The organism is Paenibacillus chibensis (assembly GCF_004001045.1).
Lineage (GTDB): Bacteria > Bacillota > Bacilli > Paenibacillales > Paenibacillaceae > Paenibacillus_AQ > Paenibacillus_AQ chibensis.
Map to the genome: position 1 here is coordinate 1 of NZ_BIMK01000024.1, position 115,343 is coordinate 115,343.

Annotated in this window: 89 protein-coding genes, 1 tRNA gene, 1 other RNA gene, 1 pseudogene and 1 riboswitch; of the genes and pseudogenes, 17 read left to right on the top strand and 75 right to left on the bottom strand. The window is 51.7% G+C overall.

Annotated elements, in window-relative coordinates; all coding sequences use genetic code 11:
* The 16 genes and pseudogenes from PCH05_RS18230 to PCH05_RS18305 form a co-directional block, all read right to left on the bottom strand.
* A partial coding sequence (locus PCH05_RS18230) for a MucBP domain-containing protein (protein WP_164766708.1) occupies positions 1–2,481 on the bottom strand: 2,481 nt, incomplete at its 3' end.
* A 67-nt stretch (positions 2,482–2,548) separates the two neighbouring features.
* Positions 2,549–2,636, bottom strand: a riboswitch (cyclic di-GMP riboswitch).
* 315 nt (positions 2,637–2,951) lie between these two features.
* Entirely contained in the window at positions 2,952–5,039 is a 2,088-nt protein-coding gene (locus PCH05_RS18235; protein WP_127604474.1) for a hypothetical protein, read from the bottom strand.
* Between the two features lie 227 nt (positions 5,040–5,266).
* Complete coding sequence (locus tag PCH05_RS18240) at positions 5,267–6,652, bottom strand: DUF5808 domain-containing protein (protein ID WP_127604476.1); 1,386 nt, start codon at positions 6,650–6,652, stop codon at positions 5,267–5,269.
* A gap of 32 nt (positions 6,653–6,684) precedes the next feature.
* Entirely contained in the window at positions 6,685–7,068 is a 384-nt protein-coding gene (locus PCH05_RS18245; protein WP_127604478.1) for a GntR family transcriptional regulator, read from the bottom strand.
* 193 nt (positions 7,069–7,261) lie between these two features.
* Positions 7,262–8,122, bottom strand: a complete 861-nt coding sequence (locus PCH05_RS18250; protein ID WP_127604480.1) for a protein phosphatase 2C domain-containing protein — start codon at positions 8,120–8,122, stop codon at positions 7,262–7,264.
* 229 nt (positions 8,123–8,351) lie between these two features.
* Entirely contained in the window at positions 8,352–8,564 is a 213-nt protein-coding gene (locus PCH05_RS18255) for a cold-shock protein (RefSeq protein WP_127604482.1), read from the bottom strand.
* Positions 8,565–8,743: 179 nt separating this feature from the next.
* Positions 8,744–8,944 carry a cold-shock protein gene (locus PCH05_RS18260; RefSeq protein ID WP_127604485.1) on the bottom strand — a complete coding sequence of 67 codons (201 nt, stop codon included), beginning with the start codon at positions 8,942–8,944 and terminating at the stop codon, positions 8,744–8,746.
* 342 nt (positions 8,945–9,286) lie between these two features.
* On the bottom strand, positions 9,287–10,147 hold the full coding sequence (locus PCH05_RS18265; protein ID WP_127604486.1) for a hypothetical protein: 861 nt from the start codon (positions 10,145–10,147) through the stop codon (positions 9,287–9,289).
* 198 nt (positions 10,148–10,345) lie between these two features.
* Complete coding sequence (locus PCH05_RS18270) at positions 10,346–11,335, bottom strand: SPFH domain-containing protein (protein WP_127604488.1); 990 nt, start codon at positions 11,333–11,335, stop codon at positions 10,346–10,348.
* A 21-nt stretch (positions 11,336–11,356) separates the two neighbouring features.
* Positions 11,357–12,112, bottom strand: coding sequence for a TPM domain-containing protein (locus PCH05_RS18275; RefSeq protein WP_127604669.1), 756 nt, complete (start codon positions 12,110–12,112; stop codon positions 11,357–11,359).
* A gap of 32 nt (positions 12,113–12,144) precedes the next feature.
* On the bottom strand, positions 12,145–13,176 hold the full coding sequence (locus PCH05_RS18280; RefSeq protein ID WP_127604490.1) for a TFIIB-type zinc ribbon-containing protein: 1,032 nt from the start codon (positions 13,174–13,176) through the stop codon (positions 12,145–12,147).
* Positions 13,177–13,204: 28 nt separating this feature from the next.
* A complete protein-coding gene (locus PCH05_RS18285; protein ID WP_127604492.1) occupies positions 13,205–13,927 on the bottom strand; it encodes a PspA/IM30 family protein in 723 nt (240 codons plus the stop codon).
* Positions 13,928–14,048: 121 nt separating this feature from the next.
* Positions 14,049–15,002: an SPFH domain-containing protein gene (locus PCH05_RS18290; RefSeq protein WP_127604494.1), complete on the bottom strand. Its 954-nt coding sequence runs from the start codon at positions 15,000–15,002 to the stop codon at positions 14,049–14,051.
* 18 nt (positions 15,003–15,020) lie between these two features.
* A pseudogene (locus tag PCH05_RS28115) lies at positions 15,021–15,818 on the bottom strand (TPM domain-containing protein).
* The gene (locus PCH05_RS18300) at positions 15,812–16,852 is read right to left on the bottom strand and encodes an FmdB family zinc ribbon protein (protein WP_127604496.1); all 1,041 of its coding nucleotides are present in this window, start codon (positions 16,850–16,852) and stop codon (positions 15,812–15,814) included. The pseudogene PCH05_RS28115 and the gene PCH05_RS18300 overlap by 7 nt, the downstream one beginning before the upstream one ends.
* Before the next feature lie 168 nt (positions 16,853–17,020).
* Positions 17,021–19,807 (bottom strand): glycoside hydrolase family 3 C-terminal domain-containing protein, encoded by a 2,787-nt coding sequence (locus tag PCH05_RS18305; protein WP_127604498.1) that lies wholly within the window; start codon positions 19,805–19,807, stop codon positions 17,021–17,023.
* Between the two features lie 432 nt (positions 19,808–20,239).
* Here PCH05_RS18305 and PCH05_RS18310 point away from each other — a divergent pair, with 432 nt between their 5' ends.
* Together PCH05_RS18310 and PCH05_RS18315 are read left to right on the top strand one after the other, a co-directional pair.
* Positions 20,240–22,825 carry an S-layer homology domain-containing protein gene (locus tag PCH05_RS18310; protein WP_164766709.1) on the top strand — a complete coding sequence of 862 codons (2,586 nt, stop codon included), beginning with the start codon at positions 20,240–20,242 and terminating at the stop codon, positions 22,823–22,825.
* 197 nt (positions 22,826–23,022) lie between these two features.
* Positions 23,023–23,652, top strand: coding sequence for a YfbR-like 5'-deoxynucleotidase (locus tag PCH05_RS18315; protein WP_127604502.1), 630 nt, complete (start codon positions 23,023–23,025; stop codon positions 23,650–23,652).
* Positions 23,653–23,759: 107 nt separating this feature from the next.
* Here the strand turns inward: PCH05_RS18315 and PCH05_RS27360 are convergent, their stop codons facing one another.
* Entirely contained in the window at positions 23,760–24,023 is a 264-nt protein-coding gene (locus PCH05_RS27360; protein ID WP_164766710.1) for a hypothetical protein, read from the bottom strand.
* Here PCH05_RS27360 and PCH05_RS18320 point away from each other — a divergent pair.
* Positions 24,022–25,734: a methyl-accepting chemotaxis protein gene (locus PCH05_RS18320; RefSeq protein ID WP_127604504.1), complete on the top strand. Its 1,713-nt coding sequence runs from the start codon at positions 24,022–24,024 to the stop codon at positions 25,732–25,734. The genes PCH05_RS27360 and PCH05_RS18320 overlap by 2 nt on opposite strands.
* A gap of 115 nt (positions 25,735–25,849) precedes the next feature.
* Here the strand turns inward: PCH05_RS18320 and PCH05_RS18325 are convergent, their stop codons facing one another.
* Complete coding sequence (locus tag PCH05_RS18325; protein ID WP_127604506.1) at positions 25,850–26,365, bottom strand: CarD family transcriptional regulator; 516 nt, start codon at positions 26,363–26,365, stop codon at positions 25,850–25,852.
* Between the two features lie 187 nt (positions 26,366–26,552).
* Here PCH05_RS18325 and PCH05_RS18330 point away from each other — a divergent pair, with 187 nt between their 5' ends.
* Both PCH05_RS18330 and PCH05_RS18335 read left to right on the top strand, forming a co-directional pair.
* Entirely contained in the window at positions 26,553–28,046 is a 1,494-nt protein-coding gene (locus PCH05_RS18330; protein ID WP_246049729.1) for an MFS transporter, read from the top strand.
* A gap of 121 nt (positions 28,047–28,167) precedes the next feature.
* Positions 28,168–29,118 carry a helix-turn-helix transcriptional regulator gene (locus tag PCH05_RS18335; RefSeq protein WP_127604508.1) on the top strand — a complete coding sequence of 317 codons (951 nt, stop codon included), beginning with the start codon at positions 28,168–28,170 and terminating at the stop codon, positions 29,116–29,118.
* 111 nt (positions 29,119–29,229) lie between these two features.
* Here PCH05_RS18335 and PCH05_RS18340 read toward each other — a convergent pair whose 3' ends face one another.
* The 9 genes from PCH05_RS18340 to PCH05_RS18380 all read right to left on the bottom strand — a co-directional run bounded on the left by PCH05_RS18340 (position 29,230) and on the right by PCH05_RS18380 (position 42,723).
* Positions 29,230–31,299, bottom strand: coding sequence for a serine hydrolase domain-containing protein (locus PCH05_RS18340; RefSeq protein WP_127604510.1), 2,070 nt, complete (start codon positions 31,297–31,299; stop codon positions 29,230–29,232).
* Between the two features lie 261 nt (positions 31,300–31,560).
* Positions 31,561–33,807, bottom strand: coding sequence for an FAD-dependent oxidoreductase (locus tag PCH05_RS18345; protein ID WP_127604512.1), 2,247 nt, complete (start codon positions 33,805–33,807; stop codon positions 31,561–31,563).
* A gap of 4 nt (positions 33,808–33,811) precedes the next feature.
* The gene (locus PCH05_RS18350) at positions 33,812–34,657 is read right to left on the bottom strand and encodes a carbohydrate ABC transporter permease (RefSeq protein WP_127604514.1); all 846 of its coding nucleotides are present in this window, start codon (positions 34,655–34,657) and stop codon (positions 33,812–33,814) included.
* Between the two features lie 23 nt (positions 34,658–34,680).
* Positions 34,681–35,562, bottom strand: coding sequence for a carbohydrate ABC transporter permease (locus PCH05_RS18355; protein ID WP_127604516.1), 882 nt, complete (start codon positions 35,560–35,562; stop codon positions 34,681–34,683).
* Between the two features lie 223 nt (positions 35,563–35,785).
* On the bottom strand, positions 35,786–37,114 hold the full coding sequence (locus tag PCH05_RS18360; protein WP_246049730.1) for an ABC transporter substrate-binding protein: 1,329 nt from the start codon (positions 37,112–37,114) through the stop codon (positions 35,786–35,788).
* A 151-nt stretch (positions 37,115–37,265) separates the two neighbouring features.
* Positions 37,266–38,009, bottom strand: a complete 744-nt coding sequence (locus PCH05_RS18365) for a response regulator (protein ID WP_127604518.1) — start codon at positions 38,007–38,009, stop codon at positions 37,266–37,268.
* Positions 38,010–38,033: 24 nt separating this feature from the next.
* Complete coding sequence (locus PCH05_RS18370) at positions 38,034–39,827, bottom strand: sensor histidine kinase (protein WP_127604520.1); 1,794 nt, start codon at positions 39,825–39,827, stop codon at positions 38,034–38,036.
* 266 nt (positions 39,828–40,093) lie between these two features.
* The gene (locus PCH05_RS18375; protein ID WP_218030535.1) at positions 40,094–41,368 is read right to left on the bottom strand and encodes a BNR-4 repeat-containing protein; all 1,275 of its coding nucleotides are present in this window, start codon (positions 41,366–41,368) and stop codon (positions 40,094–40,096) included.
* 386 nt (positions 41,369–41,754) lie between these two features.
* Positions 41,755–42,723, bottom strand: a complete 969-nt coding sequence (locus tag PCH05_RS18380; protein WP_127604522.1) for an acetylxylan esterase — start codon at positions 42,721–42,723, stop codon at positions 41,755–41,757.
* Between the two features lie 314 nt (positions 42,724–43,037).
* Between PCH05_RS18380 and PCH05_RS18385 the strand changes: the two genes are divergently transcribed.
* Entirely contained in the window at positions 43,038–47,483 is a 4,446-nt protein-coding gene (locus PCH05_RS18385; RefSeq protein WP_127604524.1) for a glycoside hydrolase family 10 protein, read from the top strand.
* A gap of 222 nt (positions 47,484–47,705) precedes the next feature.
* Here PCH05_RS18385 and PCH05_RS18390 read toward each other — a convergent pair whose 3' ends face one another.
* From PCH05_RS18390 to PCH05_RS18435, 10 genes are all read right to left on the bottom strand, one after another.
* On the bottom strand, positions 47,706–49,226 hold the full coding sequence (locus PCH05_RS18390; RefSeq protein WP_127604526.1) for an ABC transporter substrate-binding protein: 1,521 nt from the start codon (positions 49,224–49,226) through the stop codon (positions 47,706–47,708).
* Positions 49,227–49,254: 28 nt separating this feature from the next.
* Complete coding sequence (locus PCH05_RS18395; RefSeq protein ID WP_127604528.1) at positions 49,255–50,016, bottom strand: response regulator transcription factor; 762 nt, start codon at positions 50,014–50,016, stop codon at positions 49,255–49,257.
* A 6-nt stretch (positions 50,017–50,022) separates the two neighbouring features.
* Positions 50,023–51,750: a sensor histidine kinase gene (locus PCH05_RS18400; protein WP_127604530.1), complete on the bottom strand. Its 1,728-nt coding sequence runs from the start codon at positions 51,748–51,750 to the stop codon at positions 50,023–50,025.
* A gap of 298 nt (positions 51,751–52,048) precedes the next feature.
* Complete coding sequence (locus PCH05_RS18405) at positions 52,049–53,539, bottom strand: ABC transporter substrate-binding protein (RefSeq protein WP_127604532.1); 1,491 nt, start codon at positions 53,537–53,539, stop codon at positions 52,049–52,051.
* Positions 53,540–53,667: 128 nt separating this feature from the next.
* Entirely contained in the window at positions 53,668–54,597 is a 930-nt protein-coding gene (locus PCH05_RS18410) for a carbohydrate ABC transporter permease (RefSeq protein WP_127604534.1), read from the bottom strand.
* 11 nt (positions 54,598–54,608) lie between these two features.
* Positions 54,609–55,553 (bottom strand): ABC transporter permease, encoded by a 945-nt coding sequence (locus tag PCH05_RS18415; protein ID WP_127604536.1) that lies wholly within the window; start codon positions 55,551–55,553, stop codon positions 54,609–54,611.
* A gap of 237 nt (positions 55,554–55,790) precedes the next feature.
* The gene (locus PCH05_RS18420) at positions 55,791–56,552 is read right to left on the bottom strand and encodes an SDR family oxidoreductase (protein WP_127604538.1); all 762 of its coding nucleotides are present in this window, start codon (positions 56,550–56,552) and stop codon (positions 55,791–55,793) included.
* Positions 56,553–56,644: 92 nt separating this feature from the next.
* The gene (locus PCH05_RS18425; RefSeq protein WP_127604540.1) at positions 56,645–57,013 is read right to left on the bottom strand and encodes a MerR family transcriptional regulator; all 369 of its coding nucleotides are present in this window, start codon (positions 57,011–57,013) and stop codon (positions 56,645–56,647) included.
* A 185-nt stretch (positions 57,014–57,198) separates the two neighbouring features.
* Positions 57,199–59,889 (bottom strand): S-layer homology domain-containing protein, encoded by a 2,691-nt coding sequence (locus PCH05_RS18430; RefSeq protein WP_164766711.1) that lies wholly within the window; start codon positions 59,887–59,889, stop codon positions 57,199–57,201.
* Between the two features lie 301 nt (positions 59,890–60,190).
* A complete protein-coding gene (locus PCH05_RS18435) occupies positions 60,191–60,736 on the bottom strand; it encodes a TetR/AcrR family transcriptional regulator C-terminal domain-containing protein (protein ID WP_127604544.1) in 546 nt (181 codons plus the stop codon).
* 170 nt (positions 60,737–60,906) lie between these two features.
* On the opposite strand from PCH05_RS18435, the gene PCH05_RS18440 reads away from it, so the two are divergent.
* A complete protein-coding gene (locus tag PCH05_RS18440; protein WP_127604546.1) occupies positions 60,907–61,818 on the top strand; it encodes an alpha/beta hydrolase in 912 nt (303 codons plus the stop codon).
* 269 nt (positions 61,819–62,087) lie between these two features.
* On the top strand, positions 62,088–62,879 hold the full coding sequence (locus PCH05_RS18445; RefSeq protein WP_127604548.1) for a sensor domain-containing protein: 792 nt from the start codon (positions 62,088–62,090) through the stop codon (positions 62,877–62,879).
* A 261-nt stretch (positions 62,880–63,140) separates the two neighbouring features.
* Here the strand turns inward: PCH05_RS18445 and PCH05_RS18450 are convergent, their stop codons facing one another.
* The 22 genes from PCH05_RS18450 to PCH05_RS18555 all read right to left on the bottom strand — a co-directional run bounded on the left by PCH05_RS18450 (position 63,141) and on the right by PCH05_RS18555 (position 88,246).
* Complete coding sequence (locus PCH05_RS18450) at positions 63,141–64,028, bottom strand: carbohydrate ABC transporter permease (protein WP_127604550.1); 888 nt, start codon at positions 64,026–64,028, stop codon at positions 63,141–63,143.
* A 15-nt stretch (positions 64,029–64,043) separates the two neighbouring features.
* On the bottom strand, positions 64,044–64,934 hold the full coding sequence (locus tag PCH05_RS18455) for an ABC transporter permease (protein WP_127604552.1): 891 nt from the start codon (positions 64,932–64,934) through the stop codon (positions 64,044–64,046).
* A 181-nt stretch (positions 64,935–65,115) separates the two neighbouring features.
* Positions 65,116–66,834 (bottom strand): extracellular solute-binding protein, encoded by a 1,719-nt coding sequence (locus tag PCH05_RS18460; RefSeq protein ID WP_127604554.1) that lies wholly within the window; start codon positions 66,832–66,834, stop codon positions 65,116–65,118.
* Between the two features lie 166 nt (positions 66,835–67,000).
* Positions 67,001–68,074: a response regulator transcription factor gene (locus tag PCH05_RS18465; RefSeq protein ID WP_127604556.1), complete on the bottom strand. Its 1,074-nt coding sequence runs from the start codon at positions 68,072–68,074 to the stop codon at positions 67,001–67,003.
* The gene (locus PCH05_RS18470) at positions 68,071–69,855 is read right to left on the bottom strand and encodes a sensor histidine kinase (protein ID WP_127604558.1); all 1,785 of its coding nucleotides are present in this window, start codon (positions 69,853–69,855) and stop codon (positions 68,071–68,073) included. Before PCH05_RS18470 ends, PCH05_RS18465 begins: the two co-directional genes overlap by 4 nt.
* A 1,093-nt stretch (positions 69,856–70,948) precedes the next feature.
* Positions 70,949–71,482, bottom strand: coding sequence for a hypothetical protein (locus PCH05_RS18475; RefSeq protein WP_127604560.1), 534 nt, complete (start codon positions 71,480–71,482; stop codon positions 70,949–70,951).
* 101 nt (positions 71,483–71,583) lie between these two features.
* Positions 71,584–72,345, bottom strand: a complete 762-nt coding sequence (locus PCH05_RS18480; RefSeq protein WP_127604562.1) for a hypothetical protein — start codon at positions 72,343–72,345, stop codon at positions 71,584–71,586.
* 802 nt (positions 72,346–73,147) lie between these two features.
* Entirely contained in the window at positions 73,148–73,909 is a 762-nt protein-coding gene (locus PCH05_RS18485) for an ABC transporter permease (RefSeq protein ID WP_127604564.1), read from the bottom strand.
* Positions 73,910–73,912: 3 nt separating this feature from the next.
* Positions 73,913–74,671 (bottom strand): ABC transporter ATP-binding protein, encoded by a 759-nt coding sequence (locus PCH05_RS18490; protein ID WP_127604566.1) that lies wholly within the window; start codon positions 74,669–74,671, stop codon positions 73,913–73,915.
* 15 nt (positions 74,672–74,686) lie between these two features.
* Entirely contained in the window at positions 74,687–75,037 is a 351-nt protein-coding gene (locus PCH05_RS18495; RefSeq protein ID WP_127604568.1) for a DUF1048 domain-containing protein, read from the bottom strand.
* A 31-nt stretch (positions 75,038–75,068) separates the two neighbouring features.
* Entirely contained in the window at positions 75,069–75,416 is a 348-nt protein-coding gene (locus tag PCH05_RS18500) for a DUF1048 domain-containing protein (RefSeq protein WP_127604570.1), read from the bottom strand.
* Positions 75,413–75,739 (bottom strand): PadR family transcriptional regulator, encoded by a 327-nt coding sequence (locus PCH05_RS18505; RefSeq protein WP_218030537.1) that lies wholly within the window; start codon positions 75,737–75,739, stop codon positions 75,413–75,415. Before PCH05_RS18505 ends, PCH05_RS18500 begins: the two co-directional genes overlap by 4 nt.
* Positions 75,740–76,117: 378 nt before the next feature.
* Positions 76,118–76,484: a transfer-messenger RNA gene (gene ssrA / locus PCH05_RS18510) on the bottom strand.
* A gap of 238 nt (positions 76,485–76,722) precedes the next feature.
* The gene (smpB, locus tag PCH05_RS18515) at positions 76,723–77,205 is read right to left on the bottom strand and encodes an SsrA-binding protein SmpB (RefSeq protein WP_127604575.1); all 483 of its coding nucleotides are present in this window, start codon (positions 77,203–77,205) and stop codon (positions 76,723–76,725) included.
* Positions 77,206–77,346: 141 nt separating this feature from the next.
* The gene (gene rnr, locus PCH05_RS18520) at positions 77,347–80,046 is read right to left on the bottom strand and encodes a ribonuclease R (protein WP_127604577.1); all 2,700 of its coding nucleotides are present in this window, start codon (positions 80,044–80,046) and stop codon (positions 77,347–77,349) included.
* Positions 80,047–80,302: 256 nt separating this feature from the next.
* The gene (secG, locus tag PCH05_RS18525) at positions 80,303–80,536 is read right to left on the bottom strand and encodes a preprotein translocase subunit SecG (protein ID WP_127604579.1); all 234 of its coding nucleotides are present in this window, start codon (positions 80,534–80,536) and stop codon (positions 80,303–80,305) included.
* A gap of 303 nt (positions 80,537–80,839) precedes the next feature.
* Positions 80,840–82,126, bottom strand: a complete 1,287-nt coding sequence (gene eno, locus PCH05_RS18530) for a phosphopyruvate hydratase (RefSeq protein ID WP_127604581.1) — start codon at positions 82,124–82,126, stop codon at positions 80,840–80,842.
* Positions 82,127–82,193: 67 nt separating this feature from the next.
* Complete coding sequence (gene gpmI / locus PCH05_RS18535; RefSeq protein WP_127604583.1) at positions 82,194–83,738, bottom strand: 2,3-bisphosphoglycerate-independent phosphoglycerate mutase; 1,545 nt, start codon at positions 83,736–83,738, stop codon at positions 82,194–82,196.
* A gap of 1 nt (position 83,739) precedes the next feature.
* Entirely contained in the window at positions 83,740–84,492 is a 753-nt protein-coding gene (gene tpiA, locus PCH05_RS18540) for a triose-phosphate isomerase (RefSeq protein WP_127604585.1), read from the bottom strand.
* Positions 84,493–84,601: 109 nt separating this feature from the next.
* Entirely contained in the window at positions 84,602–85,783 is a 1,182-nt protein-coding gene (locus tag PCH05_RS18545; RefSeq protein WP_127604587.1) for a phosphoglycerate kinase, read from the bottom strand.
* A 293-nt stretch (positions 85,784–86,076) separates the two neighbouring features.
* On the bottom strand, positions 86,077–87,087 hold the full coding sequence (gap, locus tag PCH05_RS18550) for a type I glyceraldehyde-3-phosphate dehydrogenase (protein WP_127604589.1): 1,011 nt from the start codon (positions 87,085–87,087) through the stop codon (positions 86,077–86,079).
* Positions 87,088–87,199: 112 nt separating this feature from the next.
* Entirely contained in the window at positions 87,200–88,246 is a 1,047-nt protein-coding gene (locus tag PCH05_RS18555; RefSeq protein WP_127604591.1) for a sugar-binding transcriptional regulator, read from the bottom strand.
* Between the two features lie 298 nt (positions 88,247–88,544).
* On the opposite strand from PCH05_RS18555, the gene PCH05_RS18560 reads away from it, so the two are divergent.
* From PCH05_RS18560 to nrdF, 5 genes are all read left to right on the top strand, one after another.
* Positions 88,545–88,619 (top strand) — tRNA-Arg (locus PCH05_RS18560).
* A gap of 186 nt (positions 88,620–88,805) precedes the next feature.
* The gene (gene clpP / locus PCH05_RS18565; RefSeq protein WP_127604593.1) at positions 88,806–89,402 is read left to right on the top strand and encodes an ATP-dependent Clp endopeptidase proteolytic subunit ClpP; all 597 of its coding nucleotides are present in this window, start codon (positions 88,806–88,808) and stop codon (positions 89,400–89,402) included.
* Between the two features lie 316 nt (positions 89,403–89,718).
* Positions 89,719–90,078, top strand: a complete 360-nt coding sequence (gene nrdI, locus PCH05_RS18570) for a class Ib ribonucleoside-diphosphate reductase assembly flavoprotein NrdI (RefSeq protein WP_127604595.1) — start codon at positions 89,719–89,721, stop codon at positions 90,076–90,078.
* Entirely contained in the window at positions 90,065–92,149 is a 2,085-nt protein-coding gene (nrdE, locus tag PCH05_RS18575; RefSeq protein ID WP_127604597.1) for a class 1b ribonucleoside-diphosphate reductase subunit alpha, read from the top strand. Before nrdI ends, nrdE begins: the two co-directional genes overlap by 14 nt.
* A gap of 70 nt (positions 92,150–92,219) precedes the next feature.
* A complete protein-coding gene (gene nrdF, locus PCH05_RS18580) occupies positions 92,220–93,185 on the top strand; it encodes a class 1b ribonucleoside-diphosphate reductase subunit beta (protein ID WP_127604599.1) in 966 nt (321 codons plus the stop codon).
* 67 nt (positions 93,186–93,252) lie between these two features.
* Here the strand turns inward: nrdF and PCH05_RS18585 are convergent, their stop codons facing one another.
* From PCH05_RS18585 to PCH05_RS18650, 14 genes are all read right to left on the bottom strand, one after another.
* Positions 93,253–94,374: a PdaC/SigV domain-containing protein gene (locus tag PCH05_RS18585; protein ID WP_164766712.1), complete on the bottom strand. Its 1,122-nt coding sequence runs from the start codon at positions 94,372–94,374 to the stop codon at positions 93,253–93,255.
* A 204-nt stretch (positions 94,375–94,578) separates the two neighbouring features.
* Positions 94,579–95,685, bottom strand: a complete 1,107-nt coding sequence (locus PCH05_RS18590) for a PdaC/SigV domain-containing protein (protein WP_127604603.1) — start codon at positions 95,683–95,685, stop codon at positions 94,579–94,581.
* A 141-nt stretch (positions 95,686–95,826) separates the two neighbouring features.
* The gene (locus PCH05_RS18595; protein ID WP_164766713.1) at positions 95,827–97,017 is read right to left on the bottom strand and encodes a DUF2087 domain-containing protein; all 1,191 of its coding nucleotides are present in this window, start codon (positions 97,015–97,017) and stop codon (positions 95,827–95,829) included.
* A gap of 166 nt (positions 97,018–97,183) precedes the next feature.
* Positions 97,184–98,233 carry an ABC transporter substrate-binding protein gene (locus PCH05_RS18600; protein ID WP_127604607.1) on the bottom strand — a complete coding sequence of 350 codons (1,050 nt, stop codon included), beginning with the start codon at positions 98,231–98,233 and terminating at the stop codon, positions 97,184–97,186.
* Between the two features lie 109 nt (positions 98,234–98,342).
* Positions 98,343–99,149, bottom strand: a complete 807-nt coding sequence (locus PCH05_RS18605) for an ABC transporter permease (RefSeq protein WP_127604609.1) — start codon at positions 99,147–99,149, stop codon at positions 98,343–98,345.
* Positions 99,146–99,997: an ABC transporter permease gene (locus PCH05_RS18610; protein ID WP_127604610.1), complete on the bottom strand. Its 852-nt coding sequence runs from the start codon at positions 99,995–99,997 to the stop codon at positions 99,146–99,148. The genes PCH05_RS18605 and PCH05_RS18610 overlap by 4 nt, the downstream gene beginning before the upstream one ends.
* The gene (locus PCH05_RS18615; protein WP_127604677.1) at positions 99,994–100,968 is read right to left on the bottom strand and encodes an ABC transporter ATP-binding protein; all 975 of its coding nucleotides are present in this window, start codon (positions 100,966–100,968) and stop codon (positions 99,994–99,996) included. Before PCH05_RS18615 ends, PCH05_RS18610 begins: the two co-directional genes overlap by 4 nt.
* Positions 100,969–101,356: 388 nt before the next feature.
* The gene (locus PCH05_RS18620; RefSeq protein ID WP_127604612.1) at positions 101,357–102,109 is read right to left on the bottom strand and encodes an SIMPL domain-containing protein; all 753 of its coding nucleotides are present in this window, start codon (positions 102,107–102,109) and stop codon (positions 101,357–101,359) included.
* Positions 102,110–102,263: 154 nt separating this feature from the next.
* A complete protein-coding gene (locus PCH05_RS18625; protein WP_127604614.1) occupies positions 102,264–103,778 on the bottom strand; it encodes a methyl-accepting chemotaxis protein in 1,515 nt (504 codons plus the stop codon).
* A 223-nt stretch (positions 103,779–104,001) separates the two neighbouring features.
* Positions 104,002–104,271: an HPr family phosphocarrier protein gene (locus PCH05_RS18630; protein WP_127604616.1), complete on the bottom strand. Its 270-nt coding sequence runs from the start codon at positions 104,269–104,271 to the stop codon at positions 104,002–104,004.
* 96 nt (positions 104,272–104,367) lie between these two features.
* On the bottom strand, positions 104,368–105,297 hold the full coding sequence (whiA, locus tag PCH05_RS18635; RefSeq protein WP_127604618.1) for a DNA-binding protein WhiA: 930 nt from the start codon (positions 105,295–105,297) through the stop codon (positions 104,368–104,370).
* Positions 105,298–105,304: 7 nt separating this feature from the next.
* Complete coding sequence (gene mgfK, locus PCH05_RS18640; protein ID WP_127604620.1) at positions 105,305–106,291, bottom strand: gluconeogenesis morphogenetic factor MgfK; 987 nt, start codon at positions 106,289–106,291, stop codon at positions 105,305–105,307.
* A gap of 14 nt (positions 106,292–106,305) precedes the next feature.
* The gene (gene rapZ, locus PCH05_RS18645) at positions 106,306–107,205 is read right to left on the bottom strand and encodes an RNase adapter RapZ (RefSeq protein ID WP_127604622.1); all 900 of its coding nucleotides are present in this window, start codon (positions 107,203–107,205) and stop codon (positions 106,306–106,308) included.
* A gap of 129 nt (positions 107,206–107,334) precedes the next feature.
* Positions 107,335–108,285 carry an ROK family glucokinase gene (locus tag PCH05_RS18650; protein ID WP_127604624.1) on the bottom strand — a complete coding sequence of 317 codons (951 nt, stop codon included), beginning with the start codon at positions 108,283–108,285 and terminating at the stop codon, positions 107,335–107,337.
* Between the two features lie 298 nt (positions 108,286–108,583).
* On the opposite strand from PCH05_RS18650, the gene PCH05_RS18655 reads away from it, so the two are divergent.
* From PCH05_RS18655 to PCH05_RS18670, 4 genes are read left to right on the top strand one after another with little or no spacing between them, the layout of a single operon-like run.
* Positions 108,584–109,525 (top strand): ABC transporter ATP-binding protein, encoded by a 942-nt coding sequence (locus tag PCH05_RS18655; RefSeq protein ID WP_127604626.1) that lies wholly within the window; start codon positions 108,584–108,586, stop codon positions 109,523–109,525.
* The gene (locus PCH05_RS18660) at positions 109,522–110,259 is read left to right on the top strand and encodes an ABC transporter permease (RefSeq protein WP_127604628.1); all 738 of its coding nucleotides are present in this window, start codon (positions 109,522–109,524) and stop codon (positions 110,257–110,259) included. Before PCH05_RS18655 ends, PCH05_RS18660 begins: the two co-directional genes overlap by 4 nt.
* Before the next feature lie 4 nt (positions 110,260–110,263).
* Positions 110,264–111,403: a sensor histidine kinase gene (locus PCH05_RS18665; RefSeq protein WP_246049732.1), complete on the top strand. Its 1,140-nt coding sequence runs from the start codon at positions 110,264–110,266 to the stop codon at positions 111,401–111,403.
* Positions 111,400–112,002, top strand: coding sequence for a response regulator transcription factor (locus tag PCH05_RS18670; protein ID WP_127604630.1), 603 nt, complete (start codon positions 111,400–111,402; stop codon positions 112,000–112,002). The genes PCH05_RS18665 and PCH05_RS18670 overlap by 4 nt, the downstream gene beginning before the upstream one ends.
* Before the next feature lie 403 nt (positions 112,003–112,405).
* Here PCH05_RS18670 and trxB read toward each other — a convergent pair whose 3' ends face one another.
* A complete protein-coding gene (gene trxB, locus PCH05_RS18675) occupies positions 112,406–113,353 on the bottom strand; it encodes a thioredoxin-disulfide reductase (protein ID WP_127604632.1) in 948 nt (315 codons plus the stop codon).
* A gap of 19 nt (positions 113,354–113,372) precedes the next feature.
* On the bottom strand, positions 113,373–115,115 hold the full coding sequence (locus PCH05_RS18680) for a tetratricopeptide repeat protein (RefSeq protein ID WP_127604634.1): 1,743 nt from the start codon (positions 115,113–115,115) through the stop codon (positions 113,373–113,375).
* Between the last annotated feature and the right edge of the window lie 228 nt (positions 115,116–115,343).

Sequence of the window (115,343 nt, forward strand, 5' to 3'; positions counted from 1 at the left end):
GTTATCTTCTTTCGTCACTTCATATTCGAAGCTCGCTTGATCCGGCGTATAGCCGTCGATTGTCTCGGCCGTCAGCGTGAGCTTATCGCCCGGTTTGCCTTCAGCCTTTGAAGCCGGTTTAAGAGCTGTTCCGTCTTCATCGACGAAATTCACCTGCACCTCAAACGTCTTCAGCGTGTAAGTAAACACATACTCCTGATTTGCTGCCTTGATGACCGTGTATTGATGCGTTGCATTTTCCGGCGTATAGCCTTTCACCTCAGCTGCTTTCAACTCAAGCGTCTGACCCTCGGTGCCTTCCAGCTCCAACGGAGCAGCCAGTTGCGCACCATGCTTATCCTGGTATTTCACCGTTACCGGGTAGGTCGTCAGCGTATAGGTAAAGACATACGTTTGGTTCGAATTCTTGTTTACGGTGTATACATCCTTGACTTTGTTCGGCGTGTAGCCGTCCACGTTCGCTGCCGTCACGTCAAGCTTATCGCCCGCCTTGCCTTTCTTCTCTAAGGAAGGGGCAATATCTTTACCGGATTCGTCCTGGTATTTGATCTTCACCGTATAATCGTTCGCAGTGTAGTAGAACGTATAAATTTGACCGGATTCGGCGGTGAAGATGTACTTCGCTACGGTACTCTCCGGTGTATACCCCTTGACGCTAGCCGCTTCCAGGCTCACTTCCTTGCCTGTAGCTCCTTTGACGATCGCTTCTGGGGATACCGGTTTATTTGATCCTTTTTCCAGATACTTCACCGTTACTGTCTGTGCATTAGCCGTATAGTAAAATGTGTACGTCTGGTTTTTATCGGCCGTAAACGTGTATTTGTCGCTTGCCTTTTCAGCCGTATAACCTGGACTTGTTTTCGCCGTAAGCTGGACTTGTTTTCCTTTCAAGCCCTTTTCCGTCGTAGGGGCTAACAGCTCTTTGTTCGTTTCTTTTTCCAGATACTTCACGCTGACTTGCTGTTCGACAGCCTGCACGTAGCCAAACCAAACCGTTGGCGTCGGATTACCGATCGTCAGTGACACTTTCGACGGATCCGTTCCGACTTTAAGCTCGTAGCCATCGACGCTCGGTGCAGACACGTCGTAGGATTTATTGATGTCCAAAGCTTCGTTGTTCGACTTATCTTTGAAGTAGTACCCTTTCACGAGTTCCTGCGCTTGCTCCGGCTTATCGACAACCACGCCGTCTTCATTGATCGGCTGGCCGTCATTGTTGACGCGGTAGCCTTTCACCAGAATGGAGCCTTTGCCGAAGCTTACTTTAGGAACCTCAAAGTACTTCGTGGTTTTTTTTCCGTTGATATCGTCATACCTGAGAATTGTGTCACCATTTGTAGGATACGCAGTGTTGGAATCAATGGTTTGCTTGGGATCCAGCTCCACGATGTACGTCAGCGTTGCCGGCGAACCCTCCATCACGTTTCCGACTTTCCAGGTAAAGGTCTCCTTCGTGCTGTTCCATTCGATGGTCCCCTGAGAAATCGTCGGTTCGCCGACCTTGTTGAACATGGCGCCCATCGGGTCGGTTACCTCGGCGTTTTGCGCCGCATAAGAGATTTGTCCGGACAGTTCGTTGAATACTTTGCTGAGATCTCCGCTGGTTGAAGAGTAGTATCCTTTGTTCTGGACATTGTTCAGCACATAATTTGCGTCAGGGTCGCCTCCGACTTCAAGACCAATGGAATAAATTCCGATGCCGTTATTTTTTATTTGGGATGCTTCTGACAAGGTACCAAGCCCATTATCCCCAACAGTATAAGTAGTTTTGCCAATCTTTACGTTATAGCTGGGTTTAAGGTAAAACGAACTGCCAGAACCGATAGTATTGGTGTAGTCAAAATTACTTAGTAAAATACTGTACTTATTGTTAGGCCAAGTTTGGAGTGCAGCAGCAGATGCCTTGTAGCTATATGTCGGAGCCCCGTCGCTAAGCAGAACGATGACCTTATTTTGCGCCGTGCTCTTATCAAGCATCGTACGCGCTTTATTGAGCCCTGCTTGAATATTCGTTCCTTCACTGCTGACCGTGATATTTTTAATCACTTTGGTCAAATCAGCCTTTTTGTCGACTCCCAAAAGTTCGGATTTGATATCAGCCGTTTTATCGAAGGTCACCACTCCGATTTTCGTTGCCGAATCTTTCAGCAGCAGATTATCCACGAACTTCTGCGCAGCGGTTCTGGCATTGTCCATTCGGCTGGAATCTTTCATGCTCCCCGAACGGTCGATCACCAGCACCACATCGGAAGCCGTTTTGATGTTCTTGCCTTCCACGGTGAGCGTGATTTTCCACTGACCCTGCTTGCCCGCCACGGGCTCGGCAATCTTCTTCAGATTGGTCGCGCCGGGATTGGGCCATACGATTTCGCCCGAAGCTGCTGCGGATGCCGAATTGACCAGCAAGCCGCCTGGGATCAGGCCCGTAAATACCGCCACGATGCACAGCCACGATACGATTAATTTTAAACCTCGCTTCATCTTGTCCTCCTCAATTTTAAATTTGGTCCCTGGAACGCAAAAATCGCCCGACTGCATTAACAATGTTAAGTGCAGCCGGACGATCATAAGTCGTTAGACTCTTAGACTCCTAGGCTTTGCGAGCTAATCTTTCGATTAGTGTGCCAAAATATAAAATTGTTGGTTAATGCAGGTGCACAAGTATCATCCGTCAAGCGCATTTCGTCCGTATAGTATATAAGTACTAGGCTTAGACCAATATATACCAGGCACGCCGGGCTGTCAATTCCCTTAACAGGCAAAATTTCCAGAGACTTTAAGACTGATGTCTCCTCCTTTTGCTACCTTTTTCTTAATTTTAGTTCCCAATTCCGACATTTACATTCTAGCACGCCCTCCGAAAGAGCGAGTCTCAATCTAGTCTCATTCTTGACTGATACATGTTTATGTAAAATGGTATGAATTCGCCTTGCCGCGCCCTCCTCGGCTTATCACCCCTGCATCTGGTTGTCGGAATGTTCGTCCGCCAATACCCGCGCAAAATTCGCAACTGCTTTCTTCAAATGCCGGTAAAAGGTAGCCCGGCTCATGCTGCATTCCATCGCGGCAGCATCGGAATTCCCCGCATGCAGCCAATAGGCGGCATAGAGTATCGCCCGATTCTCCTCTGAAAGACCCTGCACCTCTGCGGAGCGCAGCTGATGCAGCAGGAATCGCTGCAGCTCCAGGCCGCTGCCGATTCCCGCAAACTGGTCGGCGTATTCTTCCAGCTCAACCGGCTGCTGCAGCGATTGCAGCATTTTTCTCAGGCTTTGCTCCTGATCTTCCAAGGGAAGCTGTTGGAACGTTATCTTCTGCTCCTCCGGCTGCCGCTGCTCGCCCTCAAAAAACGAAAGCACCCACTCCCCGAAGTTGCCTGACCGAAAATCCAGCTCTAATACATCCGCTTTGGCCCAGGAAACATCGCTGGCCCGGGTTGCTGTCGGACGCATCCGAAAGCCCATGCGCAGCAGCTGCTGCTTAAGCTCCCCGTTGGTGGCCACCAGGACGGCGCGGTTCCCATCACCAAGCAGCGACAGGCGATCGAGCGTCAGAAGGCCGACGATTTCCTCCCGCGTAAATCCCGGCATGCGGCTCGATCCCGCCCCGAGCACGGGATAATAGGTATCCGCTTGATCCTGCTCGCACTTCCACTCCTCCGGCCGAAAGCATTCCGACATTTCATGCGGAAAATAATGCTGAAGAAACGCACCCGTTTCGCGGTACACCAGCACAATGATAAACATCCCGACGGGCCGCCCCGCCCCATCCCGAACGACTCCGATGCTTTCTGGAAAACGCTCAAAGAGCGCATCCAAAAACGCATGATAAATGCTGTTCATGGGCGGGTCCACACTATAGCTGCACCATTCGGCCAGCATATCGTGCAGCTGCGGCAAATCCGTCGCTATCGCTTGCTCCAGCGGAGGAAGCCCATCGCCCGAAAAGTCGAAATAGCTCCGATGAGGCGTGAGCAGGTCTTTGCTGAGCATCAGCAGCTGGGAAGCGATTTGTCTTTGCTCCAAGCGGCCTGCCTGCCCCAGTTTGTTATACAAAAGCTGCGCGGCCGCAGACTGCAGACGCAGCATGCGGTCCGGTTCCCGCTGACGGAAATCCCTGAGCAGATGCATCCTTGCCACGTCATGCAGCGCGAGCCCGTCGTCCAGCGAACGAACGAAGGACAATTCGGCGAGAGACCGGTACTCCTGCAGAGATACCTGCGTACCCAACATACCGGAGATCATTTCCTGATTGGCCCGGGGAAGAACGGTCAGGACATCAACCAAGGGCTGAAGCTGGGGTGAAGCCACCTCATGCAGCACGCGCGCGCTGATCGATTGCGAAATGGCCTGCTTATGCGGCTCCTCGCCCCCTTCCCTCATCGCCGCGTCTACCGACAAGGCAAGCGCCAGCGGATGTCCGTCGCTCATACGGACCAGTCTGCCGGCCGTCTCCGTCGTGAAGCTGCCAAAGGATACAATGTAATCATGCATTTCTTCGTTTGAAAATTTGGCCAGCGTGAATTCCGTGATTCGCGTTCCCCAAAACGGATGGGCGATCCACGTCAGCGGCAGGCGTGGACGGGATGCAAGCAGCACGGCTGCACCCGCAGCCGGCAGCTTCGGCAAGAACGCGTGGAGCAGCCATCCTTCCAATAACGAAATCTCTTCGAAATTATCGATAAAAAGCATCACTCGCCGCTGCGGACCAGCTTCCGTGAGCATCTGCAAAGGATGTCCGTAAGGCTGGCCAAGCTGTTCCAAAGCCGCCGCGGCCGCCAAATTTTCTAAAAAGGCAGCCGGCGTGGGAGGAAACGTCCGTCCATCCAGCCAGATGCAAAGGCAGCCCTCGCACTTGCCAAGCCGGGAAATTTCGGTCATAAACGTCGACTTGCCGATCCCGCCAATTCCCGTAACGGCAAAGAGCCTCGTCTCCGCCTCTTCGCCCTCCAGCCAGCTTGTAACCTCAGCCAGCTCTTCCTTCCTCCCGATAAAACAAACGCCTTCCTTCAACATATATCGACCCGTTCTGCTGTTCATAACTACTCCCGTCGCTTCCGAACTCGAATTTTGTCCCCATTATAACGTTGTGCGAAAACGGAGTACAAGTCCCTTTCTGCAAAGTCTTGTCATGAATTTTGTCATGATTCTTGTCATGATGACCGCGTGATTCCCCTGTCTTTTGCATGCTTTCCCCTCCAAAAAAAGACATCTGGCCCCCAGATGTCTTTTTCTCCATATGAATGCTTTTCCAATACCGTTTCCGATCAATCAAGCCCCGCCTGCTTTCTCAGCTGCTCAAACAACTCCCTTGTCCGCCCGGGCTCTTTTTCGTTATAAAAAATGTACCCGCTATCCAGCTTGATGCGGATATATGGAGGTTTATCTTTAAAAATATATAATCTCGATTTCCCGAGCTCCTTCAGCCGGAAATATCCCCGCGCATACTTGCCCGTAGCCTCCCCGTTCGTCTTGGCGCCGGATGGGATGCTGTCGACCAGCGTCAGCTCCTGAATGTCGTCTATGCTGAAGTCATAGGAATACATCGGGTACTTAATCTCCACGCTGTGCTCGCTCGTAATGGCAAGCGCAGGCGAAGTCAGCTCCGACCGGATCATCATAAACGTTACCCCGAGAATCAAAACGGCTGTCATTCCCACGGCCCCCCACACGATAAGTTTCCCGACCGGGGTCGCGGTATTGACCGTTTCTCCGATGCCCACCCTTTTGGGCATAAAAATGCTTTTGTCATACGGATTATGGTAGGTGAAGCCGTTTGACCAATATTCGTCTTCATCCGTGTACACGATTTTTCCGTCCCGGGATAGAATTTCCTGCTCTAGCGTATTGATTTTGCGGTATACATACAGCAAGCTTCCAACCGGAATGGCAGTGAAGAGCAGGATCACCGCCAACCAGACGCCGTCCATAGCCGGATTTTCGTTCAATAGAAGCAGGCATAGAAGTCCCAGGTGAATATTTTCGGCGATTGCCATCCACAGCCACAAATAGGAAAGCGATCTTCGCCTCGCTTGATTCAATACCAGATTAACCTCCGTGTTCATGCTGTATACTTTCGTCCTCATCCGGCGTATGTACAGCGAGAAGCCGAAAAAAAGGGCCGTCAGGAGGAACCCGCATGCCGCAATCGCATACAGCTCTGCATCCCCACGGATCGCCCACAACAGCAAGCCCGCCACCATCAGAAACGGAATCACATAAAGCCACAAGGAGGCAGAACGCTGATTCTTGAGCTGGGATACCCGCAGATCGGTCAAGATAACCCGCTTATGGCCGACAAACCATTCATGCTCTCGCTTTAATGCCAGTGTCTCCCAGAACGCCCGCCGAAAGGGAAGCACCATGACGATCACAGAGCCAACAAGCCATACGAAAAAATAAAGGACTTGAACGGACATAAACTGGTAAAGGATCAAGAAAGGAATCAGCCCGAGGCCCATACCGATGCTCGCTTTGTTGAATGAGGCTTGAAACCGGGCTTGAATGCCGCGGATCCCCTCATGCTCCAGAGCTTCCTCCGGCAGGGTCACGGCAAACAGCATGCCGCTTCGGTATTTCGCCTGCGGTTTATAGGTGGCCAGGAGGACGATGTAACAGATGATAGCTGAAAATAACAAAGTCAATGTAAGCATGAACAATCCAAACACCTCATTTCCGTCGTCGTTTAGGGGTGCTGATACGTCATTGTGGAAAAAATCCGCGCGCAGAGCTTTTGAAATTTCGACTCGTCTATACCCTGGATCGTTGCCTGCGCAATAATGAGCTGGAGTTGTCCCTCAAGCTCCGGAGCGGGCTCCGCATGGTTCTGCAGCTGCGGGCTCACCTTGGCTCCGTGCCGCCGGTCGATAACGATGTAGCCTTCCTGCTTCAGCAGCGAGTAGGTTTTGTTGACCGTCATCGTATTGATTCCGAGCTCTTCCGCCAATTGGCGTACGGTGGGCAGCTTCTCCTCCGGGGCCAGCTGGCCTGTGGCGATGCCGATCACGATCTGATTGCGCAGCTGCTCATACAAGGGCGTATCGCTGTCCAGTTCTAATGAAATCACCATGTTGTGTCACCCTCCTCGCGTCATACCATCATTCGTTTAAGTATTACTTATTATAATACAACTAATACTTAAAGTCGACGGGGTTCATTCCTTCATCCAAGAGAGCGAAAAATGCGGCTTGCACGGGCCACAAAAAAAGACACCGACATTTCTGTCAGTGTCCTTGCACGGCGAAGCTGTGCTCGCGATCTTTTCAAAATGTAATCCAAATACCGGATTTATCGTCGGACCTTTTAAAACGGGGATAGCGAATACACTCCGGGTCCTCTTGCTCCAAGGCAAGCAGCCAATGGCCGTAACCCTCCAAGCCTTCAGAAGCGACGCGCCGCACAAGCTTTTCATTCAGGCTGCCGTTGTCTTTCGATGCTGCGCAGGGCCATTCCTCCGGATAAAAGAGCCCGTCGGTCACAAGCAGCAGTCCGGCCAATTGAATCCGGTTGATCTTGCCGCTCTCGATATAGCGATCCGCGTCCGGCAGCCCGTTCAGCACGGAGTACCCCTCATCGGTATTCATGACATCCTTGTTGCCGACGATTTGCGGAAGAACCCGCTCCCATAAGGCTGCACGGGTCCGGATACCGGATGCGATGCCTTCCTTCCAGGTCTCCATGGATGCCTCCCCCATATGGGACACATGATCGCGCGTAATCGTCCGGACCTGTCCGTCCCGGTACAAAGCCATAATCATGCAGTCGCCCGCCTGCACATATTCGATATGGTGATCGGTCATGCGGATCAGCGCTGCGGCCGCGGTCCAAAGCTCGTTTTTATGGCCGGTCTTGATTCCGGCAGCCCGCATGGCCGCCCCAAGCTCAGCGTTCGCTTCAATCGTCAGCGTCTCCAGGTCACGGCGGTCTCCGTCTGAAAGCCGTTCAAAGTAACCCTTAAGCAGCTGTGAGGCCAGCCGGCCGCCCGTTTCCCCTTCAGCGCTCCGGTAAGGGACAAGCGAAGTCGCCCCATCGATAACGCCATAAAGCCGCTGTTTCTCGTTTATGACGATAGCGTCTTCGTTCCATTCCCCGGTTCCCTGAATTGAAAAATGCTGTATTTCCATGATGCTTCCCCCTTTGGCTCGTCTTGTTCCCGTAATCCTAGCCGATGTGCCTTCTTAGGGTCAATGGTATCATGACGATGCCGCGTGAGAAAAGCTCCGTGTACACTTTTAGCCTGCAACGATAACCCGAGAACTCCGGATACACAGAAAAACCTGGTCCTCATGCGGACCAGGCTTCCACGGTGGTGACGAATCATGCTGGCATGTCTTTCATTCGTCGCCGATTTGATTATTTTTTGGTCTGGCTGGGGCTGTTATTCGTAAGCACCGTCAGCATTCTCTGATCTTTAACCATTTTGGATTGACATTGGGGGCATATAGGCGCTTCGGAGAAAGCGAAATTATCCCGCATCCATCCCTTGCAGTTCTCATTCGAACAAGACCATATATCCGTGAGTTCTGTCGGCAGATCCTCCAATGGTTTTTTTCGTGAGTTGTACATCATGCATCCCTCTTTCTATACCGTATTGGTTGCTGCAGTGAATTTCTTCGTCAATGTATATTTTCCAAGGGCCCACCGCTTTTGGGGCGGAGGCTTATCATAGTCAGGCTACAAAACACGAATAAGTGCGCTAAAAAAATGACCCCGAACAAAACTGTTCGGGGGCACCAAGCTCTAAATTAGAGTTTTACGACATTCTCGGCTTGTGGTCCGCGGCTGCCTTGCACGATATTAAATTCAACGCGCTGGCCTTCATCCAGGGATTTGTAGCCATCGCCTACGATTGCACTGAAGTGTACGAAAACGTCGTTTCCGCCTTCAACTTCGATGAAACCAAAGCCTTTCTCAGCATTAAACCATTTCACTGTACCTGTTTCCATGTATGTTCGACCTCCTTTCAAGAAAAGTCATATGGCATTCTTATCCTTAAATAAAAATCACATATCGTACAAGGCTATTAACCGAGAATAACCCTCTACGTTATGTGAATTTCTCCAGGGCTTATTTCAATAATCTTATTATAACACAGATGATCACGTTTTGATACCTGTTGAGGATAAAATTGGAATCGTATCTCAATTTTTTTTGAAATGGCGCATAAAAACAGCGAATCGTTCCTCGGAACGATCCGCTGCATGGTCCAACATCAATACTCGGAACCGTGATTAAATGCTTGAATCGGTGGTGTGTGATCCTGCGCAAAACTCGTTGTCACAGATGGATTACTGAAAATGACTACTGCTAAAACTGCTGCTAAAGCGATTGCCTTTTTCATTCGAAATCTCTCCTTCAAATATTATTTTGAGTATTCGTGAGTATTCCTCCAGCTGCGAGACGGATGCATAGATCTTGATCGTTTCAAACAACGCTATCGTCTTTTTGAAATATTTGTCATTTCCTAGTTTATCACATAATGACAAATTATGTAAAGATATATTTATAGCTTCCTGTGTATGGTCATTCAGGGAATAATATAAAGCGAGCATGAAAGAGTAAGATAGATACTTGGTCGCAAGGACTTGCTCGGTATAAAAGGAAGCATCCCGGAGGTGACTTCTCAAAGGTTCCAGAACATGGTCCACGTTATAGGAATATAGAATCGCCGACTCTAAAATGGTAATGAGGCCCGAAAGAATCTGATCCGGATTTTGCTGAAGAAACTGGGTGTATTCCGGCAGCTTATTCCGATTGCCCGTCAAAATATCCAGCGTCAACAGATTGGCCTTGGCGAATTTATTGAAGTCTTCCACGATCGTAATCGCCTCATGGGTCGAATCATTCAGCCAACTAAGATCCCGGTAATACTCGATGCATTCTATCGATAATGCGTATTGCTTTAATTTTTGAAAAGCCAGTCCTTGCATCAGGTAGCTGTAACCAAAATAATATGATATATGTCGCTTCGTCTCGATTCGCTCGCCGGATGTCTTGGACGGATGGCTCGCTATCGCTTTCGCAGTCTCTAATAAACTCTGAGACAAGGAGATCACTTCCTCCCAATTCTCCATGGCGAACGCCATTTTTACCATATTAACCAATATGTCAATGTCGATGAATTCGACTGCATCCTCTTCTTCTATCAAAGGAAAAATCCCCTTTATGTAACAAATATTTACAGTTTCTATTATATAAGGAGATTTTACTGCTGGTCAATAAGTAAAAGCTATCATCCCGTTCTAATGCACGGCAAATAAAAAAGAATTAAACGCAGAAGCCATCCAGGATCGCTTCCATCGTTTAATTCTTGTTTTCTTCGCGTCAGCAGGCGGTTAAATCCGAAATCAGTTCAGCTTCTGGCCGCAGTTCGGACAGAAGTTCGCCCCTTCGTTCTTCGCGCCGCAGTTCGGGCAAAAATTGTATTTCTTGCCGCCTTCGGGAGCTTCGGATTTCGCCGGCTCGGATGCTTTCTGCTCCGCAGGCTTTTGGCCTTGATTCATGTTCTTCATCATTTCGTTCGCCATGTTCATGCCCATCATCATGCCTGCCATGTCCGACGCGGCGCCGCCTCCCTGTAGCTTGCCGGAAGACATTGCATCGGTCATGCTCACCTGCTGGTATTTTTGCAGATTGCCGATCATTTCATGGGATGCCGTCTTCGTGATCATATCCTGAATTTCCTGAGGATAGTTGAAGCTCATCACCTGGAAGCCCGTGATCGTCATTCCGTGGCCCATCACTTCCATATCGAGATCCTCACGGATGCCCTTGGCTATTTCGAAGGCGTTCGCCTGCAGGTTGAACATATCCTTGCCTTCTCTGCTGATCCACTTCATGAGCAGCTGATCCAGCACGGATGTAATGCGGAGCTTGACGTCCTCCACGAGATAGCTGTCCTTCATGCCGGCGATTTTATCGATCAGCGTAACGTAGTCATTCACTTTGAAGTTGAACGTACCGTTGGCGCGGATCGGCATGCCGCCCGGCAGCTGCGGTGTCGGAATCAGCACAGGGTTCTGCGTACCCCAGCGGACGGTAAACTCCTTCGTGTTGACGAAGAGAACCTCTACTCTCATGCCGCTGTTGAAGCCGAACTTGAAGCCCTTCAGCGTCGACAGGAACGGAATGATATCCGAATCGATGCTGTACTCGCCCTCATCCTCGAAGATCCCTTCGATTTTGCCATTATTCACGAAGATCGCGTCCTGGCCGGAGCGAATGATCAGCTTACTCCCTTTTTTGATCTCCCGGTTGTTCCATTTCCAGAAGATCATGTCATCTCTGAATTCTTCCCACTCCACGACGTTTGAAAACTGGTTTTTGAAAAATCCCATACCTGAATCCCTTCCCTTCCGTTAAAATGATCCTCTGCTGCCGCTGTGCGAATGGCCACCCGAAGTGGTTCCCCCGCCGCCGCCCGAGCCGCTGCTCGTATTCTTTTCGATTTTACGTCTTGTCGTTGTCGTCCGAATATAGGCATCCTGGTGCTCCAGAACGCCGGACGTGCTTTTGTCCTCGTAGGTTCGGCCGCTCACCGTCACACGGCCTCCGGAGCGTGAAGTCATGATGGCAACGACGATGATACCGATGACGGCTGCTCCGCCCAGTTGAAACCAGATATTAAACAGAATATTGTCCGGATTTACGCCCGGCTTGTAGCCCATGTATTTGTAAACCGTTTTAATGTACTTCTCGAACGCAAGCCTGTATTCGCCGTCGCTCAGGTCTGGCGTGATCTTGTTCCGGATTTTATCGAGCCTCTGGTCGTCGAGATACTCCTTCGCTTTGTAGAACCCCGCGAGGTATATATCCCTATGGTTGAAGTCCAGCGTCAAAATGACGGCATTACCCAGCGGATGATCGTATCCCGGCGCTTTCTCGTCGTAAAAATCCTCGGTCATGATCTGAACGTCCTGGCCCTCCGGATTGTTTGATGTATAAATGATGATATCCGTATCCCTCTTGGCGCCGTACTCTTTGGCCATGATGGTCAGCTCTTCCTTGTCCTCCGGGCTGAGCAGCCCCGCCTCATCGTAAATCAGCGGCTGGTCGCCAGCGGCTTTAGCCGTTTGTAGGGGACCGATAAGCATCACCGTAAGGCAAAGCATCATCGCCAGCAGGCTCCATGTCGCGCGGCGTTTGTTCACAGGAACCCCCCTCCCATCATCCACGAAATCAGCTTCAGGCAAATGAACGAAACCCCGAATACGCCGGCAAACCATGCGGCCACCTTCGCCTTGCTGAGCGGCGGTTTGCCTACGACTTTGCCGGTCTGGCCATTCATGGCGAACGTGTAATCCTTTTTGCGGAAGTCGTACTGGACCATCCATACCGGAAACAGGGCATAATCCGCCTGCTTGGCGTTGGTATCGATCTGCTTATCCGTATAACTGACTGAGGTATACCCTGACACGGTGGACGCGATATACGCATCGATGAATTCCCTGATTTTATCCTTTGCCCGCGGCAAAAGCGCCTTGTCGTCGTAGCTGTATTTTTCCGCGATGTAGCCAGCGAGATACGGCGTCTTGAATTCCTTCAGATGCTCATATGGGAAAGGCTCCAATTTATCCATCAGTTCATCATTCATTTTCTCGGATGCATCGATCGGTACCTTCAAGTAATTGAGGCGTATCTTCCGGTAAATCTCAAAATGCTGGGTTTCTGTGTACTCATAATCGCCGCTCGTGTAGATCCTTACTTTGGTAGCATGGCCGTGAACCTCTACATTATTATGTAGCTCATATAACCAAAACGGCACGTAAATCCCCGTCATGCCCTTGATCCGGTCGGCGGACATGAATCCGCTCGGCGTCAGCAGGCCGTTCCTGCACCACTTTTTGAAAGCTTTGACCGCCTCTTCCTTGCTGATCGCAAAAGGAATGACGACGGCTGGAGTCAGCTTTCCGCTCAAGCGGTCGCCCAGGACCACCGCCGACCCGCAAAAGCTGCATGTCGTCGCGCTCGTCTCGGGATCCGTCAGAATGACGGCTCCGCAGCTGGTGCAGTGGTATTCCTGCGCTTCATCTTCGGCATTCGCCTGCTGCTTCAGCGGATCGGGGATGTTCTCGATGTTATCCTTTCGTCCGCAGCTGGGACAGGACAGCATTTCGGTCTCACTGTCAAAAACCATGCCGCTGCCGCAATTCGGACATTTGTATTCAATAACCGACATTTGCTCACCTCAATACCTGAAGGGACTGTTATTCCTTCTTGTTCAATTTGGCTTTGATGGCCGCCAGCTCATCATCCGGATCGGCAGCCGCATCCGCGCTTGCTTGCATTTCACCCGTTTGCGCAGCCTTCGCTTGCTGCTCCTTCTCAAGCTGCGCCATCAGCTCATCCAGGTCGTCCTCCTGCTTGCCTGCTCGCAGCTCGGCCAGTGCCTCCGCCTCGTTCAGCGCCTGGTTCGCCTTGTCCTCCATCACCGCAAAAGAGGATGCGGCCTTGCCCGAAGCGCTGCCCGTTTTCATCCCCTGCTGCAGCTTCGCAGCCGCCATTTTCCCTTTAAGCTCCAGGTGCCGCGCTTCCAGCTGTCCCATATCGGACACCAGCTTATCCTGCATCTGCTTCATGCTTGCCGCGTTGGCAGCAGCCTGGTCGTACGCCGTCTGCAATTCGCTTCGCTTGGCGGCGAGCTGCACCTTGCGTTCCAAAAACTTTCTCGCCTCGGCTTCGTTTCCCGCTTCCACCGATTTTACGGCATAGCGCTGCAGCTTCTCGATCTCTGCGACGCATTCATCCAGCGCTGCCTTCGCCCGGCGCTCGTTCATGAGCAGCGAAGCCGTTTCAGCCTTGACCTGTCCCAGGTCACTGCCAAGACTGCGCATGTATTCATCGATCGTCTTCTCCGGATCCTCCGCCCGTTCCAGCAGCGAGTGGATATTGACCTTCATAACATCCTTAAACCTCGACAAGATTCCCATATTGAGCCGCCTCCTCGAAAGTTGCTTTTATCCTATAATACATGAAATTCGGGGGAAAGGTTTCAGTCAGGGAAGATCGCTCCTATGGTTTGGTCTGTATGCCACCTGTTTCCGCAAGTTTCTAGCTTTGCTTGTAGCCGCATCCTCCGCACTTCCCCGCCTCATCCAAAGCCGTTTCGCAATTCGGGCTGGAACCCGGCTTCGTTTTAGCATGCCGGAGGTCGTTTTGAATCTCCTCCTGAAGGTCATCCATCATCTCCAGAATCGCATCGATCCCCGTTTTTGCCCCAGTCTCCGCTGTGCTTATTCCTCCACCCGAGCTGCTTCCGGAGGTCATGGCATTTGTCATGCTCGCTTGTTGGTACACCTGTACGGGGCCGATCATGTCTTGCGCAGCCGCTTTGACAATCATATCCTGAATCTCATCGGGATAATTGAAACTAAGGACGCGCAGCTCCGTGATGGTCATCCCATTTTCCAGCACCTGCTTATCGAGGTCTGCCCGAATTCCTTCGGCGATCTCCTGCGCGTTTGCCTGCAAATTGTACATATTCTGACCTTCGCGGCTGATCCACTTCATGAGGAGCAGGTCCAGGATGGACACGATCCGAAGCTTCACGTTTTCGACCAGATAGATATCCCGGATACCCGCAATGTTCTCGATGAACGTGACGTAATCGACCACCTTGAACGTAAACACTCCGTTAGCGCGTACAGGCAAACCTCCTGGGACCAAGGACGACTGCAGCATGATCGGGCTTCGGGTTCCCCAATTCACGGTGAATTCCTTCGTATTGACGAATAGAACCTCCACACGAATGCCGCTGTTAAAACCAAACCACGCCCCTTTAAGGGTTGACAGAAATGGAAGTATACTCGAATCAATCTCATATTCCCCATCGTCCCGAAAGATCCCTTCGATTTTGCCGTTGTAAATGAACACCGCATCTTGCCCCGGTCGGATCACTAATTTGCTGCCCCGCTTGATCTCCGAGTTTTTCCACTTCCAAAAAATCATATCGTCCCGGAATTCGTCCCATTCCACCACGCTTGCAAACTGATTGCGTAAGCTCATGTCCTGATCTCCCTCCCCTTAAAACGATCCTCTGCTGCCGCTGTAGGAATGGCCTCCAGGTGTGGTTCCTCCGTCGCCATCGCTTGAGCTGGAGCTGCTTTTCTCGATTTTGCGGCTTGTCGTGCTCGTATGGGTATACTTGTCCGAGTAATCCAAAAGCCCCGATGTTCGGGTATTCTCGTATGTGTCCGATGTGACCGTGATATGGCTGCCGGATCGGCGCAGCATCCCCCTTACGATCAGCCAGCCGACCAATAACGAAAAGCCAAGCTGAACCCAGATATTAAAAAAGATCAAGTCAGGATTGACGTTTGGGTTCACACCCATGTATCGATGTACAGACTCTATATACTTTTGAAATGCAAGCTAATAATTGCCATCCGTCAGGTCGGGCGATACTTCTTTCCGGATTTTACTCAGCCTGCTACCGTTCAGATACGTTTCCCCTTTATAAAATCCGGCCACAAAGACCTCCCTATCGCTCATATTCAGCGCCAAGATCGTCGCATTCCCATGAGGCCTATCGAACCCGGGGGCCATGTTATCATAAAAATCCTCGATTAGCCGCTTCACATCATAGCCTTCATCGCTGTAGGTCACCACAAGGATGTCTGTTTCGCGTTCGGCACTGTATTGATTCGCCAGTCGATTCAACTCATCGTATTCTTCCTCGTTCAGGAGCTTCTCAGAGTCGTAAATAAGCTGCTTATCGGGAACGGAGGACGCTCCTTCGGCGGTCAGCTTAGCGGGCGCGGCCAATACGAGCAGCAGCATAAGCAAGACGGCAAGAGAGAACGTTCTTGTCTTGTTCACCATGGCAACCTCCCATCGATAATCCACGAGGAAAGCTCCTGCAGACTTATAAAGAACAGGGCGGAAATGCCGGTGAACCAGCAAGTCACCTTAAATCTGCTCACAGGCGGCTTGCCTGCTACTTTGCCCGTGCGTCCGTTCAAGGCGAAGGTATGCTCCGTTTTGTCAAAATCGTAGAGCACGATCCATACAGGAAGAAGAACATACTGGGCTTGCTGTGTTCTCGTATCAATAGAAATATCCTGGTAGCTTACACTGTCGTATTCTGACATCGTGCCGTCGATGTAATCGTCTATGTATTCCCTGATTTTTGTTTTGACCCGTGGAAATAGTTCTTTCTCATTGTAGCTGTATTTCTCGGCAATATATCCCGACAGATAGGCGGTGCTAAAATCCTCCAGCCGATCATACGGAAAAGGCTCCAGGTGATCCATCAGCCTGTCGTCCATCTTTTCTGCCGCGTCCACCGGCACTTTGACGTATTCCAGGCAAATTTTCCGGTAAACGTCATAGTACTTCGTATCCGTATACTCATAATCACCGGATGTGTACGTATTGTTTTTCTTGCCGGTCGCCTGCACCTCGACATCGCTGTGCAGATTGTACAGCCAAAAGGGCACGTACATGGCGGTTAGCTTCTTGATACGGTCGGCCGGCTTAAACCGGGCGGGCGTAAACAATCCGCGCTTGCACCATTTCCGAAACGCCTTAACAGCCTCTTCCTCACTCACCGTGAAAGGGATGATCTTGGCCGGAGCCAGCTTTCCTGTAAGTCGTTCGCTCAAAACGACGGGAGAATCGCAAAATTTGCAAGTGGTCGCGCTCGTCTCATGATCAGCGATGATCACAGCGCCGCAGTTATTGCAGCAATACTCCTTTGCCACATCCTCTTCCGAAAAAACATAACTCGTAAGCACGTCAGGAATTTGTAAAATATTATCCTGCCTTCCGCAGCCGGAACAGGTTAACTTCCCCGAATCGACATCGAATACCATTCCGCTTCCGCAGCCTGGGCATTTGTACTCAAGTACTGGCATGTTCTCACCTCTGAAAAAGCGTTAATGACTTGTTATCCCCTGTTTGCAGGAGCTACTTCATACCATAATAATACATCAGAACCAGGAAAAAGGATTCATATTTTATGTCAACAAAAACAAGCCCGCGGCTTTTACGCATCCGCGGGCTTGCCCGTATCTATCCTCGGTTTACACTTGTTTGAATTCGATCCAGTCGATCTGCAGGCCCGGTTTCACGAAATCCAGCTTCAGCTCATAAAGGCCTGCTTCAAGGGCGACTTTGACCAGCTTCTGCTTGATCCACCGGCCATCCGTGCCGTTCGTTTGGATGGTCGTCACCGGTTGGTCGTTCAGCATTACGTTGCAGGCGCTTTGCGCAAGCTCCGATTCCGGCGATATGATGCGCACGATGATCCGGTACTCGCCGGCCTGATCCACTCGGATCACCGTCGATCCCGCCGCGGCAGGCTTCACCTGAGCGTTGTCCGACAAAACTTGCGCCTCTGCGGAAGACAGGCCCGGATTGGCCATGAATGCGGCGACGGCTTTTTCGATCACCTGTTTTCTCGAAAATACCGGCGCGTGCATAATGAACTCGCAAATATTCGCGGCGTTGCGCTGCAGTTCCCCGCGGGTCAGCGTCCCGTTCTCCAGCGATTCCAGCGTATTGTCGTCCCATGCGTTGATTTCCGCACCGTAGTTCATGACGACCATGTACAGGTCGTTCTGCGCGCGGACCATCCAATTCGTATTTTTCCGGTCGGCAGGTCCTCCGTTTACCACGTCGTTCATAATTGCCCACCAGTCGGTCATCACGATCCCTTTGAAGCCCCACTCCCCGCGAAGGATCGTGGTGTTCAGATCGTAGTTCGATGCCGCCCAGTGTCCGTTCACCGGATTGTAAGACGTCATGATCGAATTCGCGCCGCCATGTTTAACGGCAATTTCGAAGCCTTTCAAATAAATCTCCCGTAAAGCGCGTTCGGAGACGATGGCGTCAACTTTGCTGCGGAATTTCTCCTGGTTGTTGCAGGCAAAATGCTTCAGCGTGGCGTTCGAGCCGCCCTTCATGATCCCGCGCGTGCAGGCTGCGGCGAATTCCCCGGAAATGAGCGGATCCTCGGAAAAATATTCAAAGTTCCGTCCGTTCAACGGACTGCGGCGAATATTGAGGCCCGGACCGAGCAGCGCATCCACCTGGTAGCCCAGCAGCTCGCGGCCTTCCAGGACGTACAGCTCCTCTACCAGCTCCGTGTTCCATGTCGCGGCAAGCAGCGTGCCGATGGAAACCTGCGTCGCTTTCTGCCCGGTATCCATCCGGATGCCGGAAGGTCCGTCCGCGCAGCAGGCCACCGGAATGCCGTAATGCAGCAGGCTGTCGCTGACCCCGCCAAAGGCGGATGCCGTGCCCGGCGTCACAAGCGGACTGCTCATGCCTTCTCCCCGTACGATCACCGCCAGATCCTGATCGCTGAACTGGGCGATGAAATCCTCCATGCTGACTTTGCCTTCATGCACGTCTTTTAATTTGTAGCCGCGGTTGCCGGTTTGCGCGAGCGCCCGCGGCAGATTGTTCTGAATCCGGTCCGCCATGGAGATTTGGCGCGTCGGCACATCGGCATAGGTCAGTTCATATGACCCGTCCGCTTGGCGCGTCCCCGGCTGCAAACGCTTGAAGCCTTCCGTCGGCGCCATCGCTTCCTGCAGCTGCTGAACGACCCGAAGCTCCTCCACCGTGTAGCCGCTTTGTCCATCCACAGGAACTTCCGTCAAATGCTTGACGCTCGTTCCTGCAAACAAGCGGTATGTTCCTGCTTCCAGCACATAGGCGGAGGGATGTCCCGTTACACCGGCGTCATCGTAGGATGCTAAGGCTTGCACCGGGAAGCTGATCGTGAGGTGCTCCGATTCGCCCGGCTGCAGAGATTTTGTTTTGCCGAATGCGGCCAGAACCTTGGCCGGCTTGCCCAGCTTGCCCTGCGGCGCTTCAACGTAGACCTGGATGACTTCTTTACCGGCGAATTCGGTTCCAATGTTCTTCACCGTTACGCCGAGCTCCAGGTATTCGGCTCCATCCTTCATTACCCGCTTTGCTTCTTCCGGCTGGATGCTGAATTCGGTATAGGACAAACCAAATCCAAATCCAAACTGTACCTTGTCCGGGGCAAACGTCTCAAAATAGCGATATCCTACGTATATGTCTTCCTCATAGAAATTTTTAAACTCATTGCCGTAATTGCGGGTCGACGGATAATCCTCGATCGAATACGCGATCGTATCCGTCAGCTTGCCGCTTGGCGTTACATCTCCGGCCAGCACATCAGCAATCGCATTGCCGCCTTCCATGCCGCCATGCCACGCATAGATCACGCAAGGAATCGGATGCACGTGGCTTTCATCACACAGCCAGCTCATGTCGATAATATTGGATACGTTCAGCACGACGACCGTTTGCTCGAAATGAGCCGTCACCTGCTTCAGCATCGCCTTTTCCTCATCCGTGAGCAGATAGCTGCCCGGTGCAATCGCGTTATCCTGATCCTCTCCCGCCGTGCGGCCGATGACCACGATCGCTTTGGTAGATTGGGATCTGGCTTCAGCTACCAGCTCGTCGCTGAGCGGCATCTCCTTCTGATGCCAAGGCTCGGCTGCCCAGCCGCCTCCACCGTTGTCGAACGGATTTTGCTCAATCCATTGTTCATAGACCGCTGCCAATTCTTCATTGACGTTGACGTTTGACTTGCTCCGCAGTCCGTCCAGCAGATTCGTTGTGTGCGTTACATGAACGCTTCCTCCCGAACCTGTGCCGCTGCGGTAATAGTTTACCTGCGTCCGGCCAAAAACTGAAACGTTTTCGGAACCGCGAATAGGCAGCACTTGGCCTTCGTTTTTTAATAGTACCGCACCTTCCGCAGCGACCTTTCTGCTGAATTCAGCGAATCCCTCGAGTGGAGCTCCGACATTTTGTGTGCTCATGGTTTCCCTCCTAAATTGCCCTCTGTATAGTTGAAAATCTATGTAAAAACAGTGATCACGAAAGTTTGCATAGGCCGCGACAGAACGATTTCAGCCTAGTCTATATAGTATCATAGCGGCATAAGGGTTAGAAGCCAATAAAGTCTCATGCTCGTATTTTTATTTTTAATGTGTCATGAACTCCGTCTGATTCGTTCCGATTACCTCACTTTGCAGTGCAAGGATCAAACGCTGATCTACCCATCCATCGTTTCATGATTTTGAACGAATTTTGTCGATTCCTCCTCCAGGTCTCCCTGATTTTGTCTTTTTTTGTCCAGAATCCGTTCAGAGCGTTCATGTACAATGAGCTCTTGACCCCATGTATCAACCATTCCGGATGATATGAGCGGCAGAGACATAACTATGAAATGGAGGAGGAATACACGCTTTATGAATAGGAAATATCAACGCTTCATCAGTATGCTTCTCATATTATTATTGGCGGTGCCCTGGATCGCAGGCTCGGTTCACGCTAGAGCCACGCCGCCCGAACCGGGCGGAGGCGGCATCATCACCTGGCAGTCCCTGAATGACTCGACCATCCGGTTGAGCTGGACATCCGCGACGGATCCCGACTTTGGCCAGAATACGCTGTCGTATCTCGTTTACCAATCTGATTCCGATGATATTGACACGCTGCAAAATATCGAAAACGGAACGCCGATCGGAGATTGGGAAACGAACATTCAAGCGAAGGACATCCCGAATTTCTCCTGGGCTCAGCTCAGCTATTTCAATGTCGTCGTCAAGAACGGCTATGGGGAAATGGCCGTCTACAGCATGTTGAAGATCGCTTCTCCACTAGCTAAGTTGAACCAGGAGATCAAGAACTATAGATCCGCCGTTCGTTTGGACCCCTCTATTGTTCCAACGAATGTCCTCACCGCATTGAACGACACGGAAATCGTGAACACCTCGTTGCTCGCAGACTTTTCGGAGAAAGAACAGCTGGCCGTTGCCGAAATGGCATCCGACTTTGTACCCGCTGGCGGATATGTTACCAAGAGTCAGGTTCAGTTCATCGTGGATGCGGCCTACAAAGGTGTCCTTGTCTCCCAAAAGCATTCACTGACAGATATCGGGGCCGCACTGCTGGATCTCTACACCCTGCTCAGTACCGCAAAGGAGAATTTCAATACAGATCAATCCGATCAAATTCAGGAGGTTGCCTTAAAGTATACCCAGGGAACCGAAGCCGACCGTAACGTCATTGCTTATATGGTCAAGTTCAATTACGCAATGTCCATTGAACAAAGTCTCGGTCAGCGCACGTATGCACTTCTGCAGATTCCAATGATAGTGCCATCATTTAACGAGGCGTCTGCGACGAAGGAAAATATGCTGCAAACCCTGGAACAGCTGTATGGCTATCAAATGTTGACCGAACAAGCCCCTGTGGAAATCGAGCCGTTCCCGCTTGATTTCAGCAAGCTGGAGGATCTGTCGCCGGAAAGCGAGCAAGCGTCTCTACTGGCCCAGTGGATGCTGGATAAACGGCCAGCCGGAGGTTACGCCACCGTCCAGAGCATTCAAAAGGCCTTTAATGCCTTTTTCAATCCGGAGCAAGTCCCAGATCCGACGCCGACGCCAACACCAGACCCGACGCCTGATCCCGTCACACCGGCACCTTCGACTGGAGGGGGATCGTCTTATACGCCTGCCCCGACAACCAAACAGGAACAGATCGTCATCAACGTGAATGGCTTGAACGGAACCCATCTGGTGCAAATACCGATTACGCGCACAACCCAGACTAATGGCAAAATTTCGGATTTGGTTACATTCAATGAAGCCCTGACCAAAGCGGCGCTGGATAAAGCCAAGCAGCTTGGACAAACCACGGCGCGCATCCTGATTCCGGACGCCAAGGACGCCGTTTCCGAAACGCGCATCGAGCTTCCGAGAACGGTTGTGAAGCAATGGGCGAACGGCGGCATCAACCTGGAGATTTCCACTCCGAACGCCTTGATTACGATTCCAGCACAAGTCTTCACCGGGTATGACCAAGACCTGTATTTTAGAATTGTTCCGATAAAGCAGGATTCCGAGCGCAAAAGCGTTGAAGCACGCGCTGCTAATGACAAGCTCATCACAAGCCTGGTGCCGAATGCGCATGTTCAGGTTCTGAACCGTCCTGTAGAAATCGAAACCAACATGCAGGAGCATGAAGTGACGATTACGCTTCCGCTAAGCAGCAGCCTTCCGGCGGATGCCACAGCGCGCCAGCAGGCGCTGGACAATCTTGTGATCTACATCGAGCACAGCGACGGCACGAAGGAACTGAAGCAGGGCAAGCTTATCCAGCTTGAGGACGGTAGTGATGGTATCCAGTTCACAATCAACAAGTTCAGCACCTTCACGCCAATCGTCGTGGATGGCTTGAAAGCAGCTCAAGATGCGGCAGCTCGTCATCCTTACATCCAGGGATTCGGCTCCGATTTCCGTCCGGATGTGTTCGTGACTCGGGCCCAATTGGCCGCTATGCTCGCACGCAACCTTTCGGATGCATCCGTTCCACCCGCCAGCGGCAGCTTTAACGATGTAGCCTCCGGCTACTGGGCACATGACGATATCCTTCTCACGCAAACAGCAGGCTTGATGAAGGGCATGACGGACGAACAATTCAATCCGGAAGCCGGGTTAACCCGGGCTCAGCTGGCCATGATCGCCTATCGTTGGGCACAGCAGCATTCCGATTCCTTGGTAACCGCAGGCAGCACAGCCGCTTTTACAGACGTTGACGCGAACAGCTGGGCTTCTCAAGCCATCTCCTACGCTCAATCCGCAGGCTTGATGCAAGGTTATGGCAACAGCACCTTTAAGCCGGACAGCAAGCTCACGCGCGCTGAAGCGGTGAAGGTACTGAACATTCTGTTTAAACGGACGCCTGTTACGGATCTTCACAGCCCGACCTTCGCGGACGTTCCCATAACCCACTGGGCCTACGGAGATATCGAAGCGGCGGCGAGCAAATAGGATACCGCTGTCAAACTAAATCTGTTCAAGCAGCCAGCATTCGGATCCCGTCCAATGCTGGTTGCTTTTTTTGGGGAGTGAAGCCGCAAGTAAAGATTCATGAAATAACTTCCAGGCGGAGTTTATCATCATTTTACAAATGAAATGTATACTAATCGTAAAAAGGCGGCCCATTCCGCCCTTGAGAGGAGTTTTACATGGGAATCCATACGTATTTTCAATCGTTAAACGATCTCGAACGCATCATTCGCACGCCAGGCAAATTCAAATTTGAAGAGCACAGCGTTTCCGCCCACTCCTGGAAAGTCGTGCAGTATGCCAAAACCCTGGCGGACATCGAGGAGAAACACGGCGTCACCGTTGACTGGAAAAAGCTATACGAAATAACGAGCAGCCACGATTATGGCGAAATCTTCATCGGCGATATCAAAACGCCCGTCAAACATCACTCCCTCGAGCTTCGGGCCATGCTGCAGCAGGTGGAGGAAGGCATGGTGGCGCATTTCATCGACGAACATATTCCGGAGGAGTTCCAAGCCATCTTCCGCAGACAGCTGCGCGAGGGCAAAGACGAAACCGTCGAAGGACGCATTCTCGAAGTGGCCGACAAAATGGACCAGGTCTATGAAGCCTTTGCCGAAATGGCGCGCGGCAACACGGAAAAGGAGTTTACCGTCATGTACCGCAACGCCCTCATTCAGATCAAAAGCATCAAGCTGCACTGCGTGGACTATTTCCTCCAGCATATTCTGCCTGACTTGGTACGCGAAGGCTCGCGTTCCCCGATCGACATTGCCCAAATCACGAACGAAGCTCTATCCTCCTAGCCTCTGCGGTTCCCCCTCCTTTTTCTCTTCCGGGTCATCTCGTTTTACTTTTCTTCACCCTTCCCCTGCTTGTCTGCCATTCTTTCCATTCCATTTCTTCTGTTACTTCAACTTCCCCATGTTTTTAATTCATCTTTCCTCCTTCTCTTTTCGCTTTTCCCTAAATATTTAACATAGATCTCTATGTGTTTGGATGTCTCCTTCCCGACTTCTGCTTTTGCTTTTGCTTCTACGTCTAAGTGACTGGTTTTTTCATTAACAATTTTGAATAAAAATTCCGAAATATTATTTAAATGTATCTTTGTTTTTTTGAAAATAAAAAACAGAGTTTTAGGCTTGCGACAAATTACATACAAAAGGGAGAGGCTCATGAAGATCATTACCAATCAAAAAATTTCGTTCAAGATCAACAGTTTAATCATTCTCTTTTTAGTTTTCCTGGCCGTCATCGGTATGATTGGATTCGCGTCGTTAATGTCCGTGAATACCAATGCGCAGAAGATGTACAAAGATAAGATGCTTCCCAATGAAGTGTTGAGCCAGTTAATTACGACCAGCATTCAAATTGATACCTATCAAACCAAGCTGATCCTTGGGGACGCCAGAGTGGATCGGGCAGGCACCACCGAGAAGATTGACCAGCTTAAGGCAACGGATGCGGCGACTCGAAAGCAGCTTGAAAGCTATGGCGAGCAGGCCGTGGATCAGGATCTGTACAAGCAGTACCTCAAATTGATCCAAAACGGTGAAGAGCATTACGCGCATGTAAAAGAGCTCCTCGGTGAGAACAATGCGACGGAAGCCTATGTATACTATGATTTAAATTTCCGGACCAATATCGATAGTATCGTAACCGTGCTTAGGCAGATGAAATCGGCGAATCTGGACAATGCGGAGGAGTTCAACCAAATCAACAGCAAGCAAGCCCGAAACAGCATGGCTCTCGTGCTGATTGTCATGCTGGCTGCGATCGTGATCAGCGGTACTGTTGGCTTCTTCATCTCCCGGCTCATGACCAAGCCGATCAAGGAGCTGCAGAAGGCTATGGCCATGGCGGAATCGGGCAACCTGGCGGTGAAAGGCGGCTACCAATCGAAGGATGAATTGGGTCAGCTCACGAAGAGCTTTAACGGCATGATTGCGGCGATTCGAGACATGATCTCCACCATGACCGGGCATTCGACCTTGATCGCCACCAATTCCGAAAAGCTGCTGTCCAACGCCGAAAAGATGACTCTGCACTCCTTCCGCAATGCAGAGGAACTGCAGGAGGTCGCTTCGCAGGCCGTCATGCAGTCCCATAGCATTCAAGAAAGCAGCCGTGCCGTCGAGGAAGTGGCCGCCGGAGTTCAGAAGATTACCGAAGCCACCGCATCCGTTGCAGACTTTGCCAATCAATCTTCGAAGCAGGCCGACACGGGCAGCGAGCGGATCGCGAGCATTCATCGTCAAATGAACGCAATTCTGGTCAGCTCGAAGGAAACGGAGGAAGTGATTCGCGACTTCCATCGTCAGACGGAAGAGATCGGACAGGCTGTGCTCACGATTCAGGGCATCGCAGAGGAAATCAACATTCTGTCGCTGAACGCTTCCATCGAAGCCGCCCGTGCCGGGGAATACGGAAGAGGCTTTGCCGTGGTTGCGGAAGAAGTGAAGAGATTGGCAGATTACTCCAAGCAATCCTCCCAAGACATCGTGAAAATCGTGGACAGCATTCAGGATCGTTCCTCCCATGCCGTCACACTGGTGGATAAAGAGCAGCAAGAGGTGCAGCGGGGCATGGCAGATATGCAGGCGGCCCAACAGGCCTTTGAAGAAATCAATGCATCCGTGCAGCAGTTGACCGGGCAATTGCATGAGGTGTCCGCTTCCGCGGAAGAAATCTCGGCAAGCACGGAGGAGGTGACGGCAACGCTTCTTCATATGAACGGGGCGATAGAGCAATCCTCGAATCAAACGGTACAGGTTGCGAAGTCCACGAATGATCAGGTCTCTGTCATTCAGCATATGAAGCAGGATGTCAACGATCTGAGCGGGGTTGCGGTCGAGCTTCAGGAGCTGACGCAGAAGTTTACGCTGTAAACCGATAAGGAACGGGCAAGTAAGCTAACGATAAAAAAAGACGTCTCCAATCCACGACGCGGGTGGTATTAGAGACGTTTTTTGCATACCCATGCCTAGTAAGCATGGTTCTTTATTATTTTGCGCGGATCGCATCCACTCTTGACTCAATGTATTCCGGTACATGCGCGATCGGAATATCAAGCGCAGCCGACAGCTCACTAAACAGCAAATGCTCCGCCTTTTTCATAAAGGACTCGTCCACCGCGCCCATCTTCTTGTGATCCTCCAGCAGCGTCTGCTTTTTGGCATGGATGGACATGGTGAGCCGAATCAGCACTTCGCAATCATGCGTCTTTAACGATGACTCATAATGTTCCACCAGCTCCCGCTGCACGCGGCTGTGATATGCTTCGGCATGGATGGAAGGAATCATGTCTATGAGCCGTTCGGCTTCTTCCTTGGAAATAATCGGACGCATGAAAATCCGGTTATTCTCCACAGGCGTGGAAATGCTGCACGCTTGATACAGCGGATCGAGAACATAATACAGCCTTTCGTCGCCTGATCTGGCAATATCCAAAAGCTTGATATCCGTAATCCGGCAAACTCCCGTATCTCCATAATGTATTAAATCGCCAATCTGATACATCCAAGCAAACCCCCTCGTTTTTTCATGGATGAAGCAGCCTATATCTATTGTAGACCTTTATTCGAGCCGGATGTAAGTTTTAATTTTCCTGCAGCCCAGTCTAGTCCATCTGAAATGCATCTTCCCTCCGCTTCCAGCGAATACTAACGACACCTTCATTAAATCTCAGTCGTTAGGAGATAAGCGCATGAACAGCCATGAAAAACACAAGGTTCCATGGCCGCGGATCGGCAGACGGTCAGAGCCTAAGCTGCATAAGGACGACATTACCATCGTCGACGCGGGCATGGCGAAAAAGGCGGTAATCGCCACAGCCCTGGGCAATGCGATGGAATGGTTCGATTTCGGAATTTATTCGTATCTTGCGGTCGTCATCGGAAAAGTGTTCTTCCCGTCCCTGAGCGGCTCTGTACAGCTGGTTTATACGTTCGCCACGTTCTCCATCGCCTTTGTCGTCAGACCTTTTGGAGGGCTGTTCTTCGGGCGCCTCGGAGACCGCTGGGGCCGCAAAAAAGTGCTGACCATCACGCTGCTGATGATGGCAATCTCGACCCTCTGCATCGGTCTCATCCCAAGCTACGCCTCGATCGGAACGACCGCCTCGGTGCTGCTGTTGCTGGCCCGATTGGTGCAGGGCTTCTCCACGGGCGGGGAATACTCCGGGGCGATGACGTTTATCGCCGAATCGACGCCTGACAAAAGGCGGGGGTTTCTATCCAGCGGACTGGAAGTAGGAACCCTGATCGGTTACATCGCCGGCTCCGGGCTGGTCACGCTGCTGACCTATCTGCTCGGTTCCGACCAGATGGTGGCATGGGGCTGGAGAATTCCTTTTTTCGTTGCGGCTCCAATCGGCTTGGTCGGATTGTATCTGCGCGGACATTTGGAGGAAACACCCGCCTTTGAAGCTATGGAACAGGCCAAGACGGAGAATAAGCCGAAAACACCCCTGCGTGAGCTGTTCGCGAAGCATTGGAAAGTCATGCTCATCTGTACCGTGCTTGTGTTCTTTTTTAATGTCGTTGACTACATGGTCCTGTCCTACATGCCTTCGCATTTGACGGTTGTGCTGGGTTACGGGGAAGGCGAGGGACTGCTCCTGATCCTGATCGTCATGTTTATCATGATTCCGATCGTCCTGGCGATGGGCCATTTCAGCGACCGGATCGGCAATAAGCGAATTATGCAGATTGGACTGGCAGGTCTGCTGGTTCTTTCGCTTCCGGCTTTTTTATGGATTGGCAGCGGCCATCTCGGGCTCGTATTTCTGGGCCTGATGATCCTGGCCGTTTTCCTCACCTGTTTTGAGGGGACGATGCCCTCCGTGCTGCCGGCGCTGTTTTTTACCGATGTCCGGTACGGCCTGCTCGCGATCACTTATAATATTTCGGCATCCTTGTTCGGCGGGACGACGCCCCTCGTCATGGCCTGGCTGATTAATTTGACCAAAAACAATCTTGTCCCGGCCTATTTTCTGATCGCCACGTCCATCATCGGTTTGGTCGTCGTAACCTTCTGGTTTACTGACACCTCGGGCAAAGCGCTGCGAGGCTCTCCGCCTGCCGTTGCGGAAAAGCACGAGATCAAGGAGCTGCTGGAGGAACCGGAAGAAGCGCTGTGGTGGCATGAAGAGCATGCCATGATTCAGGAGTCCGGCAAGGAAACGGAGGAAAGAACATAGTTTGACTGGCCTCGAACGGCTTGATGTATAAGTGGGCGCATTGTGGTATTCTTAACCTGATTTATTGGGAAAACATCCCCTCGGTCTTTACTGCACCAGGGGGTTGAAAGGGGCGCCCAGAGTGAACAAAACAGAGCGTTTGTTAGCCATCGTGCTGGAGCTGCAGCGCAAAAAGGTGGTTCGTGCCGAGGATTTGGCGGCTCTATTCGAGACCAGCGTGCGGACGATATACCGCGACGTGCAGGCGCTCAGCGAGGCAGGCGTGCCGATCATAGGCGCCACGGGAACGGGATATTCTTTGATGGAGGGCTATTTCCTGCCGCCGGTCAGCTTCACGGCAGAGGAAGCCGTGGCCTTGCTCATCGGGACGGATTTCATCGAACAGCGATTCGATAACCTTTACCGCGTTCGGGCCGGCGCCGCCCGCGGCAAAATTGAAGCCATTCTGCCGGAGAGCGTTCGCCAGGAAGCCTCGTCCGTACGCCAAACCATGCGCTTGCTGCCATCTAATCCCTCGCAGGCTGCGTCATCCCTGGAAAGGGAATATCTCGAAACGATCCGGCAAGCGATCTTGGATAAGCGAAAGGTCCGGTTTCAGTACGCCAGAAAAATTCCCGACGCCGAAGGCAAACGCCATAGCGTCCGTACGGTAGCTCCCTATGGGTTGGCTCTTCTTCACGGGTCTTGGATGCTCGTGGCCCGGTGCGAGTTGCGCCAGGAAATCCGCCATTTCCGCTTATCCCGGATGGATGAGCTCATCGAGCTGGAGGAACGCTTCGAGCTGCCCGCCCGCTTTGACTTGAAGGCGTACAAGCCTGCGGATGACCGGCACTTGCGGGTGCACATCCTTATCAATCCCGACATCACGGATAAAATAAAGGAATCGAATAATTATTACCTGGAAGACATGGAGGAACGCCCGGACGGATTTCATGCCTTCTTTCGCGTCCGCCATACGGACGAGCTGCTGCAATGGGTGCTCAGCTGGGGCGCGAATGTCGCCGTGCTGGAGCCTGCGTCCTTCCGGAACCGGATTCGGGAAGAAGCCGAAAACATGTTAAAGCGCTACTGAAACCAAAAAAACCACCGCCCCTCTTCAGATGAGGAATGCGGTGGTTTTTCGTTCTGGAGAATATTTAGGTTAACGTAAAATGATGGCTGTTCTCAGTTCTCAAGCAATGCCTTACTTTTTATCGAGCTGGATGCTGAATGAAGAACCGGCGTCACCCGCGAAAACGATCGTTCCGCCCTTAGGCAGGACGACTTGGTTTGAGCCGCTGACCTCGCTCATGTTCACGCAGATGCCCGCGGCGTCATAGACCGCGAATCCGCCTTCGACCGGCAGCTTTACGGTCATCGTCTTGCCCGCTGCAGCCGCAGGGACCGTGAACCATCTTGCGTAACCGTCATCCTTCACCGTCACGGTCGACTGCTTGCCGTGATAAAGCGGTTTAACCAGATCTTCGCTGACGAACACGCTTCCCGCCGTTTCAAGGTATTCGCCGCCGTCTTTTGAATAGAACTTATATTCCGCCGTATCGCGGCCACCCATGCCAGGAATTTGCAGAACGCTTGCCGCTGTGTCCGGTCCGGTTATTTTCTTGTCGTTCAAATATCCTGGAAAGTCCTTGGTAAGCTTCAATTCGAGCGTCGGCTTCATCAAGTACATGACCGACGTGTATTTCTCGTTCACCGGGTAATACGTTTTGCCTTCTCGCTTCAACCAGGCCGCTGCCGTTTCTTTCGTCACGGGGTTGCTGTCCAGCTTCTGGGCGAGATAATGGGACATCGCCACTTGCCCGAGCTCAGGTACCGTGCTGTATTGACGAATCCAGAGGTAAGTCAGACCGTTTGATTCCGTCACGAAGCTGATCTTGGCCGTCCCCGCTTCGTCCACGAACGTTCCATCTGCGGTGTATACATATTTCTCCGCCGGATATTCCGGCACATTCGGCACCGTGACGGACAAATTGCCGTCCTTCAGTTCAAGCTTGACGAGTTGGCCTGACGAGCCGTAATATCCGGCAAACTTCTTCAGGTCCTCCGGCAGGCTGGCCGGAACCGGTTTACCGAACGATTTGTCCGGCTTGATCTCCTTGACGGCCCCCTTTTCCTTCAATGCCTCCAGCAGAATCTGGGTGGCCAGAAGCTGGTTCGTCGAGCTGCTGCCGCCCGAGGATAACACGGCCGCAGCCATGTCCTGCTCCGGAAGAACGATCAGCGAGGCATGGTACAGGATCGTGTCTCCGCCCTTTACCACGGCCTGGATGCCGTAATCGTTAAACGGATACAGTCTTACGCTGTCCCAGCCGAGGCCATAATCAAAGGAATTGTCCGAATCTTTAGGCCAAAGTCCCTTTTTATATTCGGACTGTCCCATGGCCTCTACAGCTTTGGCAGAGAGAATGCTTTTCTCGCCGGTAAATATTTGCGCGAACCGCGCCAGATCCTCCGCCGTGGAGTAAATGCCTCCCGTGCCGATGACATTCACCGTTTCGTTGGGAAGCTGCTGCGGAATCGTAGGATAATACAGACCTGCGGTTTGAGCAGAATCCACCGTATCCTGCGAGGTCTTGGTATTCTTCATGTCCAGCGGCTCGGTGAAATACTGGTGCACAAACGCCGTAAACTTCATTCCGCTTACGCGTTCCACCAAAATTTCCGCCAGCGTAAAGCCGTCGTTGCAGTAGACCGAGAAGGCGCCCGGGTCGGCCTTCAGGTTTTGCCGGGACAGCTGCTGCAGCAGCGTATCATGGGCGTAAGGGTCCGAATCCTCGAACAAAAACGCGTTGTTCAAGCTGGAACCCTGAATCCCGGAAGAATGGTTCAGCAGCATGCGCGGCGTGATTTGCTTGTAACGTTCATCCTTCATTCTGAAATCCGGTATGTACTTCACCACCGGGGCGTCCAGGTCGATTTTCCCTTCATCGGCCAGCTTCATGACGGCAGCGGTCGTGAACATTTTGCTCGTCGAGCCGATACCATACATCGTGCCCGGGGTAAGCGGGACTTTCCCCTTTTCGTCATTTTTTCCGGCTTGGCCGGACACCTTGATGCTCCCGTGATCGATAAGCGCGTACTGAACGCTCGTCGTTCCGTATTGCTCGGTGAGCAGCGCCGCCTTTTTCGCTGCGAATGTTCCCAGCCCTTGGGCGGGTACCGCGGCTTCGGTGCCGGATGCCAGTGCGGCCGTCGGAACAAGCGGCGTCAAGATCAGCGCGGCGGTCAGAAGCCATGTCATCCTTTTTTTCATGAAAAAACCTCCTTTAATTGGATTATAGAATAGTACGTTTCAGGCCCCCATTTGGTTCAGTTTTCCAGTAAAAAAGGAATTTCGTCTCATTCTGCGGTTCCATCTAGGACCCGTCGTCTATCTCCGAAATTCCTAAAGGGGTCGATCGACGCCATTCAAAAAAACAGCCCCCCGGAAGGGAGGGCTGCCTAACTAACCACGCTCAACTGCCGGGTGGCGATGCCATGCCACATGACAGGGCCACCGCATGCGGCCTTGGCTTTAGTACACCCGGATTTCTACCAGCTCCGCGCTAGGAATGCCGTTCGTCTCCTCGATCACGACGCGCAGCGCATCAGTCCGGATCGGGCTCTCCAATCGGATACGGTTGCTTCTCCATCGGTTATCCCGGGCTGAAACCACCGTATCCCACGCCCCCCGGACCCGTGCTTCGATCCGGTACGACTTCACCAGCTCGGGGATGATATCGAATGGCGTACGGTGATGATGAAGGTTGATCAGGTCCTCATTCACATCATCGTTCCACGTCAAAAGGATATCGCTCAGGTCCATATTCTGCTCCCACGTCAATTGCAGCCAAGCCTCGCTCCCCGGCACGATCGGCTCGGATGCCCACAAATTCGGACCGCCGAACGGGCGCTTATATCCGCCTACCGCCTTCTCCGGCGCATAAGCAGCGGTCATGCCCCGGACCTTGAAGCAGAACGGCTGCCGGACCAGCGCCTTCATGCTCCAGGCCACGACTGGCTGATTCTCGTCGTGGTCCTCCAGATTGGCCGACGCGTTCGGGACCGCTCCCTTCTCGAAGGCGAGGACGCCGGTGAGCGGCTCGGACGACCGGTACAGGCGGACGGCCGGATTCCCGCGAATGATGACGAAGGCATTCTGCGGCGCATCCGGCGCCCAGGTAAGCGGCAGGGATACCCACTGCGCTTCGCCCTTGGAGACCGTCGCCTCCACTTCAGCTATCCTCGAATGCGGCACGTAGTTCTCCGGACGGCCGGTGTCCCATAACTCCACGACAAGCCGGGTGTCCTCAGACGCATCTACGAGCAGCTCCAGCCCTTCGACCGCCGGGTTCACCGGGAACAAGATCGCGGCATCCCGGCTCAGCTGAACGGGGGCATCCGGCTTGTCGACGGCGATGCTGCTGCGAACCGAGGAGGCCGTAACCCGCGCCAGGCGGGCCAGGTCGCGGCCATCTTCATGCCGCAGGCCGATGACGGAAGCGTCCTGGCGCAGCAGCGTCTGCTGCAGTTCTTGCAGATGCGAGAGGTACACGTCGCGCGGCGAAACGCCCTTTGCCGCGCACAGTGAAGCGGCGGTGCCGGCCGCTTCCCCCATGACGGCGCAGGTTGCCATGACGCGTGTCGTGCCGAACGCCACATGAGAAGCGCTGATGTTCCGGCCGGCGAACAGCAGATTTGTGACGTTCGCCGAGTACAGGCTCCGGTACGGGATATGATAGTTGCCGTCCGCGTGCATATGCTTGGAGCCGCTCGCTTCGGCATACATGCCCTGCGGCGGATGCAGGTCAATGGACCAGCCGCCAAAGGCGATGCGGTCCGGGAACGGCTCCTGCTGGATAATGTCGTTCTGGGTCAGCACATAATCACCGACGAAGCGGCGGTATTCCCTTTTCCCCGGGATGGAGCCGACCCATTCCAGGGTCATGTTGTCGGCCTCGAATTGGCCGGAATTTTTGATATAATCCCAAATGCCGTAAATGACGGACCACAGCTCATCCCGGATCACCTCATTGTCGTGCACCGTGTCCAGCTCGCCGCCCCACTCGATCCACCAATAATGGCAGCCCGAGTCGCCGCTGCGGATGACCCGTTTGATCGGGATCGGCGTCTGCGTGATGTCCTTCGCAAAGGAAGGCGGCACGAACCGGATCGGATGACCCGCGTCCTTCGTGTAGAACAGCAGCGTGCTGCCCAAGGTAATGCCGTCCGCTACCTCAGGCGCCCACGCTTCCCCGTATTCATGGGCAGCCTCACGGCCGATCCGGTGCCGGGCACCTGCCATGAAGCCGACGAGGCCGTCGCCGGTGCAGTCCAGGAACACCGGGCTTTCGAGGCGGATGCGCCGTTCGGAGCCCATCATCCAGCCGGTCACCGAGCGGATTCTCCGGTTCTCCTCCGGACCGCCCGCTTCGACTTCATGCACGTCGGTATTCAGCAGCAGCGTGATGTTCGACTCCGCCCGGACCGCTTCCAGGATAACCAAATCCCATAAATACGGATTGCCGTCCGGGTTGCGGTACTGATTCTCCACGAACAGCTCGCCCATGATGCCCGTCTCCCGCGCATACCGGTTGATGCCGTGCGCAGTCGCCCCGCACACCCACACCCGCACCTCGCTGCTCGAGTTGCCACCAAGAACCGGGCGGTTGTTCACGAGCACAACCTTGCTGCCGAGCCGTGCCGCCGCTATGGCGGCGCATACGCCTGCCAGTCCGCCGCCGATGACCGTGACGTCGCTTTGTATCGTCTCCGTTAGCATCTTCTCACCCTTTCACCGCTGAATTGGTCAAGCCTTGAATGATATAGCGCTGGCCGATCGCGAACACGATGATCATCGGGATGATACCCGCGGACGCCGCAGCCATCATGCCGTTATAGTCGACCGTATTTTCCAGGATAAAATTCTGAAGCCCCAGCGGAATCGTGTACAGCCGCTCGTCGATCAGGAAGACCAGCGCGTTCTCGTAATCATTCCACTGCCAGGAGAAATCGATGATGGCCAAAGTGGCCAGCGCCGGTTTGGCGAGGGGCAGAATGAGCCGGAAGAAAATCCGGAAGTGCCCCGCCCCGTCGATGAAGGCCGACTCGGAAATCTCATGGGGAATGGACAAGAAGAACTGGCGCAGCATGAATACGCCGAAAATCGTGAACATACCGGGCAGGATCAATGACCAATGCGTATTATAGATGCCGGCCCATTCAAACATGATGAACTTCGGCACGAACAGCACCTGTGGGGGAATCATCATCATGGATAAATAGAGCATGAACAGTGCATTTCTCCCCTTGAATTCGATCCGGGCGAAGCCGTATGCCGCAAAGGCGGACAGGAATGTGGCCCCGATCATCCCGATGAAAGCGATCTTCAGCGAGTTCAGGTAATAAGTGCCGAAGCTTTTCGGGCCGCTCCACACCTTCAGATGATGCTCCCACGTCGGATGCGCGGGAATCCATTCGATCGGGTATTTAAACACCTCGGTCGGGGTTTTCAAGGACGTACTGATCATCCATATAAAGGGCATGATCATCACGATGGCCAGCGCCAGCATGATCAGCGTCACCAGCAGCCGGCCCGGCGTGCCGGTAACCAGTCGTTTTTTGAGTTCCATGATGCTTCAGGCCTCTCTTTCTGTTAATAGTGGACCCAACGTTTCTGCCCGATCCATTGGATCGCGGTGATGATCAGGATGATGATGAACAGCGCCCACGAAATCGTGGCGGCGTAGCCCATATCGTAATAGCGGAAGGCGTTCTGATAGACGTACAGCGACAGGATGGTCGTGCTGTTCCCGGGACCGCCCTGCGTCGTCGCCTGAATGATGCCGAATGTCTTGATCGTCATGATCATGCCGGTTACGAGCAGCAGGAACGTGGTGGGACTGACGAGCGGCCAAATGATTTTGCGAAGCAGCTGTCCCGGACGCGCCCCGTCGATTTTCGCGGCCTCCAGCAGCTCCGGCGACACCTCCTGCAGCGCGGCCAAATAAATGATCATGTTATAGCCCATCAGGAACCAGACCCAGATGATATCGATGGCGAACATCGACGTCGTCGTGGTGGATAGCCATCCCGGCGGATGATCGATGCCGATGCCGCGAAGAAAGCCGTTGATCGGTCCCTGCTTCGGCTGAAACAGCAGCATCCAGACGAAGGCGACGGCGACCCCGCTCGTGATATACGGCATAAAGTACAGGGCTCGCAGCAGCTTTTTCAAATAGATCCGCTGGTTCAGGATAACCGCGACCACGAAGCCGAGCGCAATCGATACCGGTACCGCCACGAGGAAGAGGACCGTATTTTTCAGTGACAGGTAGAACAGCTTGTCGTGCAGCATCCGGATGATATTATCGAAACCGACGAACCCGACCTTGGGATTCATGAATTTATAATCCGTAAAGACCAGGCCCAGAGAGTATGCGGCCGGTATGAGAAAAAACAGCAGCACGCCGAGCATGCTGGGCCCGATAAAAACGTAACCCAGCCTGCGCTGCCTTCTCATCCAATGGTTGTTCATGCGTTTCCCCTCATTTCTTGATTTGATGTCCTCAGTCTAGCAAGCCGGAACCCTTCGCAGAAGGAACAAAACCATCGTCTTCATACCACAAAATGATGCAAAGCGCCGTGCGGTTTGCCGCACGGCGCTTGGTCATCAAATTGTTCTATGGCAGTTCAATGAGACAGCCATCAAACTTCGTTGTCCCTTGCCGCAGGTTGCGCCCTCGCATTCGAACGAGAGATCACTTCTGCGGATTGGATTTTAAATATTCGTTATGCCGTTTGACCATCTCCGAAACCGTCGTGTTCAAGTCCTGGGCTCCCAGGAAGTACTTTTCGTATTCCTGCGAGCGCAGGTCCATGACTTCCTGCGGAACGGTACGGACGAAGGTCGGCGTCTTGTTGTCGAACATAACATACATCAGGGATTCCTGGTCGTAGGTGTCCCCTTTATCGCCGAGCATGCTCTTCAGCGCCGCGTCCTGATCGGAATCCTTGGACGCAGGCAAGCGCCCGCCCGCCGCCATCGGCGCCATGCCGCCGTCCGCGTACCATTTCAGAAACTCCCATGCTTCCTTTTGATGCTTGGACTTGGCGTTGATCGAGATATAATCGCCCAAACCGCCACGGGTCACGTAGTTCGCCGCATCTTCTTCCAGTCTTGGCACCGGCGCGAACGCGATTTTGAAATCGCGCGGATAATCAGTGAAGTTGTTGGAGCTGCGGAGCAGCCATGCCCCGATGTTCAGCATCGGCACTTCGCCGCTGAGGAACATTTGCTCGACCGGCATTTTGGACGTCAGCTGCTCGCCGAGCGGCGGCGTCGTTTGATCATCCTTCATCATGCGGTTCAAGGACTCCAGCCATTTCCGCACCAGCGGATGATCCAGATTGGACGTCCCGTCTGCTTTGGTATAACCCTCTTTGGCGAGCACCGAGTCGATCGGATCGACATACGGCTCGGTGTTTTGAATGAAGCCGTATCCGTCGCCCTTTTTCAGTTTCTTGGCGTATTCCATCATCTCTTCCCAGGTCCAGTCCTTCGGAACCGGGAGATTGGCCGCATCCAGGGCGTCCTTGTTCAGCGCCACGAAGAACGAGCTTTTCGTGGTCGGCACGCCGTAATATTTGCCGTCGATTTTCCAGCCTTCGGCTTCCGGCCCCATTTTCTCATCGATATTATAGTCCGTGAATGAGCTCAAATCGGCCGCGGCCCCCGAGGTGACCCGTTTCGTCGCCTGCGAAGCGGAATAGTTGACGAACAAGTCCACGTCCTGGCCGGTCATGATCGCCGTATCCAGCTTCAGATTGCCCTCATCGTCGTTTACGTACCGCACGTACTCCACTTGAACGTCCGGGTGATCCTTGTTCCAGGCGTCCATGACCTCCTGCGGCCCGGCTTCCGGCGGAACGCCGCCCCACATTTTCAGCTTAACGGTACCGGAGGACGAAGCAGCCTTCGCATCCGCCCCTCCGGCTTCCCCTTTGCTACCGCCGCCGGAGCAGCCCGACATCACGCCCGCGATCAGCGCAAGCGTTACGAATCCCGCAAGCCAACCTTTTTTTCTCAATTGAAGCCCCCCGCATCAAATAGGATGGATATGTTGCAGCTCAAGGATAGCAAAGCAGCGGGTCACGCCGTAAGTAACAGAATCATGATTCCCATGGAACAGATATACGCAGTTGGGAGCTTATGCCGGCCGCGACAGATGCATTTTTGTTCTATTGCCTCATCCGGTACTGGCTCGGCGTTACCCCCGTCATCCGCTTGAAAATCTTAATGAAGTAGTTGTCGTTCATGAACCCGACGTTCTGGCAGATCCGATTGACCGGAAGGTCCGTCGTCGTCAGGTATTCGATCGCTTTCTCGACCCTGGTCCGGTGCAGGTAGTGGATCAGCGTCTCCCCGGTTTTCTTTTTGAACAGGGCACTGACGTAATTCTCCCCCATCATGACGTAACGGGCGAGCGATTTGAGCGTAATGTCCTTGTCATAATTTTGCTCGATATAGTCCATGATTTTATTCACTTCGGGATGAGTGATCTTCTCCCGGGTAGCCGCTGCCGGACGCTCGGACGGGGAACGCTGAGCCGACAGCTCCGTGCTGACCTTTACCAGCGTCTCCCGCAAATCCTTGACGCTCATGGACAGCTTCAAAATATAATTGGATGCGCCGTATTCCATGGCTCTGCGCATCGATTCAAAGTCGCCGATGCAGGTAAGCATGACGAACTTGGATGCGATGCCAGCCTTCCGCGTCTCCTGCAGCAGCTCCAGGCCGTCCATCTGCGGCATGACGATGTCGCACAGCACCAGATCCGGCGGATCCTCCTTGATCATCGGCAGTGCCTCCATGCCGTTGCTGGCCTCCCCGGCCAGCGTAAAGCCCATCTCCTCCCACCGGATGATCTCTTTGACCGATTCCCTCACGAACGTTTCGTCTTCCACCAGCAGTACCTTCCACATATGCGTCCACCCCTTTGCAGTTCGCTAGATGATATCGGATTGCCGTACACTTTCGTAGGGCTCGGACAGCAGCACCGGCAAATGCATGCGGCACAGCGTGCCCTGCTCAAGCGGTATGATCTCAAGCTCCCCTTTGTCCTTGAACAACAGGCGCAGCCGCTCCCTCACGTTTTGCAGTCCGATGCTCGGACGCTTGCGTCCTTCGCCCCGGTTCCTGCCGGGCTGCCCGATGCCAACGCCGTTGTCCTCGACCTCCAGCGTGAGCCGGTCCGGCAGCTGCGGGCTGCGACCCATCCGGATCCAGATCCGCCCGCCTTCCGCCATATTGCCGATGCCGTGCTGAATCGCGTTGTCCACCAGCGGCTGCAAGCTCAGCTTCGGCACCAGCGCGTAGACCAGCTCCTCGTCATAGCTGAACTCCACTTGAAAGCGGTTCCCATATCTCACCTGCTGAATGTAGAGGAACGCGCGCGTGAGCTCGATTTCGTCGCGGAGATGAATCAGGTCTACGTCGGAGTTCAGGCTTGTTTCGAGCAGCTTCCCGAGGGACAGGCAAATTTCCACGATCTCCTCGTTTCCGCCCCGCAGCCCGATCCACTTCATCGTATTGAGCGTATTCAGCAGGAAATGGGGGTTCATCTGGGCCAGCAGCATTTGAAAATGCACCGCGTCCTTCTGCCGTTCCTCAGCCCGCAGCCGCTGGACGAGTCCGTTCATATCGACCATCATCGCATTGAACGTCCGCGTCAGCTCCAAAATTTCGCCCTTGTAACGCTTTTCGGGCAGCCGGATCCGAAGATCCTTGCGGACCGCTTCCTTCATTTTTCGCTGCATATGGGACAGCGGCCTCGTAAACGCATGGGCAATCATGAACGCAACCGCAATAAAGGCGGCGGTAATGACGTAAAAGGTCACGAAATACTGCTTTTTCAGCGTTTCGATCTCCCGGAACAACAGATGGAGCGGAATCCGGTCTACGAGGTACCAATCCAGGGAAGACAGATAGCTGTAATTGACAAGCGAGTCGGACTGCTGATCCGTCCAATGGCCGCTTTGCGGCAGGCTTGCGATTTCTCCTATGGCTTCCGGAGACAGCGAAGCATCGGGGATGGACCTTGCGATCACCTCCCCGGAACGGGTCATAATGAAGTAGGCCTGATCACTCTCGGATTTTTGCAGCATGGATTGGAACCAGAACGAAAAATCGATGCTGATGCGCGCCAGGCCGTAAGCCCGGTTGCTGCGGTCCCGTAGTTCTGCGTACAGGGACAGCAGCGTGGGGCTCTTGCTGATATCCCGGGACACGTAATTGGCGTCGTCGGACACCCACAGATAGGAGCTCTTGGCCTCCTCCAGCGCCTTGAACGACGGGTTCGAGGCAATCTGGCTGTAATTCAGGGACTTATTCGGCGGATAAGACGTATATACATGGCTGCTGTTGTCGAGCAGCGTGAAGTAAACGGACGGATTGTACAGGAAAAAGCTGTTGTTCAGCCCTTTGAATTTGTCCTCCATAATCTCCTTGTTGTCCAGGACCGAACGTTCCTCCGGCTTCTGCAGGATGCGCCTGATTTCTGAATCCTGCTCCAGGAAGATCAAGGTTTTGAACGCGATGCTGAGCTGATCCTCGAGCGAGCGGTGCAGATTGTCCAGCTGTTCGTGGCTCTGCTCACTGATTTTATTTTGCACGAGCGATTCGATCTTTTGGTAGTTGTATAAGTTCAATACGCTGAACGGAAGCAAAATGACGAGCGCAAACACGGCAAACAACCGGTATTTCAGCTTGTGGGGAACGAGGTGGCCGAGCCATTTCCGCATCACGAGAACTCCTTTATACTCTTGGTGCTCCCATTATATCTCACGCGATGTCCATAGATAACAATGTTCGTGCAATACCATAAAAATGTAGCGTTCCGGGCCGCTAAAAGCATCAAATCGTTCTATTGACACGGGATGCGCCGGTTATCGACATGCCTAAACAGAAAGGCATTGCCGGTCTCCGCCGTGCAAAGATCGTTATGAGATGGATATGCAAAAAAAGAAAGCTGCGGTTCGCAGCTTTCTTCCGATCGCGACTTTAGGCTTTAGTTCCTGCCATAGTACAGCTTACGGTTCGTGACGTCCACGAGGTACAAAATATCGACGCCGTTATCGTTTCGTTCCACGCTCAGCCGCTCGATCGGCTTGCCTGGCGCAATGGACGTTTGGCTCCAGCTGCCGCCCGACGGGACGGCCATGAAGGCGCGGTCCGTTCCGGTGCTTTTGGCGTAGTACACCCGAGGCGCCGAGCCCGCCCAAGTGATATCGATCGCCGCCTTGGTTTCCGACGCGTTATACACCGTTTGCAGGCTCCAACCGGCACTCCCGCAGGATGCGTACTTCACGGAGAAGGTGCTGCTTCCTTCCTCCCGGTAACGATAGGCTACGACGGGGCTGCCGGCCGGGTCGACGGCCAGCTTGGCGCTTTGCACGCCGGGGCCTCCCGGATCGCTTCCCGTTTGAACGTATGCTTCGGTCGGCGCGAGCGGCTGGATGATATCCGCGGTTCCCGGCTTCAGCGGCAGGGAGACGGCGCTGCCGTCGACCTTGGTGAAGCTGCCCGTCGACGGGCTGTATTTGACGTAAGACAATTCATGACGCAGCGCGCTGGCCGCAAAGGCGGACCACTCGAACAGAATGTGCAGATTGCCGCTTGCATCAAACACGAGATCGTCGGGGTAAAACGATTTGTTCAAGGACGAGCCGATCACGGCAATCTTGGACCATGTGGAAGCTGCATTGTCCCAGCGGAACAGCTGCCCGGACCGATAGCCGGCGGCATCCTCGCTGGACCGGACCAACAGGTACACGTCCCCGTTCGGCGCCGTGGTCAAAACAGGATACGTGCCTTTGAACGTGGCAGGCGTCGGCATGTCGGCCGAATGGTTTTGCGGCGTTCCCCCGACCGTGTCGGAGCGGAAATAATGCCAGGCTTCATCATGCATCGAAGCAAACACATGGAACCTACCGCTTCCATCCCTGGAGATCGACGGCTGGTTATGCCCCACATCGTCGGTGTACTCCGCAACCTTGCTTCCGTCCATCACCGGAATGTTGGACCATACCCCGCTTCCGTCCCGCCGGGCGATATACACCTTGTGCGTCGATTCGACGCTTCCCGGGGCGTTATAGGCCATATAGGCGTACTCCAATCCCGTTCCATACGTTTCGAGCGGGGACCACCATCCCGCCTGATTGCTCGAATCCATGGCGTACGGCACCTCGGTCAATGCCGCGTCAGCGCTGCCCGTTCCTGCGGGCAGAAGCGTCGCCAGCATCAGCGCCGCGATCCCCATTTTCAACGGTCTGCCTTTTTTCATATCGTCATCCGCCTCCTTTGGTATGTGAACCCTCTCATATGCCAAAAGCAAGGAAGTCTATCCGGCCGGTATAGTAAAGCGCTTACATTTTATATGAACATGACGGCGTCATGGACATCGTAGCACGATCGTCTGCCCAACTGTCATATACAAATTGATGCTTCCCATAGAACAAAATCGCTTCATTTTCCAATGGATGCCGAAGTCCTTCCGACATTCGGGGTGACCACAAATCAAGACATGTCCCTGAATCAGAAAAAGGGCGCCGGAGACGGCGCCGCTTTCCAGGCTTTTCATCTGTTCGATTCTTTCCTGTCCCTTGCCCCTTGCAATCCACTTAACTAACGGGTAGGTCGAGCCAGGCTCGACCCTATCCATGATGTAATCTACTCATCGAACCAGTCGGGGAAATGTTTCCGCAAATAGTCCAGCTTGACCTCTGTGTGGCCGGCGCCTCCGCCCTCATGCCCGTTAAACGGGTAAATGACGATGTCTTTGCTGCTCGTGATCCGGTTATAGGTGGCGAAGTACATCTGCGGCGGACACGTTTCGTCCTTTAATCCGACGCTGGCCAGCACCCGGCAAGTAATGCGATCGGCCAGATTCATCGTGTCAAAATAACTCAGGTTGTCCATCACGAGGTCCGTTTGCTCCGGGTGCTTGTTCAAATATTCGGCTACCGCCGCGAACGCCCCGTGATTGCCTTCGATCCGGCAGACGAGGTTGCTGTTGCTCGGCACGTCCACCATGGAAAGCACCGGCCGGTCGTCCAGAGCCGATACCGCTGTGCCGAGCGCGCCGCCCTGGCTGCCGCCTTCGATGACGATTCTCGAAGCGTCGATATCCTCCTGGGCGCAGGCAAAGTCGATCGCCTTCAAGGCATCCATATACGCATACCGGTAGTAATACTCCCATTTACTATGTACGCCCTTGCTGGCTACATTCACCGTGTACCCGTGGGAATAGGAAGCGTTGTTGCCCGTCCGTCCGCCTTGGTCGCGGCAGTCCACGGACAATACGGCCATCCCCATCATGACCCAGTGCATGAGCTCGGAGGGCTTGCCCCGGCTGCCGTTAAACCCGTGATAATGGATCAGGCACGGAAACTTCTCCTTTTCCACGAATGCCGGAACGATCAGCCAGCCGTGAATCCGGGTTTCATCCATACCGCAATATGATATTTCGTAGACCTTTGCGTAGCGGGCCGGGTAATCGATCTGATCTCTCTGCGGCTCCAGCGGGACTGCCTTGGCCTGCTCGATCGTGGTCGCCCAGAACTCGTCACAATCATCCTGCTTGGTGAGAGGGGGAAGATAGCTGTACAACTCCTTCGATACCTCGTCTATGTATCCCATCCTGTCATCATCCTCCTTCATAACTAGCAGTATAGCGAATGCCTCTCGCATTTGCATTGAACTTTTTGATGTAAAGTGCAGACGCATTGCTAATAAAGAAACTCTGCCGACACCTATTCAAACAAATTAACCGTGATTATCCCGTCAGTCTAACAAAATGATCCCTATATGTGTAAAAAGTACGGAAAGTTCTTTAATTTCGAGTAAGACTTGCTTTCAGACCGGGTGGTATTATTGGGCGGGAAAGGAGAAATCGTCCAAAATAATGTAAGCGCTTAACAGCAGAATAATCTATTTGGGGGGGAGTGCAGTGCATGAGTAAATGGATCAAACAGGCCGTCTCGATCATGGTCGCAGCAGCTTTGCTTATTCCTTCGGGCTGGCTTGCTCGCGAGGCCCATGCCGATGCCCAGGGAAATGGGGAACCGGTGACGGTGTACCACGAAACATTTGCGGATGGAATCGGTAAGGCAAGCCAATCGGGTAGCGCCCGCTTGACGCAGGTCACCGGGAAAGTTTTTGATGGCAATGAAAATGGGACCGCTCTGTATGTTAGCAGCCGAGTAAAAAACTGGGACGCCGCTGATTTCAAATTCGCCGACATCGGTCTGGAGAACGGTAAAACCTATAAGGTGACTGTCTCCGTATATGTGGACGCGGATGCCACGCTGCCGGCCGGCGCCAAAGCTGCGCTTCAAACCGTAGACAGCTACCAAAACTATGCGGAGGCGGATTACGAAGCCGGCAAAACGGTCATCCTGACGAAGGAATTCACTGTGGACAAAGGCAAGGACTCGGCCCTTCGCATCAATTCGAACGAAGCCGGGGCAGCCGTACCTTACTATATCCGGGATCTGCTTATTACGACCCAACAAACGGCGGGAACAACGGAAAAAGAAATTTACCACGAAACGTTTGCGGATGGAGTCGGCAAGGCAAGCCAGTCGGGCAATGCCAGCTTGACGCAGGTCACCGGCAAAGCGTTCGACAGTAGCGAGAATGGGAATGCCCTGTATGTAAGCGGCCGGGTAAACAACTGGGATGCTGCTGATTTCAAATTCACCGACATCGGGCTGGAGAACGGTAAAACCTACAAGGTCACCGCAGCCGTATATGTGGACGCGAATGCCACGCTGCCGGGCGGCGCCAAAGCTGCGCTTCAAACCGTAGACAGCTACCAAAACTATGCGGAGGCGGATTATGAAGCCGGCAAAACCGTTATCCTGACGAAGGAATTCACTGTGGACACGACAAAGGATTCGGCCCTTCGCATCAATTCGAATGAAGCCGGAGCAGCCGTGGCTTATTATATCCGTGATCTATTGATTACCGAAAGGATCGCTTCGGGAGGCCAGGAAGAAACGCCTCGAAATCCGGCCTTGCCTTTCCATACGATCACCTTCGAGGATCAAACCAAGGGCGGCTTTGAGGGCCGGGCCGGTACCGAGACGCTCACCGTAACCGATGAAGCCAATCATACCACAGACGGCTCCTATGCCCTGAAGGTCGAAGGCAGAACCACCTCGTGGCACGGGCCTTCTCTTCGCATAGAGAAATACGTGGATAAGGGCAGTGAATACAAAATATCGGCGTGGGTCAAATTGATTAGCCCCGCCAGCTCGCAGCTCCAGCTGTCCACCCAAATCGGCACGGGAAGCAGCGCGAACTACGTCGCTCTCGCGCCCAAAACGATCAATGCAAGCGACGGCTGGGTCCAGTTTGAGGGAACTTACCGTTACAACAGCGTGGGCGACGAGTTTTTGACGATCTACGTGGAAAGCTCGAATAACGCGACCGCCTCCTTTTATATCGACGATATCAGCTTTGAAAAGACAAGCGCGGTCCCAATCGAAATTCAAAAGGATCTGACGCCGATTCGAACGGCCTATCAGAATGATTTTCTGATCGGAAACGCGATTTCCGCGGAGGATCTGGAGGGCGTGCGGCTTGAACTGCTGACAATGCACCATAACGTCGCCACGGCAGGCAATGCCATGAAGCCGGATGCCCTGCAGCCGACGAAAGGCAATTTTACGTTTACCGCTGCGGACGCCATGGTGGATAAAATTCTGGCGGAAGGCATGAAGATGCACGGGCATGTGCTTGTATGGCATCAGCAGTCTCCGGCCTGGATGAATACGGCCAAGGATGCCCAAGGCAACACGATCCCTCTGAAACGCGAGGAAGCCCTCGCCAATTTGCGGGGCCATATCCGAGGTGTCATGGAGCATTTCGGGAACAAAGTGATTTCCTGGGACGTCGTGAACGAGGCGATGAACGACAATCCGCCGAATCCGGCTGATTGGAAAGCATCACTGCGCCAATCGCCTTGGTATCAAGCCATCGGTCCGGACTATCTCGAACAGGCCTTCCTCGCCGCTAGAGAGGTGCTTGACGAGCATCCCGAGTGGGATATCAAGCTGTATTATAACGACTACAACGAGGATAACCAGAATAAAGCACAGGCCATCTACAACATGGTCAAAGAATTGAATGACGACTATGCCAAGACCCATCCCGGCAAACGCCTCGTCGACGGGGTCGGCATGCAGGGGCATTACAATGTCAACACGAATCCGGAAAACGTGAAGCTGTCCTTGGAAAAGTTCATTTCCTTAGGGGTTGAAGTCAGCATCAGCGAGCTGGATATCCAGGCCGGAAGCAACTACCAGCTTCCCGAGAAGCTGGCCAATGCCCAAGGCTATCTGTATGCGCAATTGATGAAAATTTTCAAAGACCATGCCGCAGGCATCAGCCGCGTCACCTTCTGGGGAATGGATGACAACACGAGCTGGCGGGCTTCGTCCAACCCGCTCCTGTTCGATAAGAACCTGCAGGCTAAGCCCGCATATTACGGCGTCATCGACCCGGACACATTCATGGCGGCGCATCAACCCGAAACGGGCAATGTAAACCAGTCCAGCGCCGTTTACGGCACGCCTGCCATTGACGGAACCATTGACGACATCTGGAGCCAAGCGCCGGCCATGCCGGTTAACCAGTTTCAGATGGCTTGGCAGGGTGCGAACGGAGTAGCCAAAGCCCTCTGGGATGACCACAATTTGTACGTGCTGATCCAGGTCAGCGACACCCAGCTGGATCAATCTAACGCCAATGCCTGGGAACAGGATTCCGTTGAGATCTTCGTGGACGAGAACAACGCCAAAACGACATTCTATCAGGATGACGATGGCCAGTACCGGGTGAACTTTGATAACAAGACTTCCTTCAATCCCGAAAAAATCGCAGCAGGCTTCGAATCGGCAACCCGGGTATCGGGAACGAGTTACACCGTGGAAGTCAAAATCCCTTTCAAGTCGATCACGCCGGCAAACCTGAAGAAAATCGGCTTCGACGCGCAGATCAATGACGCGAAAGACGGCGCCCGCCAAAGCGTCGCCGCCTGGAATGATACGACCGGCAACGGTTATCAGGATACGTCTGTTTTCGGTGTGCTTACCCTGACCGGCAAACCCGCCAATCCCGGTAACAATGGTCCCGGCAATGGCGGAGATGGCGGCGGCAGCACCCCTGGGGGCAGCAACAGTAATAGCGGCAGCGGAACGATTTCGCAAACCGGCATTTCCGTAAGCGGGAATGGTGTCGTTACGATCAAGCCGGAGGTAAAGGTCGCAAGTGGCCGTGCGGTGAGCACCCTTTCCGCAGACAGCTTGAAAAAAGCGCTGGAGCAGGCTGCCCCGAACGCGAACGGCAAAAAACAAATCATCATCGACATCGCGAAGCAAAAAGATGCAGCTTCGTATGAAGTCCAATTGCCGGCCTCGAGCCTGAACAGCCAAGAATCCTTCGAGCTGGTACTAAAGACGGACAACGGTGTTATTCGAATCCCAAGCAGCATGCTGTCTAATATGAAAGTAACTTCTGAGCAGCTTTCGATTCGCATAGGCACGGCCTCTACGGACGGCTTAAACGCAGCCGCTCGTGAACGAATCGGCAGCCACCCGATGATCGATCTGAGTATCTTAGCAGGCGGTCAAATCTTGAAATGGAACAATCCGAAGGCTCCTGTAACGGTAACGATTCCTTACTCCCCGACGACGGAGGAGCTTAAGCATCCGGAGCACATCGTCGTTTGGTATATTGATGGCAGCGGAAGCACGGTTCCGGTGCCGAACGGGCGGTATGATGCGGCAGCCGGAGCAGTCGTTTTCCAAACGACCCATTTCAGTACGTATGCGGTAGCCAACGTTTCCAAAACCTTCGGCGATCTGCGCAGTGTCGCCTGGGCCGAGCAAGCCATCGACACCATTGCAGCCCGTGATGTCATCCGAGGAACGGCTGAAGGGCTCTTCTCTCCGGAAGCACCCGTTACAAGAGCCGACTTCGTCGCGCAGTTGGTTAGATCCCTGGAATTGAAAGGTACGGGAATCACTCAGGCAACGTTCTTCGATGTCGATCAGGCAACCTATTATAAAAGCGAACTGGCCACCGCTCTTGAACTGGGACTTGTAACCGGCTATGACGACCATACCTTCAAACCAGACAGCCCCATCTCCCGTCAGGATATGATGGTGATGACGGCGCGCGCATTAGCGGCAGCCGGCAAACCGGTAAGCGGCAGCGGCGAAGCTTTAGACGCCTATTCCGATGTTGCGGGCATTTCCGCTTACGCCAAAGATAGCGCTTCTGCCCTCGTGCAATCTGGAATCGTAATCGGCGATCATGGCAAACTCGCGCCAAACGGCACGCTCACTCGTGCCGAAGCGGCGGTGATTTTGTACCGTATCTGGAACCAGTAAATTCAGATCATATAAAAGAAATCATCCTCTGAAACGCAAACCGACGCCGGTGCTTAACCGGCGTCGGTTGTTTGTTTACTTGGAACTTCCATCGTACACGTGTTTTACCTCTACTATGCTGTGGGCGTTCAACTAGAAACCCCACCCAATAGAGCGCGGTTGGCCTGCATAAGAAGCGAATTTAGTAGTTCTTAAATCTCCAGATCTATTACCCGTTTAAGCCTATTTATGGCTACTGCGCCATGCATCCAGCTGTCTCTGCACCTCCGCCCTCACCTCGTCGAGGCCCGCCTGCTTAAGCTCCTGGTTGAACTTCGGAAGCTCGGTTTCTACGTCGACGCTGCCTGTCATCAGGCTCGGGTAATATTTTTGCCAGACCATTTCGATGTTCTGCAATTGAATCGGCATCATGGATAAATCCGGCGTAAAGCCGAGCAGGCTTGATTTAACAACTCTGGCGTTGGAAGATCGAAACTCATCCCATTTGTTGACAGGATCCGGATATTCGCCGCCCATGGTCTTCAGAATAAACCAGTTTCCCTGAGTGTACGTAACCCCTGCATAATTCGGCGGCGCGTCCGTGATTGGCTGTCCGCTCTCATCTTTAGGAGGTATAGGTACGACCTGGCCGCTTTTGTCCAAGGTATAATGCACTCCCTCGATGCCATAATTGAACAGGTTGCGCACCTCGGGATCGGTATTCAGCAGATTCAGAAACTTGATGCATTCCACGGGATGCTTCGTTTCCGAGCTGACCGCCATGATGCCTCCGCGCACGGACTCCGTCGTTACGAGCTCGGGCGTGACCGGATGCGCCAGAACCTTGTAGCCGCGATCCTTGCTCCAGCTATTTTCTGAGAGAGGGCCGCCTTCCGAGGCTTTCCAGAATACCTTGAGGCCTCTTTTCAGTCCCTGACTTTCCCGCAGCGCGGCGTCTTCATTGATGTATCCGGCCTTGTAGTAGCGACGAAGCGTACCCAGCACCTGCCGCGCTTCCTTCGTTTCGAATATATTCACGACCTTCGCGTCAGGCTCCAGGGAACGTACCATCAAAGGAAGCTTCTTGTCCATCAGATATTCGTACCCATATAAGGCGAAGAAATTCTGGGAGTCCTTATCCAGCTCCATCGGAAAATAGCCCGGCTCCTTCTGCTTGATCATCTGGAGCAACGGCTCAAGCGACTCCAAGGTGTTGTACCTGGAAATATCAATATGATACTTCTTCACCAGCTCTTCCGGGTACATCCACTGTTGGCGCACAGCCAATTCCTTATTCGTGGGTATGCCGTAAATGCCGCCGTCATCCATGCGCACGCCCTCCCAAAAAATAGGGTCGATGACATCGTTCATCCCCTTCCCCACATTGGATAGATAGTCGTTCAGCTTCAGCCATGCCCCCCGCTTGACATATCCCGTGAAGTCGGATGCAAAAACAATGTCGAAGGGAGTCCCCGCCGATACCATCGTGTTCAGCCGGTTATCATACTCCTGCCACCCCACCTTGATATATGTAATCGTCACGCCAATCTTTTTGGCCAGAACTTCATTGATTTTGTCATTGACCATTTGAAGGTCCTTATCCGGCTCGCCGATGGTGTAATAGATCAGATTGACCATGCCTCCGCCGGGCTTCGTGCCTTGATCTTCGACTGCAGACGAGGAACAGCCTGCTGCAAGCAGTGCGAGCATGCCGGTTAACGCCAAGTATAAGGTGATACGGCCGAAAAAAGAGGGGTAATGCATCGTAAGCCTCCTTTCTCCCATGGGGAGCCTAACCTTTTTTCCTGAGTTCCGAAGGTGATTTGCCGAAGTACCCTTGAAAATGGGTATAAAAATAGTTCAGGTTGGGGTATCCGACCGAAAGCGCGATACTTGCAATTTTCTCGTCCGTGTTTAAAATATATTCCCGCGCATGATGCATCCGGTAAGCCATCAAATATTCCGAAAACTTCATCTGGGCTTCCTTCAGGAACAGCTGCCCCAGGTAGGTACTGTTCATGCGGAAGCGCTCCGCCACCGATTTCAGCGTAATATTTTGGGCATATTCCGCCTTCACCATCAGCAGAATACGGTTGGTCAGCTTAGATAAACGGTCATACGGAATGCCCAGGATCGGGTCCGTGTTCAAATCTTCGCCGTTCATGCCGCCCAGTGTGCCGTGCAGATCTTCCACGATGATTTTCTCGATCACCGTCTGCAGCTTGGATCGCTCGACAGGCTTCAGGAGATAATCCTTCACGCCGCAGCGAATGGCCTCTTGCGCATATTCGAATTCGCTGTAACCGCTCATAATGATATATTTCGTAGGAAGACGCAGCTCGTTAAGCCTGCTGATGATCTCGTAGCCGCGGTCTGTGCCGATACAGACATCAAAAATCGCGATATCCGGCATTAGCTCCACAGCTTTGGAGACGGCGTCGTCCCTTGTTTCGCTGGTCTCGATGCGGTGGAAGCCGTAGCTCGCCCAATCCAAAGTCCGCTTCATTCCTTCCAAAATCTGAGGCTCATCGTCTACGATGAGAAGCTTATACATGCCTGGTCACTCCTTTGCGATCATCACGGTAATGTTAACGCCTGCCTCTTCGTTATTATCAATCGCCATGGAAAAGCCTGCTCCATAGAAAAAGGAAAGCCTGGTATAGACATTATGGAGCCCGATGCTCTGAACCGGGGCGTCGTCCCGGCTGGAAAGGGTGCTTCTCACTTCGTCCAAGCGCACTTCGGAAATCCATTTTCCGTTATCCACAAATTCCAATACGAAGCTGTCTTCCGTTTCCCGGCCGTTGACGACGAGCAGATTAAATTCATGACCCGGGTTGAAGCCATGCACGAAAAAGTTTTCCGCCAGCGGCTGCATCCAAAACTTAACCGTCGATAAAGACATCAGTGCCTCATCCACATGAATCTGGTAGTAAAACCGCCCCGGATATTTCAGCTCCATGATTTTTAAATATTGCTGTAAGAGCTCCAGCTCGCTGCCGATCGAAATAATGTTTTCTTTTTTCACGACATCCCGGTACAACGTCCCTAAGGTCGCGATGGCATCGGCGGTATCCACGTCGCGGTTCACCAAAGCCGTAGAGCGAATCGCCTCCAGCGTATTGTACAAGAAATGCGGATTGATTTGATGTTGAAGCGCCTTCATCTCGGTCTCCTGCTGTTTCAGCTTCAGTAAATACTCGGTCCGAATATGTTTATCGAGCTGCAGAACCATATCGTCAAGCTCCCGGGCGATCATGCCGTATTCGTTTCGCCGGTAGCGTGCGGGAGAGCTCGACGTAAAATCCGCCGTTTTCACGCGTTTAATGGAATGGATAATGCGTTTAAGGAATCTCGCGTCATCGCGCAGGTTGTATACGATAAGCAGCAGTACGCTGATCATCGCCATGAGTACAATCAAAAATATGGCGGCGAGCATGCCGGCATTTTGACGCATGAGCAGGAGCAAATCCACGAGAACGACGAACTTGTAATTGAACTTGGTGGAAGAAAAGGTCGTGTAAAACACCCTTTTCACTCCCCCGACCGAAAGATAGCCGCTGTTCCGCTGCTCTGCCGCTGCCTTAAGGACCAGCTCTTGCGTCCTCTGATCCTTGCCGGAGACCATGTATACTTCACCGGAATCGCTTACCGCAGCCGCGAAGTCCAGCTTGTAGCCGCTTACTTTCTTGAACAGCTGATCGCTGCTGACCAGGAAACGGAACTCCCCGATCTGGCGCGATATCTGATTGGGATCGGACAATTTTTTGCGGTAGACAAATCCCTTTTGAATAGACTCACGGAAGGCGTCATCCGTGTTCGGAAGCCGGAACTGAAAGCTGCCATTGCCGTTGCCGTCAAATCGGACCACATTGCCCTGAAGCTCGGTATGAAGGCTAATCTGGGTAATGTCTCCCTGGGCCGAGCTGTACAAAAAGGCTTTCATATCTTCGGGAAAAGAGATGAGCGGTTCGCTGGACTGGCTATTTTGCAGCCTGCCTGTGAGATATCCTTCGGCGCTGTTGCCCAAAAAGTAACGGACATCCGTCATCAGACGATTGTTGGAATAAATGCGCTGCATGTAAGCCTCGATCCGGTCATTATCCGACTGAAGCTCGCCTTCAATTCGGGCAAAGGCGCTGACAGCCTCGCTGCGGGCGTTCTCGATCCACTGGTACAGCAGTACCGCGCAGGTCAGAGCGCCAAGCGTCAGGCCAATGGACACCACAAATACCGTATAAGCAATGAATTTGCCGCGATATATTTTGATCTGCCAAAAGGAATTCATCCTGGCGCCTCCTTTGCTGTTCGTCACGCGGCTCTGGTTCCATCATAAAATGCGCCTATCCATAAATTCAATTGCAATTGAATCCATTTCATCATACCATTAGCGCCTTCCATCATAACGAAGTATATAAGAATAACGTCTATCGACGTGATTTCTCAGAAGACAGACCGCCATCAGCGGATGTTTTTCTTGCAATATCATGAAGCCATGGCTCTGTAGTTTATACTGGTCTGATATTATAAGAAACCCGAACGGCAGATAACTCCTCCGTTCGGGTTTTCAAGTAGAGCGTTAGGACTTACTTGCTGAAGAACGTATCGATCTGCTCTTGAGCAGCCTTCATGATGGCATCCATGCCGGCCGATTTCATTTCAGAAACGATTTTCGGTACCATTTTCTCCGGATCGGATGCGCCTGTAAGCAATTCATAGCGGTACTTATCCCATACGGCTTTCGTATTCGCTACTTCGGTAGTCAGATTGGTCGTATCCATGGAGAAGCCCAGCAAGGACGAGGCGAAAGCTTGCCCGTTCAGCTTTTCAACCTGCTGCCATTGATCTTCGGGAGCGCCCTTGGTTGTCGCCATATCGAAGAACGTGCCTTGCGTGTAAGCAGCCAGCGGCCATGTATCCGTTGTGCGCTCGACAACTTTTTCGCCGTCGATCTTCTTGTAATCTACGCCCTCTTCGCCAAAGGCAAGCATGTTGCGCAGTTTAGGATCGGTGTTGACCAGCTCCAGGTACTTCAGAGCTTCTTTTTTATACTTCGAGTTTGCGGAAATTCCGTTCAAGGAACCTTGAATCGTCGAGGTCGTATAGATCGGTCCGTAGTTCTGTACCATGTCGTACTTGTCTACGCCTTCGTTGATCTGCCAGCTAACCTCTGCACCAGGGAATCCTTGAGCGCTGAAGAATGGGCGGCCTTTGTCCGGCTCAGGCTTGGTCGGTGCATCCGGGTTGATAATGCCGTCCTTGTACCATTGGTGCAGCGTCTTCAAATTATCCATGACATCCGGCTGCTCCAGAACGGAGATGACCTTACGGGAAGCATCGTCGGCTTTCACGCCAATCGGAGGAAGCCCGAGCGCCATATCGTCATAGCCGTTAAAGAAACCGTTCAGGCCTTCGCCCTGCGTCATCGGCAATGGATAGAAGCTCTTGCCCTCGCCTGCTTTCATATCGTGCAGGGGTTTATCCAGATCCTTGAGAGTCTTGATATTGTTCACATCGAAACCGTATTTTTCGACATACTTATGATCGAATACCCAGTACTGCGTCAAGGAAGAGTCTTTATACGTAGGCACGGAGTAAATTTTGCCGCCAATCTTGGTACCGTCCCATACCTTTTCAGGAATGAGCTTGTAGAGATCCGGCGTTTCGCTCTGCACCAGATCGGAGATGTCGGCCAGTGCGCCCATCGAAACCTGCTGACTGTACTTGGAACCATTGGTGAACAGGATGTCGAACGGCTCGCCCGTGTTTACGATCGTGTTGATCTTGGTATCCCATTCGCCCCAGCTTGCGACTTTAATGTCGACCTTGACGCCGATTTTCTCGGCGGTGTAATCGTTCATCGCGGCAACGGCCTTGTCGAAGTTGTTCGGAACCTGGCCGCCGATCGTCCACCAAACCAATGTTGGCACATCCTTGGAAGTGGAAGAAGTTGAAGACGAATCGGAAGCTTTCGGATCCGTAGCGGAAGTATCCGACTTGGAGCCGCAGGCCGCAAGACCCGACATGAGAAGCGTAGCCATGCACATGGTGGAGATGAGCTTCAAAGATCTTTTCATTGGTATTTCCCCCTTTTAGTGTTCTGCCGCCGTTTTTTGAATGGTTGTCAAATGCTCTTCTGTTTCAAACGGCGATATTATGATCAAACGTCTCTGGGACGTCGTCTCAATGAAGGTAAACGCGCTTATCAACCTTTCACGGCACCGACCGTCAGACCGGAAATGAAGTACCGCTGGAAGAACGGATACGCAAAGGCCACAGGCAGCACGATAACAATCGCGACCGCCATACGGGCGGATTCTTTCGGCATCGTCGCTGCCAGCATCGCGTAGCTGACACCCATGCTGGCGGCGTTCTTGGCGAGCGCATCCACGTTGCTCATCAGGTTGTTGAGCAGAGCCTGCAAGGAATATAAATCCTGGTTGTTGATGTACAGCATCGATTGGAACCAGTCATTCCAGTAACCAAAGCACAGAAACAATCCGATGGTTGCGATGACGGGCAGGGAAATCGGCAAAATAATCGAAAAGAAAATCCGCATCTGACTCGCGCCATCCATTTCCGCCGATTCGATCAAGCCATCCGGAATCGTGCTCTTGAAAAATGTTTTGCAGATGATCACGTTAAAGGATGACACCGCGAGCGGCAGAATCAACGCCCAAATCGTGTCCTTCAGCCCGAGCAAGTTCGAGTTAATGTAGTAGCTTGAAACCAGGCCGCCGTTAAACACCATCGGGATAAATACGATCCAGGTGAGCAGCCCCTTCAGCTTGAAATTCGGACGGGAGATGGCATAACCCATCGAGGTTGTGAGCAGTACGCCCAGCACGGTACCCACGATCGTAACGAATAAGGATACCCCGAGCGCACGCAGGATCATCGTTCCCTGATTGATGATATAGCCGTAAGCCTCACCGGAAAGAGCAGTCGGGAAAATGTGATATCCCGTTTGGCGGATGGACTCCTCGCTGGATATCGAAATGGACAGCACGACCAATATAGGCACGACGCAGACTAACGCGAGTATGATGAATATCAGATTGAAAATGATATTCACGCTTTTGCTGGGACGATTGAATTTATCTAGACCACTCTCATATACCGTTCTTGTCGCCATAAACCCGCCTCCTATATCATCGCGCTATCCGGATCGATTCTCCGGACGACCCAGTTGGCAATGAGAATCATCAAGCAGCCCAGCACGGATTGGACGAATGCGGCTGCGGAAGCCATGCCGACCGTTGCGCTTTTCAACTGTTTGTATACCAATACATCAATGGTTGTGGTCACGTTAAACAGGGAGTTCGAATCCCGCGGTACCTGGAAGAACAACCCGAAGTCCGTATAAAAAATTCGGCCCACCGCCAAAATGAACATCATAATGATGACAAGCTTCATCAAAGGCAGCGTAATGAAACGGGTCTGCTGCCATATGGAAGCGCCATCAATAACGGCTGCCTCATAGTAGGTTTTATCGATGCCGGTAATCGTCGCCAAGTATACGACCATCCCGTAACCGAGGCCCTTCCAAACATTCATGAAAATCAAAAAGTACGGCCAGTACGTGGGCTCCATGTACCAGTTAATCGGGTCTCTGCCCATATCCACCAGCACTTGGTTGACAATCCCCTTGTCAAAGCTTAAGAATGCCCAGCCTACCGCCGAAACGACGACCCACGACAGAAAGTAAGGCAGGAACATCATCGTTTGATAGACCTTTCCCGCTCTGCGATTGTGGATCATGCCGATCATCAGCGCCAAAGCGACTGGAATCACAATGCCGAGAATGATAAATACGATGTTGTATCCGATCGTGTTGCGAATAATGATCCAGGCATCGTTGGACTTGAACAGAAATTCAAAGTTCTTGAATCCGGCCCAGGGACTATTAAAAACATTGCTTAGAAAGCCACCGCTTATTTTGAAGTTTTTAAAGGCAATAATGATACCGAACATAGGTAAAAAGCAGAAAAGAATGTACCATACGGTCGTCGGCAATGCCAAAATCGTCAGCTCCGTGTCCTGCTTGCGCCAACGCGTCCGAAAACGCTTACCTTTCGTTTTAGCGTCCATGTCTGTCACCTCTTCCGTTAGCTTCGTTTTGCTTTGTATACGTTCATTTTATAGGGAATAGAGCGCTTTCATCCAGACAACAAACTTGATACTATAGTCAAAAAACGTTAGATTTTGATCATAAAAGTGAGAAGTTTTATGATGCTGGCGTTCACATTTACACCTCACAAAAAAGCAGGCCCCTTCGGGCCCGCCTGAACTTATCCTTATTCATTTTCAATCTCGATTCCGAGAATGCTATTCAATCATGTTTTTCGTCGCCTCATACATCTTTGCTACGTATTCGTCGACTTCATCCCGCGACATGCGTAAGCGTGCCTCTGAAGTGCCATACCCCATTTCCTTCCTGCCCTCTTCCAATCCTTTGAAAATGCCATCCGCGAAGGCATCTAACGGTTCTCCTTGCGTATGCAGCCCTGCACCCCCCAAATCCGTATTCACGGCCGGAGGAGCAACCTCAATCACCTCTACAGACGTACCCGATAGCTGATGTCTCAGACTCATGGTGAATGAATGAAGCGCCGCTTTCGTCGCTGAATAGATCGGTGCAATCGCAAATGGCGTGAACGCAAGCCCGGAAGTCACGTTCAAGATCGCCGCAGCTTCCTTCGCGGCCAAATACGGAGCGAACAGCATCGAGAGATGGAGCGGGGCTTCGAGGTTCGTCGTAATCTCGTTGTTGAAATAAGTCCAATCTTGCTTGGCATCGGCTTTTAAAACGTTAAAACGCTGCTGGATGCCTGCATTGTTCACGAGCACGTTCACTTCCGGATAATTTGCCGTTACCCAATCAAATAGGGCTGCACGCTCGGATTCATGATTCAAATCGCTTACACGAGTAATCAGGCCAGGGAGCTTTTCTTGCGCATGTTGAAGAACATGTTCGCGTCGTCCCGTAACGATGACGGTGTTTCCGGCTTCGATAAAGCGTTCTGCAAAAGCGAACCCGATTCCGGTGCTTCCGCCCGTAATAAGTATGGTATTGCCCGAAAGTTTCATTATAGCTCCTCTTCTCTATCCTGATTTTCAAAGCCATCAAGCCAATGCCTTGAGATACGCCGGTTACAGATACGCTTCACCGGATCAATCGCCTAATAGTCTTGAATACGTTCGGTATAGCGTGAAATTTTATAATCGATTCCCTCTAAGGATTCCGTCATCAGCGAAATTTCAGCCATCACCGCTTGCTTATGATTCTGCATCATCTCAAGGCGAAGGGCGATAGTGCTGTCACCTTCGATGACCCAATCTATATATTGTCTGATCCCGCTGATGGGCATGTTCGTGTTCTTCAAACAAATCACCGTTCCAAGGAGCGCCATTTGATCTTCCGAAAATAACCGTCTGCCCGCTCCGTCACGCTCGATTAAGGGGAGTAGTCCTTTTTTTTCGTAATAGCGTAATGTTGATTCCGGTATATTGAATTGGGCTGCAGCTTCACTAATGGAATAATACTTCATCGGGAGGCCTCCACATTTTAATCTCATCGTCGACAGGAATAGGATACGACTTAAACCATGGTTTAAGTCAACAAGAAAATAAATCATACGCAAACAAGCCTCCTGTCACGGGTGGACAAGAGGCTTCAACCTTGAGCATATCCTTACTCAACAAATATTAGAGCGTGTATGAAAGAAAGCAGCTTTTATTCCAACAAAGCCTTAATCTCGGGATCCAATCTTAATGCACGCAGAATCAGCGCTACGGCCTCTGCACGTGTTGTCCCCGTATTCGGGGCAAACCGGTGATCACCGATGCCTTGAATAATCTTGGCGTTATAGGCTGAATCAATGACCGACTGAGCCCAATAACCGGAAGGGATATCGCTGAAGCCCGGCGCCGTTAGCATGGGCTTCTGCGTTTGGAAGTCAATCAACTTGGACAGAATCACAAGCATCTCCGCTCTTGATATCGTCCGCTTGGGTTGAAACGTTCCATCCGCATACCCTTGAATGAGTCCCTGCGAAGCAAGAATCTGAATATACGAAGTCGCCCATGGATCATCCATATCGGTAAGCTGAACGGTCTTATTGCCCATGTTCAGGCCAAATATGTTCACCATAAGTGCACTGAACTCGGCTCGCATGACTTGCTGGTTCGGCTTAAACGTCCCATCTTGATACCCCTCTATCCATCCTAATCTGGAGGCGAGGGAAATATCCTGGGATGCCCAGTGTGCCGGCGTATCCTTAAACAGCGGTTCTTGGTGCGTTGCCAAGGCCTGTTTGAGCGCGGCAATCCACTTTTCGCGATTGACCACAGGAGACAAGAAGCCGTTCAGCTCTGCCGCGGGCTGTTTGGGCTCATCCGGTTTCGGGGTAGGAACCGCTTGAGCTGTTGTGCCGGCTCCAGGCGTTGAGCTGCCCCCCGACGAATCATTTCCGTTATGATTATGACTATTCCCTGCGCTTGTGACGACCACTTCAATCGTAGCCGTCTTTCCTCCATAAGCAGCCGTTACAACGGTAGTCCCTGGTGCAATCCCCGAAATGATACCGTCCTTCACACCTGCAATGCTTTGCGCAGCAACGCTCCATGTGACACTCGGTGTGACATCCAACGTCGATAAATCCGAGTACGTTGCGGTTATAACGCTTGAACGGGTGTTGCCTTCCTGCAGGGTAACTTTGTTCGGACTCGCTTCAAGCCCCGTAAGCACGATCGACTGCGATACGGAGACATGCGATATTGCAGGTGCACTGGAAGCCATTCCGTCGGACACCACAAATTCAACCGTGCGCGTCTCTTTCGTTGGAATCGCAGCGGTAGATACATACGTCACTGCACGTAACGCGGATTCCCATTCCGCTAACGTTGCTCCTGCGGCAGAGGTGAGAGACATCACGCCTTGAGCTGCGTCAAATTGCGCGCTGATGTCACCCATGGTAGCTCCATCGTTGGTGAAAGCTAACACATCCTCCGCACGGTGATAATGATCGGTGATGCTCACCGTCGCACTCGGTAATAATAAATCATCGCGATCGGAGATCGTTAATTCCGGATCGATAACCACTGGCGGTGCGGGTGAAATATACGATGCGGTATGACCGCTCGCCTGAATGACAGGTGTTTGATTGGTTGCAGATACATTGACCGTTTTGGTCGCTGCTGCGGTTTTATGCCATTGATTTTCAATCTTAAAGGTAATGGTTCGATCGCTTGTATTCGGCGTGATTGCCGTTGAAGTGTACGTCACCGCTTGCAGGGCTGCTTGCCATTCTGCCGATGTTGGCGGTTCCCCGTTGGAAGTCAGGGTTAGAATTCCCTGCGATGCATCGTAGCTGCCGGAAATACGGCCCATCGAACCGTCATTCATGAATGAAAGCACATCCTCTGATCTTTGGAAGTGATCCGAGATGCTCACCGTCGCGTTCATCAGATTCATAGAATCCGAAGCTTCAACCTGCAGTCCCGGATCAACCGCTACAGGTATAGACGCTGCATTGTCACCTGCAGTAAAAGATGTGGCCCCGCTGCTCGCAGTCATTTTCGGCGGCTGGACAAACACAATCGGTTTGGTCGCAGGGGCGTTCGTCTTGGTTCCATCATTCACGGTAAAAGAAATCACTCGTGTCGCGGTATTCGGCGTCACTGCGGACGAAGTGTACGTTACTGCACGCAACGCAGCCTGCCACTGTACAAGTGTGGCGGTTGCTCCTGATGAGGTGAGGGTCAGAACACCCGTCCCCGAGTTATAGCTAGCCACGATATTCCCATAGGTCTCACCAGATGTATTCGTAAACGCTAAACTATCGCCGCTGTGAAAATTCCCTGGTATCGCGACTGTAGCGCTGGATAATGTTGAATTATCCAGGTCGGAAACCGTAAGCTCTGGATCAATCACCACAGGTGTAGCCGTCATATTGCCTGTTACTTCAAATACTGTCGGGCCACCGCTCATCGTCACAATAGGAGTCTGGTCTACGTCAGCGATTGTGACCGTTCTTGTGGTAGTACTGGTTACCGTATCGACCGATACTGTAAAAGAAATCGTTCGGGTTGCGCTATTCGGTGTCACTGCGGACGAGGTATACGTTACTGCACGTAACGCAGCCTGCCACTGCGCAAGTGTCGCGCTTGCTCCAGAAGAGCTGAGGATCAAAACACCAGTATTGCTGTTATCGCTTGCTGTGATATTCCCCATGTTTGCGCCATCATTCGTAAACGCTAAAATATCCTCGCTGTGCCAATTCCCGGTTATTGCGACTGTGGCGCTCTCTAATGTCGTATGATCCGGATCTGAAACCGTCAGTCCAGGATCAATAGCAACCGGCGTAGAAGTGACATTATCGCCCGCTATAAAGGCGGCACTGCCGGAACTAGCCGTTATTGTCAAACCTGTACTCGCTGCATCGGCAGACGACATCCATGAGAGATTGCCCAGCACGGACGTTTGGAGCATGCAGATCATCACAATGACTGCTAAACTTTTATGAAACTTCTTCATTATATCCCCCCTCGCTAAGTGATATAGCTGATATTGTTTTCTCTTTATTTATCGTCATCTATTTAATAAAAGCATAGAATCGTTCCTGATGTCATCCATTTTGTAATTATGCCGGAAGAATCTCAGTCCATAGAGTTCAACTGCCCACTCAACGGGTTTTCATATGCGGACGAGGGGAGCCCTTAGCCGTCTAGAGATGTTTCTGCATAAGCTGTCCTACTTGCGCAGCTACAGCTTCAATATCCCCATCAACTTCTTCCAGTACATACGATTCCAACACTCCGATTACAGCCATCCCCAAAAATTTCAAAGTAATTTGCTTATCGGCATTGTGATGCGAATACTCATCTGCATTCAGCTTTTTATCGATTTCCCCCATTGTAAAAGACAAAAACTTTTTGCGAAACGACGAGGTCCCCTTACTTTTAAACAAGGAGGCAAAAAAGGATTTATGCTGTTCAAAATAAGCAAACCATATAACCGTACCTTCAATGAGACCTTTATCTTGCTTCTGATCGCATATTTCGCGCAATTGAGCTAAATGGTCATCCACAATCGTATCTAGCAAATCATATTTATCTACATAATGCAGGTAAAATGTTTTCCGACCGATATTTGCTCTCTCCGTAATATGTTTAACCGTGATCTCGTCAAATTCTTCATCTTCCAACATGTGAAGAAATGTCGATTGAATAGCCTGTTGCGACTTTACAATTCTTCGGTCTATTTTATTCACACAACCGTCCTCCTTCATTCAATACACATATTCGTTCATTTGTGTAATAACACGCACATTGCGTCATGTGGTCATTGAAACTGCTCATCCCATATTTTAATATAAATATACACAAGTGAATTAACACACACAAGTGTATTATAAAATCTTATATAAAGGTGGTTTTAACGGTGACCGTTACTAAACAGAATGTACAATTTAATGCGCATGGGCTCCATGTGGCCGCAATTCTAAATACACCTGAACATGCTGAAGGGAAAAATCCCGCGATTGTATGCGTTCATCCGGGCAGCAGCTGTAAAGATCAAACGGCGGGAATTTATGCGGAGAAGCTTGCTGAGCTAGGGTATGTAACGATTGTATTCGATGCATCCTTTCAAGGCGAAAGCGAGGGCGAGCCTCGCTATGCCGAATACCCAGCTGCACGTGTTGAGGATATTCGATGTGCGGTGGATTACCTGACTACGCTTGACCATGTCGACGAGAATCGAATTGGTGTGCTTGGTGTTTGTGCTGGAGGCGGATATGCTGTAAATGCTGCCATGACAGAGCGTCGCATCAAAGCAGTCGGTACCGTCGTCGGCGCGAATATCGGCCGTGTAAATCGTGAAGGCGATCCGATCAAAGTGTTGGAAGCCATTGCCCAACAACGCACGGCCGAAGCGCGCGGAGCCGAATCTATGATTACACAGTGGATTCCTAGCAATCAGGCAGAAAGAGAAAAAGCTGGTATGACGGATATTGACCTTGTGGAAGCTGTGGATTACTACACAACCCCAAGAGGTCAGAGCCCTAACTCTCCGAACAAATTGAAATTCACTAGCATGGGCTCCGTCATCGGCTTTGATGTTTTTCACTTGGCAGAAAGTCTGCTGACCCAACCTTTGCAGATCATTATTGGTGATGTACAGGGAGCGTTCGGATCCTACAAGGATGGCCATGAGCTTTATAAACGAGCAGCTTCTGAGAAAAAAGATTTGTTCGTTATTGCAGGAGCAAGCCACTATGACCTGTACGACAGACCGGAACCCGTGAATCAAGCCGTTGAAAAATTAGGCGCTTTCTATAAAGAAAATCTGTAATATAATGAACGCAAATGGGGGTGTCTCAATAGACACCCCCTTTATATTTCCCATAAACGTGATCGAACCAACTACATACCTTCGAAAAACAGAGAAAAAATTGCGGAAAATTAGCGTTTTTGCTTCAATACGTTCATCTGAACACGAAAAATCCTAGGCTAAAGTCTAGGTTCAGACACTCCCCAAGACGGTTATGTCAGGCAAATCAGGCGGATATAATGGATTTATATCTCAGAGCGTGACGTATGAAGTCAAAGGAGTGTTGAAATGTGAAGGCAAAAGAAGCGCCTGCCAAGGCGCCAAACGGCAAGGTGCATTGGGTGTTTTTCAATCCAAAAACCTATGCAACGATTCTCTATTTATTGCTATCCCTCCCATTAGGGATCATCTATTTTACAATAGCGATAACGGGACTTGCGCTATCCATCGGTTTAACTCCAATATTTATCGGAATACCGCTGTTTTTTGGAGTAGCTAAGCTGCTGAATGGAATTGTGAATTTTGAACAAGGCATGATTAGACAAATTTTGGGTTTACCGCATCCGGCTGCTTCGAATACCTACCCTCCACAGCCTGAAGCTGGACGGAACTGGTTCATGGGAATGGTGAAAGGGTTTGACGGTGCGCTATTCATTCGAAACCTGCTGCTCGTCGTACTGAGATTTGTAACAGGCATTGTCTTCTTTGTTATTATGGTAACGGTGATTTCGCTAGGACTGGGATTTATTACGCTTCCGGTCGTCCACATCATTTTGATGAATGAAATGCAGATTGATATTTTGGAAAATAGCTTGTTTAGTTATTTCCATATCGATTGGACCTATAATCAGCAATATCTGCTGTACGTAGGCGTTGGCCTTGTCATCTCTTGGATCGCGCTTCACGTCGTGAACGGGCTCATGCAAATTCAGCGCCGAATCCTGTATGTGGATCAGCCATATCAACAGCCGGCAGTGCCCGAGGAAGCACAAATACATCCATCGTTTCAGTCGCTATATGATGATTACCCAGAGAATCAGCCTACTTCCGGGATGATGCAGCCAGCTTATAGAGAGCCTTAACTTACTGACCGTCAGTATAAAAGACCCCGTACCTTGCGATGGGGTCTATTTTTTGGTTAAGAGGGGGCATTTTTGCAGTTGGCTAAATTTTGTCCAGTACTTCTCTGTTTCCACATCACATTTAACCAATAAAAAAGAATCAAACACGTGAACCATCCAAAAAGATGCTCACGGTTTGATTCTTTCTTGAAGTACGTCATGGAAGCGAACCACGGCTTGTTTTAAAACCATGATCCCCTACCTTGCGATCCATCCGAAACCCTACTCCTTCACCGCGCCCAGCATAATACCGGATACGAAATACTTTTGCAGAAAAGGATATACGATCAGCATCGGCACCATTGCGATAAATACTTTGGCCGAATTCAGCGTCCGGTTAGACAGCTCCGACAGCTTCTTGTATTGTTCAGGGGTTAGATTGGTGCCAACCGGCATGTTGACGACAAGCTGCTGGATATAGGTTTGAAGCGGATATTTATCGGAAGTGTTCATCAGCACCAAGCCGTTAAAGAACTCGTTCCAGTGATACACGCTAAGGAATAACGCGACGGCAGCAAGCACGGGAATGGAGCATGGAATATACACCCGGAACAAAATTGACCAAGGACCGGCACCGTCGACGACGGCTGCCTCGTTCAACTCCTTCGGCAGATTGCGGAAGAAGTTCATGATCAGGATCACGTCGAACACCGGCACGCCTCCGCCAAGCACCAACGCCCAGATCGTATTGAGCAAATGATAATTTTGGATCGTCAGATACCACGGGATCAGTCCTCCGTTAAACAGCATGCAGAAGACAAGGATCCACATGAACGTATTCCGCATTTTGAAATCCTTCTTAGGCCTTGCCAGCGGATACGCCATTAATACGGTGACCAGCAAGGAGAATCCTGTGCCGAGCACGGTTCGCTGGATGGAAATCCAGAACGAATTGAAGAACAGGCGATCGTTGATGATTTCCTTATACGGCGATAAGGAAAAACCGATAGGGAAAATGGTAACCAAACCTGCATTCGCTGCGGACTTGTCGGAGATAGATACACAGAAGGTGTACCACAGCGGGTATACGCAGCTAATGAGCAACAGGCCGAGGACGATGATATTGGCAATTTCAAACGTCCGTGAGCCTAACGTTTTATTTCTGACCAATGCAGCGCCCTCCTTTTAGAATACCGTGTAATCGGCATAGCGATACGCCAGACGATAGGATATGAATATGAGCACAAAGCTGATGACCGACTTGAACAGTCCGGCCGCCGTCGCCAGCGAGAACTGAAGATTTTGCAAGCCCAGCCGGTACACCCATGTATCCAAAATATCCCCGGTTGAATACACAAGCGGATTATACAGGTTGTACACCTGATCGAAGCCGGCGTTCAGCACGTTGCCTAAACTCAAGACGCCCAGCAATACAACCGTAGTCGTCAGCGCAGGCAGCGTGACACGCCGGATCAACTGCCAGCGGTTCGCGCCGTCAATGGCAGCCGCCTCATACAGATTGGGATTGACGCCTGTCAGTGCCGCCAGGTAGATAATCGCGTTATAGCCAAACTCCTTCCACACATCAGTGCCGATGAGCAGCTGCCGGAATATGCCCGCATCCGCCATAAATAGCTTGGGGTCCACGCCGAACATGCCGATGACCGTATTGACGACGCCATAATAGCCGAATATTCCGATCACAATCGTTGACATAATAACCCACGACAGAAAGTGCGGCAGGTAAACAACGGTTTGAACCAGCTTTTTGTAGCGCAAGCTGCGAAGCTCATTCAGCAGAATGGCAAAGATGAGCGGAACCAGCAAATTAAACACGATTTTGCCGACAGCGATGATAAAGGTATTGAGAATGACCGTCTTGCTGTCATTCAGCTGAAACATATACTTGAAGTTCGCCCATCCGACCCACTCGGATTTGAACAATCCCGCTCCCGGATTATAATTCTGAAATGCCATCACAATGCCGAACATCGGCACAATACTGAACATCACAAGCCAGACCATCCCCGGCAGCAGCATCAAATAATAGTGTTTCTGATGGCCCAATTTTCTCATTACGGCTAACCTCCCGTCTCTCTATATAAAATGAACTAAAGTTTAACCTCGATTCTCCTTCATTCCATCCGGTATACAGGCGAAGTGCTTTCCCTTTCTTTAGTTCAATTTATCTAGCAGGGATAGCAAAGCTTGCAAAAGGCACTTGTGACCATTGTGCCTCCCGCAAGCTCCCGCATCATTACTTCTTCAAGAGTTCCGTGACCTCTTTCGTGATCTCGTCTCCGCCTTGAGCCTTCCAATCCTTCACGAATTTATCGAAGGAGTCGAGCGGCGCTTGGCCGAGGATGATTTTCAGAACGGTCTCATCCTCCATCTTTTTCAGGTTGGCCCATTTCGTTTCCATCGTCGGGGTCTGGTTGTAGGTGACGCTGTACACCTTCTTATCGATTGGAATCGTTGTGAACGGACGATCGCCGATCATGATGGAATAGAGGCGCTGGAAGTCGCCGAAGTTAGCCGTGCTGAAGTTGCTGACATTCAAATCGTCGTAAGGAGCCTTAATGACGTCCTTCACCTTTTTCGCATCGGCATACATCAGCTTGTACAAGCTATTAGGCTTGTTATAATCCTCGGGCTGGGTCTCGCCCTTCAATACTTTCAGAAGCTCGGCATATTCGTATTCCGTCTCATTGGCCGCGGCCATGACGTTGCGAAGCGGATACCAGCCCACAGCAACAGATAAATCAAAGGTCGCTTCATCGCGCACCAGGGCATTGTTCATGATGAGGATAGCCTTGACGACATCCGGCTTGGCGTTTTTGCTAATAATGGTGTAGGTACTGCCTGTCGTCTTCATATGCGCATTCCACTTATTATCGTCGGAATAGACCGGATAGGCCTGCCAGTTCGCCGTTGGATCGTTCTTGAAGGAGTCCCCGTTGCCGTAGCCGCCATTCCACCAAGGGCCGAAGAAAATTCCAGCCTGATTGGCATTGATCGGATCGCCTACGTTGTCACGGGTGCCCACCTCGGGATCGATCAGCCCTTTTTTGTACCAATCCGCCAGCAAGGCGAGCGTTTTTTTCGTATTGTCCGTCAGCGTTCCGTACGATACCGATCCGTCGCCATTGTCGAGCCAATAGCCCGGATACGCATCCATGGCGCCAAAAATCGGATCAAATCCGCCCATATTGTTGGAGGACAGAAGGAACGTGGAATAAGGGAACGAGTTTTTGGAAGGTCCGGCGATCCCGATCGTTTTGTCCCCGCCAAGCTTGTTATCAATAAATGCTTTTGCCGTCTTTTCGATATCGGATGTCGTCTTTGGCACCGGCAGCTGCAGCTTGTCGAGCCAATCCTTGCGAATCCATAGGACGTGAACGCCGTCGGTATCCACCGTAATGTTCGGGAGCGAGACCATCTTGCCCTTATAGCTGGCGTTCTCCATCGCGCGGCCGTCGGTGCTCGCCATAATGTCCTTTACCTGCGAGGACTGGTACTGCTGGAACAGATCGGTAATATCATACAGCAGTCCCGAGCTGGCCGCTTTCGTCATGAAGGAGCGGTCATCGACGACCATGCCGTCAGGCAGCTTGCCCGATGCGATCGTCAAGCTGACCTTCTGCTTGAAATCGTTGCCGGTGGCTGCGGTCCAATCGACAATCACATTGATGTTGTACTTTTCCTTGAGGTAACGCGTGTACTGGTTGTTGCTTACGCTGTCGCCTTCCGGCAGCGTTTTGTCTGTCGGATCCACCGCCATGCCGATGTGAACGTCAACAGGTTTAGGAAATTTCGAGAAGGCCAGGTCATCTCCCGACAGTGCCGGGGCTTCGGAGCTTGTGTCCGGATTTGAAGACGCTTTCAAATCATTCGATGAATCCTTGGAAGAAGAACACGCCGTCAAACTAAGACCAAGCAATACGACGGAGAGCAGCATTGCCATATTCCTTTTCATCTTATCCCTCCTTAAAGAATCGGGAAGCCATGCTTACTTCGTAAGCCATTGCTTCGTTCCTTGCCTTCTCATTGTACATGGGAAGCGGAGAAAAAAAGTCAGACGGATGTGCGGTGTTTTGTGACAGGGACGGGAACGAGGTAGATATTTGTTCGATAGATTGCAATCAGTCATCCCCCCTATGAAACTGGGCCCGGAATTCCGAGGGCAGGAGACGGGTCTGTTCATAGAAAAGCTGGGAGAAATATTTGGAGTCGTTGTAGCCTACAGCATGAGCAACCCACGCGATCGACTGATTGGTTTCGCACAGCAGCCGCTCGGCGGCCCGGATCCGCTCCTGCTTCAAGTAATCATTGAATGTCGAACCCGTCAGCTTCTTAAAGCATTGGCAAAAATAGCTTCGGCTCATATGCACATGATCCGCGACGTTCTCGGCATGAAGCGTATTGGAAGCCTGCTCGCGAATGAACAATACGGCTTTGAGAATGCTGGTGGTCGTATTCGTAAAATGGGTGGATGCCGCAACCTGCGCATAAACACGGTTCCTGTAATCGCGCAGCCATTCCACAGCCGATCGAACGTCATTTGCATCCGACCGGAATTCGGTATCCAGATCGAAGACGGTTTCCATTTGTGACAGCACACGCATGAACAGCCCCTCTAGACGGCGGAAGGAAATTTTTGCTTCGACAGTCTGTTTACATAAGCGCTGGAAGACGGACTCATTATAGAGCCAGTAGTGTGAGCGCCACTCCTGCTCCAGCCTGCTCCACTCTTCGTCCTCCTGTGAGCAGGTGTTTGTCCCGAGGGAAGACGCAGGCGCAGATAAGGCGGGAGGCTTGGCGGGAGGCTCAGACCTTTCGCCTATTAACTGCTGCCGGATCCGTTGCAAAATCTGCTCGTCGTCCTCCGATTCCAGACGCACCTTGGAGATGTAATCGAGCACCCCCATACGATACGCGGTCTGTACATTCTCAAACTCTTCGTGAAACGATAAGATAACGGAACGCAGATCCGGAAATCTTTGGCGCGTGACTTGAAGCAGCTCCATTCCCGACATGACGGGCATCGAGAGATCCACGAACATCAGATCCACTTCATGCGTTTCCATAAACTCCAGCGCTTTGGCGCCGTTCGCCGCTTCACCAACCACCATCATATCGTGATCGGACCAAGGCATAATCGAAATCAAGCCTTTGCGCGCAAGCTTGTCGTCGTCAACAATCAATACACGGATCAAATCGCTCTCTCCTTTCCGGGATGGAGATAAGGAAGATTTAACGTAACTGTTGTACCTTGATTCGGCGTGCTTTCGATAACCATCCGGGCTTTATAGCCATAAAAGGATTCCAGCATGGAGCGGACATACCGAAGCCCAATCCCCCAGCCCGTCTGCTGCTGATCCGGCGTGTCGCGCTGCAGTAAGGCCAGCGTTTCCCGGCTCAGCCCTTTGCCGTCATCGCGGATGATGATGCGTACCAGCTGCGTCGTTTCATCGGGCATAACGATGATTTCCAGCCTGCCGTTATCGTCAAGCCCGTGACAGACGGCATTTTCCACAATGGGCTGCAGGATGAATCTCGCAACAGGGCTATCGAGATAAGCCCCTTCCGCAATATTCAGGTTCACCTCAAAATCATGCCGCATCTGCTGCAGCTCCAAATACGTTCGCATAATCTGTATTTCCGACCGGAAGGTGGCCGTTTCCTCTGATTTCCCCAAGTTATAGTTCAGCAAAATAATTAACGAGGAAACAAACTTCTCAATCTCCTCCTGCTTATGCATAGCCGCCAGCCATCGTACCGAATTCAGCGTATTCATCAGAAAATGCGGGTTGATCTGGTAGGCAAGCTTCTCGATCTCCAGCTGATGCCGGCGCTTCTCCTTCTGCTCCACATCCATAATCAGCTGCTGAATTTGCCGCTTCATCATATTAAACTGATCGAATAACCGGTCAAATTCATCGATCCCCGTATGATATTGCCGGGTGCCCATGTAACCCTTGCCGAAGGTTCTCATTTCCTTCTCAATCAACCGGAAAGGCCTGTTTATCAGCCTGCGCAATAACAGCGTGATGGTAAACATCATCAGGAGGGCAATGGCGAGAATCCAAAGCATATGGTTTTTCCATGTATACAGCTCGTGATTGTAGCTGGAGACGGGAAGAAGCAGCGTCATGCTGTAACCATAATCGCCTGTCGTTCGGTTCCATACATATTCGCCAGTCGTGCCCGATTCCCCGTCTAACAACAGCTGCTCTCCGGCCCCGAAAGCCGCCGGATTACTGCTGTAGGTCACCGAGCCTGCCGTATCGGTAAACACAAGCGCATACGGCATATTCAAGCTTGCCGAAAGTGAATTCATATCTGCGGGGATATCCGTCCTGGCTTCCACATAAACGACTAACTGCGTTCCGTCCGAGAATCGAACTTCCCTGGTCACCGACACGACCAGATCATCGCTGAACCGGCATAGAGACTTATGCGGAGACTGGTATTTCAGCTCCTCCATCCCGGCGACATTAGGCAGAGATTGCAGCTTGAAATCTCCGCGCAGCGGCAAATTCGAATACGAGGCTTGTCCGTTTGCGGGATTGTAATACATGACCAGCTCCATCGCCGGGTTCGAAAAAGTAATCAATCCAATATTGTAGGCAATATCGCGGGAGAGAAGACGCTGACTGTAAGTGTCGACGGTGTAGATATACGTCTCCATCAGGTTGCCCACGGTACCTTCCGGCGTCATTTGCTGAGTGACTTGAAGTAGGTTATTGTACATCTGATTCAGCTTCGACCTTTGCTGGTACAGGTCAAAAGCCATCGAGGTTTTGATTTTATCGCGCTGCATCGTGTAGATCGCGTTATAGGAGACAGACGCCATCAAGACGGCGCATCCCGTAAAGCCAACCGTCAAAAATACCATAATTCGTTTGCGAAGAGAGGAGAAAACAAACCGTTGACGCAGCATGGACATGAAGCCTTTTTTACTCCGGGCAGCCTTTAACGAGCGATTGCCTTTCACCTCCACCACCTCACAACAAGTATGGAACAATATTCGCTGTTCACCGTGTTTATCCTTCCTGATGAAGAGGGAAGCTGCGTGGAACTGCAAATATATTAATCACCAGGAAAAGCAAACACCCGCTCAATGAGCGGGTGTTTGTATGGAGGGGAAGCATGGCTGTATAATCCACAATTCGCTGCTCCTGAGCAATTGTTCCCTTCTGACTCTTCGAATGGTGCAATATATTTCTTTTACGTCCACTTATAACGTTATAAGGAAAAATGTTCAAATGTGTATGTTATAATCACCGTAACTACTTATATATTACATGCCCCTGGTGGATTATATTTTAATGAGAAAATTTATGTTACGGGTTCAATGGTTATCCCTGATTGCGATTTTGACTACATTTTTGTCTCATTCTATATCTGCTGCTGACTTCACAGAACTTCCTAAACCCCAATGGACTGTTACATTACCAGAGAATACAACCACTGATTATTTTGACAAAAATTATTATACTCTAGGCAGAAAGTACCTACCTATCTTGTCTAAAAATAACGGTTCTACTACAGCGTACACGTTATTTTATCAGAACTTAGGTGGAAAGACTAAATGGCCTTAGATGATGCTACGGGCAATTCAAAATGGTATGCAGCTTGCCTTATGCGTACAATGCCTTCGACATGGATCTTAATGGGGACCTGTACTATATTGAATGAAATAGGGGAAAATGAAGGGGAACTTAGCCGGTTAAAATGTGAATAAGTGTTGAAAACATTGAGTTTTCACGATACACACGATACGGATTATTATAAAATAGCATGAAAACTAAATCGGGGTGTGGAAACGGATGTCCTTCCCAAATATTTAATAATATGCCAATTTTTAGCACTTTGCTATCCACCCATACCCTTCTAAATACCATCAAAGTATAGTTGGATTGTATTTAAGCAATGAAGGCAATCAACGACACCTTAAATAGGTTCATCTTAATATTGAAATAAATATAAAAAATCGGGTCGTTTTCAGTTTTTAAATTTGCTATTTGGGTTATGGGGGACAGTCGTTTCGCGCAGAGTAAGTAATAATGCCACAATCTAGTCTCTACCTATTTAAAATAAATTGTTCTATCCGTTGAAAGTTTATTAATTTCAAGCATACTAATTGCTTTAAAATTTTCATTATATATCATAAGATTATAATCCAAGTTATTACGTATCAACTCAATCTCTTCATCTGATAATTTTTTGTCCATATTCAAAGGTAATTCTATGGCGTACTTTCTTTTCCCATTAGTCTCGATAGGTTGAAGTTGAAAATAATCGGATTCTTTAACTTTAAGAATATTTGATACTTCTTTTGGAAAAAGTAATCTGTAATATAATTGGGGTTTTGTGATTAATAATTTTTGATAAAATTTCTCGTTAAATGTAAATGTCCAGGTATACACGAGTTTATTATTTCCATACTTTATATCAAATGAACTTACACTGAAGTTGGCAGGGACAAACCAAAGATTATTCTCAGTTCCAGACGCTTCATCCAATTGACGATTAATATTATCAAACGTCATATTTTGATTTTTGCTACAACCAGCAAGTAACAAACAGAGAACTATAACAAATAATCGTAATTTAGGCATGAATTTTCACATCCGTTAATATAAACTTTTGATACGTAATAGATTAAGTAAAGAGCATAACACCCTGTAATATTCCAAGATTGTTATGCTCTTTGAAAAAGTTAATTAAGAGCACCTGGTTCAGTTTTAACAGTCATGGGAATGTAATGTATTATGTTACCCTTAATCCCTGTAACTTGAAGCTCGTTTAAAAACGATTGACCTGGCTGATAAACAGGATCAAGAAAGGAGGCCACTGCCTGCGAGCCATCCCGATGTTTTGGTGCTTTATATGAAAATTGTTTAGTTACAGGTATAGATGATGAGCCAGAGGTAGCACCATTAGGACCATAAGTAAAAGTAGGGATAAGTGCAGCAGTGTCACCTGAAACTTCATTAGTCACAAAAGTTAATTTCTGAGTAGTGTCACTATTTGATTTTACCTTAACGTACATAAAATCAATAGATTGATATTGATTTGTTTGATAGGTGATTTTAACATTGTTTACCACTGTAGTTTTAGTGAAATTTGCATCACTAATAAAAGATTTCACTGCGTCATAAAATGATATTGCAATACCCACCCCATCAGATATGGTTCCTCCCGCTGTTTTCATTACTGTAAACATTAAATTTTCGGATGCAGCCACAAAAGAGTTACTATTTTGTAAAACAGCAACAGTCGTTCCCCACAATGATGATGGAGAACTGGTTGATTGTGCAGTTAGATGTTGAACTTCATATGTAACTCCATTTTTAATCCAATCCTGTCGATAACTAGACCAAAAAATATTATTACTTTGAGGAGGATTAATTCTAGGAGAAATCGAGTTCGATTCATTGACACTATTTGCATTTAAGAGATCTGCTACTTGAGCATCCAAATATTGTAAATGCTTGTCCCACTTTGGCCATACTTACAGATTACTCTATCTCATATACTTTCATAATTGTATCCATATTCAAGAATTCTTTTGTGTATCTAGAATTCTCTTTCACTTGATTGTTTTCCTGTATTGTAATGTTTACATACAGCAATAATGACATCTTTACCTAACTTTTTATCCTCAAGATCAGTTAACACCTTTGCCATATATAGCATTCATGTATGATGCCGGACTAGATATTGAAATTAGTAAGAGAGGCACAATGTTTGTTGAGATAAGGGAAAGGAGACCTTTGTTCACAAGAATTCTAAAGGACGTATCATGATTCGCAAGGAACAACAACGTATTAGAAATTGTAAGAAAGCTTAGAGATAAAGGTGTATATGGTATGTACTAGATTCTCGGACACTACAACCCAAACCTCATTAGTACTTGAACAAGCACCCTTTGCCGAAAGAAACATTCGCTTTCTGAATGCAAATACCTTTTATCTTGATATGAGTAGCACTCTTGCAAAGGATGAGTTGAAATAGTCGCAAAAAGCGAAAACGGAGCCCTGCTGATTTACGAAGTCCCTGTTCCCCTTGATGGTTCATGAATCATCGCTTCGGTGGATAAACGCATCCTTGATTTGACGTCTTTTTAAATAAAACTGGGGAACAGGTATCCGTGAATATTAAAGGAGTGATGGTGCATTACTTCGCTGTGACCTCGGTCTCAACTTCGCAAAACAGATGAAGGGAGCGCTGTGATAAAACGTAACGCCATCGTGTTGGAGGGGGTCTTTTGCTTGCAGATACTAAGCTGCTTTCCGTTTGTACGCGCGCATCGCAAACATATACGCTACGAGCATCATTCCGACGCACCACGCGAGTGCGATCCAGATATCATTGCCTACCGGTTGACTTGATAATAGGGCACGGATGGTTTCTACGATAGAGGTCACCGGCTGGTTGTCGGCGAAAGCGCGAACGACCTTCGGCATCGAATCGGTCGGTACAAAGGCCGAGCTAATAAATGGCAGGAAAATAAGCGGATAGGAAAAGGCGCTTGCACCTTCCACCGATTTTGCGGACAATCCGGCGATCGCCGCGACCCAAGTCAAAGCCAGCGTAAACAACATGAGTATACCGGCTACGGCGAGCCATGGCAGGATGCCTGCCGACGAGCGAAAGCCCATCATGAGCGCTACGAGAATAATGACGACAAGAGAAATGACGTTGGATACCAGCGAGGTCAGCACATGCCCCCACAGCACGGCGGAACGCGCAATCGGCATGGAGTGGAACCGCTCAATGATGCCCCGCTGCTTATCCATAAACAGTCGGTAAGCCGTGTAGGCTATACCACTTGCAATCGCAATCAGCAGGATGCCAGGCAACAGGTAGTTGACATAGTTATCCGTACCGGTTTGGATGGCGCCGCCAAACACGTAGACAAACAGCAGCATCATCGCAATCGGAGTGATGCAGACCGTGATGATGGTATCCATGCTGCGGAAAATATGACGCATGGACCGTCCAAGCATAACGCTCATGTCGCTGAAAAAATATTTGTTCATCCGTTATTTATCCTCCTTTTTACCGACGATGGCGAGGAAAATCTCCTCCAATGAAGGTTGTTTTTCCACATACTCCACCTTTGCCGGTGGGAACAGCTTCTTGAGCTCTGCGAGCGTGCCATCGGTAATAATCCTACCCTCATGCAAAATAGCAATTCGATCAGCAAGCTGCTCAGCCTCATCCAGATACTGGGTGGTTAGAAATATCGTCGTGCCGCCGTCCGACAGCTCCTTGACGGTCTTCCATACCTCGATGCGAGCCTCGGGATCAAGCCCGGTCGTTGGCTCGTCGAGGAAAATGATCTGCGGGTTTCCCACAAGACTCAAGGCGATGTCGAGCCTGCGGCGCATCCCCCCTGAATAAGTAGCTGCCTTGCGGTCCGCAGCGTCTGTCAGACCAAAGCGTTCAAGCATGTTATCCGCAACCTGACGCGGATTCGTAAGGTGCCGCAGCTTGGCGATCATGATCAAATTTTCCCGCCCGGTCAATATTTCGTCCACGGCAGCAAATTGCCCCGTCAGACTGATCGCATGCCGCACCTTCTCGGGATGTGACGCGACGTCAAATCCATTCACGTTGGCGGTGCCTTCGCCCGGTTTGAGCAGCGTGGTGAGAATTTTGACAATCGTTGTCTTGCCCGCGCCGTTGGAGCCGAGCAGGGCGAAGATTTCGCCTTGCTTCACTTTAAAATCGACGCCCTTTAGGACTTCTGTGTCCTTGTAAGATTTTCGCAGACCTTTGACTTCAATTGCTGTTTCCATCCCGGCATCCCCCTTTTACCTTTTTTTATCCGTAACCTTTTTTATGGCCTTGTTTACTTCTTGGCCAACAGATTCTTGATAGATGTCAGCGTAAGTTTTGGAATCCTTGATTAGATCGTCGCAAAAGGCCGCTACGTCACGGCCCGTTACTTCGAGCACGCCTTTCCCCGAGGACGCTCCCTCTTCGAATAGATCGACAATCCCTGAGAGCACTCCTGTCCCTTCGGTTAGCTCCACAGGTCCGACCTTAAAGAGATATTTTTGAATCTCTTTATAAACGATCTGATAATCTCGCGGAAGCGCTTTGACACGCGCTACGTGCGCTCGCCACTCTTTTTTGCCTTCGATGATATCCCGTATTTTCATGTTATCCTCCTACTGATATGGAATGAATGAACTACTTGCCTAATTTCTTGGCAATATTATGGTTGAGCTGCTCACGCCATTTGTCGCGAAAAGACTTTGCCCCTTCTTCGCCAGCCAGCGCGGAACAGAAGCCTTGGATATCGTCACCCAGCACCTCCTGGACTCGCTGACCGTCCGCCGCCGCTTCTTCGAGCAGGCCAAGCACACCATCAAGAATTGGCATAAGGTTGCGGCCGGTGAAATCGGAGTGCGGCCACAGATGGGCATTAATTTTTTCCCATGCCGCTTGATAATCTGCGGGCAGCTTTTTGGCTCGCGATTCAAAAGTTCTGAGTTCCTTGGTCATGTCGCTGCCGGTGATTTTTTCCCAAAAATTCATTGCTTGTTCTCCTTTAACTCGTTAATTTTTGATGAGACGAATTCCCATTTTTCCCAGAACCTCTGCAGCTCCTCGCGCCCCGCGTCGTTAATGGAGAAAAACTTTCGGGGCGGTCCCATGTCGGAGGGCTTCTTGGTGATCTCCACCAGCTTGTTTTTCTCCAGCCGGATCAGGATGGTGTACACCGTTCCCTCCACAACATCTGTGAAGCCGAGGGCATTCAGCCGCCGCGTAATTTCGTAGCCGTAGGTTTCTTTGCGGCTTATGATTTCAAGGACGCAGCCCTCAAGCGACCCTTTGAGCATTTCCGTTAGATTTTCCAGCACAATCACTCCTTGCTATGCTGTATGACTGGTATGAAGTATTACTTAGTACTGCTATAAAGTATCACGTAGTAGCTGCAATGTCAATAACGTTTTGCCCTAACACGGCGGATTTTATTTTTTCAATATCCTACCTGCTGGCTTAGTAATCCATTACAAATTAAACTCTTTCAGGGTCCTCATTACTTGCCCATGTTGTTAATATTATGCCGCACTCGCACTGCATGTCGCATTGCCTTGAGATGATGCCCATGCTAGGCGTACTCGCAAAAAAAAGCCCCAGAATAGGGACTTTTTAAACCACTTAAAGCAAATACCTCCGTTTCGGAAAGCATTTGCTTTAAATGATAAAAACCCGCTCAACTGAGCGGGTTTTATGTATGGAGGCGAGGGGAGTCGAACCCCTGTCCGAAGACAACGCCACATAAGCTTCTACGGGTGTAGTAACAGTTTTGATGTCACCCAATCAAGCTCCCCGTCACCGGATCTCAAAAGGGTCAGCCTGATTATCTTCTTCCGTCGACCCCAGGCGGAGACCGAAGCGGCGTATCCCACTACTTGTTAGCCCCTAGCCTAGTCACATGGGCGATGCTAGGTAGGAGCACGCTAACAGGTTATTAAGCTGCTAAAGCGTAGTTGTTTTGTTGTTTGCCATTTAATAGGCTTTAGCGTTGATGAAGTGGACGCGTCCCCACTACCCGCAACCTATGCTCGAACTATCCCCGTCGAATCCAAGAACGCCCCCTTATTATAAAGGGCTTCTTCGGATTAGATGAGCTGCTCTGCAGCATAAGAAGCAATCTATTCCGCATCCTTTCCCTCCATAAGAAAGGACGATCAGAAGCTAAATCATGTTCATGTAAAAGACCGCTTGTTAAGCTCGCCTCTTACATTACTTATTATATCACACCATCCGGCCAAAATGACACAGAGGATGCAGGAAATACAGGTGAAACTTGGTTGATCTTTCGTTTAACCGTGCGTTAACGCGCGATTTTCTGTTTCTCGCGCAGTGCGCGCTGGATATCACGCTGTGCATCACGCTTGGCAGCCGTTTCACGCTTGTCGTACTGCTTTTTACCGCGACCAAGGCCGAGCAGCAGCTTGGCATAGCCATTGCGGATATAGATCTTCAGCGGAACAATAGAGAAACCTTCCTGCTTCGATTGACCGAGCAGCTTATGAATCTGTTCCTTATGCATCAGCAGCTTGCGCGTGCGGGTCGGATCGCTTGGATTGCTCCGGTTACCCTGCTCGAACGGGCTGATGTGCATGTTGTGAATATGAATTTCCCCATTACGGATCGTTGCGAACGCGTCGCCGATATTCGCCTTCCCGTTCCGGATCGACTTGATCTCGGTCCCGGTCAGCACCATGCCTGCTTCGTACGTATCCTCGATGAAATAATCATGGGAAGCTTTCTTGTTCTGGGCCAGTACCTTCCCGTCACTCTTCTTACCACCCATGTTCTTCACTCCTCACCCATTACAAAATAGCCGGACTTCCGGTATTTCGCCATCATCATGACGCATCGTACCAGAAGTCCATTGTATCAACTGACCTCCGCAAAATCAAGGCGGAGCAAGGCTCCGCCGCCGCAGAACGGCTTACTTTTTCTTCTTACGCACAAAAGCGGCCGTGCCGTTCTTCGCGGCGCCTTTTTTCTTCTTGCGCTTGCGGAAGCCGCCTTCCTCACCGGCCGGCGCACCGCCTGCTTCCGGCTCGCCGCCATGGCGCTTGCGGCGCTTGCCTTCCGCCGGAGCCGCGCCCTCGCCTACGAAAATGCCGCTGCCGGACGTTTTTTTCTTCCGTCCGCTGCTTGCGTTCTCGCCCAGCGCCGGCGAGTTGTAGCCGCCCTTGCCTGAACCGAAGCCGAACGTCATCGGACGTTTCGCTTCGACGCTCGCGTCCACGGGTGCCGGGCCTCGGCCTCCCGCAGCGCCGCCGCCGCGTTTGCCGCGCTTACCCGCGGCTGCGCCAGCGTTGCCCTTACCCGCAGCCTCGCCGGCTGCGCCTGTGGCGGTGCGCTCGCGCTTGCCCGGACGGCCGGCCTTGCCGCCGCCGTTACCTCCGGCTTTGCCGCGACCGCCGCCGCGCGCGGCACCACCCTTATCGCCGCGTTCGCCGCCGCGGCCGCCAAACCCGCCGCCGCGATTGCGTTCGCGGCGCGGCTTCATGTCGAGCAGCTCGAAATCGATCGTGTGATCGTCCATGTTGACGCGCGCCACGCGGATCTTGATCTCGTCGCCGATGCGGAACACCTTGGACGTACGTTCACCGATGAGCGACATCGACTTCTCGTCGAAGTTATAGTAGTCGTCCGTCATCGCTGCCAGACGAATCAGGCCTTCAACCGAATTCGGCAGCTCGATGAACATGCCGAAGTTCGTTACGCTGCTGATCATGCCGTCGAATTCCTCGCCGACCTTGTCCAGCATAAACTCGGCCTTCTTCAGCTGATCGGTATCACGTTCAGCCTCGACCGCCACGCGCTCACGCTCGGAGGAATGCTGCGCAATCTCCGGCATGCGTGATGCCAAATACTCCTGCCGCTTCTCGGAAAGGACATTGTTGCTCTCGATCACCTCGCGGATAACGCGGTGAATGACAAGGTCCGGATAGCGGCGGATCGGCGACGTGAAGTGCGTGTAGAACTCCGCCGCCAGGCCGAAGTGGCCGGACATGTCCGCATCGTACTTCGCCTGCTTCATGGAGCGAAGCATCATCGTGCTGATGACGGTTTGCTCCTTGGTGTCCTTGATTTCTTCCAGGAGATTCTGCAGCGCCCGCGGATGGATCGTATTACCGCGGCCTTTGACATGGTAGCCGAAATTCTCGGCGAACGCCATGAAGTTCTGCAGCTTCTCCGGATCCGGATTTTCGTGAATCCGGTAAATGAACGGCACCTTGAGCCAGTGGAAATGCTCGGCCACGGTCTCGTTGGCTGCCAGCATGAATTCCTCGATGATCTGCTCGGCAATCGAACGCTCGCGCTTCACGATATCGACCGGCTTGCCGTTCTCGTCTACGATCACCTTCGATTCGACGAAGTCGAAATCGACGGCGCCCCGGTTCATCCGCTTGGAACGCAGCCGCAGCGCGATCTCTTTCATCAGGCGGAAGTCGTCTACCAGATCCTTGTAACGCTCCATGAGTTCTGGCTCTTCATCTTCAAGGATTTTGCGCACATTGTTATACGTCATCCGTTCCTTCGTCTTGATGACGCTGGTGAAGACGTCATGCTTCACAACCTTCATATGCTCGTCAAATTCCATTTCGCAGGATAGCGTCAGACGGTCCACCTGCGGATTCAAGCTGCAAATCCCGTTGGATAAACGGTGCGGCAGCATCGGAATGACCCGGTCCACGAGATACACGCTGCAGCCGCGGTTGTAGGCTTCTTTATCGAGTTCGGAGTTCTCCCGCACATAATAGCCGACATCGGCAATGTGAACGCCGAGACGGAAGTGTCCGTTCTCAAGACGCTCCACGTTGACCGCATCGTCCAGATCTTTGGCGTCCTCGCCGTCGATGGTGACGATTTTCTTGCCGCGCAGATCACGGCGACCCTGTTTCACGATCTCTTCGTCGGTGATGGAATCCGGAGCGCTCTCCGCCTCTGCCATTACTTCCTCAGGGAAGCCCTCCGGCAGCTGATGCTTGCGGATAATCGAGAGGATGTCCACACCCGGGTCATCTTTATGCCCCAGCACCTCAATCACTTCGCCTTCAGCCGCAGAACGGCCCTCCGGATAGTTCACGATATGGACGACAACCTTGTCGCCATCCACTACGCCGTTCACGGATTCCTTCGGAATGAAAATATCGCGCACGATCCGCTTATCATCAGGCAGCACGAAGCCGTATGCTTCATGCCCCTGGAATACGCCGACCACCTGGCTGGTGGCACGGGTCACGATCTTCACGACCACGCCTTCAAGCTTCCCGCCGGCAGGGCCGCGGGTCGTAACGCGCGCGAGCACCGTATCGCCGTTCATGGCGCTCATCAAATCATGGGCACCGATATATACATCGGGATGCTCTTTATCTTCGGGAATCAGGAAGGCAAAGCCCTTGGCATGCACCTGCAGCCGCCCGCGCAGCAAATCCAGGCGCTCGGGAAGCCCGTACCGGTCCGAACCCGTGATCATGATTTTGCCTTCTTGTTCCAGTGCATTCAGAAGCTTCAGGAATTCCTTGAATTCCACCGCGTCGGAAATCGCAAAATGCTTTTCCAGCTCCTGATACGTCATGGGTTTATAATCCGGTGCCTGCATCAAATCCAGTATCGATTGTTCCGTTATCATCATTATCTCCTCAGTCGACCCGCAGGTAGGAGTGCTTTTCACCTTCACCTATCGCGAGGTATCTATGTATTGATTCGTCATGGGGTTTCGCCGCTTTAATATACACATACCCTAGTATACACGAATTTAATCGTTTGCATCCCTGCCCGGCGCCACTCACCATGCAGCATACATCGCGGCAAAACGTTCGTTATATATTAAAAAACCCCCGCTCTTCATCATTTGAAAGAGCGAAGGTTTTCAAGGTACGGCTATGTTATTTCGCAAAGACTGCCACGAGAATCGCGAGGATAAAGAAGCAGGCTGCCACAACCACCGTTGTACGCTGCAGGATCAGGTCCATACCGCGTGCTTTCGTTTTTCCGAAAAGATGTTCTGCGCCACCGGAGATGGCACCGGCCAAACCTGCGCTTTTCCCTTTCTGCAAAAGAACAATAGCGATCAATGCGATCGAGAAAATTACAAGCAGCACTTTCAATAAGATATCCATTCGTTCCACCTCCTAATAGCTTAAACATCATTCTATGTTTGAAGTTGCAAAAATCCATGTTGGATAAGAATCAATCGTCCATAAAACAGCATTTTTATTGTACCATAGCCTATTTCCTAAAACAAGGACTTCCCCCGTCTCTGCTTTCAAAAAAGACCAAACTCCCCCACACAAAACGGGGTCAAGCTTCAAAGTTCATTCAGGTGCTTTGCAGGGAGCTCTGAATTTTATCCTGTTACAACAAAAAAGCCGCCCCGGACTTCAATGCCGGGACGGCTTTCTTCACTACAGCGCAAAGGCTGATTATCTTTTCAGGTTGTAGAAGGATTTCAGGCCGTTGTATTGAGCCAGTTCAGCCAGTTCGTCCTCAATGCGGAGCAGCTGGTTGTACTTCGCGATACGGTCGGTACGGGAAGGCGCACCCGTTTTGATCTGGCCTGCGTTCGTTGCCACGGCGATGTCAGCGATCGTGCTGTCCTCGGACTCACCGGAACGGTGGGAGACAACAGCGGTGTAGCCTGCGCGTTTTGCCATTTCGATTGCGTCGAAGGTTTCTGTCAGCGTACCGATTTGGTTCACTTTGATCAGAATCGAGTTACCGATGCCTTCGTCGATGCCTTTGCTCAGGCGCTCTGTGTTCGTAACGAACAGGTCGTCACCCACGAGCTGGATTTTGCTACCGAGTTTCTGGGTAAGAAGTTTCCAACCTTCCCAGTCGTCTTCGGAGCAGCCGTCTTCGATCGTGATGATCGGATATTTGTCGACCCAAGAAGCGAGCAGATCAACGAATTCAGCGGAAGTGAAGGATTTGCCTTCGCCTTCGAGATGGTATTTGCCGTCTTTGTAGAACTCGGTCGAAGCGACGTCCATGCCGAGGAATACGTCAACGCCTGGTTTGTAACCGGCTTTTTCAATAGCTTCCATGATGGAGGACAATGCGTCTTCGTTGGAAGTAAAGTTCGGAGCAAAGCCGCCTTCGTCGCCTACTGCAGTATTGAGGCCTTTACCTTTCAATACGGATTTCAGGCTGTGGAAGATTTCAGCGCCTGTGCGCAGTGCTTCCTTGAATGTAGGAGCGCCAACAGGCAGAACCATGAATTCTTGCACGTCCACGTTGTTGTCGGCATGAGCGCCGCCGTTTACGATGTTCATCATTGGAACAGGAAGCTGCTTCGCATTGAATCCGCCGAGGTAAACATACAGCGGCAGGTCCAGCGCGTCAGCTGCTGCGCGTGCCGTAGCCATGGAAACAGCCAGGATCGCGTTTGCGCCCAGTTTGCCTTTGTTTGGCGTTCCGTCCAGTTTGATCATCATTTTGTCGATGCCGAGCTGGTCCAGCGCGTCCATGCCGATCACTTCAGGAGCAATGATTTCGTTCACGTTTTTAACGGCGTTCAGAACGCCTTTGCCCAGGTAACGGGATTTGTCGCCATCGCGAAGCTCAACGGCTTCGTGAGCGCCTGTGGAAGCGCCGGATGGAACGATAGCGCGGCCCATTGCGCCGGATTCGAGATAAACTTCAACTTCAACAGTCGGGTTGCCGCGGGAGTCGAGGACTTCGCGAGCGTACACGTCAGAAATAATAGTCATTGTACTTGATCTCCTTTGTTGTTCAATTTTGGTCCAGGTGTAAAACACATCTCTATCATTATACCGCTTATTTGCGGGTTGCAATCATCGATTCTCCGGTCATTTCGGCCGGCTTCGGCAGCTGCATCAGGTCGAGAATGGTCGGAGCCACGTCGGCCAGAATGCCTTCCTCACGCAAAGTCACGTTATCCGCCGTCAGAATGAACGGTACCGGGTTGGTCGTATGCGCGGTAAAAGGTCTTCCCTGCTCGTCAAATACCATGTCGGCGTTTCCGTGGTCCGCGATAATGATCGCTACCCCGCCCTTGGCAATCACGGCATCAACCACTTTACCCATGCATTCGTCCGTCACTTCAACCGCTTTGATTGTCGGCTCCAGCATGCCGGAGTGTCCGACCATGTCCGGATTGGCAAAGTTCAGGATAATCGCGTCATGCTTGTCAGCTTCGATTTCCTTCACGCAAGCATCCGCCACTTCATAAGCGCTCATCTCAGGCTGCAGGTCATACGTTGCGACCTTCGGCGAGTTGATCAGGATGCGCGTTTCGCCCGGAAGCTCCACGTCGCGTCCGCCGCTGAAGAAGAACGTCACATGCGGATATTTTTCGGTTTCGGCGATCCGGAGCTGTTTTTTGCCCTGCTGCACCAGTACTTCACCCAGCGTATTGTCCAGGTTTTTCGGCTCGTAAGCCACAAACCCTTCCACCGTCTCGCTGAAGAGCGTCAGACATACAAAATGCAGGTTTTCAGGGAACTTCGGTCCACGGTCGAAGCCGCGGAAATCCTTGTTCGTGAACACCTGGGACAGCTGAATCGCACGGTCCGGACGGAAGTTCAGGAATACGACGGAGTCGCCGCTTTCCACGAGGGATACCGGCTGGCCGTTCTCGTCAACGATCACGGTAGGCTCCACGAACTCGTCGAATACCGATTTGCTGTAGGATTCCGTTACGGCTTGCAGAGGATCCGTGTATTTCGGCCCGTCGCCGTATACGATCGCGCGGTAGGATTTCTCCACGCGCTCCCAGCGCTTGTCGCGGTCCATGGCATAATAGCGGCCTTGCACGGTCGCGATTTTGCCAACGCCCACTTCCTTAATCTTAGCTTGAAGCTCCTCAATGAACTTCTTGCCGGAGTCTGGAGCAACGTCGCGTCCATCCAGGAAAGCGTGGATGTAAACTTCATCCAGACCTTCTTTTTTGGCGAGATCCAGCATGGCGAACAAATGCTCAATGTGGCTGTGCACGCCGCCGTCAGACAGAAGGCCGTACAGATGAAGCTTTTTGCCGCTGTTTTTCGCGGAACGAACGGCTTCGACCAGCGTGGGGTTGTTGAAAAACTCGCCTTCGCGGATCGACTTCGAGATGCGGGTCAAATCCTGATACACGATACGTCCAGCGCCGATGTTCAAATGGCCCACTTCGGAGTTGCCCATTTGTCCTTCAGGCAGACCTACGGCTTCGCCGCAAGCGGTCAGCGTCGTATGCGGGTATTTCGCCATCAGACGATCGTAGTTCGGCTTCTTGGCTTGGGCAACGGCGTTGCCTTCCACCGTATTGCGCAGACCGAAACCGTCCATGATGATCAGTGCGACAGGTTTAGGTGCGTTCATCTTACTTCGCCCCCTGAACGAGCTGGATGTAGGAAGCCGGCTGCAGGCTGGCACCGCCGACAAGAGCGCCGTCGATGTCGCTTTGTCCCATGTACTCGGTTACGTTCTCAGGCTTCACGCTGCCGCCGTACTGAATGCGCACCTTGCTTGCAACGTCTTCTCCGTACAATCCTTTCACCAGTTCGCGAATGTAGGAAATCACTTCGTTCGCGTCCTGTGCCGTGGAAGATTTTCCGGTTCCGATAGCCCAGATCGGCTCATAAGCAATGACTGCTTGAGCTGCCTGATCGGCGGAAAGTCCTTTGAAAGCTGCTTCCGTCTGCACTTTGCAGACATCTTTCGTTTGACCGGCTTCGCGCTCTTCGAGCTTTTCGCCGACACATACGATCGGGGTCAGTCCATGACGGAATGCCGCATGCATTTTCTTGTTGACGGTCTCGTCGGTTTCCGCAAAATAAGCACGGCGTTCGGAGTGGCCGATGATCACATAGTCCACGCCCAGATCCTTCAGCATTTCGCCGCTGATCTCGCCGGTGTAGGCGCCGTTGTCTTCAAAATGCAGGTTTTGGGCGCCAATTTTGATGGACGTGCCTTTAACGGCTTCAACGAGAGCCGGAAGGTTGGTGAACGGAGCGCAGATGACGCTTTCCACGCCGTCCACTTCCGCTTTGCCCTTCACTTCTTCAATGAATGTCTTGGCTTCCGGAACGGTCTTGAACATTTTCCAGTTGCCAGCAATGATTGGTGTTCTCACACGTTTCAACTCCTTCTCAAGTCAGGGATTTGCCAAAGGCATCCTTCGGCTATCCGCTTACGGATGCCTTTGTGCAAATCCCTTGGTCCTTACAGCAGGTTCACCCGGATTATTTATCGTTGAGGGCTACGACGCCAGGAAGCGCCTTGCCTTCCATGAACTCCAGCGAAGCGCCGCCGCCTGTGGAGATATGATCCATTTTGTCGGCCAGATGGAATTTCTCCGTTGCCGCAGCAGAGTCGCCGCCGCCGATGATGGTGTAGCCTTCCGTTGTTGCGCAGGCTTCAGCCACTTCACGCGTACCATTGGAGAAAGGATCGATTTCGAATACGCCCATCGGTCCGTTCCATACGATCAGCTTGGAGTTCTTGATGACTTCGGCATATTTGGCGCGTGTTTTCGGTCCGATGTCCACGCCTTCCCATTTGTCAGGGATGTTGCCCACTTCGACGATATCTACGTTTGCGTCTGCTTTGAAGTCATCCGCAATGACGATGTCGACCGGAAGCAGGAAGTTTTTGCCGAGATCCTTTGCTTTTTGAATAAATCCGAGCGCTACGTCCAGTTTATCATTATCGCACAGGGACAAGCCAATTTCATATCCTTGCGCCTTCATGAAGGTGTAAGACAGACCGCCGCCGATCAGCACGTTGTCCGCGATGTTCAGCAGGTTGTCGATCACGTCGATTTTATCTTTAACTTTCGATCCGCCGATGATGGCTGTAAAAGGACGCTCCGGATTGGAAAGGGCTTTGCCCAGGACGGACAATTCCTTCTCCATGAGCAGACCGGATACGGCCGGCAGGAAATGAGCGATGCCTTCTGTGGAAGCATGGGCGCGGTGAGCAGCGCCGAACGCGTCGTTGACGAACAAGTCCGCAAGCTCTGCAAATTGCTTCGCCAGCTCCGGATCGTTCTTCTCTTCGCCCGGGTAGAAACGCACGTTTTCAAGCAACAGCACGTCGCCGTTTTGCATTTTCGCGATTTCGGCTTTTACAGCCTCGCCTACCGCTTCGTCCGCTTTTACAACCGGTTTGCCGAGCAGCTGGGACAGACGCTCAGCCGCAGGCGTCAGACGCATGGAGTCCACGAATTGTCCTTTTGGACGGCCCATGTGGCTCGCCAAAATAACCTTCGCGCCATGCTCGATCAAGTAATTGATCGTTGGCAGCGTTTCGCGGATCCGTGTATCGTCAGTGATTTTGCCGTCTTCCAAAGGCACGTTGAAATCCACGCGCACAAATACGCGTTTGCCGTTTACTTCCACGTCACGTACAGACTTTTTGTTCATTGTTCGTTCCTCCGACCCGTTTTTTATTTTTATCAGGAATCCAGGGGTAACAGTTATAGAATGAACTAAAGAAAGTCATGCTCCGAACACCTATCTGCCCGCAAAGCCTTTAGTTCAATCCATAATAAGTATCGGGATTTTTGCAATCCTCATATGTGATATCTATCTATCCAAACTCTCCGTATTCTCTATCCAAATCCACTTGTCTTCTATGCAAAATACCTCAGTATTTATAAAGAGCGGAAACAAAAGGTTCTGTTTCCGCTCCATATGTTCGTTAAACGGCGCCGTTATTACTTAGCCAGTTTAGCGAAGTATTCCAATGTGCGAACCAATTGAGCTGTGTAGGACATTTCGTTGTCGTACCAAGCAACGGTTTTAACGAGCTGTTTGTCGCCAACAGTCAGCACTTTTGTTTGAGTTGCGTCGAAGAGGGAACCGAACGTAATTCCCTTGATATCGGAAGATACGATTTCGTCTTCTGTGTAGCCGTAAGTTTCTGGATCGGAAGCTGCTTTCATAGCTGCGTTCACTTCGTCAGCTGTTACTTTTTTGTCCAGAACCGTTACGAGCTCAGTCAGGGAACCTGTTGGTACAGGCACACGCTGAGCTGCGCCGTCGAGTTTGCCTTGCAGTTCTGGGATAACCAGACCGATGGCTTTAGCAGCACCTGTTGTGTTAGGAATGATGTTTTCAGCAGCTGCACGAGCGCGGCGGAAGTCGCCTTTTGGATGTGGAGCATCCAAAGTGTTTTGGTCGCCAGTGTAAGCATGGATTGTAGTCATCAGGCCTTCTACGATGCCGAACTTGTCGTTCAATGTTTTAGCCATTGGTGCGAGGCAGTTCGTTGTGCAAGAAGCGCCGGAGATTACTGTTTCAGTTCCGTCCAGAGTTTCATGGTTAACGTTGTAAACGATCGTTTTCATGTCGCCTGTTGCCGGAGCGGAGATAACCACTTTCTTAGCTCCGCCTTTCAGGTGAAGCTCAGCTTTTTCTTTCGTTGTGAAGAAGCCTGTGCACTCCAGAACGATGTCAACGCCGAGGTCTCCCCAAGGAAGCTCTTCAGGGTTGCGGTTCGCCAGAACCTTCACTTCTTTGCCGTTCACTTTGAAGAATCCGTCATGAACTTCAACTTCTCCGTCGAATTTACCTTGCGTTGTATCATATTTAAGCAAATGAGCCAACATTTTAGCATCAGTCAAGTCGTTGATTGCTACAACTTCGATACCTTCCACATTTTGAATGCGGCGGAAAGCGAGTCGTCCGATACGTCCGAAACCGTTAATGCCTACTTTTACACTCATTGAATAGTCCTCCTAGAATTTCGTTTTTTTTGAGGATTTCGCGAAGCTTATTCAGCCGGCAAAATCCAGTATTTATTCAAAACAGGCAGTTACACCTGTATTGATAACTCGTTTACGCATGGGATTGTTCATCAATCTGCCTGCAGATCTCCGTAGCGGCCGCTTCATCCGTGACGAGAATGTTCTCGTGCCCGAATTTGAGCACCGAATGGATCGCAGTCGCCTTGTCTTTCCCGCCGGCGATGCCGATCACGATCTCCGTCCTCATAATGTCCTCCAGCCGGAGCCCCAGTGTGATCATGCGATGAACGACTTCTCCCTTTTCATTGAAGTAGTAGCCAAAAGATTCGGCCACCGCTCCTTCTTTCTGAATCTCCTTCGAGGAGGATGGATCCAGGTTTCTTCGGCGGGTCATCTCCATGGCGTCCCCGATGCCGTGCATAATAATGCGGCACTGGCGGATCACCTGCACAATTTCCTGAATGTTGCGGTCCTGAACAAGCGACTGGTAAGCGTCGTCGCTCAGCAGATCCGGCACATGAAGGAGCCGGTACTGTGCGCCTAAGCGCTTCGCCATTGTTGAGGCAATCGTGTTGGCCTGGAATTCCACGCTTTCGCCAAGTCCGCCCCGCGCCGGTACGAACCAGCTGTTCTTCATCGGCATGGAGCCTTGCGGATTTAACTCTTCCGCAACCGCAGCCAGGGTCGAACCGCCTGTAACAGCTACCGTCCCTGCCTGATTCATGACGCCCAGCAGCGCTTTGGCCCCGGCACGTCCGAGATCCCGTTTGGTCAGCGGCGAGGAATCGCTATCGCCCGGCACCACGACGACCTTTTGCAGGCCGTATGCTAGACGGATCTTCTCGCCGAGCTCGTTCAGTCCGAACAGCTCCTTGGCCATCGGTCCCATCTCTTCCAGCAGCGCGCGTCCCGCTTCACTGATCCTCATGCCGGAGCTCTCGATCTCAATGAGGCCCTGGGCTTTCAATAGATCCGTCTCCGCGCGCAGCACACGCTCCGTCATATGAAGGGATGCCGCCAGCGTGCGCCGGCCGATCAGCTCCGAGAGCATAATCTGATGAAGAATGGTGTACCTTGTCTTGAGAATGTCCATGAGATCAGGCAGAAGCTGCTTTTGTATCTCTAATATTTTCCGCATTGCTTTCCACTCCTGCAACTTCAGCTTCTCTCTGACTCCTTGGCCTTAAAATGTCCCGGGTTAACGTTTTAAGTCCCACTTACATTCTACTCAATTTTCACGCCTGTTGCAAGTAGTCCATCGACTATCTTTCACATTAATCTTTCCTCTTATACAGGCGTACAAGCCTAGGAAGCCGAACACCGCTTCGCGCAAGGACTTGAACGGAAATCACGAATTCACCACTTGCAATCTTCTGCGATATGTCATATAATCATTTTTGCTGTAAGTTACGCATACAGAGTGTTGGTTGCATCGTGCGCCCGTGGTCCAATGGATATGACGTAGGCCTCCGGAGCCTGAGATCGAGGTTCAATTCCTCGCGGGCGCGCCATTATAACGACCAAAACTTCTACCCTATGTTTAACCAGCACAACAAAAGCCAATCATCGGCTATTTTTTTTACCCATGAGTTTGACTTTCTTTGACTTTTTGTTTGAAATTGTTTATCATGTGGTTAATACGGTAACAGTATGAATAGAATGATTACATTTGATCCATGAATAGGGAGGTTTTCCACGTGAGTTATGTACCTATGGTCGTTGAACAAAGCAACCGCGGCGAGCGCGCGTACGACATTTATTCCAGACTCTTGAAAGACCGCATTATTTTCCTGGGTTCCGATGTCAACGACGTGGTTGCCAATTCGATTATTGCCCAGCTGCTGTTCCTGGCTGCCGAAGACCCTGAAAAGGATATTCACCTCTACATCAACAGCCCGGGCGGCTCGATCACAGCCGGTATGGCGATTTACGATACAATGCAGTACATCAAGCCTGACGTGTCTACCATCTGCGTGGGTCTCGCGGCTTCCATGGGCGCATTCCTGCTCAATGCGGGCGCCAAAGGCAAGCGCTATGGCCTGCCGAACAGCGAAATCATGATCCACCAGCCGCTGGGCGGTGCCCAAGGTCAGGCAACGGATATCGAAATCCGCGCCCGCCGCATTCTCAAAATGCGCGATACCTTGAACCGCATCCTGTCAGAACGTACAGGCCAGCCGCTGGAGCGCATCGAGAAGGATACCGACCGCGACTACTTCATGAGCGCAAAAGACGCTGCGGAATACGGACTGATCGATAAAGTGCTGGAGCATCCTCCGGTACAAGGCGTCTAATCAGATCAATATACATGACCCGAAAAACAGGGATTTTTCCCCGGTGGATCCGCTAGCGGACTACCCGGGGGGGTCCCTGTTTTTGTGCTTTCCCGGGCCCTGTATGGGGTGTGAGCGCTACCACAAATCATGATTGTCAAAGGCTTGACCACATCAATATATTGATGTAAAATTCTAAATACCCGCTAAATGTCATCTACATATTGATTCGAACGGCATATTCTATATATACCAGAATCTTGTATAAACACCGGTCAATCCGGTGTTATTTTACGCCCGTAAACGCGGCAGAGAACTTATTCAGGAGTGATGGATCATGCTTATCGTCTATGATTCCAAGACCGGCAATGTTAAACGGTTTATCAACAAACTGAACATGCGAGCCATTCCGATCGAAGAACAAGAGCAGGTCAACGAACCTTACGTGCTCGTTACTTATACAACAGGATTCGGACAAGTGCCTGAAAAGGTGCAGACGTTCCTCTCCAAGAACAACCGGCTCCTCCGGGGCGTGTCGGCGAGCGGCAACCGGAACTGGGGGCCTCGTTTCGCCAAAAGCGCGGATACGATATCGGAGATGTACCACGTTCCGGTCATCACCAAGTTCGAGCTATCGGGAACGGCGCTGGATATGGAGACTTTTAAAGAAAGGGTGCGAACCATTGAAGCATATTGAACTAAATAACGAGATCATGCAGCGCGGAGCCGATGGGTATTTTCAGCTCGAGAAGGACAAAGAGGCGGTTGCCGCTTTTATGGAGGAAGTGGAGCGCGATACAATGAAGTTCGGCTCCCTGCGCGAGAAGCTGGACTACCTCATTAGCAACGATTATTACGAGAACGTTTTTGAACATTATACTTACGATGAAGTCGAATCCGTATTCCACCTCACGGCAAGCAGCGACTTCCAGTTCCAGTCCTACATGGCGATCTCGAAGTTCTACAAGGATTACGCGATGAGAACCAATGACAAGAAGCAGTACCTGGAGCAGTACCCGGACCGTGTCGCTATCGTGGCCCTGTATCTGGGCGAAGGAAACATCGATAGAGCGCTTCGCATCGCGGAGGCGATGATCGATCAGCGCCTGCAGCCTGCGACCCCCACCTTCCTCAATGCCGGCAAAAGCCGCCGCGGCGAGCTGGTGTCCTGCTTCCTGCTGGAGATGGACGATTCGCTGAACTCGATCAACTACGTGCTCGGCACCTGCATGCAGCTGTCCAAAATCGGCGGTGGCGTTGCCGTCAATCTATCCAAGCTGCGCGGACGCGGCGAGCCGATCAAAGGCGTAGCCGGTGCGGCTAAAGGCATCATGCCCGTGCTGAAGCTCATGGAAGACGCCTTCTCTTATGCCGACCAGATGGGCCAGCGAAAGGGCTCCGGCGCCGGGTATTACAACATCTTCGGCTGGGACGTCATCGAGTTCCTCGATTCGAAGAAAATCAACGCCGACGAGAAGCTCCGCATCAAGACGCTGTCGATCGGACTGATCGTGCCGAACAAATTTTACGAGCTGGCCGCGCAAAACAAGCCGCTTGTCGTTTTCGGCCCTTACTCGGTGTACAAAGCGTACGGCAAGCATCTGGATGACCTGGACATGGACGAAATGTACGACGAGCTGCTCGCCAATGACGCGGTTACGAAAAAAACCGTCATGAGCGCCCGCGACATGCTGACGAAAATCGCCTCTATCCAGCTCGAGTCCGGTTACCCGTACATCGTGAACAAATCGAACGCGAACCGGGTTCATGCGCTCAAAGATATCGGACAGATCAAAATGTCCAACCTGTGCACGGAAATCTTCCAGCTCCAAGAGACCTCGGAGATCAACGACTACGGCGTCGACGACGTCATTCGCCGGGATATCAGCTGCAACCTGGCCTCGTTGAATATTGTCAACGTGATGGAGCAAGGCAAAATCAAGGAATCCGTCCGCGTCGGCATCGAGGCGCTTACCGTGGTCAGCGACCTCTCCCGTGTGGAGAACGCACCGGGTGTACGCCGCGCCAACAAGGAACTGCATTCCGTGGGCCTTGGTGCCATGAACCTGAACGGCTACCTGGCGAAGAACAAAATCGCGTACGAAAGCGCCGAAGCGCGCGAGTTCGCGGGCACGTTCTTCATGATGATGAACTACTACTCCCTGGAGCAGAGCATGGAAATCGCACGCGAACGCGGCGAAACGTTCCGGGATTTCGAGAATTCCGAGTATGCGAAGGGCACGTATTTCGACCGCTATCTCGAAAAGGACTTCCGCCCGCAATCGGAACGCGTGAAGCAGCTGTTTGAAGGCATCGAGATCCCGTCGCCCGAAGATTGGGCGCAGCTTAAGGCGCTTGTGCAGCAGCATGGCTTGTACCACGCCTACCGTCTGGCCATCGCGCCGACGCAGAGCATCTCGTACATTCAGAACGCGACATCCAGCGTCATGCCGATCGTCGAGCATATCGAGACGCGCACCTACGCGAACTCGACGACGTATTACCCGATGCCGTTCCTGAGCGCCGAGACGCAGTGGTTCTACAAATCGGCCTACAATATCGACCAGTTCCGCCTGATCGACATGATCGCGGAAATTCAGCAGCATGTGGATCAAGGCATCTCGACCGTGCTGCACGTCAACAGCACCGTATCGACCCGGGAGCTGTCCCGTTTCTACATTTACGCCGCCCAGAAAGGGCTGAAATCCCTGTACTACACCCGGACGAAAAAATTGTCCATCGAAGAGTGCACCAGCTGCGCCGTCTAAATTCGAATATTACGCAAGGCGACGGCGGGGGCTTGATCAGCCCCTGTCGCCTTCTTCTATAAAAGGAGTTATGGCCCTGATGAAAGCAGTAAACTGGAACCGGCCCGACGATGATTTCACGCTCATGTTCTGGCAGCAGAACATCATGCAATTTTGGACCGACGATGAAATTCCCCTGTCCGACGATAAAATGGACTGGATCAAGATGACCGACGAGGAGCGTACTACCTACAAGCATGTGCTTGGCGGACTGACGCTGCTGGATACGCTGCAAGGCGGCGTCGGCATGCCGAAAATCCTGGAGCATGTGGAAGGCCTGCAGCGCAAAGCCGTGCTGGGTTTCATGTCGATGATGGAACAAATCCACGCCAAGTCGTACAGCAGCATTTTCACGACACTTGCTTCGACCGAGGAGATCGACGCCATTTTCCGCTGGGTTGAAGAAAACGAGCAGCTGCAGTTCAAAGCCGGCAGCATCGAATCCTGGTACGCGAACATACGAACGAAGCGTGATCTTTACAAAGCGATGGCCGCCTCCGTCTTTCTGGAGAGCTATCTGTTCTACAGCGGCTTCTTCTATCCGCTCTACCTGGCCGGCCAAGGCAAAATGACCAGCAGCGGCGAGATCATCGACCTGATCATCCGCGACGAGAGCATCCACGGCGTGTACGTGGGCACGCTGGCCCAGGAGCTGTTCCAGGAATTCTCCTTCGAGGAGCAGGAAGAGCTGCGCCGCGAGCTGTACGAGCTGCTCGAGACGCTGTATCAGAACGAGGTGAAATATACGGATGACCTGTACAGCCCGATCGGACTGCAGGAGGAAGTGAAAGCCTATGTCCGCTATAACGCCAACAAAGCGCTGATGAACCTCGGCTTCGAGCCTCATTTCCCGGAAGAGCCGATCAACCCGATCGTCTTCAACGGCATCAGCACGCATACCAAGCAGCATGACTTTTTCTCCAAAAAAGGGAACGGATACGTCCGCGCGATCAATATCGAGCCGCTGTCCGATGACGACTTTATTTTTGACGTATAAAGCTGACAAGCATGCAAAAGGAGCCCCGGTTGATGACCGGAAGCTCCTTTTTTTTGATGCGCTTAGCTTATTTGTAATCGGCGAACGGATTGGTTCCTTTCGGAAGCAGATCGCCGAAGCTGATCGTGTACGTTGGAAGTCCTGCTGCGTATGGCGCAATCTCGTACTGCTGATAGAAGATGGTGATGCCGCCTTCGCTGACGTAGAAGCCTGGCGTCTCCGAAAGTCCGGCTCCTTTTTCGTCAAAGGTCACTTTCTTCGTTTTTTGCTTCAAGATCGCATCGAGCTTCTGTTTATAATCCGGTGCGGCCTTGAGCACATCGGCCAGGCCCAGCTGCTTGCCGTCCTTCAGGGAGAAGGTCATGCCGTCTCGGAAAGTACCGCCATGAGCACCGCCCGTGTAGCCGTACTTGTCGGTTACCACGCTGAGGATGCCCTCGCGGTTGTAGGTAACGGCAAAGCTTTGAATGAATTCATACATATGCTCGACCTTGCCGTCTCTGTGGCTCGCCTGCTCTTCACTATCCGCAGCGAAGGCTTCCGCATCATCCTTAAAGACTTTGTTGATCTTGGATTGCACGTCATCCGGCAGTCCGCTTACCTGCGGGTAATGAATCACGATGCTCGCATTTTTGTTGCTCTTGGTCAGCGTTTCATTCGAAATGTTAATGCTGTTCATCGTCTGTTTGCTGATATCGAGCGACTTGAGCGAAGGATTCCATACGCCCTTAAAGCCCATGAAATCATTCAGCACCTTGAAGGGCACATACAAATGCCCGTTGATGTTCTTGGATTCGTATACGTCCACGGCGTTAGCGCCGTAGTCCCCGTAATTATAAATATAATAGCCGTTCAGGTTCGACGTAACGCCGTATTCCGAAACTTCGAGACTCAGCTTGGCTGTTCCGCTCCCCAGGGTGTAGGTTTTGGTTCCCGGATTGTAGTTCAGCGGCAGCCCCAGCGAATCGCGCAGAACCGTCACCGGAATCATCGTAATTCCGTTGACGATTTTCCCCTGCTGCGTCAGCGTTGTTCCATTATATTTAAGCACCACGGACGGCTGCACGGCCTGCTTGACTGCCGGCTTGGCGGCAGCCGCATGTGCCAGCGTCCCTCCGGTTACATTCGCTCCACCCAAAATCACGCCCGCTGCCAGCACGGCCGCGCTCCATTTCATCGTCTTCTTCATTGTCAAAATCCCCTCTCTCCAAAGATTGCTACATATGCTAGTCATACGAATGATTACTGAATTTATCCACTTCCTGATTATACAAGGCACCGAAACCGATTTGATGACAAACACGGTTACAGTATTGTCGTATACAAGCGGAAAAAGTATAAATCTGTTCATCATTTTTCCATTTCGTCCGCAAAAGCCATCCCTCATCGCCCTTTATCGAAAAGCGGCAAAGGGATCTGTTCCTGCAGGCAGCAATTCATGAAACGGTACCTTGTAGGTTTCGATGCCTTTGGCAAACGAATCGGGACCGGTATCGCTGAAATACAGCTGCAGGCCTGCGCCGGAAATATAGAATTGGAGAGAGTTCGCTTGAAGATCCTGCTGATTCATGCCCTTATCCTCGCGGATTTGCTGTGCCAGCAGCGCATACAGCTTTTCTTGACCTCCGCTTCCTTGCGGGAGCAGATCATCCAGGCTGAGCAGACGCCCATCCTTCAGGGAAAAGGTCAGCGCTTCCCGCTGCACGGGATCCTCGCCGCCGGTATACGTATTTTGATCGACCAGGACGCTGAGCACGCCGTCTTGATTATAGGTTACGGCAAAGTTCGCGTTATAGCTGTACGGGAACGGCACCAGCTCCGGATTGCGGTTCGCGGACCGTTCGGTCCCTTCTGCGGCAAACGCATCGGCTCTGCGCTTGAATTCCTCGTTGATTCTCTGCTGCACCTCTCCGTCAGCCAATCCCGTAATCTGAGGATAACGAATCAGCATCTCCAGATCATCGGTTGTGCGGGTCAGTGTCCCGGTCGTAACCCGGATGGGATTCACGGCTCTTTTCTCTAGCAGCAGCGACTGATTCACGGCATCATAGCTGCCCTGAAAGCCCAGTACGTCATTGAGAAGACTAAAGGGCACATAGAGTCTGCCCTGAATGTTCAAAGCATTGTAATCCGAATAGGCGCCTCCCATATAAAAGTGATTGACGCTCGTCACCACGCCGTATTCCGATGTAGCCAGATTCAGTTGGCTTACGCCATTCCCTACATTATAAGTAAATGTCCTGTTGTCGTAAGTCATCGGATACCCGGCGGCATCCCGCAAAAAGGTGACGGGAACCATCGTTCTCCCCCCGACCAGCAGCCCTTTCTGCGGCAGCGGCTCACCCTCGAAGGATAAGCTGACCTGAGGCAACCGGGCGAATTCCAGCTGCTTGGCAGGAGCCTCTGCGGCAGGGGCATCAGACGCCTGCACAGCGCCTGCACCGCCAATCAACAGGCTGGACGACATCAAAACCGAACTCCACTTCATCCATAATTTCATGTAATCTAGCTCTCTCCCATTCTCATTGAAAATACGCGCTAAGGAATATTACCCTCATTTGCAGGTATTCATATCCTAAACGATATAAAAGAGAGAAGCGTAACAACAAAATGACAGCGGAATTCGGTTCGTGATGATCGCTTATTTATTCCTAGGACGTCTATTATAGCCCTTCTCATCATAAGGCTGGAGCTTTTCCATCCATGCCTTCTCCATCTGCGCCACTTTGTCCGCATAAATTTTCTGCTGCTTCAAATCATGGGCTGCCTGCGGATCCGGCTCCAGCTCCTCGAGTATTTCAAAAGCAAAAGCATCCTCGCCAAGCGTCTTCCAGTCTTTTTGCAGGGCAGGACTTACATGATAATCCGATGAAAGCTTTGCTTTCTGGCTGTTAAAGGCCCCGGGCAGGTTGGTGCTGCTCGTCACGTATATTTTGCCGCTTTGCTTGTTGCGGATTTGAAACACGCCCATCGGACGCGGCGTATTCATATATTCTTCCACCAATTCTTTTCGTCTCTGGTTCTTCATATCGTTGTTCCCCTTTCTGTTCACATCGGACTGCTTCACCCAGTATTCGCTGCCATCGGGCATGCGGTCCAAAAATCCGTATTCAATCAAAAGTCTTCTCAGCGTAACGTAATCCGCATATCGCGCTTCAAGCAGTCCGTTCACTTCGGATTCGGAATACTTCCGTCCTGCCTCAAATTCCCCTGCCAAATGGCGCAAAACAGCAACACGGCGCTTCTCCTGCTTGGGAAGAGATTTCAAAGGACCGTACAGCCCATCCGCAAAATACTTGCCCAGGATCTGAGCATTTTCTTCATTCGAAATGGAAAGACGCTCGCCCAGCTTTCCCGGCAGCTTCGCTTGCGCCGCCCGGGTGGCAGTACCAGCCGGCTGACGCGCAGCCGTTTTCCCGCCTTCCTCCATCAGTTCCATCACCGCCAAAAACAGTTTGGCCTGCTTCACCTTCTCGCGCAGCATAAAACGATGGTTACGAATGGTGGATGTGCTGCCCCCGTCGATTTCCGCAATAATATCCTGATCGCTTACGCCCTGATGAAACCATCCGATCAGCGTCCGCTGCAAGTCCGTCAGGCCGGTCAGTTTTTTATCCAGGCTGAGCAGGTAGCTGAGCATGGAGCCATGTTCCGCTTCAATGTGGCGGCGCATCGCCTTCTCCGCTTCCAGGAACAGCGTGCCCTCCGGATAAACAAATCCCTTCTCCGTTTGATAGCCGCAGATTAGGCAGGTATAGGTTTCAAGGCCGGGATCCTCTACATATCCGCGTTTCAGATCAGGAATACCGGCATGTAGCAGTTGTTCAGACACGGTGTCCAACATTAAACATCCCCTCATAAAATTTATTATATATTAGACATATTATATTATTGTCTATTTATTATCAAGCGTTTCATCCTGAACGCCAAAAAATCCCCCTTCCTATAAGGAAAGGGGATTTCGTAACGACTCGCCTCTTCATTGGACAAAAAGATGACTACCGTCCGCTCTTCAGTTCGGTCCAGTAACGGTCGTACACCTGAAGGGTCGAACCGACGTCGCCGAGCCATTCGGTACGCTTCATTTCGTCTTCGGTTAGATTGATCATATGGTTGTTGCGGTATGCTTCACTGTGATATGGCATCGCCTTCGCGTTCGGATCGCTGTATCCGACCGTCTCATAGTTTTTGGCGCTTACCTGCGGATCCAGCATGTAGTTGATGAACTTTTCAGCCAGTTCCTTGTTTTTGGCGCCTTTGGGAATCGCGTAGTTGTCAGAGAAGATCGTCGAGCCTTCTTTTGGAACCACGTATTCAATATCCGGGTTGTCTTTGACGATAAAAGCAGCGTCTCCTGACCATACGGTGCCGATCCAGCCTTCTTCCTGAATCATTTTCTGCTTGATCGTATCGGTGTCAAAAGCGAGCACGCTTGGCAGCAGCTTCTTCAGATCATCCACGGCGGACTTGATCTCGCCTTCATTCGTGGAGCTGTTGGAATGTCCCTGTTTTTTCAAAGCCATGCCGATGACTTCGCGGTTATCGTCCAGCAGCAGCACTTTGCCCTTATAGGCAGGGTTCCACAGGTCTTCCCAGCTGTCGATCTTGTCTTTGACATACTTTTTATTGTAGGCAATGCCGGTCACGCCGGACATGTATACGATGGAATATTTATTGCCCGGATCATAGGCCGGATTTTTCAGCGATTCCTGAATGTTCGCAAAGTTCGGGATATTGTTCATATCCAGCGGCTCCAGCAGCTGGTTCTTGATCATCGTAGCCACCATGTAATCGGAAGGCTGAATCAGATCATAACCGCCTCCGCCTGCCTTGATCTTGGCGAGCAGGTCCTCATTGTTTGCATAGTTGTCGTACGTAATATCGACGTTGTATTTGTTTTCGAAATCCTTCAGTACATCCTCGTCAAAATTATCCGCCCAGCTGTAAATATGAAGCGTCTCCTTGGAGGAGCAGCCCCCCAAAGATGTCAATGACAATGCAGCAATAGCCCCTGCCAGCACCAAGCCGGCGATATCCTTTCTTTTCACAGTTACATATCTCCTCTCTTTCCGTTACTCCATTTTTTTGGGATTTGCTTGTAGCTTGTATTCTTAGCTAAACCGTCTTGATTTGCATCATGCCAACATGCATTGGCTCTTAAATCGGCAGCATTTTATGCTTCTTCTGCCCTTTGCCGCGGTTCAGGAAGAACTGTGCCAGCAGGATCAGCGTCACGCTCACCAGAATCAGCAGCGTACACAGCGCGTTGATCTCCGGCGAAATGCCCCGCTTCACTTGGCCGTAAATATAGATCGGCAGCGTCGTCGAGCTTGGTCCTGCCACGAAGAAGCTGACCATGAAATCGTCTAGTGACATCGTGAAAGCGATCAAGGCCCCCGAAATGATGCCCGGAGAAATTTGCGGCAGTGTTACATGTCGGAACGTCTGCCAGCGGCTCGCGCCCAGATCCGACGCAGCCTCTTCGAGCTGGCGGCCCATGCCGGCCAGCCGTGCGGTGACGACCACGTATACGTAAGACATGCTGAACGTGATATGAGCGATAATTACCGTGGCTTTACCCAGGGGAATATGCATCTGGTTAAACAGCACAAGCAGCGACAGGCCCATGATAATATCCGGAATGATGACCGGCAGATACATCAGCCCGTTCATGCCGCCCTTGAATCGCTTGCCCAAATTCCGCAGCGACAAGGCGGCAAGCGTTCCGAGCAGCGTAGCCACGATCGTAGAGATCACGGCTACCGTCAGGCTGTTCGCGAGCGCCTCCATCACATGCCGGTCTTTAAACAGCGAGATATACCAATCGAACGTGAAGCCCTTCCAGTCTCCGCTGAGTCTCGTGTTATTGAAGGAGTAGACGACAATAAGCAGAATCGGCACGTAGATAAAGATCATCAGCAGTAGCGAGTGGATGCCCAAAAGGGGATGACTTTTCTTCTTCATGCGCGGCCCTCCTTCACACGATCAGCCTTGGACTGCATCGCACGGTTAAACAGCAGTATCAAGATGAGCGACGTAATGACGAAAATAACGGACAGCGCCGAGCCGAACGGCCAGTTGCGCGCCCCCTGAAACTGCGACTGGATCACGTTGCTGATCATCATCGACTTCGCTCCGCCCAGAATGTCCGTGACCACGAACATCCCCGTCGTCGACACATAGACCAGCACGCAGCCGGTCATGATGCCGGATTTGCTCTGGGGCAGCGTAATATGGCGGAACGCCTTCCAGCGCGAGGCGCCCAGGTCGCTCGCCGCATCCAGCAGCCTTTTGTCCATCTGCTCCAGTGCCACGTAGATCGGCAGCACCATGAACGGAATAAAGTTGTAGACCATGCCGAGCAGTACCGCTCCTTTGGTATACAGCATTTGGACCGGGTCCTGGATCCAGCCGAAATGCAGCAGCAGGGTATTCACCACGCCCTGTGTCCGCAGCAAAAGCACCCAGGCATAGGTGCGGATCAGGAAGTTGATCCAGAACGGAATCGTAATCAGCACAAGGCCCCAGGTCTGAATCTTCGGCGAGGCATTGGCAATATAATACGCCAGCGGATAGCTGACAAGCAGGCAGATCGCCGTCGTCACCACCGACAGCACGAGCGTATCCCAGTAGATGCCGAGATACAGCGAGTCAAAAAAGGTTTTGTAGCCGGTCAGGCTGAACCCAAAGACAACATTGCCCAGCGTGTCGCGATTCATGAAAGAAATGACCACGACAATGACCATCGGAATCAGAAGGAATATCGCCATCCACAGCAGCACGGGTAACATCAAAAATTTCGATTTTCTCATGCCCCGATGATCACCTCGTCCTTCGGACTCCAGTTCACCCCGATCTTCTCACCGATTTGCCACGGTCTTTCATCCGTAAAATCAAGCGCGATGGTCACGTTCATCGGCTCGTTGTCGAGATGAACCGTCAGCTTGTGCACGTTGCCCAGATACAGCACATCCTGAATGACTCCCGTCGCACGCGCGCCATCCAGCTCGCGCACCGGCCGGAGCTTCTCCGGACGAACGGCAAAAAGCCCTTCGGCGGACGAGAAAATGTTATTCTCTCCCACAAAGGTCGCGGCAAACAGAGTCTTAGGCGTTGCATAGATTTCTCGCGGCGTGCCTACCTGCTCAACCTTTCCATTATTCATAATGACGATCCGGTCGGACAGCATCATCGCTTCCTCCTGATCATGCGTTACATATACGAAGGTAATCCCAAGCGAACGCTGCAGATGCTTGAGCTCCGATTGCAGGTTTTTGCGAAGCTGCAGATCCAGCGCGCCAAGCGGCTCGTCCAGCAAAAGCACCTTCGGCTTATTCGCGATCGCCCGCGCAATAGCTACGCGCTGCTGCTGTCCGCCCGAAAGCTGATGCGGATAACGCTGCGTCAGCGCCGTAAGCTGGGTCATCCCCACCGCTTCCTCAATCCGTTTCTTTTGCTCCGCCTTCGGCAGCTTTTTCATCTTCAGCCCGAAAGCGATATTCTCTTCAACAGTCATATGCGGGAAGAGCGCGTAATGCTGAAACACAAGGTTCAAATCCCGCTGGTTTGGCGGCAGATTCGTCACCTTCTGCCCTGCTAATACCACGTCGCCATGGGTTGGCGTCTCAAAGCCGGCAATCATCCGTAGTATGGTCGTCTTACCACAGCCGCTTGGACCGAGCAGAGTCAGGAATTCTCCCTCTTCGATGTTCAGTGACAGCGGATGCACGACCACTTGTCCTTCAAATTGTTTTTCAATCTGGACAAGATCAATCATATGCATCAACCCCCTATCAAGTGCTTCCATATTGGTAACCATGTTTTTTCGCGAAAACTTCCCTTTACGAGAAAAAAACGTCTTTCGACGCATGTCCACCACAGGCCGGGTCCATCCGAACGTTTCCGCGATGCTATAAAGTCAGCATGTTAAGAAAAAAAGCCATATCCATTGGTATGGCTTACCAGGCTCAAAATGATTCAATTTTCATCATATGTTATCGTTATTTCCCGGAAATAAATCTTGCAAGTACAAAAATTCGCATATTCACTATAACGTTTTTTCCCCCCGGGTACAACACCTTTCTGTGGGATTCGACAGGAAAAAGCCGCCATGCTCCCGGCAGAGCGACAATGCACTCCGGGATCAGGCGGCTTTATTGGAACTGCCGGGCCTATTTCAGTTCATATTGAACGCTGAGCTGAGTCGATACTTTCACTTCGCCAGGAGCTACCGACGTGGAGCTTCCAGAGTCAGCCATCGAAGCAGATTCCATTTTCGCCTGTGCGAAAATCACCGGATTGCTCACATCGGCTTGGCTTACAACCAGAACTGCGCCGAGCTGGCGTTTAGCGGCTTTGGCAATCGCTCCAGCCTTGAGGTCGGCATTGGCCATCGCCTTCGCAATCACTTGTTCTTCAAATTGATCGCGGTTTTCAACCGAGAAGCTCACGTTATCAATGTTGTTGGCACCTGCACTCGACGCATCATCGAGCAGCTTGCCGACTTTGGACAGATCGCGATAAGCGACCTGAAGGGTATGATGGGCTGTATAGCCTGTCACCTTTTGGCCATCTTTATCGTTGTACGTGTAATTCGGCTGCACGTAGAACGATACGCTTTGGATGTCCTTATCCGCGATTTTCCACGTGTTTTTCAGCAGATCGGTAATTTTCTGGATTTTTTCTGCATTCGCCTTTTGGGCGCTTTGTGCCGTACTGGCTTGCGTATCCACGCCGATGGACAGGTAAGCGATATCCGGCTTGACGGAAATCTCGCCTTTACCGACCACGTTCACTACGTTACGCTGCACATCCTGATCGGCATAGGCGGTTGACATACCCGAAATACCGCTTACACCAGCACCTCCAACCAATAAAGCTCCCGCGATCAGCACGGATCCGACTGGCTTGATCCACTTGTTCATTTCATTGACCTCCTCTAATATGAAGCAGTTTTCCCAAATAGGCGAGGGTACAGAAGCGGAAGGCCGACATTCTCACTTTCGCCTGTTTTGTCTACTAGACGTAGAGGAGTGGTAAATGTTGCAGATATGCGTAATTTTTTCTACCCAATTATTATCAAGTTAATGCCTGCAGATTGTCTTGGGCTTTTTTAATCCCCTGCAGACTGTTCTCGTTGTTGCCCAGCAGCGACTGTAATGTCGCAGATAGCTCCTGAAGCGTAGCTGACGTCTGCTCGTTGACCGATGCGAGATGCGCCGTCGAATCGTCGATGGAACCCGAGAATGCGGCGATCTCGCGGATGTTGCCCAGATATCCGTTTGAAATGGACAGCAGTTCTCCTACGGATTTTTTAATCAAATTAAAGGCCTCGAACGTTTCCTCTGTGAGCACGCTGCTCTTCTGCATCCGCTCGGCCACCTGGCCCATCCGTTGAATGGTCTCATTCATCAGGCCGGAGAAGCTGTTCATTTCCGATGAAATCTGTTCCGCCGAGCCTGAAGCCACCTCTGCGAGCTTGCGGATTTCCTTGGCCACGACGGCAAAGCCCTGCCCATGCTCACCCGCCCGTACCGCCTCGATACTGGCATTGAGCGACAACAGGTTGGTCTGGTTCGCGATTTCCTGAATCGTCTGGCTGAACTGCGTCGTGCGCTCCACCCGTTCCGTCAAGCTTTGGATGTCCGTAGCCATGGCGTCAATCTGCTGTTTAAAGTCCGTGATCGCATGGTTCAGCATCTCTACCTTATCCTTGCCCGTTTCCGAAAGACGGCTCGCGTCATCCGTCTGCTCCAGCAGCGTTTCCGTCGAGCTCGACATCTGCTGCACCATGGCATTCATCTGCTTGACCGACTCGTTGATCGCATACGTTGAATCCGCCAGTGCAGAGGAACCGCCGGAGATTTCCTGAAATGCGACGTTCATCTGCTCGAAGGAGGCCATATTATCCTCGACGCCATGGGTAATTTCCTTCATGTTCCCGGTGATCAGCACCACGTTTTGCAGCAGGCGATCCTTCTGTGCCTTCTGCTCCAGCATCAGCTGATCGCTGTGCTCGCGGGCCAGATTCATTTTCTTCATCAGCGTATTGGTCACTCTCAGCAGCAGGAATACCATGACAGCGACGATCACAACCATCAGGACGGCACTCGTCTTGTCCTCCTTGCTCAAGGATATGCCGTTATCGGAAGCAACCAGATAGATCGTGATGAACAGCGAGAAAAGTATCGTTATCGAAGTCAGTACAAGCTGAAGCGAGATCAGCGCCAGCACGATCAAATAGTAGACCGAAAATAGGCTGGAAAGACTCGGATACAGAAAAATCTGAAGCGCGATTGTGACGGCCATGCTCATGACCGCGAGATAAGCGATTCGGCGTATGTATTTTTTCCGAACATGGAAATAAACGAATGACACTAGAGCGATCAGATCGATCAGGAACGAAAGATTGGGCAAGCTGAATATGTTGCTGAATTGTACCGTCGTAACGGCAAACAACGTGGATATGATGACCGCGGCCATCAATATTTTGTTTCTTCCAATGATGTCTCTTTCCTCGAGGGATCGTGTCTCTACTACGTTTACTCCCTCGCCCGTGGCATGAAGACCCACCTTATTTCTCAATATGCCCATACATGGTGACCCCTTTGTCGGTTTTTTCGCACACAAATAACAGCAGCCTGCTTGAAGGCAGCTATAGTATGATATCGGCTTCCGAGGGAGTTTTTGTAAGATACTTTTCCGTCACAGGGAGGGGAAAAATGAAAAAACAGCCTTCTCTTCTCCATGAAGAAAGGGCTGCTCTTGAATATTTCCGAAAGGTTCGTTCCCTTCGGCAGAGTATGAATCAACCGTATTATTGGTTCTCGAGTTCTTCCTTACCCACCAGACTGACTAAAGCGGTTACAGCCTGATCTGCGTCCGCTCCTTCGGCGCTGATGATGACTTCCGTCCCCGAACTGATTGCAAGGCTCATAATTCCCATGATACTCTTGGCATTCACTTTTTTATCATCTTTTTCCACGAAAATTTCAGACGAGTATTTATTCGCTTCTTGGACGAACAACGCTGCCGGTCTGGCATGAAGACCCGTTTTCAAGCGGACAACTACCGGATGCTTTGTCATGGAAACCTTACCCCCTAATTAAGAAATCTGCATAGCTCTCATACCATATTTGGTAACATTATAACATTATAACATGAACGACACTAGAAGAAAAAACTAGCCGTTCCGAATCTTCTCAGCCAGCTCGTCAATTTTACGGAGCCGGTGGTTGACGCCGGATTTGCTGACGGTTCCCTTCAGGAGCTCGCCGACCTCTTTCAGGTTCATATCCGGATGGGCCAGACGGATTTCGGCAACCTCGCGCAGCTTGTCTGGGAGATTATCAAGCCCCAATTCCTTCTGCAGCAGTTTGATGTTGTCGATCTGCCGGACGGCCGCCCCGATCGTCTTGTTCAGATTCGCCGTTTCGCAGTTGACGATCCGGTTCACGGAATTGCGCATGTCGCGCATGATCCGTACATCCTCGAACTTGAACAGCGCTTGATGCGCCCCGATCAGGCTCAGGAATTCGATGATTTTCTCGCCTTCCTTGATGTAAAGAATGAATCCCTTCTTCCGTTCGATCAACCGCGCGTTGAGCTGAAACTCATTCGCCAGATCCACCAGCGCCTGGCAGTGTTCTTCGTACATGGAGGAGATCTCCATATGATACGAGGAGCCTTCCGGATTGTTCACCGAACCCCCGGCCATGAATGCCCCGCGCAGGTAAGCCCGCTTGCAGCAGTTTTTCTTCACCAGGTCTGGGTCGATATCTGCCCGGAACAAAAAGCCTTCCGAGACAATCTTCAGCTCTTTCAGTATTTCCTGAACACGTGCCGGAATACGGACGATGTAAACATTATTTTTTTTCAAACGCATTTTTTTGCGGACCAGCAGCTCGGTGTGAGCTTGAAAATGCTTCTTGATCAGCGTATAAATGCGTCTGGCAATCGCTGCGTTCTCGGTGGATATATCCAAAATGACCTTCTTGTTGGAAAGCTGGACCGCCCCGTTCATCCGGATCAGGGCCGATAATTCGGCCTTTTCGCAGCAAGCGTCTGCCTCGATCATGGTCAACTCTTTTTTGGTCAGCGCCGCAAATGACACGGGACTCTCACCTCTTTCGTAAAATCCAATCTTGAACCAGCTGGTAAATATGATGGCTCAGCTTGTCGGCATCATGCCGCAGATACGTCCGGAAAAGCACCAGCGTGTCGGCAATGACCTTGTATCCGAGGTTGGTTACCTCTTCGTAGTCCAGTTCGACCGGCTTGGCGCCCTTTTCGGCGTATTTGTCCTGCACCTGCGGCGGGATATCGCCGCTGTTCACAATGACATAGTCAAACAAGTGCTTGCCGATATGATCATAAATAGCCTGGAGATGATCGCTGACGGTATATCCGTCCGTTTCTCCCGGCTGTGTCATGACGTTGCAGACAAAGATTTTGATCGCTTCGGAAGCCATAACGGCTTCAGCCAGCTTGGGAACGAGCAAATTCGGCAGAATACTGGTATACAAGCTGCCCGGGCCAATGAGGATCGCATCCGCCTCTTCAATGGCGGCGACAGCCTCCGGCAGCGGCTCCACTTCGGACCGCTCCAGGAAAACCCGCTTGATGCGCAGGCCTGCTTCGGGAATTTTGGATTCGCCGGTCACGATCGACCCGTCCTCCATCTCCGCCGACAGCACAACGGCTTCGCCTGCGGCTGGCAGCACGCGCCCCCGGACCGCAAATACGCGGCTTAATTCCCGCACTGCCGTGACAAAGTCACCGCTGATGTCAGTCAGCGCAGCCAAAATCAGGTTGCCGAGACTATGTCCGGCCAGACCCGCGCCTGTGCTGAATCGGTATCTCATCATCTCCGACATCAAAGGCTCCACGTCGGCCAGCGCCGTTAGAACGTTGCGGATATCGCCTGGAGGCGGCATCTGCAGTTCGCTCCGCAGAATGCCTGAGCTGCCCCCATCATCAGCCACCGTAACGATGGCTGTGATGTCCAGCGGCATTTCCTTCAAGCCCCGCAGCATGACAGACAAGCCCGTGCCTCCGCCCATAACCACGATACGCGGACGCTCTCTTTTCTGTTCAGCCACTCTCATCACTTCCACTCTCATTAATGCCGATCACGTTCAGAATCCCGGTGGCTGACCGAAACCGATTCTGTTTCACTGGCCCCCAGCATTTTGCCCAAATATTCGGCGATCGCGACCGAGCGGTGCTTTCCGCCCGTACATCCGATGCCGATGATCACTTGGCTCTTGCCTTCCTTCCGGTACTGCGGAATGAGAAAATGCAGCATATCCAGCAGCTTGGTCAGGAAGGCCTGGGTTTCCGGCCATTTCATGACATAATCGTAGACTTCGCTGTCCTGACCGGTCCGCGGCCGCAGATTCTCCACATAGTGGGGATTCGGCAGGAACCGGACGTCGAATACCAGGTCGGCATCAATCGGAATCCCGTATTTAAAGCCGAATGAGGTGATATTGACCGACAGCGTGTTGCTCTCCAGATGGGAGAACCGCGAAATGATTTTATCCTTAAGCTGTCCCGGCTTCATGCTGCTCGTATCCAGCACGACGGTTGCGGAGCTTTTCAGCTCCTCCAGCATTTTGCGCTCCAGCCGGATGCCGTCCAGCGGCATGCCCTCCGGCGCGAGCGGATGCCGGCGCCGGCTTTCCTTATACCGCTGCACCAGCACGGAATCGGTCGCTTCCAGAAACAGAATTTCGCAATGGATCGTAAAATGATCTTTTATATAATTTAAGGATTCCGATAAAGCGGTAAAAAATTCACGACCGCGCAGGTCAATGACCAGCGCTACCTTCGCGATTTTGCCCTTGGATTGTTCAATCAGTTCAGCAAATTTCGGAATCAGCACCGGAGGCAGGTTATCCACGCAGAAAAAACCGAGATCCTCCAAGCTTCGTACCGCTAACGTCTTTCCAGCCCCTGACATGCCTGTGATGATAATCAGGGTGGCCATGGCCGACGCAGTATTGTCACCGTCCAGCATCAGCTTTCCCTCCCTTGGTATGGTATTCAGAAAGCGAAAAAACGGGCCGCAAAACCTTCAAAAACTTCCTCCACCGCCCGCTGTATATCTAAGGATTGCATAACAGCCTTGAGCTGCACCCGCGCTTTTCTAGGAACGAAGCAAAAGTCCGGCTGCGCCGACGATACCGGCGTCGTTGCCGAGCTGTGCAGGCAGGATGCTCACGCCTTTTTGCAGCGGCTCCGGTGTCAGCTTGGCGAATACCTCGCGCACCTCGTTAAACAGGATATCGCCTGCTTTCGATACGCCGCCGCCAATAATGAACACTTCAGGATTCAGCGCGGCAGCGACAGCCGCCATCGATTTGCCCAGATAGAAAGCTGCGCGCTTCACGATGCGCTGGGCCACTTCATCGCCTGCTTTCGCCGCATCGAAGACTTCCTTCGCTGCAATATGCGTTTCGAGCGCCAGGGATGTGCGGTCGCCGCGTTCCACGGCATCCTTCGCCATCCGGATGATGCCCGTCGCCGAGGAAACGGTCTCCAGGCAGCCCATTTTGCCGCAGCCGCATTGGATCGCTTCGAGGTCCGGCACAACCGAAATATGGCCAAGCTCGCCCGCCAGTCCGGAGAAGCCCTGATAAATCTTGCCGTTGATGATGATGCCTCCGCCGACCCCTGTGCCGAGCGTGTAGCATACGCAGTTTTCGACTCCGCGTCCAGCCCCGCTCCAGGCTTCACCCAGCGCGGCCACATTCGCATCGTTGTCTATTTTAATAGGCTTGCCGATTTTCTCCTCCAAAATGGCGCGGATCGGCACATCACGGAAACCTACGTTTGGTGCGAAAATAATGATTCCCTCGCGGACATTGGTAAAACCGGCAACGCCGGCTCCCACACCGGCCAACTGATCCCAGCTGTATGGGGACTGGTCAACAATATGCCGAACATACTTCTCGATATTATTGACGACTACGTCAACGCCTTTTTCCGTTTCTGTGGGTCCTTCATACGTTTGAATAAGCTGTCCTGCTTGATTGCAGATGCCGACCTTGATCGATGTTCCGCCTAAATCGACACCAACGTAGATTTGCTCAGACATGTTACAAGCCACCTTTTTTCCTCAATAATAGTTTGCTCCTACTGTACCAACTATAATTGAAGCCTTTCTATCGGTCAAGAGATGTGAGAACCGTCACAATCCCCCGAGAGTGCCCATACAACGGGCTTGGTCAGGTTTATGAAGATTTCGTGAAACAGTCCGTTTGCCCTACCCTCAAACCCCAAACAAATGACACCTGTCATATGGTTTTCATGACATCGTACACTAACTTGCCCGGGACGGCGCAGCTAGAATGGAAACAACAGGAATCCACTGAACGATTCGATAGGAGGCTATGATGGAACATATCGCTGAGATTGAGCATGTATCCAAAATATTTGCAGGTAAAACGGTCGTGGATGACGTATCCTTCGTCATTCCGCGTGGCTCGGTCACTGCCGTTCTGGGGCCGAACGGAGCGGGCAAAACGACGGTGCTCTCCATGATGCTCGGGCTTCGAGAACCCAGTCAGGGCAGCGTCAAGCTTTTTGGCCAGTCCCCCAAGCAAGTCCAGGTCAAAAGACGCATCGGGGCCATGCTGCAGGATGTCAGCGTCATTGACAGCCTTAAGGTATATGAGGTCATGAACATGGTCCGAAGCTACTATCCGAACCCTCTCCGGATGGTCGATATGATCCATCTCGCCGGCTTTACATCAGATGAGCTGAACAAGCGCGCTGAGAAGCTGTCGGGCGGGCAAAAACGCAGGCTGGGATTTGCCCTGGCGCTTGCCGGGGACCCCGATCTTCTGTTCTTCGACGAGCCGACCGTGGGCCTGGATGCTCCGGCGCGGCGGGCATTCTGGCAGCAGGTTGACAGGCTTGCGGACCAGGGCAAGACGATTCTGTTCTCGACCCACTACCTGCAGGAAGCGGAAGATGCGGCACACCGGATTCTTCTATTCAATAAAGGAAAAATCGCTGCCGACGGCACGCCGGACGAGATTGTCTCAAGGCTGACCAGCCGCTCTGTCTCATTTATCGCAGATTGGGATGGGAACGATACTTACCCGGTTCTCGAAATGATTCACCGGATGCGTGCCATTCCGGGCGTAAGCGACTGCAAGGAGCAGGAAGGACGCTGGGTCGTGACGACGGACAATACGGATACGGTGCTGGCAGCCCTTTTCCGGTATGGCATTCCCGCCCGGGACATCCGCACCGGTCAGGGACGGCTTGATGATGCTTTTGAACTGATGCTTACGCATGATGAACAAGACAAGGAGGCGGTATCGTCATGAACATGCTGCTTATGCAGTGCAAGGTGGAAATGCTGCGGATCATCCGCAACCCTTACTATGTATTCTGGTCTCTATTGATGCCAATCGTTTTTTATTTTATTTTCACCCGGCTCGTCAACTCTGGCAGCGATGATGTCAAAGCCTGGCAGGCGCATTACCTGATGTCGATGACCACCTTCAGCGTGATGGGCTCGGCGATCATGACCGTCGGCATCCGCATGGTGCAGGAGCAGACGCTGGGCTGGTCCGTGTATATGCGAATTACGCCGCTGCCGGGAAGCATCTATTTTATAGCGAAAATGTTCGGGCAGACCGTCATGCATGCTTTTTCCGTCATCGTCATTTTTATCGCGGGCTTCCTGATCAACGGGGTGCATATGTCCCTCTTTCAATGGATCGGCAGCGGACTTTGGATTCTTATCGCCTCCATTCCTTTCCTTGCGCTCGGCACGCTGTTCGGCACGATGAAACGAGTCGATACCGCAAGCGGCGTAAGCAACGTTGTGTACATGGTCATGGCGGTGCTGGGTGGCATGTGGATGCCGCTCGACAGCTTCCCTTCCGTCCTGCAAGCCATCGGAAAATGGCTCCCTTCCTATAATTACGGCAGCGGCGTATGGTCCATTGCGGCAGGAGAGGCTCCCGCCTGGAAGCCGATGCTGATTTTGGCCGGATATTTATTCCTGTTTATGGTACTATCCATATATATTCGAAAAAGACAGGAAGCGGTGTAAACCCTTGAAACATTCCCGTTTTACGCTGTTCCCCAGGGAGCAGGGCTTCTTCCCATATGTATGGCTGATCTATATATCGTTGCCCATTATTTTTATGAGCATTGAGCACGGCTCCCGAAGAGTGGTAGGGTACCTCATGATCGCCTTGTTCCTGGTGACTTACAGGCAGCTGTTTTTTGCCCGAAAGTCGTTTCCGCTCTGGCTGGGGCTGCAGATGACGCTTATGTTTATCCTTTGTGTCCTCTATAACCCGTATAATTTATTCATGGGCTTCTATACGGCGAGCTTTATCGGCTACTTCAAAGACTCGCGGCGCTTCTTTATCGCCTTATCCATCTTTTACGTGATGCTGATTCTGCCGCTCATCCTGAATGCGCATCGCATGATCATTCAGGACATGTATATCGTGCTTCCCTTTACGATCGTCATGATGATGTCGCCGTTCGGCATGCGTTCTATGTTCAAAAAACAGCAGCTGGAGCGCGATTTGAACCGGGCCAATGAACGGATTGAGGAGCTGGTCAAGCAGGAGGAGCGCATGCGCATCTCCCGGGACCTGCATGATACCCTGGGGCATACGCTGTCGCTCATCACCTTAAAAAGCCAGCTCGTGACCCGGTTGATCGACCGCGATCCGGCCAAGGCGATCCTGGAAGCCCGGGAAATCGAGCAGACCTCCAGAGCCGCTCTGCGCCAGGTGCGGGAGCTCGTGTCAGATATGCGGACGTTGTCCGTCGCCGAAGAATTGAAGGCTTCCGAGCGGATTCTGGAGAGCGCAGGCATCCGTTATACGGCGGAAGGCGACTTCAGGCTGAAGGGAATATCAGGGCTGACGCAAAATATCCTCAGCATGTGCCTCAAGGAGGCCGTCACCAATATCGTCAAACACAGCCAGGCGGAAGCCTGCATGATCGCAGTCGGGCGTACTTCCGGCGAAATTCTGCTGACCGTCAGCGACGACGGAATCGGCTGGAAAGAAGGTCCTGAATGTCAGGGCACAGAAGGTAACGGCTTAAAAGGCATGAAAGAACGGCTGTCCCTGATCGATGGCAGCCTGGATCTCGCATTATCCGGGGGCACGGTCGTCTCTATCCGTGTCCCCGTTGTTAAAAATGAATCCGGCAAGGAGTGTGATACCGCATGATCCGACTTGTCATTGCCGAAGACCAGCGCCTACTGCGCGGCGCCCTCGCCTCATTGCTCGACCTGGAGGACGACCTGGAGGTCGTCGGCCAAGCCGGAGACGGCCGGGAGGCGCTGTCCATGATTATGAATCTGAAGCCGGACGTATGCCTGCTGGACATCGAAATGCCGGTGCAGACCGGCATCGAGGTCGCGGAGCAGCTGAACAAGCAAGCATCCCCATGCCGCGTCATCATATTGACGACCTTCGCCCGGGCCGGATATTTCGAGAGAGCCGTCAAAGCAGGCGTCAGCGGCTATCTGCTGAAGGACGAGCCCAGCGACAAACTGGCCGAATCCATCCGGCGGGTCGTGCAGGGACACCGCGCCATCTCACCTGAGCTGATCTTCGATTCGGTCGTACAGAAAAATCCGCTCACGGCCCGGGAATGCGAGATTCTGCAGCTGATCGCGTCAGGCAGCACCGCAAGCGAGATCGCCCGCTCCCTGCATTTATCGCACGGCACGGTCCGCAATTATATTTCGGAAATCCTGAACAAGCTGGAAGTTAAAAACCGGATTGAGGCGATCAGTGTGGCGGAGGAGCATGGGTGGATATGATCCGCTCCGGTTTGAGCCGCTACGGTTTGGCGCTATCCGCTCTGAGACGCTCCGGTTTGGCGCTATCCGCTCTGTTGTTCGCCAGTTTTAATATTGGAATGGTCTAAGGAGAAAACTGGCTCGCAAAGGATCGGCTATCCCCAAACCTCCGCTCCTTCCTCCTTTTAAAGGCAAATACTTTCCTCACCTCATTCTTCGGTGAGAGGGAACTAAGAAGCTGCGCCGGGTCTTTGACCCGTCGGCAGTTTCTTCCTTCCCCCGCAGCATTCCCTGTGTTATCGCTTGAGAAACCACTAAAGCTAACGTTCACATAATCACTAAAAAAGGGTGTCCCTCCGCCGTATCATGGCGCGGGACACCCTTTTATATATTTCAGCACACACAGTGCTTGCAGCTTCCAAGCTTACAGCGTTTCGCTCCAGTCATGCACCATGCTGCCTTCCAGGAACTTCTCGCAGTCCATCGCGGCCATGCAGCCGGTTCCGGCTGCGGAAATCGCTTGGCGATACCGCACGTCCTGCACGTCGCCGCAGGCGAATACACCCGGAATGTTCGTTTCGGTCGTCCCTGGCTTCACCATGATATATCCGACCTCATCGGTCGTAATCTGGTTATCCAGGAATTGGGTGTTCGGCGTATGGCCGATGGCCACGAACACGCCGTCCGCTTCGATCAATTCCTCCTGCTTGCTTTCGTTGTTGAACACCTTAAGGCCTTTCACGCCGTTGTCGCCGGCAACGACCTCCAGCGGCACACGGTTCAGCGCCCAGATGATCTTTTCATTGCCGCGCGCGCGGTCCTGCATGATCTTCGAAGCCCGCAGCTCCTCCCGGCGGTGCACCAGCGTGACGCTGGAACCGAAGCGGGTCAGGAAGCCAGCTTCCTCCATTGCGGAGTCGCCGCCGCCGATGACGAGAATCTTTTTGCCGCGGAAGAAAAATCCGTCGCAGGTTGCGCAGGTGCTGACGCCGCGTCCGACGTTTTCCTGCTCGCCCGGAATGCCGAGATATTTTGCGGAGGCTCCGGTCGAGATAATCACGGATTCCGCTTGAATCTCACCCATGCCTTCAACGGTCAATGTAAAGGGGCGCTTGGAGAAGTCCACCTTATCCACCCAGCCGGTTTTGAACTCGGCGCCAAAACGTTCGGCTTGCTTGCGCATATTGTCCATCAGCTCCGGCCCCATAATGCCGTCCGGGAAACCTGGAAAGTTCTCAATTTCCGTCGTGGTGGTCAGCTGGCCGCCAGGCTGCATGCCCTCGATGACGAGCGGCTTCATATTGGCGCGGGCCAAATAAATAGCTGCGGTAAGCCCCGCAGGGCCGGTTCCGATTACGATGGATTTGTACATATCTATCCTCTCCTTTGGCTTATATATTTTCGGTGAAGGGACGGAATACGTCGTCCTTTTCCTCCTTGAGGGAGCATACGCTGTCAATGCGCTTCGCGTAACGGCTGACCGTAGATACGGACACCCCGTACCGCTGCGCCACTTCCTGATATGTCATGGAGCTGCCGTGCTGTTTGGCCGTTAAGTATTCCAGCGCCGCGGACCACCCTTCCGTATGCCGGATCATGGGCGTGTCCGGATGCAGCTTGCCGAGAAACTGGTTCCATAAATTTTGCAAATGGTTCTTTTGCTCCCTGTCCGCCTGATCATTCATGTGCAGGAACGCTTGATCCACCACCGCTTGAAGCGAATCCCCGGGATAATGATAATCATAAGATGCCTGCGTTTCCGCGATCATGGGCGATGCAGCCGCACTGACTTCCAGAGCGGCCTGGGCGGGGCCTTTAAGTCCCATTTCCTGCAGAATGCGGAGGGCTTCCTTTTTCAATTCGGCCGACTCATCCGGCTCTTGGAGGAATGCTTCCAGCGTCTCCTTCACTTCGTCGTCGGCAATCCAGCCTAGTGCGCGAATCACCTGAAGCTTGGTCCCCTTATCGCCATACCGAAGTGCCCAGAAAAACGAGGAGCGAATCAGCGGATTGGTCTTGATTTCCTCGTACAGCTCGCCTTCATCCTGTTCCCAGCGCTTCAGCTGCTCCTCGAAAGGCAAATGGTAATGGTAGCTCAGCTCGATCCCTTGTTCTCCCATAAGATCCAGCTGGGCTAAATAAAACCGCGGAATATCCGATGTCGGATCCATTTTCTGCGCTTGATGCCAATAACGCTGCGCTTCCTTGTAACGGCCGCTGTTAAAGGCAGCCACTGCCGTATAATGGTAAAGGCTCGGGTCACCGTTTACTTCCTCATCCTTCAGAAGCCGGCGAAAATGCCCGTAAGCTGCCTCATGTCTACCCAGGATTCCCATCGTGGTTGCCAGTTTAAACACATGCTCCTGGTGGAAGGGAACCGTAATTTCAAGCAGCTCAATCAAAGGATTCAAGGAAGTAGTATCCCCTTCATGCTGGTAAAATATTGCGAGGTTGCACAGCCCGTGAATATTTCCCTGTTCCAGCTCCAATACGTCTCCGATCGTAGCTTTGGCTTTACGGAATAACCCCATGTAATAATATGCCAGTGCCAGATTGTTCCGTGCCGCCAGAAAATCGGGGTGCTCCTCCACAATGCGCTCAAGCAGCTCGGCGGCCTGGGAGAATTTCCCCTCCTCCATCAGCGCCCGCGCTTCCTCGTGCTCCACCATGCCCTCACGGCTGCGGATCCGGCTGAGCTTTACCGGCCGCTCCAGCTCGTATTGGAATAGCTCCATCATTTCTTCGGCCTCTTCCAGAAACTGGCCTGCCGGGTCATCTTCCAAATACTTGATCAGCACACGTTCGGCTTCTTCAAAATCGTCCATATTGGCGTAGTTATTGGCCATATAGAAATAGCATTCCGTCATGGTAGCATCGACATGCTCCAGAATATCGGTAAGGACGGCGTTCGAACCTTCATAATCGCCCATCTCTGATAATATACCCGCCATATTGCAATGATTCACCGGATTTTCCGGTTCATATTCAACAGCTTTGCGAAAATATTTTAATGCCTTGTCATATTGAAGGCGGTCCAGTGACCGGACGGCTCGTTCAAAGAAGAAGTTGGCATCCATATGAATGGGAATGACTTTATGATGTAGGTCCTCAGCCTGCAAATGATTCTCCTCCATGTAAGCAAGGCACCTCCCTTAAGTTGCGTATAACATTCTATCAAAGAGAAACTGCCGTTTCATCTATTGATCTATCCACAACAGTATACCATATCTTCATAGGCGCATCTAAGGCAATATCTATTATATCAATCCTGTCCCTCCCTAGGTTTGCGCCTGCTCCCCTAAGGCACGATTTAAAATGACATGCGAATAGGCCTACAAAGCGGAGAACACGCCGTTATACGC

Bases quoted from the DNA above. Each gene is read 5' to 3' on its own strand.
- PCH05_RS18250 (WP_127604480.1), bottom strand. From the start codon at position 8,122: ATGGAAATACAGCATTTTTCAATTCAGGGAACCGGGGAATGGAACGAA.
- PCH05_RS18355 (WP_127604516.1), bottom strand. From the start codon at position 35,562: ATGAACAACCATTGGATGAGAAGGCAGCGCAGGCTGGGTTACGTTTTT.
- PCH05_RS18495 (WP_127604568.1), bottom strand. From the start codon at position 75,037: ATGAAAATACGGGATATCATCGAAGGCAAAAAAGAGTGGCGAGCGCAC.
- PCH05_RS18325 (WP_127604506.1), bottom strand. From the start codon at position 26,365: ATGTATCAGATTGGCGATTTAATACATTATGGAGATACGGGAGTTTGC.
- rnr (WP_127604577.1), bottom strand. From the start codon at position 80,046: ATGATAACGGAACAATCGATACTGGATTTGATGCAGGCACCGGATTAT.
- PCH05_RS18370 (WP_127604520.1), bottom strand. From the start codon at position 39,827: ATGCGGAAATGGCTCGGCCACCTCGTTCCCCACAAGCTGAAATACCGG.
- PCH05_RS18310 (WP_164766709.1), top strand. From the start codon at position 20,240: ATGAATAGGAAATATCAACGCTTCATCAGTATGCTTCTCATATTATTA.
- PCH05_RS18365 (WP_127604518.1), bottom strand. From the start codon at position 38,009: ATGTGGAAGGTACTGCTGGTGGAAGACGAAACGTTCGTGAGGGAATCG.
- PCH05_RS18235 (WP_127604474.1), bottom strand. From the start codon at position 5,039: ATGAACAGCAGAACGGGTCGATATATGTTGAAGGAAGGCGTTTGTTTT.
- PCH05_RS18590 (WP_127604603.1), bottom strand. From the start codon at position 95,685: ATGAAATTATGGATGAAGTGGAGTTCGGTTTTGATGTCGTCCAGCCTG.
- PCH05_RS18340 (WP_127604510.1), bottom strand. From the start codon at position 31,299: ATGAAAAAAAGGATGACATGGCTTCTGACCGCCGCGCTGATCTTGACG.
- PCH05_RS18555 (WP_127604591.1), bottom strand. From the start codon at position 88,246: ATGCGGAAAATATTAGAGATACAAAAGCAGCTTCTGCCTGATCTCATG.
- PCH05_RS18315 (WP_127604502.1), top strand. From the start codon at position 23,023: ATGGGAATCCATACGTATTTTCAATCGTTAAACGATCTCGAACGCATC.
- PCH05_RS18655 (WP_127604626.1), top strand. From the start codon at position 108,584: ATGGAACATATCGCTGAGATTGAGCATGTATCCAAAATATTTGCAGGT.
- PCH05_RS18255 (WP_127604482.1), bottom strand. From the start codon at position 8,564: ATGTACAACTCACGAAAAAAACCATTGGAGGATCTGCCGACAGAACTC.
- PCH05_RS18485 (WP_127604564.1), bottom strand. From the start codon at position 73,909: ATGAACAAATATTTTTTCAGCGACATGAGCGTTATGCTTGGACGGTCC.
- PCH05_RS18285 (WP_127604492.1), bottom strand. From the start codon at position 13,927: ATGGGAATCTTGTCGAGGTTTAAGGATGTTATGAAGGTCAATATCCAC.
- PCH05_RS18585 (WP_164766712.1), bottom strand. From the start codon at position 94,374: ATGAAGAAGACGATGAAATGGAGCGCGGCCGTGCTGGCAGCGGGCGTG.
- PCH05_RS18680 (WP_127604634.1), bottom strand. From the start codon at position 115,115: ATGGAGGAGAATCATTTGCAGGCTGAGGACCTACATCATAAAGTCATT.
- PCH05_RS18350 (WP_127604514.1), bottom strand. From the start codon at position 34,657: ATGGAACTCAAAAAACGACTGGTTACCGGCACGCCGGGCCGGCTGCTG.
- eno (WP_127604581.1), bottom strand. From the start codon at position 82,126: ATGACTATTATTTCTGACGTGTACGCTCGCGAAGTCCTCGACTCCCGC.
- PCH05_RS18280 (WP_127604490.1), bottom strand. From the start codon at position 13,176: ATGTCGGTTATTGAATACAAATGTCCGAATTGCGGCAGCGGCATGGTT.
- PCH05_RS18630 (WP_127604616.1), bottom strand. From the start codon at position 104,271: ATGACAAAGCATCCGGTAGTTGTCCGCTTGAAAACGGGTCTTCATGCC.
- mgfK (WP_127604620.1), bottom strand. From the start codon at position 106,291: ATGAGAGTGGCTGAACAGAAAAGAGAGCGTCCGCGTATCGTGGTTATG.
- nrdF (WP_127604599.1), top strand. From the start codon at position 92,220: ATGGCCCTGATGAAAGCAGTAAACTGGAACCGGCCCGACGATGATTTC.
- secG (WP_127604579.1), bottom strand. From the start codon at position 80,536: ATGGATATCTTATTGAAAGTGCTGCTTGTAATTTTCTCGATCGCATTG.
- PCH05_RS18455 (WP_127604552.1), bottom strand. From the start codon at position 64,934: ATGAGAAAATTGGGCCATCAGAAACACTATTATTTGATGCTGCTGCCG.
- PCH05_RS18660 (WP_127604628.1), top strand. From the start codon at position 109,522: ATGAACATGCTGCTTATGCAGTGCAAGGTGGAAATGCTGCGGATCATC.
- PCH05_RS18670 (WP_127604630.1), top strand. From the start codon at position 111,400: ATGATCCGACTTGTCATTGCCGAAGACCAGCGCCTACTGCGCGGCGCC.
- PCH05_RS18260 (WP_127604485.1), bottom strand. From the start codon at position 8,944: ATGGAAACAGGTACAGTGAAATGGTTTAATGCTGAGAAAGGCTTTGGT.
- PCH05_RS18625 (WP_127604614.1), bottom strand. From the start codon at position 103,778: ATGGGCATATTGAGAAATAAGGTGGGTCTTCATGCCACGGGCGAGGGA.
- PCH05_RS18410 (WP_127604534.1), bottom strand. From the start codon at position 54,597: ATGGCGACAAGAACGGTATATGAGAGTGGTCTAGATAAATTCAATCGT.
- PCH05_RS18395 (WP_127604528.1), bottom strand. From the start codon at position 50,016: ATGTATAAGCTTCTCATCGTAGACGATGAGCCTCAGATTTTGGAAGGA.
- PCH05_RS18420 (WP_127604538.1), bottom strand. From the start codon at position 56,552: ATGAAACTTTCGGGCAATACCATACTTATTACGGGCGGAAGCACCGGA.
- PCH05_RS18385 (WP_127604524.1), top strand. From the start codon at position 43,038: ATGAGTAAATGGATCAAACAGGCCGTCTCGATCATGGTCGCAGCAGCT.
- PCH05_RS18610 (WP_127604610.1), bottom strand. From the start codon at position 99,997: ATGAGAAAATCGAAATTTTTGATGTTACCCGTGCTGCTGTGGATGGCG.
- PCH05_RS18245 (WP_127604478.1), bottom strand. From the start codon at position 7,068: ATGGTGATTTCATTAGAACTGGACAGCGATACGCCCTTGTATGAGCAG.
- PCH05_RS18405 (WP_127604532.1), bottom strand. From the start codon at position 53,539: ATGAAAAGATCTTTGAAGCTCATCTCCACCATGTGCATGGCTACGCTT.
- rapZ (WP_127604622.1), bottom strand. From the start codon at position 107,205: ATGCTGGACGGTGACAATACTGCGTCGGCCATGGCCACCCTGATTATC.
- PCH05_RS18650 (WP_127604624.1), bottom strand. From the start codon at position 108,285: ATGTCTGAGCAAATCTACGTTGGTGTCGATTTAGGCGGAACATCGATC.
- PCH05_RS18460 (WP_127604554.1), bottom strand. From the start codon at position 66,834: ATGAAAAGGAATATGGCAATGCTGCTCTCCGTCGTATTGCTTGGTCTT.
- PCH05_RS18605 (WP_127604609.1), bottom strand. From the start codon at position 99,149: ATGAAGAAGAAAAGTCATCCCCTTTTGGGCATCCACTCGCTACTGCTG.
- PCH05_RS18320 (WP_127604504.1), top strand. From the start codon at position 24,022: ATGAAGATCATTACCAATCAAAAAATTTCGTTCAAGATCAACAGTTTA.
- PCH05_RS18545 (WP_127604587.1), bottom strand. From the start codon at position 85,783: ATGAACAAAAAGTCTGTACGTGACGTGGAAGTAAACGGCAAACGCGTA.
- PCH05_RS18240 (WP_127604476.1), bottom strand. From the start codon at position 6,652: ATGCTTACATTGACTTTGTTATTTTCAGCTATCATCTGTTACATCGTC.
- smpB (WP_127604575.1), bottom strand. From the start codon at position 77,205: ATGGGTGGTAAGAAGAGTGACGGGAAGGTACTGGCCCAGAACAAGAAA.
- PCH05_RS18500 (WP_127604570.1), bottom strand. From the start codon at position 75,416: ATGAATTTTTGGGAAAAAATCACCGGCAGCGACATGACCAAGGAACTC.
- PCH05_RS18415 (WP_127604536.1), bottom strand. From the start codon at position 55,553: ATGGACGCTAAAACGAAAGGTAAGCGTTTTCGGACGCGTTGGCGCAAG.
- gap (WP_127604589.1), bottom strand. From the start codon at position 87,087: ATGAGTGTAAAAGTAGGCATTAACGGTTTCGGACGTATCGGACGACTC.
- PCH05_RS18490 (WP_127604566.1), bottom strand. From the start codon at position 74,671: ATGGAAACAGCAATTGAAGTCAAAGGTCTGCGAAAATCTTACAAGGAC.
- PCH05_RS18400 (WP_127604530.1), bottom strand. From the start codon at position 51,750: ATGAATTCCTTTTGGCAGATCAAAATATATCGCGGCAAATTCATTGCT.
- PCH05_RS18300 (WP_127604496.1), bottom strand. From the start codon at position 16,852: ATGCCAGTACTTGAGTACAAATGCCCAGGCTGCGGAAGCGGAATGGTA.
- trxB (WP_127604632.1), bottom strand. From the start codon at position 113,353: ATGTACAAATCCATCGTAATCGGAACCGGCCCTGCGGGGCTTACCGCA.
- PCH05_RS18380 (WP_127604522.1), bottom strand. From the start codon at position 42,723: ATGGGATACATAGACGAGGTATCGAAGGAGTTGTACAGCTATCTTCCC.
- PCH05_RS18475 (WP_127604560.1), bottom strand. From the start codon at position 71,482: ATGCCTAAATTACGATTATTTGTTATAGTTCTCTGTTTGTTACTTGCT.
- PCH05_RS18290 (WP_127604494.1), bottom strand. From the start codon at position 15,002: ATGAGCTTACGCAATCAGTTTGCAAGCGTGGTGGAATGGGACGAATTC.
- PCH05_RS18345 (WP_127604512.1), bottom strand. From the start codon at position 33,807: ATGCTAACGGAGACGATACAAAGCGACGTCACGGTCATCGGCGGCGGA.
- PCH05_RS18270 (WP_127604488.1), bottom strand. From the start codon at position 11,335: ATGGGATTTTTCAAAAACCAGTTTTCAAACGTCGTGGAGTGGGAAGAA.
- PCH05_RS18615 (WP_127604677.1), bottom strand. From the start codon at position 100,968: ATGCATATGATTGATCTTGTCCAGATTGAAAAACAATTTGAAGGACAA.
- PCH05_RS18425 (WP_127604540.1), bottom strand. From the start codon at position 57,013: ATGAAGTATTATTCCATTAGTGAAGCTGCAGCCCAATTCAATATACCG.
- gpmI (WP_127604583.1), bottom strand. From the start codon at position 83,738: ATGAACGCACCTAAACCTGTCGCACTGATCATCATGGACGGTTTCGGT.
- PCH05_RS18620 (WP_127604612.1), bottom strand. From the start codon at position 102,109: ATGAACAAGTGGATCAAGCCAGTCGGATCCGTGCTGATCGCGGGAGCT.
- PCH05_RS18275 (WP_127604669.1), bottom strand. From the start codon at position 12,112: ATGATGCTTTGCCTTACGGTGATGCTTATCGGTCCCCTACAAACGGCT.
- PCH05_RS18390 (WP_127604526.1), bottom strand. From the start codon at position 49,226: ATGCATTACCCCTCTTTTTTCGGCCGTATCACCTTATACTTGGCGTTA.
- PCH05_RS18305 (WP_127604498.1), bottom strand. From the start codon at position 19,807: ATGAGCACACAAAATGTCGGAGCTCCACTCGAGGGATTCGCTGAATTC.
- PCH05_RS18330 (WP_246049729.1), top strand. From the start codon at position 26,553: ATGAACAGCCATGAAAAACACAAGGTTCCATGGCCGCGGATCGGCAGA.
- PCH05_RS27360 (WP_164766710.1), bottom strand. From the start codon at position 24,023: ATGAGCCTCTCCCTTTTGTATGTAATTTGTCGCAAGCCTAAAACTCTG.
- nrdI (WP_127604595.1), top strand. From the start codon at position 89,719: ATGCTTATCGTCTATGATTCCAAGACCGGCAATGTTAAACGGTTTATC.
- PCH05_RS18375 (WP_218030535.1), bottom strand. From the start codon at position 41,368: ATGAAAAAAGGCAGACCGTTGAAAATGGGGATCGCGGCGCTGATGCTG.